A 112,282-nucleotide genomic window follows, 5' to 3' on the forward strand; every position below is an offset into this window, starting at 1 on the left:
GGCGGCGAGGCGTTCGACCTGCGACGCGCTGTTCAGCACCAGGTCCGCGGCCTCCCCTTCGCGCAGCCGCCGCGCGACCACGCCGGCATTGGCGTTCTCGAAGGCGATGGCGCGGCCGGTCCGGGCGGTGAAGGCGGCGGCGAGGTCGCGCGTCGAGGCGGCGACGGCCCCGGTGCCGAGCACGCGCAGCGGCGCGGCCTGGGCCCGCGCGGCGAAGGGCAGGGCGAGCGCCCCCAGAAGCAGGCGTCGATGCATGGCCGGTTCCTCCCGGGCCGATCTTGCCCGCGCGGCCGCCCGGGTGGAACCTGCCGTCACCTGATCGGGAGACCCACCATGGCCCATGCCCTCGGCGCCCCTGGCGCCCCTGCCGTGCTGCGCAACACGGAACTCGACGCGGATGCGGTGCGCCAGGCGCGCATCGACCTCGCCGCCTGCTTCCGCATGGCATCGCGGCTCGGCCTGCATGAAGGCATCTGCAACCACTTCTCCTTCGTGGTGCCGGGGCGCGACGACCTGTTCCTGGTGAACCCCTATGGCTGGGCGTTCAGCGAGATCACCGCCTCCCGCCTGCTGGTCTGCGACTTCAACGGCAATGTGATCGCGGGCGATGGCGTGCCCGAGGCGACCGCCTTCTTCATCCATGCGCGGATGCACAAGAACGTCGCGCGCGCCAAGGCCGCCTTCCACACCCACATGCCGAACGCGACCGCGCTCGCCATGCTGGAAGGCCCGCCGCTCGTCTGGGCGGGGCAGAGCGCGCTGAAGTTCTACGGCCGCACCGTGGTGGACGAGGAATATGGCGGCCTGGCGCTGGACGAGAAGGAAGGCGACCGCATCGCGGCCAGCATCGGCGACGCCGACATCGTCTTCATGAAGAACCACGGCGTGATGGTGGTCGGGCCCTCGATCGCCGAGGCCTGGGACGACCTGTACTACCTGGAACGCGCGGCGGAGGTGCAGCGCATGGCGATGGCGACCGGCCGCGCGCTCAAGCCAGTGCCGGCCGAACTCGCCGCGAAGACCTACGCCCAGATGCGCGAAGGGGACCGCGACAGCGCGCGGCTGCACCTGGAAAGCATCAAGCGCATCCTCGCGCGCGAAGAGCCGGACTTCATGCATTGACCCGACCGGCCCCGCGCGGCGCGGACCCCGCGGGGCTGCTGCTGCTGGTCGTGACGAGCCTCGGCTGGGGGCTCAACTGGCCGGCGATGAAGCTGCTGCTCGAGGAACTCGGCGTGCTGAGCACGCGCTCGGCCGGCGGCATCCTCGGCTGCCTCACGCTGCTGGTGGTCGCGCTCGTGCGGCGGGAGGCGCTGTCGGTCCCGCGCGCGCTGTGGCCGCGGCTCGTGCTCGTCTCGCTGCTGAACGTGACGGCCTGGATGGGGCTCGCCTCCTTCTCGCTGCTCTGGCTCGCGGCGGCGGAGGCGACGATCGTCTGCTACACCATGCCGGTCTGGGCCGCGCTGATGGCCTGGGCGGTGCTGGGCGAAAGGCCGGGCCCCGCGCGCGTCGCGGGGATGGTGCTCGCGCTGGCGGGGCTCGCGCTGCTCGTGCTCGGGCAGGGCGTCTCGGTGGGGATCGAGAAGCTGCCCGGCGTGGCGCTCGGCCTGTCCTCGGCGGTGCTCTTCTCGCTCGGCACGGTGGTGACGAAGCGCTGGCCGCTCGGCCTGCCGCCGACCTCCTCGGCCGTTTGGCAGGTGGGGATCGGCATCGCGCCGCTCACGGCCGCCGCCTTGATGGTCGACCCCTGGGCCTTCGACACGCTCTCGGCGCGCGGCTGGGGGCTGATCGCCTATGGCGGCGTCTTCGCGCTCGGCCTTTGCTACCTGTCGTGGTTCGCGGCGCTGCGGCGGCTGCCGGCCTCGCTCGCCTCGCTCGGCACGCTGATGACGCCTGTGGTGGGCGTCGCGGGCGCCGCGCTGTTCCTGGGCGAACCCTTCGGCTGGCGGGAGGCGACGGCGCTTGCGATGACGCTGACCGGCGTCGCGCTGGCGATGCGCGGCTAGACGGGGATGTTGTCGAGCAGCCGCACCGTGCCGAGCCGCGCGGCGGCGACCAGCCGCATCGGGCCATCCGCGCGCGGCGCATCCAGCGCGCGCAGCGTCTCGGCTTCCACCAGCGCGAGGTAGTCCGGCGCGAAGCCCGCCGCGACCAGCCGCGCGCCGCCCGCGGCCAGCGTGCCCGGCACCGCCGCGCCGCCGGCGATCGCCGCGGCGGCCTCGGTCATCACGCGATGCAGCAGCGGCGCCGTCGCGCGTTCCTCCGGCGTCAGGAAGCGGTTGCGGGAGGACAGGGCGAGGCCGTCGGCCTCCCGCACCGTTGGCACCGGCAGGATGTGGATGGGGATGTCGAGGTCGGCCGCCATGCGCGTCACGACCTGCAATTGCTGCCAGTCCTTCTCGCCGAAGGCCGCGACCTCCGCCCCGGTCTGGAGGAACAGCTTGCAGCAGACGGTCGCGACGCCGCGGAAATGGCCCGGCCGCGCATCGCCTTCCCAGCCGGCGGAAGGGCCGGCCACTTCGATCACCGTCGCGCTGCCCGGCGGGTACATCGCCTCGACCGGCGGCATCCAGACCAGGTCGCAGCCGGCGGCGCGCAGCTTCGCCAGGTCCCCTTCCTCGTCGCGGGGATAGCGGGCGAGGTCGTCGCTCGCGTTGAACTGCAGCGGGTTGACGAAGATCGACGCGGCAACGGCATCGGCTTCCCCCCGCGCGGCATGCACCAGCGCGACATGGCCTTCATGCAGCGCCCCCATGGTGGGCACGAGGGCAAGCCGCCGGCTCGCGGCGCGCAAGGCGGCCGTGGCGGCGCGGAGCGAGGGCAGGTCCCGGCAGATCTGCATGGCCGCACCCTACGCCAAGGGCGTGGACGGGCAAGTCGCGCCCCGGCATGGTCCGCCCCGACATGAACCCATCGCCGGACCGCCCCCTGATCCGCCTTCTCCCTGGCCGCGACAAGCGGGTGAAGGCGGGCCACCCCTGGGCCTTCTCGAACGAGATCGCCATGACCGCGGCGGCCAAGGCCCTGCCGCCCGGCAGCGTCGTGCGGCTGGAAGGCGACGACGGCGTCCGCCACGGCGCCTGGCATTTCAACCCGCATTCGCTGATCGCGGCGCGCAGGCTCGATGCCGACCCGGACGCGTCCTGCGACGCCGGCTGGTTCCGCGCGCGGATCGGCGCGGCGCTGGCGTTGCGCGAAAGGCTGTTCGACGCGCCGCATTACCGCCTGGTGCATGCCGAGGCCGATGGGCTGCCCGGCCTCGTCATCGACCGCTATGGCGACGTGCTGGCGCTGCAGGCGAACACTGCGGGGATGGAGGCGGCGACCCCCGCGATCCTCGAGGCGCTGACGGCGCTGGTCGCCCCGCGCGGTGTCGTCGCGCGCAACGATGCCAACGTGCGGCTGCTGGAAGGGCTGGCGGAGGAGGTGCGCCTTCTCGCCGGCGATGCCGCCGGCGCGACGGTGGAGGAGAACGGGCGTCGCTTCCCGGTCGACCTGCTCGGCGGGCAGAAGACCGGCTGGTTCTTCGACCAGCGGGAACACCGCGCCCGTGTCGCGCGGCTGGCGAAGGGCGCCACCGTGCTGGACGCCTTCTGCCACACCGGCGGCTTCGGCATCGGCTGCGCCGTGGCGGGTGCGACGGCGGTGACGCTGCTCGACCGCAGCGAGCATGCGCTGGCGACGGCGAAGCAGGCGGCCGCGGCGAACGGGGTCGCGGATCGCGTCTCCACGCTGCGCGGCGACGCGATGGAGGTCCTGGAGAAGCTGGGCGCCGAGGGACGCCGCTTCGGCATCGTCGTCTCCGACCCGCCGGCCTTCGCCAAGGCGCGCAAGGACCAGCCGGCGGCGCTGCGCGCCTATGGTAAGCTCGCGCGCATGTCCGCGGCGCTGGTCGCGCCTGGCGGCTTTCTCTTCATCGCCTCCTGCTCCCACCACGTCGCGTCGGGCGAATTCGCCGATGCGGTGATCTGGGGCGTGCAGCGTGCGCGGCGGGAGGCCCGGATCCTGCACATGGGCGGCGCCGGGCCGGACCACCCGCTGCATCCGATGCTGCCGGAAAGCGCGTATCTGAAGGGGATGCTGCTGCACCTGGGATGAGCATGGCGGCCGCACCGATCCGACACGCGCGGCCGCCGGCGCCGCCCCGCGCGCCATGAGGCCGGGTCTCGCCCGCGCCTGGCGCGCGACGCTGTTCGAGGCGGATGGCATCGCCGTGCCCATCGCGCCCGACCCGCGCCTGCCCGCCACCTGGCGCGCGCGCGGCGAGGCGGTCGCGGTCCTGCTCGCGCGGCTCGGCACGCGTGATGCCTGCTTCACCGGCGCCTGGAATCCCTTCTCCCGCCGCCGCCCGCGCGGATGGAACGCGCGGATGCTCGTGCGACTTCGCGGCGCGGCGCGGCGCCATGCGGTGCTCGACGGCATGGGGCGCGCCTGCCGGCCGCGGCCCTGGGGGGAGGAGCACCTGCTCATCGCCGCGTCGCCCGCGCGCTGCGCCACGCTGGCGCGCCGCTTCCGCCAGGATTCGATCGTCGCCCTGTCGCGGCGCGGCCCTGCGCGGCTGGTCGTGCTGCGATGAGCGGCGCGGCCGGCTTCCTCGCCGCCGTCTTCGCCGTGCGGGCGGCGCTCGGCGCCTTCTTCCAGGCGCCCGGCGCGGCGGGGCCGCTGCTGGTCGATCGCTTCGACCTGGACTGGACGCAGTTCGGCACGCTGGTCGGGCTGTTCTGGCTGCCGGGCCTCGTGCTGGCCCTGCCGCTCGGGCTCGCGGCGCGGCGGCTGGGCGACCGCGCCGGCGTTCTGGCGGGCCTCGCGCTGCTGGGCCTGGGCGCGCTGATCGCGACGATGGGCGGCGTGGCGCCGCTGTTCGCGGGGCGGCTGCTGATGGGCGTCGGCACCGTGCTGGTGATCCTGCTGCTGACCAAGATGATGCAGGACCGCTTCCAGGGGCCGGACCTGTTTCCCGCCATGGCGGTCTATGTGCTCGGCTGGCCGATCGGCATCGCGGCGGCGCAGGCGCTGCTGCCGGGGCTCGCGCTGGCGATGGGCTGGCAGGCGCCCTTCCTTGTCGCGGCGGTGGCGGGCGGCGTCGCCTTCGCCGCACTCGCCGCCGCGTCCCGCCCCACGCCGCGCGCGCCGCCGCCCGCGCCCGGCACCGTCCGCCTGACGCGGCGGGAGGTGGCGCTGATGTGCCTGGCCGGCGCCGCCTGGGCCTGCGTGAACGGCACCTACATGGTGCTCGTCACCTTCGCGCCGCTGCTGCTGGTCGAACGCGGGCTCGGCGTGGCGGAGGCCGGCTTCGCGGCGTCGCTGATGTCCTGGGTGAACCTGCTCGCGGTGCCGGCCGGCGCCTTCCTGGCGCGACGCGCGCGGCTCGCCGTGCCGATGACGGTGCTGTGCTGCGTGGCGGCGGCCGCGCTGGCCGCGGCGCTGCCCTTCGCGGGCACGGGGCATGCGGCGGCGATCCTGGCGCTGCACGGGCTGCTCTACGCGCTGCCCATCACGCTGTTCTCGGCGCTGCCGCCGCTCGCCGTGCCGCCGGAACGCCGCGCGCAGGGGCTCGGCATCTACTTCGTGTGGTTCTACGCGGGCTGCACGGGCTTCCCGCCGCTCGCCGGATGGCTTGCGGATTCAACCGCGAGTGCGGCGGCGCCGGTGCTTCTCGCCGCGGGGTTGCTGGTGGCGGCGCTCGGCTTCTTCCTGCTGTTCCGGCGCGTGGTGGCGCGCTGAGTCATTTCGTGGCGCGGCCCCGCGCGCCCTGGCAGCATCCGCGGCGAAGGAGACCGCGCGCATGCCGACCTACACGCTGTACGGGCTGACGAAGGATGCCCGGATGCCGCCCAGCGCCTCGGAATATGTCGGATACGCCTTTCCCACGCAGGTCGAGGTGCCGCGCCAGTTCGGCGGCCCTGCGACGCGCAAGGTCACGACCCTGTTCGAGGAAGCGTTCAGGGAACTTGCCCAATGCGGCCGCAGGCCGGCCTGCGACAGCCATTTCAGCGGGCTCGGCGCCGGGCTCGGGCTGACCGCCCTGCTCCGCGACTGGAAGATGTACTTCTTCTGCTTCGCGCCCCAGGGCGCCAAGAACACCTGGCCGGCGGACGACAAGGACATCACCTACGCGCAGGTCGTCGGCACCTACAAGGCGACGAGCCTGGTCGAGATCGGCATCCATCTCTGCGCGCTGCGCAGCGCGGAATTCCTCGCCGCGACGATCCTGCACGAACTCGCCCATGTCGCCGGCGCGCCGGGCGCTTCCGCCGACGACCTCTCGCGCCATGCGCGGGGACAACTCACCGCCGAGGAAATTCGGCGGCTGCACAAGGCCGAGCGCGCCGTCTACGCCTGCGGCTACCGCGCCCCGCTGTACAAGCAGAACGTCATCGGCGCGCTCGACACCATCATCGGCCGCCCGCGCCGCATCACCTGACGCGGGCCAGCAGGAACAGCCGCCGGAACGGCAGCAGCACCGCACCGTCCGCCCGCGGCGGGTAGGCCGCGCGCATCGCCGCGCGATAGGCGTCGAGGAAGCCTTCGCGCAGCGACCCGTCCAGCGCGTCGAGGAAGGGCCGCAGGCTGGTGCCCATCGCCCATTGCACGACCGGATCCGCCCCGCGCAGCACGTGCACGTATTCGGTGACCCAGATGTCGAGCGCGGCGACGCGCGGGCGCAGCAGGTCGTAGTACTCCCCGGGGGCGAGGATCGGCGGCGCGCTGCCAATGCGGGAAAGCCGTTCCGCCCAGGGCCCGTCGCGCGCGATGCGGTCCTGCTCCGCGCGCAGCGGGGCGGCGTGCATCGACGGCATCTGCACGGCGAGCACCCCGCCCGGCGTCAGGTGCGACAGCAGGCGGGGGAACAGCGCCTCATGCCCGCCGAGCCATTGCAGCGCCGCGTTGCTGAACAGCACGTCCACCGGCGCGGCGGGCGCCCAGGCGGCGATGTCCGCCTGGTCCGTCGCGAAGCCGGTCGCGGCCGCCTTGGCGAGCATGGCAGCGCTGCCGTCGACGCCCGTCACGACGGCGCCGGGGAAGCGCGCCGCGAGGGGGGCGAGCGCATTGCCCGCCCCGCAGCCGAGATCGACCACGCGCGCCGGCCCCGGATGCGGGATGCGCGCCATGAGGTCGAGCGCCGGGCGCAGCCTTTCATCCTCGAAGCGCAGATACTGCGTGGCGTCCCAGCTGATGTCGTTCATCGGTGCCTCAATCAGGGAAGCGGATCGAGGCGGGGCCTCGATCCGGGAGCGCAAGGCGCGACCGCGCCCAGCCCATCAGCCGCCGCCCACGCGCCAGTGCACGGCGCGCAAGCCAGGCACGCGGAGGCGTGCGCCGGCGATCGAGGTCAAAGGAATCTCGCCCGGATATCCACGCTGCTCTCCCGCCCCAGCTTGTCGAAATGCTGGTCGAGCCAGGATTCCGCCGCCTCCCGCCCGTATTGGCGCAGCGTGCACAGGAAATCCCATTCGCCGTTGAACTTCGTGCTCAGCTTGAAGCCGCGCATCCGCTCCTCATCCTCGATCAGGTGGATGAACAGGCGGCGGTAGCGCGGCTGCTCCAGCCGCCCGGTGTCGAGCAGCCGCTGCACGAAGTCGATGGCGCGCATCTCGGCCATCAGGGATCCGTTGAAGGTGATCTCGTTCAGCCGGTTGACGATGTCCGACGCGCTGGTCGGCGTCTCCTCGCGCACCTGCGGGTTCAGCTGCACCAGCACCAGGTCCGGCGGCCCGCCCTGGTCGTACAGCGGCCAGAGCGCGGGATTGCCGAGATAGCCGCCATCCCAGTACGGCTCCCCATCCACCTCCACCGCCTTGAACACCTGCGGCAGGCAGGCGGAGGCCAGCAGCGCGTCCACCGTCAGCTCCCGCCGCGTGAAGACGCGCGGCTTGCCGGTGCGCACGCTGGTCGCCGAGACGAAGAGCCGCGGCGCCTTCGCCTCCATCCGCAGCCGCTCGAAGTCGATGCTTTCCGCCAGCGCGTCGCGCAGCGGGTTGTAGTTCACCGGGAAGGGGTTGAGCTGGTAGGGCGACAGCACGCGCGACAGCGTGTCGAACGTCCGGTAGGCGAGCGACCAGGTCAGGTCGTGCCCCCAGACCAGCTTCTCCCACGGCGTGGCGCGGATCGGGCTGATCGCGAGCTTGCCGGCGATGGCGCGCCAGAAGCGGTCGAGTGCCGAGATCGCCGCCCCCGGCCCGCCTTCCAGCAGGCCTTCGACCAGCATCACCGCGTTGATCGCGCCGGCCGAGGTGCCCGACAGCCCGTCGATCTCCAGCCGCTCATCCTCGAGCAGCCGTTCCAGCACGCCCCAGGTGAAGGCCCCGTGCGTGCCGCCGCCCTGGAGCGCGAGGGAGATGCGCCGCTTCGGCGCGGGCTTGGCGACCGCCGGGGCGGGCAGGGTGGCGCCTTCGCTCACGCCGCGGACCAGCCGCCGTCGATGGACAGTGCGGCGCCGTTCACGCCGCCCGAACCCGGGCCGCAGAGCCACAGCGCCATGCGCGCCACCTCCTCCACCTCCACCCAGCGCTTGGACGGCTGCTTGGCGAGCAGGTGGTCGCGCAGCGCGGCCTCCTCGCTCACGCCATGCTTGGCGGCGAGCGGGCCGACCTGCGCCTCGGCCAGCGGGGTGCGGACGAAGCCGGGGCAGATCGCGTTGCAGGTGATCTGCGTCTCGGCCACTTCCAGCGCGACGCTCTTCGTCAGGCCGACCACGCCGTGCTTGGCCGCGACATAGGCCGCCTTGAAGGGGCTCGCGACCAGCCCGTGGGCGGACGCGACGTTGATGATCCGCCCCCAGCCGTGCCGGCGCATGCCCGGCAGGGCCGCGCGGATGGCGTGGAAGTTGGAGGACAGGTTGATCGCGATGATCGCGTCCCACTTCTCCTCGGGGAAGTCCTCGACCGGGCTGACGAACTGGATGCCGGCATTGTCCACCAGGATGTCGCAGGCGCCGAGCGTGGCCTCGCAGGACGCGACCATGGCGCGGATCTCGGCCGGCTTGGCCATGTCGGCGGGGGAATAGGGGGCGTCGCCCCCGCCCATCAGCCGGCCGACCTCGGCGCGGGCGGCGGCGATCTCCTCCGGCTTGCCGAAGCCGTTGAGCATCACCTTCGCGCCGGCTTCGGCCAGCAGGCGGGCGATGCCGAGGCCGATGCCCGAGGTCGAGCCGGTGATCAGGGCCGTGCGGCCTTCGAGGGTGCGTTCCATGGCGGGTGTCCGTCTGTCCTGGGCGGCGCGGAGGGAGGCGGAATGTGGACCGGGCCGGCCGGGCGGGGAAGTCCCGGCCCCGGGGGGTGGCCGACGACAAAAGGAGACATTGGTCGACGCATCGGCAACGAACTGGAAAGGCAACGATCTTATGACGAGACCGTTGAATGCGAAGGCATCTGCGAACCAACCGGGACGACCGTCAAATGCTGAAATCACTCTCGCTCGCCAACAAGCTCCGGGCCGGAATCGGCCTGCTCCTCGTCCTTCTCGTGATGCTGGGCGGCGTCGCCGCCTTGGTCATCCGGAACATGGATGCCCGGTCTGACGAGATCCGGGAGGCATGGCTGCCCACCATCGCGCGCATCGGCGAGATGAACGACGCGCTGCTCGGCGTCCGCCGGCATGAACTCCGCGTCCCGATGTTCCGGGAAGGCGAGATGCGCCGGCAGTCGGACGAGGCCTTCGCCGGGGCGGAACGCCGCCTGACCGCGGCGCTGGAGGCGCTGCGCCCCGAACTGACCGATCCCGAGGAACGGCGCCTGCTCGCGCGCCTGGAGCCGGCGCTGCGGGACTACATGCGTGCGCTGCGCCAGACCATCGAGGCGAGCGCCGCCAACAACCAGGAGGGCATGCGCAGCGCGCTCGCCGCCGGCTTCGAGCCCTTCGGCGTCGCGGCGCGCACGCTCGACGAACTGGCCGCCTTCGCGACGCGCGCGAGCGACCGGGCCGCCGCCGATGCCAACGAGGCCGCGGATTTCGGCCTGATCCTCATGCTCGGCCTGGCGCTGGCCGCGCTGATGGCCGGCATCGTGGTGGCGGTCCTGCTTGGCCGCAGCATCTCCGGCCGGATCACGGAACTGAACGGCGCGCTCGAGCGCCTGGCGAAGCGCGACTACGGCTTCGAGCTGAAGGCCATCGCCGACAAGGACGAGATCGGCGCCATGGCGCGCGCGATCGACACCTGCCGCGACGGGCTGAAGGAAGCGGACCGGCTGGCCGCCGCGCAGGTGGAGGAAGCCCGGACGCAGGCCGAGCGCGCGACCCGCGTCGATGCCCTGGTGAAGGATTTCGAGGCCGAGGCGGCCGGCGTGCTGCGCGCCGTCTCCGCCGCCGCGACAGAACTGTCCGCCACCGCCGCCACCATGACCGAGACGGCGGAGGACGGCACCCGGCAGGCCGCCGCGGTCGCCGCGGCCTCGGAACAGGCGAGCAGCAACGTGCAGACCGTCGCGGCCTCGGCCGAGGAACTCGCCACCTCCATCGCCGAGGTCGCCCGCCAGGTGCGGGAGACGGCGGCGATCACGGAACGCGCCGCCGATGCGGCGCAGTCCACCGACGGCACGGTGCGCAGCCTGGCCGAGGCCGCGACCAAGATCGGCGACGTGGTCCGCCTGATCAGCGACATCGCGGGCCAGACCAACCTTCTCGCGCTCAATGCCACGATCGAGGCGGCGCGCGCGGGCGAGGCCGGCAAGGGCTTCGCCGTGGTGGCGAGCGAGGTGAAGAACCTCGCGAGCCAGACGGCCCGCGCGACGGAGGAGATCGGCCAGCAGATCGCCGCCATGCAGGCCGAGACGACGCGCACGGTGGACGCCATCGGCGCGATCGCGCGGACGATCGAGGAACTGAACGCGACGACGGCGCAGGTGGCCGCGGCGTCGGAACAGCAGGCCGCGGCGACGCAGGAGATCGGGCGCGCCGTGGCGGAAGCCGCGCAGGGCACACAGGAAGCCTCCCGCAGCGCGGTCTCGGTCAAGCAGGGGGCCGAGCGCACCGGCGGCGCGGCGCAGGACCTCAAGGGCGCGTCGGGCGAACTCGCGCAGCAGTCGGAACGGTTGCGCGGGCAGGTCGATACCTTCCTGGCGAACATCCGCGCGGCCTGACCGCGCGGGACATCACGGCATGCGGGGGCCGCCCGGGTGGAGACACCCGGGCGGTTTCGCGTTCATGGCAGGGCGTGCATGGCCCCCGGCGGCGTCAAGCATTCGGAAAGCCCGATGGTGCTGGAATGGAGTTGCCGGGTCGGCGCGGACATCGCCGCGCGATGCATCTAGGGAAGACTGACCACCATGCTCTCCAGCCTCTCGCTGTCGAACAAGCTGCGGGCCGGCGTCGGCGTTCTGCTGCTGCTGTTTGCCGTGCTGGGCGGCGCCGCCGCCCTCGTCATTCGCGACATGGACCATCGGGCCGACCTGATCGGCGACCGCTGGCTGCCCTCCCTGGCGCGGGTGTCCGACCTCAACGACGCGGTGCTCGGGCTGCGGCGGAACGAACTCGGCCTCGCGGCCTTCCCCGCGGGGGAGGCCCGCCAGCGGGCCGAGGCCGCGATCACCGAGGCGGCCGCGCGCGTGCCGCGGGCGCTGGCCGCCTATCGCGAGGTCGTCGCCCATCCCGAAACGCTCCGCCGCCTCGCCACCCTGGAACCCGCGCTGCAGGACTACCTGCGGCGCCACGCGGAGATCATGCGGATCCACGCGACCGGCGACCGCGACCGGTTGAGCGCGGCCCTGTCCGACGGCCGCAGCGTGATGGACGTGATCCTGCGGACGCTCGACGAACTCCTGGAGATCAACACGCGCGAAGGCCGCGCCGCAGCGGTCGCGGCCAATGACGCGGCCGATGCCGGCCTGCTGGTGATGGCCTCGGTCGCGCTCGTCTCGCTCCTCGCCGGCATCGCCATCGCCGCGCTGCTTGGCCGCAGCATCACCGGCCGCGTGGGCAACCTCTCCTCCGCGCTCGGACGCCTCGCGCAGCGCGACTACGGGTTCGAGCTGAAGGAAGTGGCCGACAAGGACGAGCTCGGCGCCATGGCGCGCGCGCTGGACACCTGCCGCGACGGGCTGAAGGACGCGGACCGGCTGGCCGCCGCGCAGATCGAGGAAGCGAAGAAGCAGGCGGACCGCGCCACGCGGATCGATTCGCTCGTGAAGGGCTTCGAGTCCGAGGCGCTGGGCGTGCTGCGCGCCGTCTCCGCCGCCGCGACGGAACTTTCCGCCACCGCCGCGACCATGACCGAGACGGCCGAGGACGGCACGCGCCAGGCGACCGTCGTCGCGACCGCCGCGGAGCAGGCGAGCGCCAACGTCCAGACCGTCGCCGCATCGACCGAGGAACTCGCCGCGTCGATCGCCGAGGTCGCGCGGCAGGTGCGCGACACGGCGTCCATCACGAACCGCGCGGCGGATGCGGCGCGCGAGACGGACGGCACGGTGCGCAGCCTGGCGGACGCCGCGAACAAGATCGGCGACGTGGTGCGCCTGATCAGCGACATCGCCGGGCAGACCAACCTGCTGGCGCTGAACGCGACGATCGAGGCGGCGCGTGCGGGGGAGGCCGGCAAGGGCTTCGCGGTCGTGGCGAGCGAGGTGAAGAGCCTGGCGAGCCAGACCGCCCGCGCGACCGAGGAGATCGGCCAGCAGATCGCCGCCATGCAGATGGAAACGACGCGGACGGTGGACGCGATCGCGGGCATCGGCCGAACGATCGAGGAACTGAACACGACGACGGCGCAGGTGGCCGCGGCGTCCGAACAGCAGGCCGCGGCGACGCAGGAAATCGGGCGCGCCGTGGCGGAAGCCGCGCAGGGCACGCAGGAGGCCTCCCGCAGCGCGGTCGGCGTGCAGCAGGGCGCCGAGCGCACCGGCGGCGCGGCGCAGGACCTGAAGGGCGCGTCCTCCGAACTCGCGCAGCAATCCGAACGGCTGCGCGGCCAGGTCGATACCTTCCTGGCGCATATCCGCGCGGCCTGACCGGGCCGTGCCGCGCGCCGCCCGGGTGGCGACACCCGGGCGGTTCCGCCTTCAGGGCAGGTGCTTGAGCAGCCCGACCGCCCGCTTCACCGGCGCCGAGAGCAGCCTCGGCGCGTAGAAGTCGCCGGCGGCGCGCTTGCCGGCCTCCTGCGCCGTCGGATAGGGCAGCACCGCGCCGGCGAGCGCCGACAGCTTCATCCGCTGCCCGATCATCAGCGCGAACATGCCCGCCATGTTGCCCACGCCAGGGCCGGCCAGCGAGGCGCCGAGCAGGCGCCCCTTGCCGTCCGCCACCAGCTTCACGAGCCCTTCCGCCCGCCCTTCGGCGACCAGCCGGTCGTTTTCCGACAGCGGCCAGCGCGTGATCGCGAGGTCGACCCGCCCCGTGGCGCGGAGTTCCGCCTCGGTCGGGCCGATCTGCGCGATCTCCGGGTCGGTGTAGGTCACGCGCGGCAGCGCGTCGTAGGACAGCTTCGCCGGCAGGCGGAACAGCATGGCGCGGGCGATGATGCCGGCATGCTGGGAACAGACATGGGTGAAGGCGCGCGGGCCGAGCCCCGCCGGGTCGGCGATGTCCCCCGCCGCCCAGACGCGGCGGTTGGAGACCGAGCGCAGCGCGAGGTCGGTCGCGATGCCGCGCGGCGAATGCGCGATGTCGGCGGCTTCCAGCCCAAGGCCCGCGACGCGCGCGGCGCGGCCGACCGCGACCAGCAGATGCGTCCCCGCGATGCGCGCGCCATCGGCCAGCAGCAGCGCGATGCCGTCACCTTCGCGCTCGACCGCCGCGACCTTCGCCCCTTCGCGCAGCGTGACGCCGTCTGCTTCCAGTGCGGCGCGCAGCGGGGCGACGCATTCGGGGTCTTCCCGCCCGGCGATCGCGGCCCCTTCCACCACCGTCACCCGGCAGCCCAGCCGGGCATGGGCCTGCGCCATCTCGAGCCCGATGGGCCCGCCGCCCAGGACCAGCAGGTGGCCGGGCTTCTCCGGCAGGGCGAACAGCGTCTCGTTCGTCAGGAAGGGCACGTCGGACAGGCCCGGGATGGGCGGGACGATGGCGGCCGAGCCTGCGGCGATCACGGCGCGGCGGAAGGTGAAGCGCCGGCCCGCGGCTTCCAGCGCGTCCCGCGCCGTGAAGCGGGCCATGGCCTGCACCACGGTCACGCCCATGCCGGTGAAGCGTTCCACCGAATCGTTCGGCGCGATGGCGGCGATCGCGCCGGCGACATGGGCGCGCACGCCGGCCCAGTCGATCTGGGGCGGCGGCAGCTTCACGCCGAAGCGCGCGGCGCGGCGCGCCTCGGCCGCGGCATGGGCGGCGGCGAGCAGCGCCTTGGACGGCACGCAGCCGAAGTTCAGGCAGTCGCCGCCCATCTCCCCGCGCTCGAACAGCGCGACCTTGAGCCCGAGCCCGGCCGAGATGGCCGCGACCGAGAGCCCCGCCGCGCCGGCGCCGATGATCGCCACGTCGAAGTCAGGCATCGCGCGTCCTATTCCGCCACCAGGCGCCGAGGAGGGAAAGCCCCGCCAGCCCGAGCAGGGGCAGCAGGATGGAAGGTGAGAGGATCACGCCGAGGTCCGGCCGGCCGCCGCTGGCGAACACCTCCCCCAGCCCCGCCCCGATGCCCGCGAAGACCACCGTGCCGGGGATGATGCCGATGGCCGTCGCCGCGGCATAGGCGCCGAAGGGCATGCCGACCAGCGCGGGGGCGAGGTTGGCGAGCCAGAAGGGCACCACCGGGATCAGCCGCAGCGTCAGCAGGTAGAAGAAGCCGTCGCGCTCGAGCCCCGGCCGCACCCTGTCGAGCAGCCCCGCGGCCCGCCCCGCGACCAGCGGCGCGAGCGCCGAGCGCGCCGCGAGGAACAGCAGGCAGGCCCCCACCGTCGCCCCCGCCACCGTCAGCGCCGCGCCGACCCACGGCCCGAACAGCAGCCCGCCGGCCAGCGTCATCACCGCGCCCCCGGGCAGGGAGAGCGCGACGACGACGACATAGGCCCCGACATAGGCGGCCGCGGCGGCGACCGGCCGGGCCGCGACCCAGGCGGCCAGCGCCGCGCGATGCTCGGCCAGCGCCTCGAAGGACAGCAGGCGCGTCGCGCCGCTGGCCCAGGCCAGCAGGATCAGCGCCGCGATCAGCAGCAGCGGCCAGGCACGGCGGAGGGTGACGCGAAGGGGCATGCTGCCTGCGGTTTCGTGGCGAAGGGGCCGGGAGTTACACGGAAAAGCGGCCCGGCGCGGTTGACGCCCGGCGATCCCGCTCCCTATACCTCCGCGCCTCGCCGGGGCGCCGCCAATTTGGGGGTGCCGCCGGCCCGTTCTGCTGGCGGCAGGGCCCGTCCGCCAGCCACGAGTTCAGGAGACGTATCGTGAAGCGTACCTACCAGCCCTCGAAGCTCGTCCGGAAGCGCCGGCACGGTTTCCGGACCCGCACCGCGACGGTGGGCGGCCGCAAGGTGCTCGCCAACCGCCGGTCCAAGGGCCGCAAGCGCCTCTCGGCCTGACCGGCCGCGCCGGGGCGGAGCGCCGCATGTCTGGCAGCGCCGGTCCGGCCGCGTCCCCCGTCGAGCCGACCCGGATCCGCAAGCGCAGGGATTTCCTGCGCGCGGCCTCGCGCGGCAAGCGCGCGGCGCGGCCCGGGCTCGTGCTGCAGGCGGTGCCCGGCGACCCGGCGCAGCTGCGCCTGGGCTTCACCGTGACGAAGAAGGTCGGCAACGCCGTGGTGCGCAACCGCGCGCGCCGGCGGCTGAAGGAAGCCGCGCGGCTGGCGCTGCGCGAAGCCGCCCCGCCGGGCTGGGACCTGGTGCTGATCGGCCGCGATGCGACGCCCAAGCGCCCCTTCGCCCTGCTGGTCGATGACCTGCGCGGCGCGCTGCGCCAGGCGGGCGTATTGCGATGAGCGCCGCCGCCACCGCCCTGAAGGGCTGCGTGCACGCCTACCGCTACACGCTGCGCGGCGTGATCGGCGCCAATTGCCGCTTCTACCCGACCTGCAGCGACTACGCGCTGGAAGCGCTGAGCTGCCACGGCGCGGCGCGCGGCAGCCTGATGGCCGCGCGACGCATCCTGCGCTGCAACCCCTGGCATCCGGGCGGCTACGACCCGGTGCCCGCACCCCATCCGCCGAAAGGCTGAGACTTCCCCGATGGACCAGAAGCGCCTGTTCGCGGCAATCGCGCTCTCGATCGGCATCCTGCTGATCTTCGACGCATGGAACCGCGCCAACACGCCCACGCCGCCCCCGCAGACGGCCCCGGCCGCATCGGCGCCCGCGGTCCCCGTGCCCGCGGCCCCGTCCGCCGTGGTGCCGGCCGCGCCGGGTGCCACCGCCGCCACCGCGACGGATGCCGGCCGCCCGCCCGCCGCGCGCGTGCCGGTCGAAACCCCCCGCCTGGCGGGCAGCATCAACCTGCGCGGCGCGCGCATCGACGACCTGGTGCTGACGACCTACACCGAACGCCTCGCTTCCCGCACCGAGCCGAACCCGCCGCAGGTCCGCCTGTTCGGCCAGCGCGACAGCGACCATCCCTATTTCGCGCAATGGGGCTGGACCTCGGCCGATGGCCGCGCGCGCGTGCCCGATGGCGACACCGACTGGACCGCGACGGGCGGGCCGCTCGCCCCCGGCCGGCCGGTGACGCTCTCCTGGGACAACGGCCAGGGCCTGCTGTTCGAGATCGCGCTGACGATCGACGAGCAATACATGGTCAGCGCCGAGCAGCGCGTGCGCAACACGGGCGCCGAGGCGGCCTCGGTGCTGCCCTGGGTGCGCATCCGGCGCGAGCGCACGCCGCAGATCGCCGGCTTCTTCATCCTGCATGAGGGCTTCACCGGCGTGCTCAACGGCCGCCTGCGCGAGGTCACCTACAGCGACGCCAAGTCCGAGGGCGAGCGCCGCCGCGGCGTGGCGATGGAGGAGGAGACGACCGGCGGCTGGGCCGGCATCACCGACAAGTACTGGCTCGCCGCGATCATGCCGGGCGGCCCCGACCAGTCGCTGCGTGCCGCGTATCGCCATGTGAACGAGGGCGGCGGCGCGGCGGGCGACCGCTGGCAGGTCGACATGGCGGCGACCGCGCCGCTCGCAGTCGCGCCGGGTGCGACCGCGACGCTGGCCACGCGCCTGTTCGCCGGCGCGAAGGAGGTCCACCTCCTCGACGGCTACATGGACCGGCTGCGCATCACCGACTTCGACAAGGCGATCGACTTCGGCTCGTTCTACTTCCTGGTGAAGCCGTTCTTCCTCGCGCTCGACTGGCTGTTCCGCATGACGGGGAACTTCGGCGTCGCGATCCTGATCTTCACGGTGCTGATCAAGGCGGCCTTCTTCCCGCTGGCCAACAAGGCCTACCACTCGATGGCGCGGATGAAGGTGCTCGCGCCGAAAATGACGGAGATCCGGGACCGCTACAAGGACGACCCGCAGAAGGCGCAGCAGGAGATGATGGCGCTGTACCGGTCGGAGAAGGTGAACCCCGCCTCCGGCTGCCTGCCCATCCTCATCCAGATCCCGGTCTTCTTCGCGCTCTACAAGGCGCTGTTCGTCACCATCGAGATGCGCCACCAGCCCTTCTTCGGCTGGATCCAGGACCTGTCCGCACCCGATCCGACGAACCTGTTCAACCTGTTCGGGCTGCTGCCCTTCGACCCGGCGCAGTGGAGCAGCTTCCTGCACATGCCGGCCTGGGCGCTCATCATGGGCGTCACGATGTGGGTGCAGCAGAAGCTGAACCCGCAGCCGCCGGACCCGATCCAGGCCAAGATCTTCGCCTGGATGCCGGTCATCTTCACCTTCATGCTGGCATCCTTCCCGGCCGGGCTGATCATCTACTGGGCCTGGAACAACACCCTGTCGGTCGCGCAGCAATACTACATCATGCGGCACGACCGGGCGGCGGCTAAGGCGGCCAAGTCCAAGTAGAAGGCCGGGGGAGGGAACTCCCCCGGACCCCCTCCTTCTTCTGGCTGTCACCAAGGCGCGCCGGCGGGCCAGGCTGAAACCATCCAGCGAAGGGCGCATCCATGACCGGACTTGCCGAGGCCAAGGACGACGCCGAGCGCGCGGCGCTGATCGAAGCGGGGCGGCTGCTTTTCGCGCGGCCCTGCACCTTCTTCTACGCGGCGCAGAAATCGGACCAGCTGCCGCCGCCGGGGCTGCCCGAGGTCGCCTTCTGCGGGCGGTCCAACGTGGGCAAGTCCTCGCTGCTGAACGCGCTGACCGGGCAGAAGGCGCTCGCCCGCGTGTCCCAGACGCCGGGGCGGACGCGGCAGCTCAACTTCTTCAACCTGGCAGAACGGCTCGTGCTCGTGGACCTGCCGGGCTACGGCTACGCCAAGGCGTCGAAGGACATGCAGCGCGACTGGCAGGGCGTGATGTTCGACTACCTGCGCGGCCGGCCGAACCTGATGCGCGTGATGCTGCTGCTCGATGCCCGCATCGAGACGAAGTCCGCCGACCGCGCGGCGATGGACCTGCTCAACACCGCCGCGGTCGCCTTCCAGATCGTGCTGACCAAGGCCGACGACGTGGGGCCGGTGAAGCTCGCCGCGCGGATCGAGGAAGCGAAGGACCTCGCCCGCCGCAACACCGCCGCCCATCCGCTGGTGCTGGTCACCAGCAGCGAGTCGGGGCAGGGCATCGACGAGCTGCGCGCGGAGATCGCCTCGCTGGCCGTCGCGGCCTGACGCGGCGCGTCAGGGTCGCGCCAGGTTCTCCCGCAGCGTCGCCCCCGCGTATTCCGTGCGGAACAGCCCGCGCCGCTGCAGTTCCGGCACCACCAGCCGGCAGAATTCCTCGAACATCCGCGGATGCACCGTCGGCGTGATGATGAAGCCGTCGCAGGCGCCGGAGGTGAAGTAGTCCTCCAGCGTGTCCGCGATGGTCTGCGCCGTGCCGACCAGCAGCGCCCGCGGCTTGGCCACCGCCTCGCTGAAGGCGATCTTCTCCTGCCGCATCATCTGCAGCACGCGGTCCTGGGACCCCACGATGCCCTGGTTGCCCTGCGCGGCGCGCATCTCCTCGGGCGAGGCGACCTTCGACAGGTCCACCCCCATCAGCGCGGAATTAAGCATCCGCTGCGCCTCGGGGTCGATCAGCGACTGCAGGTGCTCGAACTTCTCCTGCGCGATGCTCTCCGTCTCCCCGATCACGGTCATGAAGGATGGCAGGACGCGGCAGTCCTCCGGCGCGCGGCCGAACTTCGCCATGCGGGCCTTCACGTCGGTGGTGAAGGCGAGGGCGTCCGCCTTGCTGTGCGGCGTGCAGAAGATGATCTCCGCCCAGCGCGCGGCGAAGTCGCGCCCGCGATCCGACGACCCCGCCTGCATCAGCACCGGGCGGACCTGCGGCGTGCGCGGGATGGACAGCGGGCCGCGCGTCCGCACCCAGCGCCCCTCGAAGTTCGTGTAGCGGACCTTGGACGGGTCGATGAAGACGCCGCCCTCCCGGTCCGCGACCAGCGCGCCCTCCTGCCAGGACTCCCACAGCGCGCAGCAGGCTTCCACCACCTCCTCGGCGCGGTCGTAGCGTTCCTCCTTGCCCGGGATGCCTTCCATCCCGAAGTTCCGCGCCTCGAGATCGGTGGCGGAGGTGACGACGTTCCACGCCATCCGCCCGGCGCTGAGCATGTCGAGCGAGGCGAGCGTCCGCGCTATCCAGTAGGGATGCAGCAGCGTGGTGGACAGCGTCGCACCCAGGCCGAGATGCTGCGTCACGCGCGCCATGATGGGCAGCACCACCAGCGGATCGAGGTAGGAGATCTGCCCGCCCATCCGCAGATAGGCGTCGAAACTCCCGCCATGGATGTCCGGCAGGCCGAAGGTGTCGGCGTAGAAGCAGGCGTCGAAGCGTGCGGCTTCCAGCAGGCGGGCGATGTGCTCGTAGCGGGCGGGGTCGAAGATGTCGTCGAGCGCGGCTTCGGGGTGGCGCCAGGCGCCGGGATGGTTCGCCGTCGGACCGGTCTTGAGGTAGGCGACCAAGTGCATCCGCCGGCGGGTCACGGCGCGATGCTCCAGGTGGCGGCGGGACAGGCCATGGGACCTCCGGGTCGGTGTCGGCCGTGCGATCCTGATGGCGCTTGGCCTGACTATGCGAGAGCCCCGGCCGGGCGGCAAGGCGCGGCACCCTGTCACGGCGCGGCGATTTCCAGCCGGGCCGATCTGCTCTAAGGGGATCGCCCCAATGGCCGAACCGGCCCCGCCAGACGCAACGAGCCCGCCGCATGACCGAGACCGTCGACACGCCCGAAGCCATGCAGATCCTGGCCGGCGCGCTGCCCTTCCTGAAGCGCTACGACGACGCGACCGTGGTCGTAAAGTATGGCGGCCACGCGATGGGGGAGGAGGACACGGCGCTGCGCTTCGGCCGCGACATCGCGCTGCTGGAGCAGGTGGGCGTGAACCCCGTGGTCGTCCATGGCGGCGGGCCGCAGATCAACGCCATGCTCAAGCGGCTGAACGTCAAGTCCACCTTCATCCAGGGCCTGCGCGTGACGGATGAGGAGATGCTCGACGTGGTCGAGATGGTCCTCGCCGGCCCGGTCAACAAGCAGGTGGCGGAAGCCATCACGCGGGCCGGCGTCATGGCGGTCGGCATCTCGGGCAAGGATGGCGGGCTGATCCGCGCGCGCAAGCTGCAGCGCACCTACCGCGACCCCGACAGCAACATCGAGAAGGTGCTCGACCTCGGCTTCGTCGGCGAACCCGCCAGCGTCGACCCCAAGGTGCTGCGCCTGCTGATCGGCGCCGACATCGTCCCCGTCGTCGCCCCCGTGGGCGTGGGGGAGGACGGGCAGACCTACAACATCAACGCCGACACCGCCGCGGGTGCCATCGCCGGCGCGCTCTCGGCCGAGCGGCTGCTGATGCTCACCGACGTGCCGGGCGTGCTCGATACCGAGAAGCGCCTGATCCCGGAGATGAGCGTCGCCGAGGTCAAGGCCGGCATCGAGGCCGGCTGGATCTCCGGCGGCATGATCCCGAAGGTCGAGACCTGCATCTACGCGATCGAGCGCGGGGTGAAGGGTGCGGTCATCCTCGACGGGCGCGTCCCGCACGCGATCCTGGCCGAGCTGTTCACCGATGCCGGGCCGGGCACGCTGATCCGGCCCTGACGGGCGCGCTCAGCGCCCCGCGGCGCGCGCCAGCGCGTCGATCCGCCAGCGCAGTTCGCCGTCGCCCACCAGCGACGGCGCGACGGAGGCCGAGGCCGTGGGCGCCGGCGGGGCGAGCAGCATCGCCACCGCCTCGGCCGTCGCTTCGCTGAGGCTGGCGCGCCGGCACAGGCCGGCGATCGACTTGTTGCAGCGCGTGACGACGACGTGCTCGACCTCGGACAGCGGCACGCCCGCCAGCGCGGCGAGCGCCGACTTCACGAAATCGGCCTCCGCCGCGCGTGCGGCGCGCAGCATCGCGGCATCGTCCAGCGCGCCGGCGCGCAGCAGGATCAGCGCCCGTTCCCCGGCATCGGACGCGCTTTCCCCCGGCCGCGCGCGGCCGGCGAGGCGCACCGCGACGGCGCGACGGATGGTGGCGCTCGCCTCGGCCGGCAGGTCGGTCCGGGCGGCGAGCGGCGCGAGCAGTTCCTCGGCCACGAAGCGGGACAGCGCGACGGCGGCGCGCGGCGGCAGCGCCGGGCGCTTGACCAGCGGCGCCTGCCAATGGGTGCGCTCGGCCGCCTGCACGACCAGGGCGTCGAGCGTGGATTCCCGGATCGCCGCGCTGTCATTCAGCAGCAGGGCGGTGATCGCGGTGTCGTCGCCGCTGTCCACCAGCGCGTCCGCGACGCGTTCGCTGATCGTGGGGCGGCGCGCGACCGCGGTCAGCGTCTCGGCCACCGGTGGCGCGGCGACGAGGGAGAGCAGGTCCTCCTCCGTCAGCATCGGCGAGAGGCGGATCACCGGTTCCGCGACGCGCATCGCGCGGTCCTGCGCCAAGGCGAGGACGGTCGCGCGCGGCGCGTCGGGCAGGGTGCTCACGGCCTCGGCGATGATGATCCGGATGTCCTCGGCGGTGTCCTCGGCCAGGCGGGCGAGCGCCCCCCAGGCCGCGTCCGCGAGCCGGTCCCGCTGCGGTTCGCCCAGGCCCGGCGCCAGCTGGGCGAGCCGTGCCGCCAGCGCGCCGCGCACGCCGTCATCCGGGTCGGCGGCGAGGGTGCCGAAGGTCTGGAAGGGGGAGGAGGGGTTGCGCGCCACCGCGCCGCGCACCGAGGCGACGCGGTCGGACATCAGGAAGTAGAGCGCTTCGGGCGGCGCGGCGGGGTCGGCGGCCAGCGCTTCCCGGCCGGTCACGTCCCCTTCCTCGAGGATGCGGGCGGCCCGCGTCAGGTCGGTCATGGCGCGGGCTCCGCCATGCGCCACCCGCCGCGGCCGGCGCGCTTGGCGTCATAGAGCGCCGTGTCGGCGCGGGCGACGAGCCCCGCCGCGTGCTCGGCGCTGCCGGGACGACGCCAGGCGATGCCGATGCTGAAATGCGGGGACTTGCCGTCCAGCGGCAGGTCGGCCGCGGCGCGCAGGAGATTCTCGGCCGTGGCGATGGCCGCCGGCACGTCGGCGCCCGGCAGCCAGAGCACGAACTCGTCCCCGCCGAAGCGCGCGGCCAGCCCGTCCGGTCCGGCCGCGGCGTGCAGCAGGTCCGCCGTGGTGCGCAGCGCGGCGTCGCCGGCGTCGTGCCCGTAGCGGTCGTTGAGCGGCTTGAGGTTGTCGAGGTCCACGAACAGCAGCGCGCCGCCCTGCGACGGCGCGGCGACGTCGAGCGCCCCTGCCAGCGCGGCGAGGAAGGCGCGGCGGTTGGCGAGGCCTGTCAGCGCGTCGGTCGTCGCCTGGCGTTCCAACTCCTCCTGGATGCGGCCGAAGCCGAGCACGGCGCCGAGCATCGCCGCCATGGAGCGCAGGACGGCGAGGTCCTCCGCATCCCAGTCGCGCGCGCCGCGATCCCGCCAGGCGACGAGCACCGAGGTGGCGAGCGGGCGCCCGTGGTGGTGCAGCAGCGCCGCCGGCCCGCCGCCCTCGAGCGTGCCGGTCCAGTCCGTGCCGGCGACGAGCCCCGCGGCCACCGCGGCGACGAGCGCGACGGGCACCTCGGCGGTCGCGGCGACGGTCGAGGGCGCCTCCTGGCCCGGGACGATCATGGCGGTGCCGGCGCAGCCCAGCGCATCGCGCAGCCCGGCTAGCCCCTGGGCGAGGCTGTCGCGCGCGGTCGCCGCGAGCCGGACCTTGTCGGCCAGCGCGTCGAGCAGCGCGGCGCGGCGCAGGCCGGCCGCGGCCGCCGTCGCCGCATGTTCCTGTTCCGTTACGTCATGCGCGGTGCCGCGCAGGCCGGTGATGTTGCCCCGCGCATCGGCCAGCGGCACGAGCGACAGCAGCACGCAGCGCGGTTCCCCGCCCGCCCCGGCCATCCAGTAGCGCTGCCGGCGGACGGCCTGGCGCAGTTCGAAGGGGTCCGGCCCGGTGCCCAGCAGCAGCGACGCGGCCCGGCGGCCGAGCAGCCGGGTCGCGGAATGGCCGAGGATCTGGTCGGGCCAGAGGAAGGTGAAGCGCCCCGCGCCATCCGCCTCGAAGACGAAGTCGGCGGCGAGGCCCGCGAGATCCTGCCAGCGCTGCCGCGATTCCAGCAGGGCGCCATGCAGCGCGCCGGCCGCCGCCGCCGAGGGGGGAAGCGTCGCCGACCTGTCCTCGGGGCGAAGGGCTGCGTTCATCCCCTCAAGGAAAGCGCGAACCCGGTGAACGACGGGTTAGCGGCGACCGCGTTGACAGGCAGCCGGCGCGGGGCCAAGGAACGCGCCCGCCCGAAAGACCGCAGCCGGAGCCCACCCCGCCATGGACAGCACCGCCCTTCAGGCCCGCATCGAGGCCCTGTGGCAGTCCCGCGACCGCATCAACTCCGCGACCGGCGGCGGCGACCGCGCGGCGGTGGAGGAAGCGCTGGACGCGCTCGATTCCGGCCGTGCCCGGGTCGCCGAGCCCGACGGCAACGGCGGCTGGCGGGTGAACCAGTGGCTGAAGCAGGCCGTGCTGCTGTCCTTCCGCCTGGTCGATTCGGCGCCCATGGACACCGCAGCCGGCGCCTTCGACAAGGTGCCGCTGAAGTTCCAGGGCTGGGGGGAGAACCGCTTCAAGGAAGCGGGCTTCCGCGCCGTGCCCGGCGCCGTGGTGCGCCGGTCCGCCTATATCGCCAAGAACGTCGTGCTGATGCCCTCCTTCGTGAATGTCGGCGCCTATGTCGGCGAGGGCACGATGGTGGACACCTGGGCGACCGTGGGGTCCTGCGCGCAGATCGGCAGGAACGTGCACCTGTCCGGCGGCGTTGGCATCGGCGGCGTGCTGGAGCCGTTGCAGGCCAACCCCGTGGTGATCGAGGACGATTGCTTCGTCGGCGCCCGGTCCGAGGTGGCCGAGGGCGTGATCGTCGAGCGCGGCGCCGTCCTGTCCATGGGCGTCTTCATCGGCGCCTCCACCAAGGTGATCGACCGCGCGACGGGCGAGATCTTCATGGGCCGCGTGCCGGCCTATTCCGTCGTGGTGCCGGGCAGCCTGCCGGGCAAGCCGCTGCCGGACGGCTCGCCGGGCCCGTCGCTGTATTGCGCCGTGATCGTGAAGCGCGTGGACGCGCAGACCCGCGCCAAGACGGCGATCAACGAATTGCTGCGCGATTGACGCCCGCAGCGCGCGGGCGCCGGAGGCGCGACGGAGCGTGATGGCGACCGACCCGATCCCGCTGGCCCAGGCGCTGATCCGCTGCCGCTCCGTCACCCCCGCGGATGACGGCGCGCTCGACGTCGTGCAGCGTGCGCTTGAGCCGCTCGGCTTCGCCTGCACGCGGCTGGTGTTCGGGCCGGCGGACTACCGCGTCGACAACCTGTTCGCTCGGCGCGGCACCGGCGGGCCGCATTTCTGCTACGCCGGGCACACCGATGTGGTGCCGCCTGGCGACCTCGGCGCCTGGACGGATGACCCCTTCAGCGGCGCGCTGCGCGACGGGCTGCTGTTCGGCCGCGGCGCCTGCGACATGAAGGGCGGCATCGCCGCCTTCGTCGCCGGCCTGACGGACTACCTCGCGGCGAATCCGAACCATCCCGGCTCCATCTCCCTCCTCATCACGGGGGATGAGGAAGCGCGCTCCGTCGACGGCACCGCGAAGGTGCTGGAATGGATGCAGGCGAACGGCCAGGTGCCGGACATGGCGCTGGTGGGGGAACCGACGAGCCGCCGCGCGCTGGGCGACACCATCAAGATCGGCCGGCGCGGCAGCCTGACCGCGCGCATCGCGGTGCGCGGCAAGCAGGGGCACAGCGCCTATCCCGCGCTCGCCGACAACCCGATCCACCGGCTTGTCGCGGCACTCGGCCCGCTGCTCGCGGCACCGCTCGACAACGGGTCCGAATTCTTCCCGCCGACCACGCTCCAGGTGACCGGATTCGATGTCGGCAACACCGCGTCGAACGTCATCCCGGCCGTCGCGCGGGCGATGCTGAACATCCGCTTCAACGACCTTCACACCAGCGCGGCGCTGGTCGAGAGGCTGCACGCCGCGCTGCGCGCCGCGGGCTGCGCCTATGAGATGGACGCGGAATGCTCCGGCGAGAGCTTCCTCACCCGCCCCGGGCCCTTCGTCGATGCGCTCTCGCGCGCCGTCGCGCGCAGCACGGGGGTCACGCCCGCGCTCGACACGGGCGGCGGCACCTCGGATGCCCGCTTCATTGCGCGCTACTGCCCCGTCGCCGAGTTCGGCGCCGTCGGCGCGACGCTGCACCAGGTGAACGAGCACGCGCCGGTGGAGGAGCTGCGCCGCCTCGCCGGCACCTATCGCGCGGTGATCGAGGACATCCTCGGCTGAGCGGGTCCGTGCCCCCGCCGGGCTCGGTCGCGCGCGGCATCGCCGCGTCGCTCATGCTCGCGCGCGGGCGGGCGGTGGGCGTGCAGGCCTTCGTGCCGTCGATGGACGAGGCCCGCGCATCCTTCCGCGCCGCCGCGATCTGCCTGCCGCTGTTCCTGCTGCTGCGCGCCTTCGGGCCAGGCGCCGCGGCGGCTGTCGATCCCGCGCGGGCGCTCTTCGCCGACATCCTCGCCTATGTCTGCTCCTGGGCGGGCTTCGCCGTGGCCTCCCTGCCGATGGCCGAGGCGATGGGCCGCCGCGCGCTGTGGCCGCGCTTCATTGCCGCCTGGAACTGGTCGAACCTGGTCCAGTACATCGTCCTCGCGGTGCTGACCTTGCCGGCGATGCTGGGCCTCGGCGGCATCGTGGCGGACCTGCTCGGCCTCGTCGGGCTTGCCTACGCGCTCTGGCTGCAATGGTTCGTCGCGCGCGCGGCGCTGATGGTCTCGGGCCTGCGCGCCATCGCCTTCGTGCTGCTGGATTTCGGCATCGCCGTCTTCCTGTCCGGCCTCGTCATCCGGATGGCGGCGCTGGGCTGATCAGCCCCAGTCGAGCGGCTCCGCGTAGCGCACGCCGGTCAGCACGAGGCCTTCCGGCGGCGCGGTCTGCCCGGCGCGCGCCCGGTCCCGCCCATCGAGCACGCTGCGCGGCCAGGACGCCGGGCGTCGGCCCCAGCCGACCTCCACCAGCGTGCCCACCAGGTTGCGCACCTGGTGATGGAGGAAGGACCGCGCCGCGGCGGTGACCACCACCTCGTCGCCCAGCCGCGCCACGTCCAGCCGGTCGAGCGTGCGCAGCGCGCTCTTGGCCTGGCAGGCGGCGGCGCGGAAGGCGCTGAAGTCATGCTGGCCGAGCAGCATCTGCGCGGCCTCGTGCATCGCCGCGGCATCCAGCCGCCGCTGCACGTGCCAGACCCGGCCGAGGTCCAGCGCCGGCCGCGCCCGGCGGTTCAGGATGCGGTAGCGATAGGCCCGCCCGGTGGCGGAGAAGCGCGCCGACCAGCCTTCCGGCGCCGGCGCGGCGGCCAGCACCGAAACCGGATGCGGGCGGCTGTGGAAGTTCAGCGCTTCCCGCACCCTTTCGGGCGGCAGGTCGGCCGTGATCTCGAGCTGCGCCACCTGGCCCTCGGCATGCACGCCGGCATCGGTGCGCCCGGCGGCGATCATCGTCGGCGCCACGCCGGCGTTCAGATGCGCCGCCGCTTCCTCCAGCACCTGCTGCACCGACAGGCCCTGCCCCTGGCGCTGCCAACCGACGAAGGGTCCGCCGTCGTATTCGATTAGGAGCGCGTAGCCGGCCATCAGCCCAGCACGGCGCCGCGCGGCAGGGCGAAGCCGCGCAGGAATTCCGTGGCGTCGAGCGCGGCGCGCCCGGGCCGCTGCAGGCGCAGCAGCCGCAGCGCGCCCGCCCCGCAGGCGACCAGCGCGGCATCGTCGAGCAAGGTGCCCGGCGCGCCCGTGCCGGCCTCGACCCGCGCGGCCAGCACGCGCACCTGTTCCCCGCCATGCTCGAAGAAGGTGCCGGGCCAGGGGTTGAGCGCCCGCACGCGCCGTTCCAGCGCGGCCGCCGCCTGCGCCCAGTCGAGCCGGCCATCCTGCTTGGTCAGCTTCGGGGCGTAGGTCGCGCCGTCCTCCGGCTGCGGGATGGCGGGCGGGTCCTCCTCCAGCGCGCGGAGGATGAGCCGCGCGCCCATCGCCGCCAGCGCGTCGTGCAGCGCCTGCACGGTCGCGTCGGGGCCGATCGGGATAGCTTGCTCGAGCAGCATCGGGCCGGTGTCGAGGCCTTCCTCCATCCGCATGATGGTGATGCCGGTCTGCGCGTCGCCCGCCAGGATCGCGGCGTGGATCGGCGCGGCACCGCGCCAGCGCGGCAGCAGGGAGGCATGGATGTTGAGGCAGCCGCGCCGCGGCGCGTCCAGCATCGCGCGCGGCAGGATCAGGCCATAGGCCGCCACCACCGCGGCATCGAGATTCAGCGCGGCGAAGGACTCGTGCTCCGCCGCGTCGCGCTTCAGCCGGGCGGGCGTGCGCACGGGCAGGCCGAGTTCGAGTGCCGCGCGGTGGACGGGGCAGGGGGTTTCGCGCTGGCCGCGGCCGGCGGGGCGGGGCGGCTGGCAATAGACGGCGGCGATCTCATGCCCCGCCTCGTGCAGCGCGCGCAGCGCGGGCACGGCGAAGTCGGGGCTGCCCATGAAGGCGAGGCGCATGTCAGGGCGTCCCGGAGCGGGGCGTCGCCCCTCTCCGGACCTCTCCCCGCCAAAGGCCGAAAGGCCTTTGGGAACCATCGCCTGGGCCGCGCCTCATCACCACGCTCGTTCCCGGAAAAATGGTTTGCACAGGTCTTTCGGCCTTTGGCGGGCGGCGCCCTCTTTTCCGAACAGAGGCATACACGCCAATCACTCCGCACATACCGGGTGTCAACGGCCCAACGCGCGCTGATCGTATGCCTACACCCACATATCCAGAAAATGACGAGCCGCTCTAGTTCCGCCTTCGGAGCTTAATGCTCTTGTCCTTCGGCGACAAAGAACTGGGCAAGAAGGCCTCTTGTTGCTTATGCGCCGTTGCGTGTTCCGGAGCATCTGCTGGGATGACCCCTCCATGCATACGAGCGACTCGCCAATCGAATGCGAGGCGAAGAAAACGCTCATGAACGACTGAGCGCCACGCGCGAGCCGTCCACAGTAGCGGGGGACCTCGAACTTCATGATCACGCTGCGCCACGCAAGGCGCCAGTCATATTGATTCGTCCCTCGCCCGACAGACGCGTTGCCGTTGAGGTCAGCGCCGCGCGGCGGTTCGTGTCGCCAGGCCCCATGACGTGAAGCAAATGTAACGGCACGGCGATGGTCTGGGCGATGCAATCGATCACAAAGCCTGTGCAGCCCACGCCTCGACCGTGACCTGACCCCCGAAGACGGTCCGTCGGCGACGTGGTGCCGCACATGTTTCGGGGCCTGTTCACCGGTTGCGCTCGGACAGGCGCGATCGCCAGCATGCATGGACTTGCCAATGATGCGTTTTCGCCGCCAGGCCGAGTGCGGTCACGCCGCCACCGCGTTGCCGGGCGTGGACCGGCCCGCAGTGCTGCGGCCGGGTCACGGCATGGTCTGGCGGGCCGTGGCGCTGGCGCCCTGCCTGTTCTTCCTCGTGACGATACTGCTGCCGCCGATCAACCACGACGTGGCCGCGGTGCTCGACTTCGCGCGCCGCTGGCTCGCCGGGGAACGACTCTATGTCGACCTGGTCGACGTGAACCCGCCGCTGATCTTCGTGCTGAACCTGTTGCCGGCCGCACTCGCCCGCTACACGCCGCTGGCGCAGGCTCAGGCGGTGATGCTCTGCCTGCTCGGCCTCGCGGCACTGCTGTGGCGCATGGCGGAGACGCTGCGCCGGGGGCGTGCGGAAGGGCCCGTCGAATCCGCGGTGCTCACCGCGACCGTGCCGCTGCTCCTGGTCATGGCCGGTTCGGATTTCGGTCAGCGCGAGGTGCTGATGGCGATGGTCGCCATCCCCTATTGCCTGCTGGCGGCGCGACGCGTCGACGGGCCCGCCCCGCCGCCGCGGCTGGCTACCGGCGTGGCGCTGGTGGCAGCGCTCGGCTTCGCGCTGAAGCCGCATTTCCTGCTGATCCCTTTGCTCATCGAGGCGCTGGCGCTTCTGCGGCGCGGTGCGGCAGCCCAGCGCCGCGACCCGGTGCCCTGGACCATGGCGGCAGTCTGGGCGGGCTACCTCGCATCCGTGCCGGTCTTCTTCCCCGCCTACCTCGCGCACGTCGTGCCGATGGCCTGGGGCTTCTACGGCGAGATCCACGGCGCGGGTCGCTGGCGCGTGCTGGTGGCGGACGTCATGGGCTCGGCGGAAGCGCTGCTGCTGCTGGCGCTACCCATCGCGCTGAGGCCCGGTGCGGGGACGCTGGCGCAGACGCTTGGCCTTGCGACGGTCGGCGCCTTCGCATCGGCCTGGCTCCAGCACAAGGGGTGGACCTACCATGTGCTGCCCATCACGATCTTGGGCTGCGCGGCGCTGCTCGCGGCGGGAGCGCATTGGGCGGATCGCGCCCTGCCTGGTGCGCGCGCCTCGAGCGCCGCACCCGCGCTCGCGGCCATCGCGGCCCTTGGCGTGCTGGTGTACGTGGTGCGCGGGGGAGAGACACCGTGGCGGCAACTCGCCTTCCATGGCGAAGCGCCGGGCCAACTCGCGGAATGGCTCGGCGAGCATGCGCGCGGCCAGCCGGTCCTGGTGCTCAGCCCTGATGTCTTCCCCATCTATCCCGCGCTGACATATGCCGATGCGCACCAGATCCTGCCGGTGATGAGCATCTGGCCGCTGCAGGGTTTCTATCGACTCTGCCCCAGCGGCCCGGTGCCTTATCGCGAGGCGCACGAGATGGGTGCGGTTGAGTTCGACCTGTTCCAACGCGTCGCGGAGGCTTTCGCCGCTGCTCCGCCCCCGGTCCTGGTGGCGGCGCGCCATGCCAACATCCCCGCCTGCGGCGGCCGTTTCGACGTTCTCGCCTATTTCGCCCGTCACCCGCTCTTCGCCGAGGCGCTCGAAGGGTACCGGCTGGCCGGCGAGATCGAGGGGCATCGCCTGTTCCGGCGGCAGGACTGATGCCGAGGCACCTGCGCGCCCACCACCGCGCGCAGCGCGCGCGGCTGTTCACGCGCTGCCGACGGCCCCGACAATGACCGGGCGCGCGGCGAGGCATGAGCGGAGCCTCGCTGCCTCGCGAAGGCGACGGATGATGGCCTTCAGGCGCTCTGCGCCTCGCGCGAGGCACGGCGGCGATAGGTCTCGTGGCTTGCTGCCTGGGGCCACCGCGCAGGTGGAACGACCGCGGGAAGGTCGCGGAGCATCGCCACGAGGTCCGCATCGGGACGCCCGACGAGATCGCTGCGCGCGAGTATTTCGGCCATCCCCCATTCCCAGGCAAAGCGCAGCGCGTCCTCGGCGGCGGCATGAGAGTGCGGCGGCAGCCACGGCGCCAGGGCCGGCCGGACGACACGCGGATCGAGCCCGAGCGCACGAAACTGCCGCGCAACCACGCCGCCCGATTGCTTCTCGGCCAAGTCCCAGTTGCGCCCGGCGCGACCTGCTTCTTCGTAAAGCGTCAGGAGCCAGTCGTCGTCCCAGCCGCCCATGCCCGTGTCGCTCGCGACCTCTGCGCCATCGAAGGTCCGATCGAGCATCTCGCAGACATCGCTCAGCGGGCGCCCGTCTCGCAGCAGGATCTCCCGCGACAACCCATGGACCGGTTCCGCGGATGAGTCCCATCGAGCAGGGTCCGCCAGCCAGTTGTCGGACGGCCGAACCAGCACGCTCCGCACGTCGAGTTCCACCCGGCCGTCCAGCATGATCACGGGCCGCGCCCAACCGATTTCGATCGGGAAGGATCCTCGTGCGATGCCGGAGGACTCGATGTCGATGAAGATCGGCGGGGCGTTCGGTGCCGACATGGCTGTGGCTCTCACTTGCGTCGGCGCATGGTAGTGAAATTCGCGGCGCGAACGCAGTGAATGCCTTCATGCCGTCCTTCACCGTGACGCCGCCATTGGCCGTCGCCCCTGTTCGGCGTCCTGATGCGCCACGAGGTCATCGCGTCTGCCGCTCATGGCTGCCCAGGTCCCGGTCGTGGCTGCATGAGTCGCGCCGACCGTCGAGCCTCCGGTCCCGCGGGAGGTTCGTCGCCGGTGATGGCGTCATGCCGGGCCGGCGCGGGTGGCGCGACGCTTCAGCGCTTCCGCCGCCGCCAGGTAGCCGACGACCAGCACGCCGATGGCCGCCAGTAGCGCACCCGGCAGCGGCGCAAAGCCCAGCACCGGCGCCAGCGGGCCGAGCGCCAGGGCGCAGGCCACCGCCAGCGCCGACAGTGACGTCGCGATCAACGCCGGATGAGGCGCCGCCGCCCTCCAGGCCCGACCATGGGTGCGGATCAGGAAGATCACCAGCACCTGCGTCGCCATGCTCTCGATGAACCAGGCGGTGCGGAATTCCTCCGGCGTCGCGCCGACGCCCCAGAACAGGATACCGAAGGTCGCGAGGTCGAAGACGGAGGAGAGAGGCCCCATGACCAATGTGAAGCGCAGCACCGCCCCCATGTCCCACAGATGCGGCTTCTTCACGTCCTCGGCGTCCACGGCATCGAAGGGGATGCCCATCTCCGACAGGTCATAGAGCAGGTTGTTGAGCAGGATCTGGGCCGGCAGCAGCGGCAGGAACGGGATCAGCAGCGAGGCCGCCGCCATCGAGAACATGTTGCCGAAGTTCGAGGACGTGCCCATCCGCACGTACTTCATGATGTTGGCGTAGGTCCGCCGCCCCTCCACCACGCCCTCCGCCAGCACGCCGAGATCGGGCGCGAGCAGGATCAGGTCGGCCGCCGCCCGTGCGACTTCGGTCGCTCCCTCCACGGACAGCCCGGCATCGGCGGCGTGGATGGCGGGCGCGTCGTTGATGCCATCGCCGATGAAGCCCACCGCATGACCATGCGCCTTGAGCGCGAGGATGACGCGCCGCTTCTGGTCCGGCGAGACGCGCGCGTAGAGGTCCACCTCCTGCACGCGCGCGACCAGTCCGGGATGGTCCAGCGCCTCGATCTCCTCCCCTGTCAGAACGCCCTTGCAGGGCAGGCCGAGCGTCCGCACCAGGTGCAGCAGGACGGGCGCGGCATCGCCCGAGACGATCTTCACCCGCACGCCCAGCGCGCCCAGCCGTGCGACGGCATCGGCCGCCGAGGCTTTCGGCGGGTCGAGGAAGGCGCAAAAGCCGGCGAAGACGAGATCGGCCTCGGTGTGCGGGCCTTCGATGGTCTCGTCCTCCCCCATGGACCGCCACGCGATGCCGAGCAGGCGCAGGCCCTCGCTGCCCCGGGCATTCGCGCGGGCCAGCAGTTCGGCTCTCACGGCGTCGGTCATCGGCTGCCGCGCGCCATCCGCGCCTTCCGCGGCGGTGCACACGGCTAGCACCGCCTCGGGCGCGCCCTTCACCACCAGCAGGCGCTGGCCCTCCCCTTCGCACAGCACGGCGGAGCGCCGCCGCTCGAACTCGAAGGGCGCCTCGGCCAGGGCGCGCCAACCCGGCGCGGGCGGGCTGGCCTGCAGGATGGCGGCGTCCAGCGCGCTCGGCGCGCCGCTCGCGAGCCCGGCATTCAGCGCTGCAAGGCCGAGCACGCGCGACGACGGCGCGCCATCCGTCCCGGTCGCATCGGCCAGCGCGATCCTGGCCTCGGTCAGCGTGCCGGTCTTGTCGGTGCAGAGCACGTCCATCGCGCCGAGGTCATGGATGGCCGCCAGGCGCTTCACCACCACGCGCTTGCGCGCCATCCGCATCGCCCCGCGCGAGAGCGTGACCGTGGTCAACATGGGCAGGAGCTCGGGCGTGAGGCCGACGGCGAGCGCGATGGCGAAGAGGAAGCTCTCGAGCGGCGGCCGCTGGAAGGCGAGATGCGCGAGCAGGACGAACAGCACCAGGAAGGCCGTCAGACGCAGGATCAGCAGGCCGAGCCCGTGCAGCCCCTTCTCGAAGGCGGTGGGCGGCCGCCTTGCGGCCAGCGACGCCGCGACGCCGCCGAGCCGCGTCGCGCGCCCCGTGGCGACGACGAGCATGGTCGCGGCGCCGGCGACGAGCGCGGTGCCGGCGAAGACCGCGTTGAAGGCGTCCGCCGGGCTGCCGGCCTCGCTCGGTCCGACGCGCTTGCCGACAGGGTAGGGCTCGCCGGTCAGCAGCGCCTCATTGGCCTGGGCACCGCGGCTTTCCAGCAGGATGCCATCGGCCGGCACCAGGCCGCCGGCGGTGAGTTCGACGACATCGCCGGGGACGATTCTCTCCACCGGCAGGGACACCACCTGCCCGTCGCGCCGCACCGCGGCCTTGACGGCGACGCTGTCGCGCAGGCGCGTGGCTGCCAGTTCCGCCCTGTGTTCCTGCACGACATCGAGGCCGACCGACACGCCGACGATGCAGGCGATGATCCCGAAGCCGGCCCAGTCCCCCGTCAGGCCGGAGACGAGTGCGGCGACCAGCAGGATGGCGACCAGCGGCTCGACCAGACGCCGGCCGATCTTCGCGGCGATCTCGAGGCGGGGGCTGTCCGCGACGGTGTTGGGACCGGTCTCGGCGAGGCGCCGGTCCGCTTCCGCGGCCGCGAGCCCCATGGGACCGCTGCCGAGGCGCTCGGCCACGGCGTCCTGATGGACCGCCCAGAACCGTTCGGCAGCCAGTGCCTTCTCGGTCATGGCGGCAGCATAGCGGATCAGGGAGATCGGAGCGGACTGAATTCGCGGGATCGGCCCGAAGCGACCGACAGCGCCAAAGGTTCGAACCGCGTCCCCGGACGCAGGCGGAGCGTCAGCCGTCGCGGATCAAGGCAGGTCGAACCGCACCGCAATCGCCGCGGACGCGATCACGGCGAGGTCGTGGCTGTCCTCCGGCGGCACATCCAGGCCTCCCTTGACGGCCCTGGCGGTGACGACGCCGTAAGGCAGGGATCTGCGGACCGCCTCGATATCCACCCTGTCGGGTTGCTGCACGCCGATGGTGACCTCCACCTGCATGGTCTTGATGTCGAGGCCGAGTGTCCGGATGAACGCGAGCGAGGAATGGTGTAGGGCATCCTGCACCGCGCGCAGCGCCGCCTTGGTGTAGTCGCCGCCATGCAGGTCGTTGCCGGTGCCCATTTCGAGAATGATGCGCTTCAAGGCCATGATCCGGGGCGTCCTAGATGTCGAGCCGCACGATGGCGCAGCAATTGGCGATGACAGTCACGCCGGAGCCCTCGTCGTTGGGAATTTCGAGCCCCCCTTCCACGACGGTCACGAAGCCCGTGCCGTGGGGCAGGATGTCGAGCAACTGAGCCTTGTCGACCTCGTCGGGCCTTGGAACCCCGATGAGGACTTCGACCTGCATCGCGTCGACGGGCTGGTTCGCGACCGCGCCGATCGAGAGGGAATTGTGCCACAGGGCGTCGCGCAGCGCGCGGACCGCCGCCTTGGTGTAGTCCGCGCCACGAATATCGGTGCCCATCCCGATTTCGAGCACCATGCGCTTCAGCGCCATCACCCGATGTCCCCAAGGCCAGCGGACCCGCCCGATGCGGGTGGCTTGCCGCAGAGTCTAGCGGATGCAGATCAATGCCACCACGCATGCCGGACGCCGCATCGCGACGGCCGCCGCGGCTTCCGTGCGCTCAACAGGATGATCGCGGCCGCCGCCCGGCTTTGTTGCGCGATGGCGCGAGAGAAGGGTGGCGCAAGGATCTCATCAGGCGCGCGCGCCACCTTCGCCCCATCCCCGTTCCGCCTCCATTGCTGCCGGACTGCTCGCCAGGCTCGGCAGCGCCCTGTCGCGGGTTCAAGCCGAGGACGCGCAAGCGTTGTGATTTGCTGCTGACCGGTTAGGGACAGTCGCTTTGCGACAGGACCGGGCGGAGAGCGGACCATGACCTGCCCGACTCTCCCAACCTAACCCTAGGCAGCGTATTGCATCTCGGGGCAATGCAGGAATATGGGCATGATTCCCCGGCTGCGGCGCCTTTGGCCCGGCGCCGGCGTCGTCGCGGCAATGTCCCGAGTGTCTATCCATCCGAGGCTGTAGAGCACTGGATGCGTGATCAGCGGTCGCCACAGTGCCATGGCCTTCGTGGCAGCTTAGGAGACTATGGCGATGGTGTTCCCCGGACCGAGCGCAATTGCGCCTCGACCAACTGCCGGAAGGCAGCGGCGCGTCCCGCCCGTCATGAGCGCGACAGGCCGAGCCCCTGCGGATTCTCGCGTCGCGCCGAACCGCGGTCGAGTTCGTCGAGCGCGGATCCCTCGATCGCCGAACCGATATGGGCCAGGTAGCGCCGCACGGGCCCGGCGCGCTCGTCCTCATCGAGCAACTCCTCGAGCCCGATCAGCGCGGCGCGCAACCGCCGCAGCACCTGGATCGAGGTGATCCCGAACATCCGGCCAGCGCCATCATGCCGGACGCGATCGCCGGTAGCGCCGCGAGCGCCGAGGCGGCCGATATGCCAGGTTCGACATGGGGCAGCAGCGCATGCTCGAGCCTCGGCAGCGTCGCGGCCCGGAGGATGCTCGCCAGCATGTAGGCGATCGGGATCATCCAGACCGGCATGGCGTCGGACCTGCGGTGGCACCTCGCGCGAAGATCCGCGCGGCGACGAAGGCGCAGACCAGCTGCACCGGCAGGGCGAGCACGACCGCGACCACCGTCCGCTCGTCCGGCGCCTCCATCGCGAGCAGCGGCGCCAGCGCCGCGCCGAGATTGCGCGTGCACATGCCAAGCGCGAGCACGCTCCGTTCGTCCTGCGCGAGACCTCCGCCCGACCGGAAGGCCAGAAGGGTGAGCAGGCCCAGGAACAGAACTTCCGCTACGACGACCCGGTCGCCGAACGTCGCCGCCATGCTCCGGCCGTACACGACACCGCAGAGCAGCAGCAGCGCGAGGGCCCCGATCCCGCCCACGCCCTTGGCCCAGGGATGCAGGGTCGCGGCGATCGGCGGCGCCACCGCGAACATCGCCATGCCCGCGAGGAGGGGAAACAGCACCAGCATCAGGATCGGCTTCGCGACCGTCCAGGCATCCACCGTCAGGCCTGCGGCGACCAGCGGTGCCGCCACCGGCAGCAGGGCCACCGTGCCGAGCGCGGCCAGCAGCATCGTGGCTGCAGCGTAGCGCATGTCACCCCGCGCGCGCCGGACCAACATGGGCAGAAAGGGCGCACAGGGCGTCAGCGCGATGAGCATGAGCCCGGTCGTGTAGGACGGATCGAGAAGCAGGAGCTGGCCGATCATCCAGGCGAGCAAAGGCCCCGCTACGAAGCCGAAGGCCAGCACGCGCAGCAGAAAGGCGCCGTTGCCCATGCAGGCCAGCGCATCCCGCAGACGAAGCTCAAGCCCCATGTCGAGCAGCGAGCCCACCATGAAGGCGATGAGCGATATCCTCACCGCCAGCGCGAGAGCTGCGTCCAGGTCCTGCATCGCGACCCGCGGATCCCCTCAGCTGGCGTTCGGCGGCGTGCCCACGGTGTCCGGGATCACCTTCCAGGGATAGTCAGGCTCGACATAGTCGCCACGCTTCTGGCGCTTGGGCAGTTCCACCTTCTCGCGCTTCGGCGCCTCGTAGGGAATGTGGTGCAGCAGGTGACGGATGACATTCAGCCGCGCGCGCTTCTTGTCGTCGGAATGCACCACGTACCAGGGCGCCCAGGAGGAGTCGGTCGCCTTGAACATCGCGTCGCGGGCGCGGGAATAGTCATACCAGCGGCTGTAGGATTTGAGATCCATGGGCGACAGCTTCCACAGCTTGCGTCCGTCGTCGATCCGCGCCGCGAGCCGGCGGGTCTGCTCCTCCATGCCCACCTCGAGCCAGTACTTGAGCAGGATGATGCCGGAGTCGACCATGGCCTTTTCGACGCCCGGCGCCATGTCGAGGAAGTAGCGCACATGCTCGTCGTCGACGAAGCCCATCACCCGTTCGACGCCGGCGCGGTTGTACCAGGACCGGTCGAAGATCACGATCTCTCCCGCCGCCGGGAAGTGCCGGATGTAGCGCTGAATGTACATTTGCGATTTCTCGCGCTCCGTCGGCGCCGGAAGCGCGATCGTGCGGAAGACGCGGGGGCTGACGCGTTCGGTGATCGCCTTGATCGTGCCGCCCTTGCCTGCACCGTCGCGGCCTTCGAACACGATGCAGACGCGTGCGCCGGTCTTCTGCGTCCACATCTGCAGCTTCACCAACTCCACATGCAGGTCGTGAAGCGCCTTTTCGTAGGCCTTGCGGGTCAGCTTGCCGTCCGGCTTGAAGATCGACCGCTCCTTGCCGGCCGCTGCCCCGCCCGGCGCGCTCTCCTGTCTGGGTCGTACCTTCTTCCCGTCCTGCTTCTGCTTCTTCGACATCGTGGCTTCCACTTGGTCCGAGGGCAGGGGCGGAAGGCGATCAGCCTTCCTCGGGATGCTTCCAGCTCAGAAACCAGCCGCAATCTCCCGGCATGCCGCCAGGCCAGTCGACGATCTCGACCTGGAGTTGGAAGCCTCGCGGCTGCAGTTCCTTCACGTAGAATTCGAAGGCCCGCTTCGGGAATCCTTCGAGCCGCGCATACCAATTCGGGTCATGGGTGGTGATACCGCGCCCGGAATCGGGCAGCCATTCGGACGGGAACTGCAACACCTGCACGCGCTTCTCGCCGTTCTCGACGGCGCGGCGCACCACCGCCGCGATGCGCTCGAGCGCCTCGGGCTGCACCTCGCGCTCGTTGAAGGCTTCGCGCAACGCAGCGCGTTCGTCCTTCGCGGCCGCTTCCGCGGCGCGACGTTCGTCCTCCGCACGCTTCCGCTTCTGCGCGATCGTGTCCCAGATGGCCTGGACACTGAGGTTGGATGCATCGAGAGCCATGTCACCTCCGCCTTGCCTGTCGCCGAGCCGGCCACTGCCGACTGCTTGAGGCCTACGCTTCCCGAAGGAGCATAGCGGTGCGCACGGCGCGTGGCTGGAATATCCCTCCGCGCCGGGCGTACGTTACCGTGACGTGCGCCGCACCAGGTCAGCTCGCGCAAGTCATTGCAGGCGGGGCGCTCGCGCCCGCAGCCTTCGCGAGCCCGGCCGTCACCAGTTCCACAAGTCGCGGATGAAGGTTCCTTTGGGTGAGATCCGCCTTGGCGTGGAGGAGATAGTCCGGACGGATTGCGCGCAACGCCCTGACTGCCGTGGCGGCATCATGCCAAAGCCCCAGTTCCGCGGCCGCGACGGCCTCCGCCGCATACCCGTAGACCACGCCCGGCGCATCCACCTTGCGCGCCTCGCTCAGCGCTGCCTCGAAGCGGCCGTGCCAAAGATGCCAGAGCGCGAGGCCGATGCGGTAGGTGGAAGGCTGTGCCGGATTGCGCATGTAGGAGCCTTCGAGCAGCGGCACGGCCCTTTCCCAGTTCGCGAGGTTCGCGTACCGCACGCCGAGTTCCGCCATGATGTCCGTGTCGTTCGGATTGAGATGGAGGCCGGTCTCAAGTGCCGCGACGGCGCTGGGCACATCGCCTCCGAACCAGTAGGCCATGCCCAGTGCATGGTGGCTGTGGCTCGACAGCGGGGCGAGGTCGACCGCGCGCCGGCCGAGCGTCAGGGCCCGTGCGAGACACCCCGCCCTCTCGTCTCCGGCGACATAGCCGTATCGGTATCCGTCCGCGAGCAGGAGCGAGAGGCAGGCATACGCATCCGCGAAGCACGGTTCGCGGCGGATCGCGTCCTCGAGATCCTCGCGCAGCATGGCGAACATGCGGCGGTCGAAGGTGCGCCAGTACTGGTAGAAGCGGATGACGCAGTCATAGGCTGTCAGGCTTCTGACCGGCTTCCCTTCCACCTCCGGAGCCTTGTGGGCGTACAGCGCCCCGTAGGGCTGGGCGAGGCTGCGCACGACGGCGGAGGCGACTTCGTCGCGAGCCGTCGCGATCGCCGCGGGATCGAGGTCGTGCGTGAACAACCCGCCCCAGACGCAGCGACCCGTCCTCGCGTCGGTCAGCAGCACATCCGCGGTGAAGCGGTCCCCGGACACGCAGGTACCTCCGGTGACCACGTAGTCCGGATCGAGCGATCCTCCGTGCGGCTCCGGAGACATCGCCGTCTCCGCGCCGAACACGAGGAGCTGCGTGTACCGCGTGAGACCCACGATGACCTGCCGCGTGAAGCCCCGCGTGAAGCTTGGGTAGGCGGAGTGGTCTCCCTCCTCGTCGAACGGGCGAACGAGGATTGCGGGTCCGCTTCTGCCGGCAACCGGTACGTCGGTGCGTGACGGCGCCTCTCTGCCGACCTCGAAGGACGGCACATAGGAGCCGCGGGGAATGGAGATCCGGACCATCTCTCCGGACCCGGCCATCAGGTAGAAGCGCTCGAGCGCGCGCCGCAGCCGGCCGGCTTCGATCCGGACAATCGAGTCCACCTGAGGGTCGAAATCGGCCTGGCGACCGAAGACCAAGGTCGCGATCGCGTAGGCCTTGATGCGGTCGGCGCGGCCGGCCAGCGTCTCCTCGACGATGTAGCTGAGAAAATGTCGATTGCGCGACGAGGCGTCGAACGCCCGGGAGTCGAGGATCCTCGCCAGTTCCCGGCGAATGGCAGCTTCATCCAAGCCGCTCATCTTATCTCTCCCCAGACCGCCGGGCACATGGAACCAGGCTACGCCACCGAAAGTATTGTCGATCATCAATGAGGCCGTCGACTGCGGAATTCGTCGCATCCCGAGAATGAAACGCGTGCATCACGGTGCGGACGCTTGCGGAAGCTGCGTCGGGCGATCGCGATGTTACCGTGACGTACTCCCGGCAACATCGGTGCACGGCCCCCAATGTGTCCGTGCCATGGAACTCCGCCCACGCTCAACGCGCCGGCTCGTTGCCCTGGACAGGCGAGCGCAAGCGGCGCTCCCGGGGCGGGCGCTTGCGATGCGCCGGGGCGTGCGCGCGGGGTTGGGGCACGGAGCTCGCCGCGGGGATGATCGAATGACGAAGCACATTTGCTTCGCCGGGAACGAGGCTTGAACGCATGCAGCAGCGCAGGCGTGCCGGACTGTTTCTCGCAACCGGGGCTGGCATCGCCGCTCTCTCGGGGGCTTCGCCGGCCCTCGCGCAGACCACGGAAGATCTCCTGCGCCGCATCGACGCCCTGCAAAGACGGGTTGAGGAACTCGAGAGCGCGCGGCGCACCGAGCCGCGCACAGCGCGCACGACGGCGCCTCCGGCGGTCGCGCCCGCCTCACGCGCGTCTCGCCCCGCCGCGCCGGCTGCCGCGCCGGTCGTGGCCGCCGCGGCCCCTCCGCCGCAGACGCCGCGCGTCACGCGGGAGGAAGTCGACGAGGCCCTGCGCGGAAGCCTGCCCGGTTCCTGGCGGGTACCGGGCACCGACACTTCCGTGCGGCTCTATGGCTTCGGCAAGGCCAGCATGTGGAGCGGCGTGAACGTCCGCGATCGCGGCGATGCGCCCGCGGTGCAGGGCATACCGCTTGCCGGCAGCGCCGCCGACCAGCAGGGCGGGGACCTCAACTTCACGGCCCGGCGCTCACGCATCGGGTTCGAGACGCACACGCCCTCCGAGTGGGGGCCGATCCTGACGCGCGTCGAACTCGACTTCGCCGGCGACCTGCCGAGCGCCTCGGGCGCCGCAACCTCCTCGGGCTACATGCCGAGGCTGCGCCATGCGTTCGTGGAAGTGGGAGGGGACGTCTTCCGCGTGCTCGTCGGCCAGTCGAACAGCCTGTGGAACGAGGGCCTGATCGAAACCTTGAGCGACGCGACCTTCCTGAACGCCTCGGCCGTGCGCCAGGCGCAGATACGCCTGACCGGCCGGCTCGCGGACGGCCTGACGGGACAGGTCTCCATCGAGGCACCCTATACGGACTACACGAGCACCGCCGGGACCTTCTATCCGGACTCGACCTTCGACGGCGGCGCCAGCCCAGCCTTCAACCAGGTGCCCGACCTTCTCGGCCGCCTGACCTATCGCGGGGATTTCGGCGAGGCGTCGCTGCGCGGCGTCGTGCGGCAGCTCAAGGTGGAGACGGACGGGACAGCGGCCGCAGGGGCGGGTTCGCAGAGCACGATCGGCTGGGGTTTCGCCCTGAACACGAACCTCGCGCTGCGAAATCTATGGCAGGGCTTCGGCCACGACCAGCTGATCGGCATGGCCTATTACGGCGAGGGGATCGGCCGCTACTTCGACTCCGCCTATGCCGGCCAGGGCGCGTACACGAACCTCGGGCTTCCGGGCGCGACCACAAGCTTCAGCCTCGATGCCACGCCGGTCTGGGGCTTCCTTGTCGGTTACCGGCTCGCTTGGCTGACGCAACTGCGCAGCACCTTCGCCTACGCCTACGCGCGGCAGGAAAATCCCACCTACGTCTCGGCCTTCGCACAGGGATCCGCGGCGGCGCTCGCCGCAAACCGCGAGATGCAGATGGCGGTCGCCAACCTGATCTGGAGCCCCTTCGCGCGGGAGACGGGCGGGCGGCTGTCCAACGGCTGGCTCGATGTCGGCGTGGAATACATCTTCTTTCGTCGTGACATCGAAGGCGGCGCCGCCGCCGCAGGCGGGGCTCTGTCCGGCCACGGCATCGAGCACCGGGTACAGACCAGCCTGATCGCGCGCTTCTAGCGGAGCGCGGTCGCGTGCGAATTCCATACGGCGCGGCTGTTTCGGACAGGCGACGCGCCGCGCTTGGGACCATGTCGAGGAACGCTCCGCGATGGCGCATGGCGGCCATCGACGGCCACGGGTGAGACCGCATCGATCCACGTGGATGCCGGCGGGCGACGCTTGAAGTCACCGTGACGTACTTACCCTCACCTGGTCACCACGGCGCAAATGAGGGTGGTCCGAAGAGCAACGACGATGCCATCCGCGCCTTCACACAGCCCCGAACTCGCGATCGTCCTCGACGTCTTTCCCGATGAGGCGCCGCTGGTGAGGCGACTCTTCCTGGCGGACCCGGCCTTCCGCAGCGCCTGCGAGGACTACCGCCTCGCGCGGGACGGCCTCGAGTCCTTTGAACGCCTTCGGCGCGAAGGCCCGCGCCCTGAAGTCGAGGACTACCAACGCGTCGTACGCGAACTGGAGAGCGAGATGCGTGGAATGATCCGATCGGCACGGGGTCGAACGTGACCGGCTTCGACGCAGCGCGTTCTTCCGAGCGCGGTCCGGCGACGGTTACTTCCGCCAGCAACGGCGTGATCCGGCACGGGCCTTCGCTGCGTCATCGATTGCTGACGATCGCCGTATGCACTGCCCTCGGGGCCGCGACGGCGTTGGGGCAGGTGCTTGCGCCGATCGCGCTCCATCCCGACCAGCTGCTGACGCAGATGCCGACGGCGGCGAGCTACCCGCTCGAGATCGTGCAGGCGAAGCGCTGGCGTGATCGCGATGCAAGCCTCTCGGACGAGGCCCCGAGCCCCCTCGTCCCCATCGTCGCCGCCGCCCGGCAGGAACGCGCGGCATGACCGAGGGTGTGGTCGTCGTCCTGAATGCCGGTTCCTCCTCGCTCAAGTTCTCGTTGTACGAGGGTGATGCCGTCCTGCTATCGGGGCAGGTGGACGGCATCGGCCTGCGGCCGCGCGTCATGGCGCGCGACGGCGCGGGAACGAAGCTTGCGGTGCCCGACCTCGCCACCGACCCGCCCGGCACGCCCGCCGAGGCGCTGCTCGCCCTGCTGCCGTGGCTGCGCGAGCACCTGGGCGGCCGGCCGCTCCTTGCGCTCGGCCATCGCGTCGTGCATGGCGGGCAGCATCACGACCGCCCGCGGCGCGTGACACCGGCGCTGATCGAGGAGCTCGCGGCGCTATCGCCACTCGCGCCGCTGCACCAGCCGCACAATCTCTCGCCCATTCGCGCGGCGCAGGACCGCGTGCCGGACGTGCCGCAGGTGGCGTGCTTCGACACCGCCTTCCACCGCACCATCCCCGAGATCGCGCAGGTCTTCGCCCTGCCGTTCGAGATGGCCGCGCGCGGCATTCGTCGCTACGGATTCCACGGGCTGTCCTACGAATACATCGCCTCGGTGCTGCCCGAGGTGGCGCCCGACCTTGCGACGGGGCGGGTGGTCGTGGCGCATCTCGGCAACGGTGCCTCGCTCTGCGCGTTGCAAGGCGGGCGGAGCGTGGCGACGACGATGGGGTTCTCGGCACTCGACGGGCTGCCCATGGGCACGCGCTGCGGCGAGATCGACCCGGCCGTCGTGCTGCATCTGATGCGCGAGGATGGGCTCGACATCGCGGGCGTCGAGGCGTTGCTCTACCGGCGCTCGGGCCTGCTCGGCCTGTCCGGGCTGTCGTCGGATTTCCGCGACCTGCTGGCCAGCGATGATCCGCGCGCGCGCTTCGCGATCGACGTCTTCGTCTATCGCGTGGCGCGCGGCATCGGCTCGCTCGCCGCCGCGCTGGGCGGGTTGGACGCGCTCGTGTTCACCGCCGGGGTAGGGGAGAACGCGGCACCGATCCGCGCGGCCGTATGCGACGCGTGTCGCTGGCTCGGCATCGAGATCAATGAAACGGCGAACGCGATGAAGGCGCCGGTCATCACGCGCGCCGGCAGCCGCGTCGCGGCATATGTCATCCCGACCGACGAGAACCTGATGATCGCGCGCCACACGCGCGCGCTGCTGGCAGGTTCAAGCGAATGACGCACGGCGCGGCCTCACCGGGTACCGGACGAGACCGCGCAGAAGATCTGGCAAGGGAGAAACGCTCATGGAAGGCGTGAACATCGACATCGCCGCCCTGAAGGAGGCGCGCTGCTGGCGTGGCTTCGAACAGGGCCGCTGGACGAATGTGATCGACGTTCGGGACTTCATCGTCCGCAACATGGCGCCCTATACGGGCGACGAAGGTTTCCTCGCCGGCCCCTCGGAGCGCACCAAGGCGGTCTGGGCGGCACTGCAGCCGCTCTTCGCTGCCGAACGCACGAAGGGCGTGCTGGACGTCGATGCCACGACGCCGTCCCACGTGCTGGCGCACGCCCCCGGCTACATCGACCAGGCCAATGAGGTCATCGTCGGCCTGCAGACAGACAAGCCCTTCAAGCGCGCGATCTTTCCCGCCGGCGGGCTGCGCATGGTCGAAGCCGGCCTCAAGGCCGCTGGCTTCCCGGCCGACCCCGCGGTGCACGAGGCCTTCACGAAGTACCGCAAGACTCACAATGACGGCGTCTTCGACGCCTACACGCCCGAGATCATGCGTTGCCGGAAATCAGGCATCATCACCGGCCTGCCCGATGCCTATGGCCGCGGGCGCATCATCGGTGACTACCGGCGCGTCGCGCTCTACGGCATCGACCGCCTGCTCGCCGCCAAGCAGGAGGAGCGCGCCCAGGTCGACGAGATGTGGCCGAACGACGAGGTGATCCGCACGCGGGAGGAACTCGCCGAGCAGATGCGCGCGCTGGCCGATCTCGCGGAGATGGGCCGGCGCTACGGCTGCGACATCTCGCGCCCGGCCGAGACGGCGCGCGAGGCGGTGCAGTGGACCTACCTCGCCTATCTCGGCGCCATCAAGGAAGCGAACGGCGCGGCCATGTCGATCGGCCGCATCTCGACCTTCCTCGACATCTACATCGAGCGCGACCTGAAGGAAGGGACGCTGGACGAGGCGGGCGCGCAGGAGCTGATGGATCAGCTCGTGCAGAAGCTGCGCATCGTCCGCTTCCTGCGCACGCCGGACTATGATGCGCTGTTCAGCGGCGACCCCTACTGGGCCACCGAATGCGTCGGCGGCATGGACATGGACGGGCGGACGCTGGTGACGCGCAGCAGCTACCGGATCCTGCACACGCTGACCAACCTTGGCCCGGCGCCCGAGCCCAACATCACGGTGCTCTGGTCGAAGAACCTGCCCACGGCGTTCAAGCGATACTGCATCAGGATCAGCCGCGACACCTCGTCGCTGCAGTACGAGAACGACGACCTGATGCGGCCCTACTGGGGCGACGACTACGGCATCGCCTGCTGCGTCTCGGCCATGCGCCTCGGCAAGCAGATGCAGTTCTTCGGTGCGCGGGTGAATCTCGCCAAGTGCATGCTCTACGCCATCAATGGCGGGCGGGACGAAGTCAGCGGCGATCAGATCGCTCCGGCCTCGGCGCCGATCACCGCTGACGTGCTCGATTACGCGGAGGTCGATGCGAAGTTCGACGCCACCATGGAGTGGCTGGCGCGCACCTACGTGCATGCCATGAACTGCATCCACTACATGCATGACAAGTACTTCTACGAACGGCTCGAGATGGCGCTGCATGACCGCGACATCCTGCGCACAATGGCCTTCGGCATCGCCGGGCTGTCGGTGGTGGCGGACAGCCTTTCGGCCATCAAGCATGCCAAGGTGCATGTGATCCGCGACGACAGGGGCCTCGCGGTGGACTACCGGATCGAGGGCGACTTCCCGAAATTCGGCAATGCCGACAGCCGGGTGGACGACCTCGCGGTGGACATCGTCTCCCGTTTCATGGCGAAGATCCGCAAGCACCCGACCTACCGCAACGCGGTGCACACCCAGTCGGTGCTGACCATCACGTCGAACGTCGTCTACGGCAAGGCGACCGGCAACACGCCGGACGGTCGCCGCAAGGGCGAACCCTTCGCGCCGGGTGCGAACCCGATGCATGGGCGGGACGACCATGGCTGGCTCGCCTCCTGCATCTCGGTCGCGCGGCTGCCCTATGCCGATGCGCAGGACGGCATCAGCTACACTGTCTCGGTTGCGCCGACCCTGGCACGGCGGGACCAGGAAGCCACCATCGACAACGCCGTGCGCGCCTTCGACATGTATTTCGGCCAGGGCGGCTTCCACATGAACCTCAACGTCCTGTCGAAGGAGACGCTGGAGGACGCGATGGAGCATCCGGACAAATACCCGCAGCTGACCATCCGGGTCTCCGGCTACGCGGTGAACTTCGTTCGGCTGACGCGAGAGCAGCAGCTCGACGTCATCCGCCGCACCTTCCACGCCTCCTACTGAGGAGAGAGCCATGCGCGAAGTCGAAGGCGACGGCATGGTGAAGGTCGGCAGCCGCTTCGACCTTCGCACCAACCAGGCCCCCGATGCCCCGGAGACCGAGGGGTTCGAAGGCCCGAAGGAAACTCATGGCTGGGTGCATTCCTACGAGACGGGATCGACCGTCGATGGCCCCGGCGTGCGCGTCATGCTGTTCATGTCGGGCTGCTTCCTGCGCTGCCAGTACTGCCACAACCCGGACACCTGGCACCTGAAGGACGGCACCGTCATCGAGCTGTCCCACGCCATCAAGCGGCTGCGCGATTTCGCGCCTGCGCTGCGCGCGATGGGCGGTGGGCTCACAATCTCGGGTGGGGAGCCGCTGGTGCAGATCGGCTTCACTCGCGGCCTCTTTGCCGCGGCGAAGTCGATGGGGCTGCACACGGCACTGGACACTTCGGGCTTCCTTGGCCACCGCGCCGACGATGACTACATGAAGAACGTCGACCTCGTACTGCTCGACATCAAGAGCGGCGACCCCGACACCTACCGGCGCGTGACAGGCGCGGAACTGGCCCCCACGCTGCGTTTCGCGGAACGGCTGAATGCGATGGGCAAGGCGGTCTGGGTGCGGTTCGTCCTGGTCCCCGGCCTGACCGACGCGCCGGACAACATCCGCAAGGTGGCGGATTTCGTGGCGCCGATGAAGAACGTGGAGTGGGTGGAGGTCCTGCCCTTCCACCAGATGGGCGCCTTCAAGTGGAAGTCGCTTGGCCTGGACTACAAGCTCGCCGATACGCCGACACCGACGCAGGACCAGGTGCAGGCGGCGCTGGAGATCTTCCGCGCCGCTGGGTGCCGGGCGCGGTGAGGGGATCGGGCACATGATGGCCTTCGTCAGCGACCTGCTCGGCAGCCAGCCGATCCTCTCCCTGTTCCTCGCGATCGGCCTCGGCTACGCGGTCGGGCAGATCAGCATCCTCGGCTTCTCGCTCGGCATCGGGGCGGTGCTCTTCGTCGGGCTGTTCATCGGCGCCATCGCACCGAAGGCGAGTATCGCCGGGCCGATCGGGCTGATCGGCCTGATCATGTTCCTCTACGGCATCGGCATACTCTACGGCCGGCAGTTCTTCGAAGGGCTGCGCGGCGCGGGGCGCGTCTACAATCTGCTCGCCCTGGTCGCGGTCGTGGCAGGGCTGGTGGTGGCGCTGTTCTTCGGCTGGATCTTCGGCGTGCGGCTCGGCCATACGCTCGGCATCTTCGCCGGCTCGATGACCAGCACGGCGACGCTGCAGGCCGCGCTCGATGTCATGAAGAACAACGAGCCCTCGATCGGCTACTCCGTCGCCTACCCCTTCGGCGTGATCGGGCCGATCCTCTGCTTCTATTTCCTCACGCGGAATGTGAAGCCGACCTTCCCGCCCAAGCCAGCCCGTTTCCACATGGGCGAGGTCACCATCGAGCGCCTGCCCGCGGCCGGCAGCACGCTTGGCAAGGTGATGGCGCTGCTGCCGGAGGGTGTGCAGGTCGCGACGGTCAGGCAGGATCACCGCAACCGCCTGCCGGATGCGGACCTCGAACTGCATGTCGGCGATGCGCTCATGATCGCGGCGGACCGTGCCGAGGCCATAGAGGAAACCGCGGCGCTGCTCGGTCGCCTCGATCCCGGCCGGATCGCCAAGGATCGCGCCGACCTCTCCTACCAGCGCTACTTCGTCTCCAAGGCATCGCTCACGGGCCGGAAGCTCGACGAGATCCCGATGCCGGAGGGGACCGAGATCCGCATCCTGCATGTCCGGCGCTACGACGTGGACCTGGTGCCTTCCCCGGACCTGATGCTCGAGATCGGCGATCGCGTCGGCGTGCTGGTGCCGGCGGACCAGGTCGCCAAGGCCCGCGCGCATTTCGGCGATACCGTGAAGTCGGCCGCCGAGTTCTCCTATGTCTCGGTCGGCTTCGGCATGGTGCTCGGCGTGCTGCTCGGGCTGGTGCCGATCCCGATCCCGGGAGTCGGCACGGTCACGCTTGGCATCGGCGGCGGACCGCTGATCGTGGCGCTGATCCTGGGGCGGCTGCGGCGCACGGGGCCGATATCCTGGGTGATGCCGCTGCCGGCGAACATCGTGCTGCGCAATTTCGGACTCACGCTGTTCCTTGCGAGCGTCGGGATCAACTCGGGCCAGTCCTTCGTCACCACCGTGGCGTCGCAGGGGCCGCTGCTGCTGATCATCGGCGCGCTGGTGCTGTTGACCACCGTCGGGATCGTGCTGGGTGTGGGCTACTACCTGCTGAAGCTGCCCTATGACGACCTGCTCGGCGTTGCCTCAGGCGCCACGGGCAACCCGGCCATCCTGGTCTATGCCACGCGCATGGCGCCGACCGAACGGCCCGACATCGGCTACGCGATGATCTTTCCCTCGGCGACGATCGTGAAGGTGATCGCCGTGCAGATCATCGGCCTGATCGCGTTGGGGGGCTGAGTGCCGGATACGCGCACCGGCGCCCTGGCGGGGATCGAGGGGCGCCTGCCGCCGGAGATCGCGGCCAAAGCGGAAGCCGACGGCGTCGCCAAGGCGGGGCAGGACAGCATCACGCTGCTGACGCTGGGCCTGCTGGGCGGCGCCTTCATCTCCTTCGGGGCGATCTTCTCCAACATCGCCCTCACTGGCGCGGAAGGCGCGCTGCCCTTCGGTCTGGCGCGTGTCGTGGCGGGCCTTGTCTTTGCGCTGGGCCTCGCACTGGTGCTGCTGGGCGGCGCCCAGATATTCACTGGCGACGTGCTGATGGTCATGGCCTGGGCGAGCGGGCGACTAGGCCTCATGCGCGTCGTGCGCGCCTGGGGGTTGGTGTGGCTTGGCAACCTGGCCGGCGCGGTCGGCACGGCGGTACTGGTATTCCTTGCGCAGCATCACCTCTTTGGCAGCGGGCAGGTAGGCGTAACGGCGTTGCGCACGGCGCAGGCCAAGGCAGCGCTGCCCGTCGGCCAGGCCTTCCTGCTGGGAGTGCTGTGCAACGCGCTGGTCTGCATGGCCGTGTGGCTTTCGCTGTCATCCCGCCTGCCGGCGCATCGCATGATTCTCGTGATTCTGCCGATCGCCGCCTTCGTCGCCGCCGGCTTCGAGCACGCCGTGGCGAACATGTACTTCATTCCATTCGGACTGCTGATCAGGTCGTTCGCCGCGGAGGCGTACTGGCAGGCCGTTGGCCTCGATCCGGCAGCCTTCGACGCTCTCCGCATCGGGTTGGTGATTCGCAATCTGGCGGCCGTCACCTTCGGCAATATCGTGGGCGGCGCGGTGCTCGTGGCAGGCGTCTATTGGCTGCTATACCGGCGCGGGCGGGCCGCCGGCGCGGCATGAGGGGGGAGGCGCTGCCTGTATCGCGCCGCGCCGTTCGGGGGAGAACCGACCATGACATTTCCACGCACGAGACGCGCGTTCATCCGCGGCGCGATGCTGTCGCTGTCCGCGCCCGTTGTCGTGGCCTGCGTCGCGCCGCCGGACCCGACGCCGCAAGCCGAACCGCCGCCTCCTCCGCCGTTGCTCGGCAGCATCGCCGCGCATGGCATGGTCGAGGATGCGTCCGTGGAGACGCGCCAAGTGGTCATCCGGACCGCAGGGGGCGCTTTGGTGGACGTCTCGCTGGGGCGGGACTTCAGAGGCATGGAACGCCTCCGCCCAGGCCAGCGCGTGGTTGTCGAGTACGATGCGCGCGGGGCCGTGCGGCTCGGGCTTTCAAGGCCAGCCGCCGGCTTCGAGGCGGGGCGCATCCAGGGCACGATCGAGGAGGTTCTGCCCGGCGGGCGCGTGGTCGCGATCTCGGACCGGCAAGGCATCGTGGTGACCTTCGAGGTTCCGGATCGTTCGATGATGGCCTTCGTGGCACGCCTGCGGCGCGGCGACGATGTCGCGGTGACAGTACTGGAGCGGCGGTAGTTCGCGACTGGTCCTGAACCCGGAAACTGGTCCGTCGGGAGAACAACTTTTTCGGGCACTCTGACGGATTGGACAAAGTGCCATGAAGAGGAAGCGGTCAACGGAGGAACAGATTGCCTTCCCGCTGCGACAGGCGGGGAGGGGGACGGCAGTGGAGGAAAACTGCCGCAAGCTCGGGGGGCAGACCCGACATTCTACCGATGGAAGAATCGGTTCGCTGGAATGGGCGTTGCAGAGTTCCGGCGGCGACAAGCAGGTCGAGGATGAGAACGCCAAGCCGAAGCGGCTGGTCGCGGATCTGACGCTCGCCAAGACCATGCGGCAGGACATGCTGCGCCGTCAGTGGTGATCGGCGCCTACCCAGCCCAGGCTCGGCGTATCGAGCATCTGCGAACGCTCACATTCTCGGCAAAAGGGGGGCGGGGCAGGCGGAGCCCTCCCCGCCATCCTACGCCCGTTCCTTGGCCTTGAGGTCCTTGGCGAGCCGGCGCAGCAGCATGTTGCGCTTCAGCGCGCTCAGGTAGTCCACGAACAGCACGCCATCGAGATGATCGACCTCGTGCTGCAGGCAGGCGGAGAGCAGGCCGTCGCCCTCAACCTCCCGCCGCGCACCTTCCAGGTCGAGGTAGCGCACCTTCACCGAGGCCGGCCGGGTCACGTCGGCGTATTGGCCGGGCAGGGACAGGCAGCCTTCCTCCCGCGTCGCGACCTCCCGGCTGGCGGCCACGATCTCCGGGTTCACCAGCACCATGGGCTGGCGCTGCTCGTCCTTCTGGAGGTCGATGACGACGAGCCGCAGCATCTCCCCCACCTGCGGCGCGGCCAGGCCGATCCCGGGCGCGGCGTACATGGTCGCGAGCATCCGGTCGGCGAGGTCCCGTACCCGGCCGGGGTCCGTCGCGGCCACGGGCTTCGCCTTCGCCCGCAGGCGCGGGTCGGGGACGAACAGGATGGGCAGCGTGGGGGTGTCGGTCATGGCGGCAGGCCGGGCATCTAGACCCCGCGGAGGCCCCTTGCAACGGGGCCCGCGCCGGCCAAGATTTCCTGGGTCGGCGGGGTGCTTCGGGTCCCGCCTTCCGCTTCGCTCTCGGATGAGGAGGCCTTCGTGTCGCGCCCTTCGCTCTTCGGCTCGCCCCTGTTCCTCGGCTTCGACCACCTCGAGCAGATGCTCGACCGGGTCGGCAAGAACGCCGATGGCTACCCGCCCTACAACATCGAGCAGACCGGCGATAACCGGCTGCGCATCACGCTCGCCGTCGCCGGCTTCTCGATGGACGACCTGCAGATCACGCAGGAGGACAACCAGCTCGTCATCCGCGGCCGGCAGAAGGACGAATCGGAAGGCCGGATCTTCCTCCATCGCGGCATCGCCGCCCGCCAGTTCCAGCGCGCCTTCGTGCTCGCGGAAGGGATGGAGGTGGAAGGCGCCTGGCTCGACAACGGGCTGCTGCACCTCGACCTCAAGCGCCCGCAGCCGGAAAGCCGCGTGAAGACCATCCGCATCGGCGCCCGCGGCAACGGCGCCGCGCCGGGCGTGCTGGAAGGCCGGCCGGAGAACGGCTGACCCTTCCCCCCAACCGGGCCCTTCCGGGCCGGACAGCGCCGCGCGGGCCCCTTCGGGACGACGCGGCAGGAGAGACCGAGATGACCGACCATGAATTCGACGACCGCGACGAGGACGCCCTGCAGCCCGAGATGCTGCGCGCGCTCTCCCCGCTCGACTGGGCGCGCTATGGCGCGGCGAGCATCGCCTACGCCCGGCCCGTGCTGGTGAACGGCCAGCGCGCGGTGGCGATCCACGCGGCGGACGGCACCCAGATCGGCGCCGCGCCGACCCTGGCGCTGGCCACCGCCGCGATCCTGCAGCACGGCCTGGGGCCGGCGCTGGTGCATTGAGCGCGGGGAGGGCGTCGCCGCCCTCCCCTTCGCCGGTCACGCCCCTTCGGGATCGATCCAGCCGACGTTGCCGTCCTGGCGGCGATAGACGACGTTGAGCGCGCGCGTCGCCTTGTTGCGGAACATCAGGACGGGCACATGCGCGAGGTCCATGCGCATCACCGCCTCGCCGACCGTGAGAAGGGCTATCTCGGCCGGATGCTCGGCGACGATCGCGCCGTGGTCGGCGCCGTTCGGGGTGGGGGCCTCGGCCTCCTCCTCCGCCTCGGCGCGGATGACGGTCTCGCGCCCGGCGGGCGCGGTGTCGCGGTCGGGCGCGGCGGAGCGCGCATGCTCGTTCACGCGTCGTCGGTAGCGGCGCAGGCGCTTGGCGAGGTGCTCGGCCGCTTCCTCGAAGGCGCGGTGCGCGTCGGGCCCTTCGCCCTCGCCGCGCATCATCAGCCCGCGCCCGGCCTTGAGGTTGATGTCGCAGGAGAATTGGGAGCGGTTGCGGTGGAAGGTGACGTTCGCTTCCAGCGCATGGTCGAAATACTTGCGCGTGATGGCCTCGAGGCCATCACGCACATGGACCTTCAGTGCTTCGCCTGTTTCGACCTGCTTGCCTGCGACCGTGACGTGCATGGGGCTGAGCCCTCCTTCTTCATGGAAGGGGAGGGGCCGCCCCGATGGCGACCTGGCACCGGTCCGCATCCTCCGCGCGGGCCGCTCAGGCTTGGTCGGATCAGGCCGGGACGGCCTTCTCCCTTTTGCGCTGCACCGATGATGGGATGCGCAGCGCGTCGCGGTATTTGGCCACGGTTCGCCGGGCGATGTCCACGCCTTCCGCGCGCAGCCGCTCCACGATGGCGTCATCGGACAGGATGTCGTCCGCGGTCTCCGCGTCCACCATCGCCTTGATCCGGTGGCGCACGGCCTCGGCGCTGACGGAATCGCCCCCGGCCGTGCCCGCGATCGCGGTGGTGAAGAAGTACTTCAGCTCGAAGGTGCCGCGCGGCGTCGCGATCGCCTTGTTGGAGGTGACGCGGGAGACGGTGCTCTCGTGCATCCCCACCTCCTCGGCCACGTCGCGCAGGATCAGCGGGCGCAGATGCGCGATGCCGTGGCGGAAGAACCCGTCCTGCCGACGCACGATCTCGGAGGCCACCTTCAGGATCGTCGTCGCCCGCTGCTCGAGCGACTTCACGAGCCACGACGCGGTCTGGAAGCGTTCTGCGAGCCAGGCCTTCTCGTCGCGGGACTTCACGCCGACCACGGCGCGGGCATGGAAGCCACGGTTGACCAGCACGCGCGGCAGCGTCTCCGGGTTCAGCTCGACGATCCAGCCATCGCCCGGGCCGCGGCGCATCAGCACGTCGGGCACCAGCGTCGGCGCCGGCGGAGCGTCGAAGGAAGCACCCGGCTTGGGGTCGAGCCGGCGGAGCTCGGCGACCATCTCCGCCATGTCCTCGGCATCCACCCCGCAGGCGCGCTGCAGGCCCTTGAGGTCGCGGCGCGCGAGCATCTCGAGGTTGTCGAGCAGCGCGGCCATCGCCGGGTCGTAGCGGTTGCGCTCCTCAAGCTGCACCATCAGGCATTCGCGCAGGTCGCGGCAGAACATCCCCACCGGGTCGAAGCGCTGCATGCGCCGGCGCACGGCCTCGACCACCGCCTCCTCGCAGCCGAGCGCCGCGGCGACCGTCGCGCTGTCCACCGGCAGGCGGCCCGCCGCATCGACCAGAGCGAGGAAATTCGCCGCGATGACGCGGTCGCGCGCGTCGGAGAAGGTCAGGCGCAGCTGCTCGGCCAGGTGCTCGCGCAGGTTCTTCTCCGGCGCGGCCATCGCCTCGATGCCGGAGAGGTCGTCCTCGAAATCCGCGCGCCCGCCACTGCCCATGGGCGGCGTGCCGGCGTCGTAGACATTGTCCCATTCGGTATCGAGCGGGCCGGCGTTCTCCGCCGGCAGCACGTCGGACCGCGCGGCCTCGGCGGCATCCGGCGCCTCGACGGCGGCGGGCAGGGGGTCGGTGGTGCGGCCGGCATCGGGGCCCGGCGGCTCGCGCTCGTCGCGCTCGAGCAGCGGGTTGCGCTCCAGCTCCTCCTCGACGAAGGCCGCGACCTCGATGTTGGAGGATTGCAGCAGCTTGATCGCCTGGCGCAGCTGCGGCGTCATCACCAGCTGCTGCGAATGGCGAAGGTCGAGGCGCGGCGCCAGCGACATCAGGCGCCCCCGCGTTCCGCTGCGCTCGACCGCGTCATGGCGTGCGTGTCAGAGGCTGAAGCGTTCGCCGAGATAGACGCGGCGCACGCCCTCATGCGCGACGATGTCGCGCGGGGAGCCTTCCATCAGCACCTGGCCGTCGTGCAGGATGTAGGCGCGGTCGATGATCTCGAGCGTCTCGCGCACATTGTGGTCGGTGATCAGCACGCCGATGCCGCGGTCCTTCAGGTGCTTGACCAGGTCGCGGATCTCGCCGACCGCGATCGGGTCGATGCCGGCCAGCGGCTCGTCCAGCAGGATATAGGCGGGGTGCGTCGCCAGCGCGCGGGCGATCTCGCAGCGCCGCCGCTCCCCGCCCGAAAGCGCGAGCGCCGGCGCGCGGCGCAGGTGGGAAATGCCGAATTCCGCCAGCAGCGCGTCCAGCATCTGCTCCCGCCGGTCGCGCACGGGCTCGACCACCTCGAGAGCGGCGCGGATGTTGTCCTCGACGTTCAGGCCCCGGAAGATCGAGGCTTCCTGCGGCAGGTAGCCGATGCCCAGCCGCGCGCGCCGGTACATCGGCAGCGTCGTCACGTCGTGGCCGTCCATCAGCACCTGGCCTTCGTCCGGCTGGACGAGGCCCGTGATCATGTAGAAGGTCGTGGTCTTGCCCGCGCCGTTCGGGCCGAGCAGCCCGACCGCCTCGCCGCGCTTGACCGAGATCGACACGCCGCGCACGACCGGCCGCTTCTTGTACCGCTTGCCCAGGCCCTTCGCGACGAGGCCGCTCGACGCCGCCCCTTCGACCACGCGCAGCCCGTCGGTCACCGCGGCGTCTCCTGCTGCCCCGGCTGCCCCGGCTGCGGTTGACCCTGCTGGGGCACGACCAGCCCCTGCACGCGGGCGCCGGGGGCGGAGACGAGCCGCGCGACGCCGGTCTGCATGTTCACGATGGCCTCCTGGCCGGTCAGGGTGTTGTCGCCGCGGGTGATGCGAACGGTGCCGAGCAGCCGCGCGAGCCCGGTGGCCGGGCTGTAGACGCCGCGATCTCCGCGCACCACCTCCTCGGCCGTGCGGATCTCGACATTGCCGTAGGCCTCGACGCGCTCGATCGAATTGGTCCGCTGTTCCGCCCCACCTTGCGCGGCGGCCGGCTGCGGCCGCGGCGGGGGCTGCGCCCCGGGCGCGGCGCTTTCCGCGAAATAGGCGACGAGCGTGTCGGCGCGCACGCGGCGCCCGTCATTCGTCACCACCACGGCGTTGCCGCGCGCCACCGCCATGCGGCGGGCGGACCAGTATTCCACGCTGTCGCGCGCCGTCATGGTGTTGTCGGGCGTGACGAGCCGCAGCGCCTGGCCGGTCATGACCATGACCGCCTGGTCGATGTCGTAGACGGCGCGATCGCCTTCCGCGCGGTCGGTCGCGCTGGTGACGGTGACGTTGCCCTCGGCTTCCAGGCGCCAGATCTCGCCGCCGCCGCCGGGGCTCTCGGCGGGTGCGCGCTGCGCGGCTTCGGTCGCGCCGCCGCGCGGGCGGTAGCGGGCGAGCAGCCGGTCGGCGTCCACCGTCACGCCGCCGCGCACCGCGCGGGCCGCGCCGCGCGCGATCACCACCTGCTCCGCCTGGCGCCATTCGATGCCGTCGGTCGCGGTGACCTCGATCGGGCCGCCCTGGCTGAGGTCGATGCCCTGGCCCAGGGCGGGCGTGGCGGCCAGCAGCGCCGCCGCGAACAGCGCGCGCCTCATCGCCCGCCCTCCAGGATCGCCCGCGCGCGGCCGGTGAAGACCACCACCTGCCCGCGCTCGGTCAGGCGGAAGCCCTCGCTCACCAGCGTGCCGAAGGGGCCTTGCGCGGCGACCGGCCGGTCGCCGGAGGCCGAGCCTTCCTTCAGGTCGATCTCCGCCGCCTCGGTCACCAGCATGTTCCCGCCATCCTGCCAGAGCGTGACCTCGCCCGAGAGGTCGAGCCGGTTGGCCCCCTTGTCGAAGCGCCCGTCGCGGCTTTCGAGCAGCACCCAGGACCCGTCCGTCAGCAGGATGTCGGCGCGCGGGCGCTCCAGGTCGACGATGTCGGCCTGGTCCGTCTGCGCGGCGACATTCGCCGTGACGGTGAAGGGCCGGTTCTGCTCGTCCAGGCCCTGGTAGCGGGGCTCGACCATCCGCACCGCGTCCGGCTGGGCCTGGAGCACCCGGCGGAAGGACACGCGGGCGCGGTCCTCCATCCGGTCCAGTTCCGGCCAGACGGCGATGCCCAGCAGCAGCCCGGCGCCGGCCAGCGGCAGCAGCCATTTCGCGAGCCGCACCGCGAGGCGGCGCCGCGCGATCTGCGCCGCGGAGGGCGCCCAGCGCTCGCGCGACGGCGAGAGCATCCGCCGCGGCGGCTGCGCGGGGCCGCTCGCGCGCAGCGGCGGCGGGCCGGGGCGGGGTTCCGTCATGCCACGCCCGCCCGCAGCAGGTCGTGGATGTGCAGGATGCCGACCGGCCGCCCATCGGCATCCACGACGAAGACGGCCGTGATCGACCGCGCGTTCATCAGGTGCAGCGCCTCGGCCGCCAGGGTCTCGGGCTGCACGGTGCGCGGGGCGCGCGTCATGACCTGTTCCGCGGTGCGGCCGAGCAGGGCGGCGCCGCCCCCGGCCTCCAGCGCGCGGCGCAGGTCGCCATCGGTGATGATGCCGAGCAGCCGCCCATCCGCCCCCAGCACGCCGAGGCAGCCGAAGCGCTTGGCCGTCATGGCGACGATCGCGGCGTCCATCGCCGTGCCGGGCGGGGCAAGCGGCAGTTCCGCCGGCCCGTGCATCAGGTCCCGCACGCGCGACAGCCGCGCGCCGAGCTTGCCGCCCGGGTGGAACACCCGGAAATCCGCCGCGGTGAAGCCGCGCCGGGTCAGCAGCGCGACCGCGATGGCATCGCCCAGCGCCAGCTGCATGGTGGTGGAGGTGGTGGGCGCGAGGCCCATCGGGCAGGCTTCCGGCGCCTCGGGCAGCACCAGGGCGACATCCGCCGCGCGCGCCAGCGTGCTGTCCGCCCGGCCGGTGATGCCCACCAGCGGCAGGCCGAAGCGCTTGGCGTGGCCGACCAGGTCGGCGAGTTCCGGCGTCTCCCCCGAATTGGACAGGGCGAGGACCGCATCCCCGGCCACGATCATGCCGAGGTCGCCATGCGAGGCTTCGGCCGGATGGACGAAGAGCGCCGGGGTGCCGGTGGAGGCCAGCGTCGCCGCGATCTTGCGCGCCACATGGCCGGACTTGCCCATGCCGGTGACGACGACGCGGCCGGTCGCGCCGGACAGCAGGGAGACTGCCTGGGCGAAGCGCTCGTCCAGGCTGTCGGAGAGGGAGGCCAGGGCCTCGGCCTCCAGCGCCAGGACGCGGCGCGCGGCCTCGAGGTCGGGGTGCGGGGACGGGGCGTTCACGGCGCCTGTATGGTGCGTGGGCGCCGGAGGGTCAACAAAAGCCACACAAGAATCGTGCCAAAGGCGGGGCGGCGGGGCCGGCGATCCGGCCCCGCGCCGGGGCTCAGGCGGCCTTCGGGATGCGCGTCAGGCCCAGGCTCTCGGCGGCCGCGACCAGGTTGCCCCAGGTGGTGGGATCGACCGGGATGCCGTCCGCCAGCCGCGTCGCCTTGGTCAGGCGTTCCTTCTCCCCGGCGACCAGGACCGGGGCCTCGGGGTCGGCGGGCGGGCTCGCCTTCAGGTCGGCGACGATCCCTTCCACCTCATCCCGGAAGGCGCCGAGGTCGCGGAAGCGCCCGGGGTCCAGCACGATGGCGAGCCAGGCGTTGACGATGCCGCGGTCGGCCGGGTGGCCGTGCCGGGCGGTGTGGCCGCCGAGCAGCGCGCCGGCCAGGATCTCGCACATCATCGCAAGGCCATAGCCCTTGTGCGCCCCGAAGCTCCGCAGCGCGCCGCGGGGTTCGTCGCGGTACAGCACGCCCGGGTCGGTCGTCGGCCGCCCCTTCGCGTCCACCAGCGCGCCCTCGGGCACAGGCAGCCCGGCATTGAAGGCGACCCGGCACTTGCCGAGCGCGATGGCGCTGGTCGCGAAGTCCAACACCAGCGGCGGGGTGCCGGGGATGGCGATGCAGACCGGGTTGGTCGAAAGCCGCCCGTCGCTGCCGCCGAAGGGCGCGACCGCGCCGGGGCCCGAGACGCCGTTGACGAAGTGCAGCGAGATCATCCCCGCCGCGGCCGCCTGTTCGCCATAGGTGCCGATGCGGCCCAGATGGTGCACGTCCTTCAGCCCCATCACGGCCATGCCGTTGTCGCGCGCCGCGCCGATCGCCCAGTCCATGGCGATGCGGCCGACGCGCTGGCCATAGCCCCGCCCGCCGTCGAAGACGGCCAGCGACGCGTCCTGCCGCTCGGCGCGCGGGGCGACGTTCGGGACCAGCTTGCCTTCGCGCACATGCTGCACGTAGCGCGGCAGCAGCATGATGCCGTGGCTGTCATGCCCCTGCAGGTTCGCTTCCAGCAGATGGGCGGCGACCTCCTCGGCCTCCTCCGGCGCGCTGCCGCAGGCGGCGACGACATCGACCAGCAGGGCGCGCAGCGCCCCGGCTTCCACACGCGGCATGGATCAGGATTCCCGCCAGGGGCGGCGTTGCCACAGGCCGCGCAGGTCGCGTTCCAGCGCGACGACGTCGCTGCGGTACTCGTCGCCGATGCGCGGCGCGAGCGGCAGGCCGAGCCGGTCCGCCTCGGCGACGAAGCCGGCATCGGCCATCGCCTCGCGGAAGGCGGCGGTCAGCCGCGCGACGATCTCGGCGGGCATGTTGGGCGGGCCGACCATGCCGCGCGTGGCACCGCTGATCAGGTTCTGCCCCTGCTCGCGGAAGGTCGGCACGTCCGGCGTGCCGGACCAGCGGGTCAGCGACGCCTGGCCGAGCGCGCGGATCCGCCCGTCCCGCAGCAGGGCGAGGCTCTCGCTCATGTTGAACGCGCCGACCTGCAGGTGCCCGCCGATCAGCGCGGTGGACAGCGGCGCCATGCCGTTGAAGGGCACATGCGTCATGGGCGGCATGCCGGCCCGGTCCTCGAGCGCGATGACCAGCAGGTGGTCGTCCGAGCCGATGCCGGTCGAGCCGTAGGAGATCGCGCCCGGCCGCGCCTTGGCCGCGGCCACCAGGTCGGCCAGCGTGCGCAGAGGCGAATTGGCCGCGACGAACAGCCCGCCCGGGTCGTCCACGACATTGGCGATGAAGGTGAAGTCGAGCGGCCGGTACCGGACCTGCCGTTCCATCGGATAGGTCACCAGCGCCGGCACGCTGGTCGCGGCCAGGGTGTAGCCGTCCGGCGCCGCGCCGAAGGCCACTTCCCAGCCCAGCTGCCCGCCGGCGCCGGCGCGGTTGACGACCAGGAAGCGCGACCCCGGCAGCTTCGCCTGTACCGCCGGCAGCACCACCCGCGCCATGGTGTCCACCCCGCCCCCGGGCGGGTAGGGGACGATGACCTCGATCGGCCGGTCGGCGGGCCAGGCGGCGAGGGCATGGCGGGGCGCGGCGAGGCTTCCGGCGGCTGCGAGCAGCCCGAGCGTGGCCCGGCGGGTGGTCATGGCGGTTCCTCCTCTGGTCCTTTGCCCCGAGTGTGGCGACGCGGCGCCCCGGCGGCAAACCCAAGTGGGAATCGGGGGTGAGGTCGTGCGCGAAATCGCCTAAGGAACGGTCTCACGGAGTCGAGACGGAGGATGCGGATGACGGCACGCATGGTGGCCGGCAGGCGCATGGCGCTGAGGCTTGCATCGGTGGGGCTCGCCGCGCCTGCGGTGGGCTGCGCCCTGCCCGAACGCGGCCGGGCCGTGCCGCGGGGGCGCGTGGGGGAGGCGACGGTGCTCGGCATCCCGAACGAGCGCTTCCTGATCCCGCACGACATGCCGAAGCTGATCGCGGAATACGCGTCCGCCTTCCGGCGCCGGCAGCAGCATCTCGGCTTCCGGGACCCGCTGGTGGACGCGCCGCCCTACCGCATGCTCGGCGTCTCCGGCGGGGGGGAGGACGGGGCCTTCGGCGCTGGGCTGCTCTGCGGCTGGTCGGCGCAGGGCACGCGCCCCGGCTTCGACCTCGTCACCGGCGTGTCGACCGGCGCGCTGACCGCGCCCTTCGCCTTCCTCGGGCCGTCCTGGGACGGCGCGCTGCGCAGCGTCTACACCGACATCACGCCGGACGAGGTGCTGCGCCCGCGCGGCATCCTCGCCGGCCTGTTCGACGACGCGCTGGCGGACAACACGCCGCTGTTCCGCACCATCGCGCGGCACCTGGACGAACGCATGCTGCGCGCCCTCGCCCAGGGCTACGCGGAGGGGCGGCTGCTCTTCGTCGGGACGGCGAATCTCGATGCCCAGCTGCCCTGTACCTGGAACATCGGCGCCATCGCGGCGAGCGGGCATCCGGACGCGCTCGCGCTGATCCGCCGCGTGCTGCTCGCCTCCGCGGCCGTGCCCGGCGCCTTCCCGCCGGTGATGATGGATGTGCGCGCGGGTGCCGACACCTTCCACGAGATGCATGTGGACGGCGGCGCCTTCACCCAGGTCTTCCTCTATCCGCGCAGCCTGACGACGGGTCGGCGGGAGAGGCTGCGCCGCGGGGAACGCGTGCCGCGCGCGCAGGCCTGGATCATCCGCAACGGGCGGCTCGACGCGGAATGGGCGGAGGTCGACCGCCGCACGCTGAGCATCGCCGGGCGCGCCATCTCCACCATGATCGCCTCCTCCGGCTACAACGACGTGGTGCGCATCTGGAACACGACGGAGCGCGACGGGGTCGACTTCAACCTCGCCTTCATCGGCCGCGACTTCACGGGCACCTACACCCAGCCCTTCGAGCAGGCCTACATGCGCGCCCTGTTCGAGCACGCCTTCGAGCGGGCGCGCCGCGGCTACCCCTGGGCGAAGCAGCCGCCGGTCTGACGTAACGGCGCTATCGCCCGCGGCGGCGGGCGCGATAGCGTCGCCGTCCATGACCGCCATCCTCCCCGCGCGCCGCGCGCTGCTCGCCGGCGCCCTCGGCGCCTGCGCCATGCCCGAGCGCGGGCCGCCCGTCCCGGCCGACGTGGTGCGCCGCGCCAGCGTGCTCGGCCTGCCGAACGAGCGCTTCTGCGTCACCGACCCGACCGACGTCCCGCGCGTGGCGCAGGAATTCAACCTCGCCGGCCGGCGCCAGCGCATCCGCTTCGGCCTCGGCCCGCGGGACCCGCTGCCGGACGGGCACATCATCGCCTTCTCGGGCGGGGGCGAGAACGGCGCCTTCGGCGCGGGCCTCGCCTGCGGCTGGACGGCGCATGGCACGCGGCCGGACTTCAACCTGGTGACCGGCATCTCGACCGGCGCGCTGACCGCGCCGCTCGTCTTCGCCGGCATCCACCGCGACCCGGACCTGCGTGCCGCCTATACCGACATCACGGCGGCGGACGTGCTGGAACAGCGCGGGCTGCTCGCCGCGCTGCTGGACGACGCGGTGGCTGACAGCGCGCCGCTCGCGCGCACCATCGCGCGCTTCCTGGACGAGACGCTGCTCGCCGAGGTCGCGGCCGCCTATCTCGGCGGGCGGCAATGCATCATCTGCACGACGAACCTCGACGCGCAGCGGCCGATCGGCTGGAACCTCGGCGCCATCGCGGCGAGCGGTCATCCGCGCGCGCTCGACCTCGCGCGGCAGGTGCTGCTCGCCTCCGCCGCCATCCCGGGCATCTTTCCCCCGGTGATGATCGACGTGACGGTGGACGGGCGGCCCTTCCAGGAAATGCACGTGGATGGCGGCACCTACGCGCAGGCCTATCTCTATCCGCCGGGGCTGGCGGCGGACCGGGAGGAACGCGTGCGGCTCGGCCTCTCGCCGCCGCGCGTCACGGCCTATGTGGTGCGCAACGGGCGGCTCGCCCCGCAGGGCGCGCCGGTGCGCAGGCGGGCCTTCTCGATCGCCTCCCAGGCCATCTCGACGCTGATCGGCGCATCGGGCGTCAACGACATCTTCCGCATCCAGGCGGCGGGCGCGACGCGCAACATCGCCTTCCGGCTGGCGCATATCGAGGACGACTTCACGGGGCGGGAAGGCGAGCCCTTCGAGCAGGCCTATCTGCGCACGCTGTTCGACTACGGCTTCGCCAAGGCGCGCAGGGGCTATCCGTGGAAGGACACGCTGCCGGCCTGATCCACCGCGGAATTCTCGCGCCGCAAGCCTTGGTTAACCGCCTTCGCCGCAAGATGAGCGGCATGATCAGGCCAGCCGATCGCTTCGCCGCCTGCGCCGACGCCGTGATGACGGCGCGCGGCGGGTTCACGCCGAACGATCGCCTGCTCGACGGGCCGGCCGCGCATGGCGTCGGGCTCGGCCTGCTGTCGGTCTGGATCGGCGGCCCGGCGGATGTGCCGATGCTGCGGGCGCTGACGACCGACGCCGCGGCGCGCATCCTGCACCGCATGGTCTGGCTGCCCTGCGGCGCACCGCATTTCGCCGAGGGCGTCGACCTCGCCCTGTTCGCCTTCGCGCTCGAAGCGGGGACGCCGCGCGCGCTGGCCGAGCTGCAGGACCATCTCGGCGTGCCCGCCAGCGGCGCGCCGGATGCCGAGACGCTGGTCGCCGCCGCCGCGCAGGATCCCGCGCTGCTGGCGCGCGACGTCGCCGCGCTGCACGAGGCCTGGCGCGCGCTGCGCGGCCTGCCCTCCTGGGCGGTGCCGCATGCCGCCGCCCGGCAGTCCGTGCCCGCCGAAGCCTGAATTGCGCGGCCGCGCGCCGCGCCTTGCATCGTGCGTTCCGCACGCATGCGCGCGGGCAGGTCCGGCGCGCCCCCCTTGGCACATGCCGCCCGCCCGGCTTTGATCGCCCCGAAGCGCCGCCGCTCCGAGCCGCGCCCAGGGGGGAAGGACCAAGCGCATGAAGCTCGACCGCGACTGCCTGCCGGCGGACCTGGCGACCGGCGCCTTCGCCGCGCGCATCATGACCGTCGATGGCCCCGTCGTCGTCGGGCTGCTCGGCGAAGCCGCCTTCGACCTGACGCCCGCCTTCGGCACCGTCTCCCGCTGGATGGAGGAGGAGGATCCGGTCGGCGCCATCCGCAAGCGGGGCGCGCCGATGGCCCTCGACCTCGACGCGCTGCTGGCCAATTCCGCGCATGACGCGCGCGACCCGGCGAAGCCCTGGCTGCTCGCCCCGGTCGACCTGCAGGCGGTGAAGGCCGCGGGCGTGACCTATGTGCGGTCCATGCTGGAACGCGTGATCGAGGAACGCTGCCGCGGCGATGCCTCGCTCGCCGCCGCGGTGCGCATCGAGGTGCGGGAGATCATCGGCGACGACCTCGCCAACCTCGTCCCCGGCAGCGCCGAGGCGATGCGCGTGAAGGAGGCGCTGGTCGCCAAGGGCTGGTGGAGCCAGTACCTCGAGGTCGGCATCGGCGCCGATGCCGAGATCTTCTCCAAATGCCCGCCCATGGCGGCCGTTGGCCTGGGTGCGAAGATCGGCGTGCATCCGAATTCCGCCTGGTCGAACCCGGAGCCCGAGGCGGTGATGGTCGTCTCCAGCCGCGGGCGCATCGTGGGGGCCACGCTCGGCAACGACGTGAACCTGCGCGACGTGGAAGGCCGCTCCGCGCTGCTGCTCGGCCGCGCCAAGGACAACAACGCCTCTGCCGCGCTCGGCCCGGTGATCCGGCTGTTCGACGACGGCTTCTCGCTCGAGGATGTGCGCCGCGCCGAGATCGCGCTGGCGATCGCCGGCCGCGACGGCTTCGCGCTCGATGAACGCGGCGCGGTGGGGTCGATCAGTCGCGACCCGACCGACCTCGTCGCGCAGATGATCGGCGCGCACCACCAGTACCCGGACGGCGCGGTGCTGTATCTCGGCACGCCCTTCTCGCCGGTCAAGGATCGCGGTGCGCCGGGGATGGGCTTCACGCATCGCGAGGGCGACGTGGTGCGCATCGCCTCCGCGCGCCTGGGCGCGCTGGTGAACGAGGTGGACCGCACCGACGAATGCCCGCCCTGGTCCTTCGGTGCGGGGGCGCTGATGGCCTCGCTGATGCGCCGCGGGCTGCCGCGGCCGTGAAGGAGGAGGCGGGGCGGCTCGACCGCGGCGACGGCGTCGAGCTCGCCTGGCGGCACATCGACGGGCGCGGGCCGGGCGTGGTGTTTCTCGGCGGCTTCAATTCCGACATGACGGGCAGCAAGGCGGAATTCCTCGCCGGCTGGTGCGAGGCGCGAGGCACGCCCTTCCTGCGCTTCGACTATTCGGGCCACGGCGCCTCCGGCGGGCGGTTCGAGGACGGCACCATCGGCCGCTGGGCGGCGGATGCGGCCGCGGTGATCGGCGCGCTCGCGCCGGGGCCGCGCGTGCTGGTCGGCTCCTCCATGGGCGGCTGGATCGCGCTGCTGCTCGCGGCGCGGCGGCGGCTGCCGGTCCGTGCGCTGGTCGGCATCGCCCCCGCGCCGGACTTCACCGAGGACCTGATGTGGGCGGAGTTCTCGCCGGCCGAACGGGAGGCGATCCTGCGCGACGGCGTCTGGATGCGACCCAGCGAGTACGGCGCGCCCTATCCCATCACCCGCGCGCTGATCGAGGACGGGCGCGACCACCTGCTGCTGCGCGGGCCGATCCAGGTCGACGCGCCGCTGCGCATTCTGCAGGGGCAGGCCGACCCCGACGTGCCCTGGCGCCACGCGCTGCGCATCGCGGAGGCCGCGACCGGCGGCGACGTGCGCGTGCATCTGGTCAAGGACGGCGACCACCGGCTCTCGCGGCCGCAGGACCTCGCGCTACTGGGCGAGACCCTCGCGCCGCTCCTCCGCGAGGATGGCCTCTAGCCCTTCCCGATAGGTCGGGTAGCGCCAGGCGATGCCGAGCGCGGCCTTGGTCGCGGCATTCGCGACGCGCCGGTTCTCCGACCAGAAGGACAGCGCCATGGGCGACATGGCCGCGCGCGCCTGCTCGAAGGGGATGGCGGGCGGCGGCGGCAGGCCGAGCAGGCGCGCGGCATGCGCCGTCACCACGGCGCTTTCCACCGCCTCGTCGTCCACCAGGTGCAGCACGCGCACCGCCGGCGGCAGGTCCTGCCCGATCGCCGCGAGCACGGCATGGGCGATGTCGTCGCGATGGATGCGGGAGAAGGCGTGGCCCGGCTTGACCACGCAGCGCGCGGTGCCGGCGCGCAGGTCGTCGAAGGTGGAACGCCCGGGGCCGTAGATGCCGCCGGCGCGGAAGATGTCGAGCGCGGCGCGCCCGGCGGCGATCGCGCGCCAGGACTCCTCGGCGGCGAGTCGCCGGATGCTGCGCGGCTGGCCGGGCGCGGGCGGCGTCGATTCCTCCACCAGCCCGCCGCCGCGGTCGCCATAGACTCCCGTGGTTGAGATATAGCCGATCCACCGCAACCTTCGCGCGATCAGCGCCGCCTCGATCGCCGCATGGTGGCGGACCAGCAGCGGATCGCCGGCGTCGCCCGGCGGTGCCGTGACCAGGAGATGCGTCGCCTCGTCCAGCGCCGCGCCGGCGAAATCGAAGGAAATAAGGGCGATTCCCGGCAGCGCTCCGAGCCGCGACGGGTCGCGCGCCGTCCCCGTCACGCGCCAGCCGGCCACAACCGCTGCGTGTGCCGCGGCGACCCCCGAATAGCCAAGTCCCGCAACCAGAAGCATGTCTCGTCCCCGTGAGTTCGTCTGGCACGCGTGCGCGCGCGACATTAGATTGGCGCCATGCCGAATGCCCGCCTCCTGATCGCCGGTGCCGCGATGCTGCTGCTGCTTGGCGGCGGCGGTGGCGCCTGGTGGTTCCTGTCCGGCGGGACGGATCTGCCGCTGCCGACGCCGCCCGAGCCGCCGCGCCTGGTCGACGCGCCGGAATTCGACCAATGCGTGCGGATGCTGGACGAGGACCCGGAGGGGGCGCGCAGCCTCGCCGACAGCTGGGCGATGCGGGGCGGCGGGGAGGGGGCCGCGCATTGCGCGGCGCTGGCGATGCTCTCGCTGGGCGAAGCGGAACGCGCGGCGGAGGCGCTGGAACGGATCGCGACGCGCAGCGAGGCCGGCATCGCCGCCCGCGCCGCGGTGTTCGGCCAGGCGGGGGAGGCCTGGAGCGCGGCCGGCCGGCCGCAGCGCGCCCATGCCGCGCTGACGCTCGCGCTGGCGCTGACGCCCGCCGATCCCGGCCTGCTGACGACACGCGCGATGGCGGCGCTGGCGCTCGACCGCCCGGCGGAGGCGCTGGCGGACCTGGAGCGCGCGGTCGCGACCGACGGGTCGATCGCCGAGGCCTGGGTGCTGAAGGCGTCCGCCCTGCGGCGGCTGGACCGGATCGTGCCGGCGGCCGAGAGCGTGGCCGAGGCGCTGCGGCTCGACCCTGACAATGTCGAGGCGCTGCTCGAACGCGGCATCATCCGCCAGATCCAGGGCCAGGCGGCGGCGGCGCGCGCCGATTGGGAACGCGTCATCGAACTGGCGCCGGATGGCGCCGCGGCGGATCTCGCGGCGCAGAACATGGCGTTGATCGAGGCCGGGCCGGCAAGCCGGTAGCGCAGATCAGAAGTCCAGGTCGGCGTAGTGCGCCGGCGGCGTGACGCCGGAGACGCGGTCGGCGAGCAGCGGGCGGAAGGAGGGTCGCGACTTCATCCGCGCATACCAGTCCTTCGCCGCCTCGTTCAGCGACCAGTCGACGTCGCCGATGAAGTCGAGCGCGGAGAGATGCGCGGCGGCCGAGATGTCGGCCAGCGTCAGCGAGGTGCCGGCGAGCCAGGGCCGGGTTTCCGCCAGCCAGCCGATGTATTCGAGATGCGGGCGGAGATTCGCGTAGCCGGCGCGGATCGCCGTCGCGTCCGGGTTGCCGCGGCCCATCAGCCGCTTCATCTGCTTCTCGTACAGCAGGTTCATGCCGACCTCGGCGTGGAACTTGCCGTCGAACCAGGCGACCAGGCGGCGGACTTCCACGCGTTCGGCCAGCGTGCGGCCGAGCAGCGGCATGTCGGGATAGGCTTCGTCGAGGTATTCGCAGATCGCGGTCGAATCGGCGATCGTCAGGCCATTGTCCTCGACCAGCACCGGGACGGTGCAGGCGGGGTTCATCGCCAGGAAATCCTCCCGCCTTTCCCACACGCGCTCGATGCGCGTGTCGAAGGGGATGCGCTTCTCGGCCAGGGCGAGGCGCACCTTGCGGGAGAAGGGCGAGAGGGGGAGGTGGAACAGGAGCCGCACGATGCGGCGCTTATGCCACCCGCCCCCGCGTCGCGCAAAGTCGGGTCAATTCGGCCGCGAGAGCCTTCGACGCGTGCCCAGGCCGCGAATGCCGCCCGCCGGACGTCCGGCGAGCCAAGGAAGCCGGCGGTCGAAGCATCCGGCCGCCGGTGTCAGATGCGCCGGGCGCAGGCCAGGAAGGCTTCCGTCACCGCGCGGGTGCCGCGCAGGTCGGCGATCCAGGGGTCCACCGTCTCCCCCGGGAAGGTGACCTGCATCCGCAGGCCGAGGGCGAAGGCCTCGACGAAGCGGACGAAGTTGTTGAAGGCGCCCTGGTAGGACGCCTCGATCATGTCGGGCTGGGAGGTGCCGGTGTAGTTGAGGTCGGCCGTCTGCCGGTCGATCGCGACCACGACGCGCCCGCGGGCTTCGCGCCGGACGTTCCAGCTGCGGTCGCCGAGCTGGATGAAGCCGTGCAGGCCGCCCTGCAGCCGTTCCACCTTGATCCAAAAGAAGCGGCCCTGGTTGTTGGCCTGCGTGCCCATGCCGCACAATTGCTGGCCGTTCGTCTCCGCGATGTAGGCCGTCCAGCCATTGATCGCGGCGAGGTTGCGCACGTTCTGCGCCGAGGCCGGGGCGGCCAGCGCGAGAAGGGCGGCAAGGGCGAGGGGCACCAGGCGCATGATGCCGGTCCTTTCGTCATCGGCGGCGGGTCGTTCCGCCCGCTATCGGCGCGCAGATTACCCTGGCGTCACGCCCGGGGAAGGGGGCGGCGCGGCGCCGGGTGAAGCGCTTCACCCGGCGCCGGCGATCACTCCGCCGCGACCGCCTGTTCCGGCGTGGTCGGCACCGGCAGGTACTTCGCGTATTCCTTCGGCACCACCTGCCAGAAGCGGTGCCGCTCGGCGGCCCATTCGTTCAGCAGGCGGGCGGCGAAGCGGCTGCCCGTCTCGGCCACGTGGCGCGCGATCAGGTCGCACAGCACCCCTTCCCAATGCGGGTGCTGCACGCGGGACCACAGCAGCGTGTCCGGGTTCACGCGCAGCTCGAAGGTGTCGTCGGCGTCGTAGACGAAGGCCTGGCCGCCGGTGAAGCCGGCGCCGAAATTGTCGCCCACGGCGCCGAGGATCACGACCGTGCCGCCGGTCATGTACTCGCAGCCATTGGCGCCGCAGCCTTCGACCACCGCGGTGGCGCCGGAATTGCGCACCGCGAAGCGCTCGCCGGCCTGGCCGGCGGCGAACAGCTCGCCCGCCGTCGCGCCGTAGAGCACGGTGTTGCCGATGATCGTGTTCTCGTTCCACACCAGAGGGGAGGACGGCGCGGGCCGCACCACGATGCTCGCCCCCGACAGCCCCTTGCCGACATAGTCGTTGGCGTCGCCGAAGACTTCCAGCTTCAGCCCCCGCACGCCGAAGGCGCCGAGCGACTGCCCGGCCGAGCCGCGCAGGCGCACCGTCAGGTGCCCCGGCTGCAGCCCGCTCATGCCGAACTGCCGCGTGATGCGGGAGGAGACCTTGGTGCCGATCGCCCGGTGCGTGTTCCGGATGTTGTACTGGAGCTGCATCTTCTCCCCGTGCCGGAACAGCGCGTCGGCGTCGCGGATCATCTCCGCGTCCAGCGTCTCCGGCACCTCGTTGCGGCCTTCCAGCGTGCAGTAGGACGCATGCGGACCGGCATCGGCCTGCACCAGCAGCGGGTTGAGGTCGAGGTCGTCCAGATCCTCCGACCCGCGGCTGACCTGCTGGAGCAGGTCGGTCCGGCCGATCACGTCCGTCAGCTTGCGGAAGCCGAGGGAGGCGAGGATCTCGCGCACTTCCTCCGCCACGAAGGAGAAGAGGTTGATGACCTTCTCCGGCGTGCCGGTGAACTTGGCGCGCAGCGCCTCGTCCTGCACGCAGACGCCGACCGGGCAGGTGTTGGAATGGCACTGGCGGACCATGATGCAGCCCATGGCCACGAGCGAGGCCGTGCCGATGCCGAATTCCTCCGCACCCAGCATCGCCGCGATCACCACGTCGCGCCCTGTCTTGAGCCCGCCATCGGTGCGCAGCTTCACCCGGTGGCGCAGCCGGTTCAGCAGCAGCACCTGGTGGGTCTCCGAGAGCCCCATCTCCCACGGCAGGCCGGCATACTTGATGCTGGACTGCGGCGATGCGCCGGTGCCGCCCGAATGGCCGGAGACCAGGATCGCATCCGCCTTCGCCTTGGCCACGCCGGCGGCGATGGTGCCGATGCCGGAGCGCGAGACAAGCTTCACGCAGACCGTCGCATCCGGGTTGATCTGCTTGAGGTCGTAGATGAGCTGCGCCAGATCCTCGATCGAGTAGATGTCGTGGTGCGGCGGGGGCGAGATGAGCGTCACGCCCGGCGTCGAATGCCGCAGCTTCGCGATGAGCCCCGTCACCTTGAAGCCGGGCAGCTGCCCGCCCTCGCCGGGCTTGGCACCCTGGGCGACCTTGATCTCGATCTCGCGGCAGTTGTTGAGGTATTCCGCCGTCACGCCGAATCGGCCCGAGGCGATCTGCTTGATCGCGCTGTTGGCGTTGTCGCCGTTCGGGCGCGGCTTGGCGCGCGCGGGGTCCTCGCCGCCCTCGCCGGAATCCGACCGGGCGCCGATGCGGTTCATGGCGATGGACAGGGTCTCATGCGCCTCGGGGCTGAGGGCGCCGAGGGAGATGCCGGGGGCGACGAGCCGCTTGCGGATCTCCGTGATGCTCTCGACTTCCTCGAGCGCGACGGCCGCGCGGCCTTCCATGCGGAAGTCGAGCAGGTCGCGAAGCGCCACCGGCGGCAGCTTGCGCACGGCGTCCGAATAGCGGCGGTAGGTCTGGTAGCTGTCGGTCTCCACCGCCTTCTGCAGCGTGTGGATCAGGTTGCCGTCGAAGGCGTGCACCTCGCCGCGCCGGCGCAGCTTGTACAGCCCGCCCACGGGCAGCGCGACCGCGCCCTGCTGCCAGGCCTTCTCATGCAGCGCGAGCACGCGCCGCGCGATGCCCGAAAGCCCGATGCCGGAGATGCGCGAGGGCGTACCGGGGAAGAACTCGCCCACCAGCGCGCGGGAAAGCCCGATCGCCTCGAAGTTCATCCCCCCGCGATAGGAGGAGAGGACGCCGATGCCCATCTTGGACATGACCTTGAGCAGGCCCTTGTCCACCGCCTTCTTGTAGCGGCCCACCGCCTCGCCCAGGCCGATATTGCCGAACAGGCCGCGGCGATGGCGGTCGGCGATGCTCTCCTGCGCGAGATAGGCGTTCACCGTCGTCGCACCCGCGCCGATCAGCACGGCGAAGTAGTGCACGTCCATGCATTCCGCCGCGCGGACATTGAGCGAGGTGAAGGTGCGCAGCCCGTGCTTGACCAGGTGCGTCTGCACCGCGCCGACGGCGAGGATCATCGGGATCGCGGCGCGGTCCTCGGCCTGGCCCTCATCGGTCAGGATCACATGGGCGCAGCCGGAGCGCACGCCTTCCTCCGCCTCGCGGCGGATGCGCTCGATCGCGCGGCGCAGCCCGGCCTCGCCGTCGGCGACCGGCCAGGTGCAGTCCACCGTCGCGACGGTCGCACCCATGTAGCCGCGCATCGCCTCGAACTGCGCGTTCGACAGCACGGGGCTCTCCAGCATGAGCATGTCGCACTGGGTCGGGTCCTCGTCGAGGATGTTCCCGAGGTTGCCCAGCCGCGTGCGCAGCGTCATCACCCGCGTCTCGCGCAGGGAATCGATCGGCGGGTTGGTGACCTGGCTGAAGGTCTGGCGGAAATAGTGGTGCAGGCCGCGATACTGGCTCGACAGCACGGCGATGGGCGTGTCGTCGCCCATCGAGCCGACGGCCTCGTTCGCGTCCTCCACCATCGGGTGGAGGATCCCTTCCAGCTCCTCGAGCGTGTAGCCCATCGCCAGCTGGCGCCGGCGCAGCTCCTCGGCCTGGAAGTTCGCGCGCTCGTCGCGCTCGGCCTTGACGATCTCGTCGATGCGCGTGGTACGCGACGTCCACTGGCCGAAGGGCTTGCGGGCGGCGAGCGTGTCCTTCAGCGCGGCGTCCTCGTAGAAGCGCGCCTCATCGAGGTCGACGCCGATGCATTGTCCCGGCCCGAGGCGCCCCTTCTGCACGATGCGGTCCTCGGGCAGCTTCACCATGCCGGTCTCGGAGCCGACGATCAGCAGCCCGTCCACCGTGCGCGTGAAGCGCATCGGCCGCAGCCCGTTGCGGTCGAGGCCCGCGATCACCCAGCGCCCGTCGGTCGCGGCGATCGCCGCCGGCCCGTCCCAGGGTTCCATCACCGCGTTGCAGTACATGAACAGCTCGCGATGCGCGGCCGACATGGTGGCGTTGTTGCTGACGCTTTCGGGGATCAGCAGCGCCTTGGCCATGGGCGCGTCGCGCCCGCCGCGGACCAGCAGCTCGAACACGTTGTCGAGCGTCGCGGTGTCCGACCCGCCCGCCTGTACGATCGGCTTCAGGTCCTCCATGAAGGCATCGAGCAGCGGATGGGCAAGCCGCGTCTCGTGGCTCTTCATCCAGTTGGCGTTGCCGTGCAGCGTGTTGATCTCGCCGTTATGGGCGAGCATGCGGAAGGGCTGCGCCAGCCGCCAGGTCGGGAAGGTGTTGGTCGAGTAGCGCTGGTGGTAGATGGCGAAGCGGCTGACGAAGCGCGCATCCAGCAGGTCGGGATAGAATTCCGTCAGGCTCTCGGCCAGGAACATGCCCTTGTAGATGATCGAGCGGGCGGAGAGCGAGCACAGGTACAGCTCGGGGATCTGCGCCGCGATCGCCTGCTTCTCGATCCGCCGGCGGATGACGAACATGTCGCGCTCGGCGGTCTCGACGTCGCGCTGCTCGGGGTCCCAGATCAGGATCTGCTCGATCTCGGGGCGCGTGGCGTTCGCCTTCTCCCCGATGCAGCCGACGCTGATCGGCACCTGGCGCCAGGAATAGATGGCGTAGCCGGCGTTGAGGATCTCGCTCTCGATGATCTGGCGGCAGCGTTCCTGCGCGCCCAGGTCGGTCTTGGGCAGGAAGACCATGCCCACGGCGATGCGCCCCGGGCGCACGCGGTCGCCGCCGCGCTGGACGACTTCGGCGAAGAAATCCTGCGGGATCTCGATATGGATGCCCGCGCCGTCGCCGGTCTTGCCGTCGGCGTCCACGGCGCCGCGATGCCAGACGGCCTTCAGCGCGTCGATGCCCGCCTGCACCACTTCGCGCCGCGGCTTGCCGTCGAGGGCGGCGACCAGGCCGACGCCGCAGGCATCGTGCTCGGTCATGTCGATGTGGGCGGCGGAGGAGAGCAGGTCGCGGCCCTTGGCGTGGGCGGCGACGAAGGCGGAACCGGATTCGTGCTGCGTCATGATCGTCACTCCGCGGCGATGGCCGGGGCTTCGGCCCGGGCCTGGATGAAGGCGTGGATCTGCTCTGCGACGTCGCGCCCGTCGCGGATGCCCCAGACGACGAGGGAGGCGCCGCGCACGATGTCGCCGGCGGCGAAGACGCCGGGGACGGCCGTCATCATCGTGCGGAAGTCGACCTTCAGCGTGCCCCAGCGCGTCACGCCGAGCGCGGGCTCGTTGAAGGCGGCGGGCAGGTCCTCGGGGTCGAAGCCGAGCGCCTTGATGACCAGGTCGGCCTTCACCTCGAACTCCGCGCCGGCGATCGGTTCCACCTGCTGGCGCCCGGTGGCGTCGGGCAGGCCGAGATGCATGCGCTGCGCGCGCACCGCAGCAACCTTGTCGGTGCCGAGGAAGGATTCCGGCGCGGCGAGCCATTCGAAGCGCACGCCTTCCTCCTCGGCGTTCTTCACCTCCCGCATCGAGCCGGGCATGTTCGCCTTGTCGCGGCGATAGAGGCAGGTGACGGAGGCCGCGCCCTGGCGCACCGCGGTGCGCACGCAGTCCATCGCGGTGTCGCCGCCGCCGACCACGACCACGTGCCGCCCCTCGGCGTTCAGCGCGCCGCTCTCGAACTCCGGCACCTCGTCGCCGAGGCCCTTGCGGTTGGACGCGATCAGGTAGTCGAGCGCCGCGACCACGCCGGGCAGCGCCGCGCCCGCGCAGTCTATGTCGCGCGCCTTGTAGACGCCGGTCGCGACCAGGATCGCGTCATGCCGCTGGCGCAGTTCGCCCAGCGTGACGTCGCGGCCGACGGCGGTGTTCAGGCGGAACTGGATGCCGCCCATGACGTATTGCTGCCAGCGGCGGACGACGACTTCCTTCTCCAGCTTGAAGTTGGGGATGCCGTAGATCATCAGCCCGCCGGCGCGGTCGTGCCGGTCGTAGATCGTCACCTGGTAGCCCATCGTGCGCAGGCGTTCCGCGGCGGCCATGCCGGCCGGGCCGGCGCCGATGATGCCGACGGTCTGCGGGCGTTCCCGCACCGGCATGGGCGGCTTGACCCAGCCTTTCTCCCAGGCGGTGTCGGTGATGTACTTTTCCACCGCGCCGATCGTGACGGACTCGAAGCCCTTCTCGATGACGCAATTGCCTTCGCAGAGCCGGTCCTGTGGGCAGACGCGGCCGCAGATCTCGGGGAAGGTGTTGGTCGCGGCGGCGACCTCGTAGGCTTCCTCGAGCCGCCCTTCGGCGGTCAGCTTCAGCCAGTCCGGGATGTTGTTGTTGAGCGGGCAATGCACCTGGCAGAAGGGCACGCCGCACTGCGAACAGCGCGACGCCTGCTGGCCGGCGGCCTCGGCGGCGAAATTCTCATAGACCTCGCCCCAATCGGCGCGGCGGGCCGAGGCGTCGCGCTTGTCCGGCTGCCGCTGCTGGAGGCGGACGAACTGGAGCATCTTCTCGGCCATGCGGACCCCCGGTGACGGCGTGTTCCTGCCGGGGTGGGGGCGCGCAGGATCGGTCGCCGGCCCCCCGGCGCGGGGTCACTTACGGCATGTATCCGGGGCGCGCGAGTCCTTTCTGCGCCAATAGGACAGTTTTTTTGTCCTATCTTCGCGGCGGGGCCGACCCCCGGTAACCCTGCATACACCGTTCCGGACACAATTGGTCCGAATCGGACATGTCAGGCGGCGGCCCGCCGCCCGCCGCCCCGCCGGAACCGCGCCAGATAGGCCGGCACGATCGCCTCCACCGCCTTGGGCGCGATGCCGAGATCGGCCAGCGTCAGCGCCCCTTCCGCCACCAGGTTGTCGCGGCGCAGCAGGATCAGCTGGTCGCGCGTCAGCGGCGGGGTGGGCAGCTTCTCGCCCATCCGCGCCTGGAACTCGACCAGCCGGTCGGGCAGGTCGACCATCATCCGCCGCCGCCCGGTCGCCTCCAGCACGAAGGCCAGCACCTCGCGCATGCTCATCGCGCGCGGGCCGCCGAGCTCGTAGGTCTTGCCGGCGGCATCCTCGCGCGCGATCGCGGCCATCGCGGCATCCGCCACGTCGCCGACATAGACCGGCTGGAAGCGCGTCCCACCCGAGACCACCGGCATGACGGGCAGCACCGCGGCAAGCCCGGCGAAGCGGTTGAAGAACTGGTCCTCCGGCCCGAAGACGACGGAGGGGCGGAGGATGGTCGCGGCGGGGAAGGCCGCGCGCACCGCTTCCTCCCCTTCCGCCTTGCTGCGGGCATAGAGGCTCTCGCTGGCCGCATCGGCGCCGATCGCCGACAGGTGCACGAGCTTGCGCGCGCCCGCGGCCGCGGCCAGCCGCGCGACGCGGCCCGCGCCCTCGGCCTGGATGCGGGCGAAGTCGCCCTCCTTCCGCTCGAACAGGATGCCGACCAGGTTGATCACCACCTCGGCCCCCGCGACGGCGCGGGCGACGGAGGCCTCGTCCGTCACGCTCGCCGCGACGGGGACGATCTGCGCGACGGCGCCGAGCGTCCGCAGCTTGCCGGCCTTCTCCGTGTCCCGCCCGGCGATGCGGACGATGAAGCCCTGCTTCGCGAGACGCTGGACGATGTGGCGGCCGATGAATCCCGCGCCCCCGAACACCGTCGCCACCCGGCGATTGTCCATGCCTCGCTTACCCCGCTCAGGAATTGATCGCTGGGGACCATATGGGGCGCTTCGCGTCGCCTCAAGGCGCCCGCTTGACGGGCTCCGCGGCTGCGCGTAAACGCCCGGCCTCGCCGCAAGGCGCCGACCTCCTGCCCAGGTGGCGGAATTGGTAGACGCGCAGGTTTCAGGTACCTGTGGCCGCAAGGCTGTGAAGGTTCGAGTCCTTTCCTGGGCACCACTCTTTCTCCCAAGGCGCGGATAATTTGGGCACCACCCTGTTCACGCATGGCGGCGTGACCATCCGCCTGCATCGCAACGACCTGCCGGACGGACTCGACCTCGGCCGCGTCGTCGCGATCGACACGGAGACGATGGGGCTCAATCCGCACCGGGACCGGCTCTGCCTCGTGCAGCTTTCCTCCGGCGACGGCTCCGCGCATCTCGTACAGTTGGTCCCCGCGAGCCTCGGCGGGCAGGGCTATGCCGCGCCGAACCTGCGCCGGCTGCTGGCCGACCCTGCCGTGACCAAGCTGTTCCACTTCGCCCGCTTCGATGTCGCGGTGCTGTTCCACTACCTCGGCGTCACGACGGCGCCGGTCGTCTGCACCAAGGTCGCGGCGAAGCTCGTGCGCACCTTCACCGACCGGCACGGGCTCAAGGACCTGTGCAAGGAACTGCTCGGCGTCGAGATCTCGAAGCAGCAGCAGACTTCCGACTGGGGGGCGCCGGACCTCACGCCTGATCAGCTCGCCTACGCGGCCTCGGACGTGCTGCACCTGCACGCGCTGTGGGCGAAGCTCGAGGGCCTGCTGCGGCGCGAAGGCAGGCTCGACATCGCCGAGGCCTGCTTCCGCTTCCTGCCCACGCGCGGGAAGCTCGACCTGCTGGGCTACGAGGACCCCGACATCCTCTCCCACTGACCGCCGCGGCGCGCGTCAGTCCACCCGCGCGCCGGAGGCCCGGATGATCGGCGCCAGCGCCGCCTCATTGGCCGCGCGATAGGTCGCGAACTCCTCCGGCGTCGTGTACCAGGGCGTGGCGCCGTTCTCGAGGAAGCGCCGCTTCAGGTCGTCGGTCTCGAGCGACTGGCGCGTCAGCGCGTTCAGCCGGCTGACGATGGCCGGCGGCATCCCGGCCGGGCCCATCACGCCGCCCCAGGAGTTGATCTCGAAGCCCGGCAGGAATTCCGCCATGGTCGGGATCTCGGGCGCGGCCGGGCTGCGCTGCGCGCCGGTGACGGCCAGCGCGCGTACCTTGCCTTCGCGATGCAGCGCGAGCCCCTGTGGGATGTTGTCGAAGATCATGTGCACCCGGCCGCCCTGGATATCGACATGCGCGGGTGCGGCGCCGCGATAGGGCACGTGCAGCATGTCGACGCCGGCCATGGTCTTGAACATCTCGCCCGAGATGTGGACCGTGGTGCCGGACCCGGAGGAGGCATAGGCGTATCGGCCGGGGTTCGCGCGCAGCAGCGCGATCAGTTCCGGCACGCTGCGCGCCGGCACGTCGTTGTTCACGACGAGGAGGTTGGGCAGCTGCCATAGCCCCGAGACGTAGGAGAAGTCCCGCGCCGGATTGAAGGGCAGGCGGGCATAGAGCGTGGGCCCGATCGACAGCGGCGCGACCGAGGCGAGCCCGATCGTGTTGCCGTCCGGCGCGGCGCGGGCGATCGCCTCGGTGCCGATGTTGCCGGCCGAACCCGCGCGGTTCTCGACCACGAATTGCTGGCCGGTGATCTCGCTCATCTTGATGCACCACAGGCGCGACAGGATGTCGGTGCCGCCGCCGGGCGGGAACAGGCCGATGAAGCGGATGGCGCCGGTCGGCCAGGCGGGTTGCGCGATGGCGGGTGCCGCGAGCGGCGCGGCGGCGAGCGCGAGCGCCGCCCGCCGGGTGACGTTGTGCATGGTGGTTCCTCCCTGGATTGTCGTTGGGAGGATGGCAGTCCGGAATGGCCGGACGCGTCAAGCGATCCTTGCCGCGGCGTTCAGAACTGCACCCCGGTGCTGAGCCAGAAGCCCCGCACGCCGCGGTCCCCGGTCAGGAAGGTGAAGCCGAGCCTGGCCGGGCTGTCGCGGCCGAGCTGCGCGAAGGCGCCGAATTCCTGGTAGTTGCGGATGTAGACGTCGTCGCCGGTGAAGCGCGTGTCGACCGCGAAGATCGATCCCACCAGCGGCCGCCCGGCCAGCTCCACGCCCAGGTCGCGGGAGAGCACGACGCCGTTGCGGTAGACGATGTTCTTCAGGTCGTAGTCGACCGAATAGGACCCGATCGAGACCGGGAAGGTCGAGACATAGGTGATGCCGTTGGCCAGCACGAAGCGGAAATCCGCCGGCAGCTCGAAGCGCATGGTGGAGTTGAGCGCCGCCGAATAGACGCCCGACCCGCCGCCGAGGTCGATCGAGCCGACGCCGCCGACGCGGAAGGAAGGCTGCAGCGTCCACCAGTCGAAGACGCGCCGGCGATACAGGATGCCGAGATTGCCCGCGTAGGACCGCGCGCCTTCCGTGTCCGTCCAGGTCAGCGGGACGTCGAGCTCGATGGTGTCGTTGGGCGACAGGGTGAAGGTCTGGTTGATCGGCAGGGAGACCGAGCGCGTGTTGTAGCCGGCCGCGCTGAACGACCCGAAGCGCACGCCGAGCCCGAAGCCCGAGCCCCCGCCCACCGCCGTTTCCACCGCGCGCCCGAAATCGGCGGCGACGAACTGGTTCATCGCCGCGTTCGGGTTGCCCGCGACCGGGTCGATCGAGGTGGTGGCCGCGGCGAGCCGCAGCACGCGGTTCACCTCCGAGGATCCCTGGCCGCGCAGCCAGTCCTCGAACAACTGCCGGCTCTCGTCGCGCGTCGCGCCATTGAAGGTGATGTCGATGCCCGCGCCGGGGATGACGATGCGCAGCGCCGGCGAGTTCAGCGTGAAGACGCCCTGGGCGGGGACGCCGCGCAGGTTGATGTCGGCGGTCGCGGCCGAGGTCTCGGTATAGCCGGCCACGATCGACTGCAGCCCGGCGGTGTCGAGGGCGCGGTAGGCGTCCTCGATCCGCGTGAAGCCGGCGCTGCCGGTCTGGCCATCGACGTTGAGCACGATGCCGAAGGGGTCGCGCGCCTGCGCGGCGGTGGCGAGCAGGAGTGCGGCCCCGGCCGCGAGCAGCTGGCGAAGACGCATGGCGATGATCCCCCGGCGGATGGGCGCGCCCCCCCGGCGCGGCCGATCTGCGTGCGGACGGTAACGGGCCGCGGAATCGCCGCGCAACATCGCCGTGGTCACGCTTCCGGGCGCGCGCATCCTGGCCGCCGGGCGTGGCGCGGGAACCACAGCGGCGCCCTACCCCGGAAAAAGAAAGGCCCGGCTGCCACGAGGGCGCCGGGCCTAAGTCAACAGGGAGGCTTCACGTCTGGGAGACGAGGGATCCGAAGGACCCCTTCCGACCTAGTCGCCGGATGACCAAAATGTAGGACCGCAACCCACGCGCGTGATTCCCGATCTCAACCACCCCGCCATGCGCGGCGTGCATGACCTTTCGGAAACCCCGTGTGATTTGCGTGACAGACCCTCTCAGGCCCCCGTGCCGACCAGTTCCGCCATCAGGAAGTCCCGGAACACCGCCACCCGCTTCGAATGGCGCATTTCCTCGGGGTAGACGAAGAAGGCCTCGATCCGCGGCGCCTTCACCCCCGGCAGCACCTGCACCAGGTCGCCGATGTCGCTGCTGATGTAGTCCGGCAGGGCGGCCAGCCCGAGGCCGCTGCGCACCGCCTCCAGCATGCCGGGCAGGGAGTTGATCTCGATCGCCGCGCGCCGCGGCGTGCCCGGCCGGCGCCCGGCCTCGGCCAGCCAGTTGATGTTGTCGATCGGCGGGCGGTAGTCGCCGTAGACGATCAGGCGGTGGGCATCGAGGTCCTCGACCCGCTGCGGGATGCCCGTGCCCTTCAGGTAGCTGGCCGATCCGCAGACCTTCCAGCCGAAGGTCGCGATGTGCCGCTGGATCAGGTCCGGCTGCTTGGGCGGGTGCATGCGGATCGCGACATCCGCCTCCCGCATCGCGAGGTCGAGGTCCGAATCGTCCAGCAGCAGCGTCACGCTGATCTCGGGATGCAGGTCGAGCAGCCGGCGCAGGCGCGGCGCCAGCCAGGCGCTGCCGAAGCCGGTGGTGGTCGTCACCTTGAGCCGCCCGGCCGGCCTCTCCCGGCTTTCGGTCAGCATCGCCTCGGTCATGGCGAGCTTGGCGAACACCTCCCGCACCGTGCGGTTCAGCGTCTCCCCCTGCTCGGTCAGGATCAGCCCCCGCGCGTGGCGGTGGAACAGCGGGACCGTCAGCGCTTCCTCGAGCGCCTGGATCTGGCGGGAGACGGCGGACTGGCTGAGGTTCAGCGTCTCCCCCGCATGGGTGAAGGACCCCGCCTCGGCGACCGCGTGGAAGACGCGCAGCTTGTCCCAGTCGATCGGCATCAGGCGGCGACTTGTTCTGTCTCGGCATCCGCCGCGGCGAGGAACTTCTCCGCCTCCAGCGCCGCCATGCAGCCCGTGCCGGCGGCGGTGACCGCCTGGCGGTAGATCCTGTCCTGCACGTCGCCGGCGGCGAAGACGCCGGGGACGGAGGTGCGCGTGCTTCCCGGCACGGTCACGATGTAGCCCTCTGCATCCATGCCGACCTGACCCTGGAACAGGGCCGTGGCCGGCGCATGGCCGATGGCGACGAAGACGCCGTCCACCTTGAGTTCGCTCCGCTCGCTGGTCCGGGCATGGCGCAGCGCGAGCCCGCGCGCCACAGGCACGCGGCCGGACGCGTCGGCCAGCACTTCCTCCGTGATCGTGTCCCACAGCACGGTCACGTTCGGCTTCGCGAACAGCCGCTGCTGGAGGATCTTCTCGCTGCGCAGGCTGTCGCGGCGATGGACCAGCGTGACGTGGCGGGCGAGGTTGGACAGGTACAGCGCCTCCTCCGTCGCGGAATTGCCGCCGCCGATCACGGCGACGTCCTTGCCGCGGTAGAAGAAGCCGTCGCACGTCGCGCAGGCGGAAACGCCGAAGCCGCCCAGTTCCTTCTCCCCCGGGATGCCGAGCCACTTCGCCTGCGCGCCGGTGGCGATCACCACCGCCTCGGCTTCGAAGACGTCGCCCGAATCGCAGGTGGCGCGGAACGGCCGGCGGGACAGGTCGATGGCGGTGACCAGGTCGAACATCACCTTGGCGCCGACATGCTCGGCCTGCTTCTGCATCTGGTCCATCAGCCAGGGGCCCTGGATGGCCTCGGCGAAGCCCGGATAGTTCTCGACATCCGTGGTGATGGTCAGCTGCCCGCCGGGCTGCATGCCGGCCACGACCATCGGCGCCAGCCCAGCCCGCGCGGCATAGATCGCGGCGGTATAGCCCGCCGGTCCGGCGCCGATGATGAGGAGGCGGGTGCGATGCGTCTCGGCCACGATCGGAGGTCCATGTCCTGTTGGGGCATGCCGATATCGGCCAGCCCTGGCGCCGCCACAACCCGAAGCCTTGAAGCAGCGGCCGGCTGCAAGGATATTGCGCCACTGAAGGCAGCCGAGCAACGAAGCATCCGATTCGACAGATGACCGACGCACATGAACCGTGAACAGGATCCCGGCCTCGATTCCGTCGACCGGCACATCCTCGCCGAGCTCCAGGCCGATGGCCGGATGACGAATGTCGAGCTGGCCCGGCGGGTGAACCTCTCGGCGCCGCCCTGCCTGCGGCGCGTCCGCCGGCTGGAGGAAGCGGGGATCATCCGCGGCTACCATGCCGACATCGATCCGGTCTCGCTGGGGTGGGAGGTGACCTTCTTCGCCCTGGTCGGCCTCGAATCGCAGAAGCAGGCGGTGCTCGACGCCTTCGAGGCGCTCGCCTCCTCCTGGCCCGAGGTGCGGGAATGCCACATGATCCGCGGCGGCGGCGACTTCCTGCTGCGCCTGGTGGCGCGCGACACGGCGCATGAGAACGAGCTGACGGCGCGGCTGACCAACGCGCCCGCCGTGCTGCGCGTGCAGACGCTGCAGACGATCCGGACGGCGAAGGACGAGGCCGGGGTGCCGGTCGCCTAGCGCGATATCCGATCGGCCGGGCGCGGCCGACCGGACAGTTATGGAGGCTGTCAGCCCCGCCGCACGACGTAGTCCCTGGCTTCCAGTGCCGCGATCACGGCATCGCCCTGGGCGGCGTCGCGCACCTCCACCATCAGGTGCAGCTCGGTGCTCTGGACCGTCGGCGCGCCGAACAATTGCTGGTGCTTCACCTCGATCACGTTGCCGCCGACGTCCGAGATGCGCTTGGCGATGTCCGCCAGCACGCCCGGGCGGTCCGGGATGTCGAAATGCAGGCGCAGGATGCGCCCGTCCCGCAGCAATTGCCGCAGCAGCACGTTGGACAGGGCGCGCGCGTCGATGTTGCCGCCGCAGACCGTGGTGCCCGCGACCTTGCCGCGGAAGCGCTCGGGGTAGGTGAGGATGGCGGCGAGCCCGGCAGCCCCCGCGCCTTCCGCGACCACCTTGGCCCCCTCGGCGAGCAGGGCCACGGCCTGCTCCACCGCGCGCTCGGGCACCAGCAGCACCTCGACGCCGAGCCGGCGGAGGATGGCCAGCGGGCATTCGCCCACGTCGCGCACGGCGATGCCCTCGGCGATGGTCGGCCCACCGACGCTGACCGGCTGGCCGGCCAGGCGCTGCGCCATGGCGGGGTAGCCTTCGACTTCGACGCCGAACACCTGCATGCCCGGGCGCAGTTCCGCCACCGCGCTGGCGATGCCGGCGCACAGGCCGCCGCCGCCGACGGGAATGGCGAGCACCTCGATCGCCGGCGCGTCCTCCAGCATCTCGAGCACCATGGTGCCCTGGCCGGCGATGACGGCGGGATCGTCATAGGGGTGGATGAAGACCAGGCCCTCGCGCAGCGCGAGGTCATGCGCATGGGCCGCGGCCTCGGCCAGCGTGTCCCCGTGCAGCACCACGCGCGCGCCCCAGAATTCCGTGCGCACCACCTTCGTCGCGGGGGTGAAGCGGGGCATGACGATGGTCGCTGCGACGCCGGCCAGCTGGGCGTGGCGGGCGACCGCCTGGGCGTGGTTGCCGGCGGACATGGCGATGACGCCCGCCGCCTTTTCCCGCGGCGTCAGCAGCGCGAGGCGATTGGCCGCGCCGCGTTCCTTGAAGGCGCCGGTCGCCTGCAGGTTGTCGAGCTTGAGGAAGACGCGCGTGCCCGCCGCCCGGCTGACCGCCGGGTTCTCGATGGTGGGCGTGCGCAGCACGGCGCCGCGGATGCGTTCGGCGGCGGCGCGGATATCGGCCAGGGTGACCGAGGTCGCCGCGTCGAGGACAGGTTTCGTCACGGAAGACGTCATGGCGGCGTCCCGGGGAAAAGGGTGGCGCTGGCGGCGGGCCGGCCGAACGGCGCCGGGCGGCCCGATGGCCGCCGCCCGGCGCCCGGGGGCGGGGTCAGGCGAAGCGGACGGCGGTGATCTCGACCGAACGGGCGCCGCCGGGGGCCGGAACCTCGACCGAATCGCCCACCTTCTTGCCCATCAGCGCCTTGGCGAGGGGGGAGGTGATGGAGATCGACCCGTTCTTCATGTCGGCCTCGTACTGGCCGACGATGCGGTAGGTCTTCTCGTCCTCGCTTTCCTCGTCGACGATCGTGACCTTGGCGCCGAACTTCACCTGGTCGCCGGACATGCGGCCGATGTCGATCACCTCGACCGAGGGAATGATCGATTCGAGCTCGCCGATCCGGCCTTCGATGAAGGATTGCCGTTCGCGCGCGGCGTGGTACTCGGCGTTCTCGGACAGGTCCCCATGCGCGCGCGCCTCGGCGATCGCCCGGATGATGGCCGGTCGCTCCTCGCCTTTCAGGACCTTCAGTTCCTCCTCGAGACGCGCGAGGCCTTCGGCGGTCATCGGGAACTTCTGCACGGCGAAACCTTCCCAAACGAATGCGGCCCCACCGGCCCGCGGTCCGGTTCAGCCAGGGCCTGGCGGTCGGTGGGGGGAAGACGGCGCGGGGGCCCCGGAAGGCCCCCTTGCGGTCAGAACGGCGTAGCAAAATACGCTTGCAGGGGCGCCACATCAAGGGTTCCGGCCTTCAGGGCCGCAATCGCGTGGACCGCCGCCCTCGCGCCCGCCGCCGTCGTGTAGTGCGGAATCCCGTGAGTGAGGGCGCTGCGGCGGATGTCGAAGCTGTCCGCCACCGACTGCCCGCCCCCCGTGGTGTTGATCACGAGCTGGATGTCGCCCGACTTGATCGCGTCCACGCAATGCGGCCGGCCTTCCAGCACCTTGTTGATCACCGCGACCTCCAGCCCCGCCTCCCGGATGCGGGCCGCGGTGCCGCGGGTCGCCACGATCCGGAAGCCCATCTCGGCCAGCCGGCGCGCCATGGTCACCGCCGCCGCCTTGTCGCTTTCCTTGACCGAGATGAAGGCGGTCCCGGCTTCCGGCAGCTTCACCCCCGCGCCGAGCTGGGACTTGAGGAAGGCCCGCTCGAAGGACAGGTCGAGGCCCATCACCTCCCCCGTCGACTTCATCTCCGGCCCTAGGATCACATCCACGTTGGGGAAGCGGTTGAAGGGGAAGACCGCCTCCTTCACCGCGACGTGGCGGGAGACGGCGTCGTCATCGAGGTTGAACTCCGCGAGCCGGGTGCCGGCCATGACGCGGGCGCCGATCTTGGCCACCGGCACGCCCGTCGCCTTCGCCACGAAGGGCACGGTGCGGGAGGCGCGCGGGTTCACCTCGAGGACGAAGATCTCCCCGTCCTTGACCGCGTACTGCACGTTCATCAGCCCCTGGACCTTGAGCGCGCGGGCCATCGCCTCCGTCTCGGCCTTCAGCTCGGTCACGATCGCCGGCGGCAGGGAATAGGGCGGCAGGGAGCAGGCGGAATCGCCGGAATGGATGCCGGCCTCCTCGATGTGCTCCATCACGCCGGCGACGTAGACCTTCCCGTCGGCGTCGCAGATGCAGTCGACATCGACCTCGATCGCGTCCTGCAGGTACTGGTCGATCAGGATCGGGTTCTCGCCCGAGACCTTCACCGCCTCCGCCCCGAAGCGGCGCAGCTGCTCGTCGTTGTAGGCGATCTCCATCGCGCGGCCGCCGAGCACGTAGGAGGGGCGGACGACGACCGGGTAGCCGATGCGGTTCGCCTCGCTCACCGCTTCGTCCAGCGTGCGCGCCGTGCCGTTCTGCGGCTGGCGCAGGCCGAGCCCGCGCAGCAGCAGCTGGAAGCGCTCGCGGTCCTCGGCGATGTCGATCGCCTCGGCGCTGGTGCCCAGGATCGGGATGCCGGCCTTGTGCAGCGCCTGGCTGAGCTTGAGCGGCGTCTGCCCGCCATACTGCACGATGCAGCCCAGCACCTCCCCGCTCTCCTGCTCCTTGCGGATCAGGGCGATCACGTCCTCGGCCGTCAGCGGCTCGAAGTACAGGCGGTCGGAGGTGTCGTAGTCGGTGCTGACGGTCTCCGGGTTGCAGTTGACCATGATGGTCTCGAACCCGGCCTCCTTCAGCGCATAGGCGGCGTGGACGCAGCAATAGTCGAACTCGATGCCCTGGCCGATGCGGTTCGGCCCGCCGCCGAGGATGATGATCTTCTGCCGCGCCGTGGGGCGGGATTCGCAGGCCGGGACGCCGATGCCGCCCTCGTAGGTCGAGTACATGTAGGGCGTCTCGGAGGCGAATTCCGCCGCGCAGGTGTCGATGCGCTTGTAGACCGGCTGCACGCCGAGCCGGCCGCGCAGCGCGGCGACATCCGCGTCCTTCACCCCGGCGAGCTTCGCCAGCCGCGCATCCGAGAAGCCGAGCGCCTTGAGCCGCCGCAGCGCGGTGGCGTTCTGCGGCAGGCCGCCCGACAGCACCTCGCGCTCGGCGGCGACGACCTTCTCGACCTCGCGCAGGAACCAGGGGTCGAACTTCGAAGCCTCGTGGATCTCCTCGAGCGACACGCCCGCGCGCATCGCCTGCGCGGCCATCAGCACGCGGTCGGGCCGCGGGGTGGCGAGCGCGGCGTGGAAGGCCTGCGCGGAACCGTCGCCCGGCACCGGCACGTCATCCAGGCCCGACAGCCCCGTCTCCAGCCCGCGCAGCCCTTTCTGCAGGGCTTCGGCGAAGGACCGGCCGATCGCCATGGTCTCGCCCACCGACTTCATCGAGGTGGTCAGCGTCGCCGGCGTGCCGGGGAACTTCTCGAAGGTGAAGCGCGGGATCTTCACGACGACGTAGTCGATCGTCGGCTCGAAGGAGGCCGGCGTGACCTTCGTGATGTCGTTCTGCAGCTCGTCCAGCGTGTAGCCGACGGCGAGCTTCGCCGCGACCTTGGCGATGGGGAAGCCCGTGGCCTTCGACGCCAGCGCCGAACTGCGCGACACGCGCGGGTTCATCTCGATGATGACCATGCGGCCATCGGCGGGGTTGATGCCGAACTGCACGTTCGACCCGCCGGTGTCGACGCCGATCTCGCGCAGGCACGCGATCGAGGCGTCGCGCATCCGCTGGTATTCCTTGTCGGTCAGCGTCAGCGCGGGCGCGATGGTCACGCTGTCGCCGGTGTGCACGCCCATCGCGTCCAGGTTCTCGATGGAGCAGATGATGATGCAGTTGTCCGCGCGGTCGCGGACCACCTCCATCTCGAACTCCTTCCAGCCCAGCACGCTCTCCTCGATCAGCACCTCGGTGGTCATGGAGGCGGCGAGGCCGGCGGAGACGATCTGCTCGAACTCCTCCCGGTTGTAGGCGATGCCGCCGCCGGTGCCGCCCAGGGTGAAGGATGGGCGGATGACGCAGGGCAGGCCGACCTTCTTCAGGGCGTCCGCGGCCTCGGCCATGGTGTGGGCGATCTCGCTGCGCGGGCTCTCGATGCCGATCTTGGCCATGGCGTCGCGGAACTTCTGGCGGTCCTCGGCCTTGTCGATGACCTCGGCCTTGGCGCCGATCAGCTCGCAGCCATACTTCGCGAGGATGCCGGCCTCGGCGAGCTTGAGCGAGGTGTTGAGCGCGGTCTGCCCGCCCATGGTCGGCAGCAGCGCGTCCGGGCGCTCCTTGGCGATGATCTTCTCGACGATCTCGACCGTGATGGGCTCGATGTAGGTCGCGTCCGCCAGCCCCGGATCGGTCATGATCGTGGCCGGGTTCGAGTTCACCAGGATGACGCGGTAGCCCTCCGCGCGCAGCGCCTTGCAGGCCTGGGCGCCGGAATAGTCGAACTCGCAGGCCTGGCCGATGACGATCGGGCCGGCGCCGATGATGAGGATGGACTTGATGTCGGTGCGCTTCGGCATGGGGTCAGGCTTTCCGCGGCAGGAGTAGGAGGATGAGGAAGGCGACGAGGATCGCGGCGCCGCCGGCGATGAGCGCGCCGCCCATCGCCTCGTCGGCGAAGCCGCTGCGCTCGAAGCCCAGCGCGTAGGTGCCCGCGACCGCCATCACGACGCCGAAGGCGGCGCAGCCGGTGACGAAGGGGCGCAGCGCGCGCGGCCCGGCGGCGAGCGGCGCGGTGATGCGCCAGAACAGCAGGAGGGCCGGAAGCAGCGCGACCAGCGCGGCGACGGCGCCATGCGCCAGGGCGTCGAGGCCGTAGTACATCAGCGGCCATCCGCGGCGCGCGCCGCCTGGCGCCGCGCGCTCAGCAGCAACAGCGGCAGGACCAGCAGATGCGGCACCGCCCAGAAGGCCAGGGCCATGCCGCCCTCGTCCCCGGCGAACAGCGTCGTCGCGCCATGCACGGTCGCGGAGAGCGCGAAGGCGGTCAGCGCGGCGCGCATCGGCGGGAAGATCTTGCGCAGGCTGTGCGCCAGCGCGAAGAGCACGAGGCCCGAATAGGCGAGCGCGAAGAGGCCGGCGACGCCGAGATTCATGCCCGGCTCTCCGTCGCGAGCTTCACCGCGATCAGCGCCAGCGCGCCGCCGAGGATCCAGCGCTGCGCCGCCATCCAGCCCGGCCGCGTGCCGAGGAAGCGCGCCACACCCGCCGCGCCGTACACCAGCAGCCCGTCGAAGACGATCGCGACGCCGATCTGCACCGCGCCCAGGATCGCGCCCTGCACGAAGACGCTGCCAAGCGCGGGGTCGATGAAGGGCGGCAGCACCGCCACGTAGAAGATCGCGACCTTGGGGTTCAGCGCCGCGGTGGCGAAGCCCACCGAGAACAGGCGCGCGGCCGGTTCCTGCGGCATGGCGCGCGGCGCGAAGATCGGCTGCCCGCCCGGGCGCACGCATTGCCAGGCGAGGAACATCAGATACGCCGCCCCGCCGATCCGCAGCACGTCCCAGGCATAGGGCACGGCGAACAGCGCGGCCGTCAGCCCCGCCGCAGCGCACAGCATGATGACGAGCGACCCGCACTGGCAGCCCACGAGCGAGATCATGCCCGCCCCCGTCCCCTGCGCGAGCGCGCGGGAGACGAGGTAGAGCATGTTCGGCCCGGGCGTCGCCGCGAGCCCGAAGGACAGCGCGGCGAAGACCAGCAGGGTCTCGATCGGGGGCATCAGCCGTGGACCGAGAACCCGCCATCCACCGGGATCGCCACGCCCGTGATGAAGGCCGCCGCGTCGGAAGCGAGGAAGGCCGCGACCCCCTCGAAATCCCCCGGCGTGCCCCAGCGCTTGACGGGGGACCGCCGCAGCACGTCGTCGTGCAGCGTCGCCATGTCCTGGCGTGCCTTCCTCGTCAGGTCGGTGTCGATCCAGCCGGGCAGGATCACGTTCACCGTGATGCCGTCCTGCGCCCAGGCCACCGCCATGCTCTTGGTCATCTGCACCACGCCGCCCTTCGATGCGCCATAGGCGGCATGGAAGGGCAGGCCGAAGATCGACAGCATTGAGCCGTTGTTGATCACGCGCCCGACGCCGCCCTTCTTCAGCCAGGGATGCGCCGCCTGCGCCGCGATCATCCCCGACGTCAGGTTGGTGGACAGCACCGTGTGCCAATCCTCCATCCGGTAGACCTCGGGCCGGTTGCGGATGTTGGTGCCGGCGTTGTTGACCAGGATGTCGAGCCGCCCGAGGCGTTCGGCCGTCGTCGCGACCATCGCGCGGATGGACGCCTCGTCCGTCACGTCCACCGTCACGCTGTCGGCCTTCGCCCCCAGCGCCTTCAGCTCGGCGACGGCCGCCGCGTTCTTCTCGGCGTTGCGCCCGGCGACCATCACGGCCGCGCCCGCGCGGGCCAGGCCGCGCGCGAAGCCGAGCCCGATGCCGCCATTGCCGCCGGTGACGAGGGCGGCGCGCCCGGACAGGTCGAACATCACGCGCGGTTCCTTTCGATCATCTCGACGAAGCGGTGGAACAGGTAGTGGCTGTCGGACGGGCCAGGGCTCGCCTCCGGGTGGTACTGCACGGAGAAGGCCGGCCGGTCGGTCGCGGCGATGCCTTCGTTCGTGCCGTCGAACAGCGAGACATGCGTGACCTTCGCATTCGCCGGCAGCGTCTTCGGATCGACCGCGAAGCCGTGGTTCTGGGAGGTGATCTCGACTTTGCCGGTCTCGAGGTCCTTCACCGGCTGGTTCGCGCCGCGATGCCCGCGCGCGAGCTTGTAGGTCTTGGCCCCCAGCGCGAGGGCCAGCAGCTGGTGCCCCAGGCAGATCCCGAACACCGGCACGCGCTTGTCGAGCACGCCGCGGATCGCGGGGATGGCGTAGGCGCCGGTCGCCGCCGGGTCGCCCGGGCCGTTCGAGAGGAACACGCCGTCCGGCTTGTGGGCGAGGATCTCATCGGCCGTCGTCGTCGCCGGCACCACCACCACCTCGCAGCCCGCCGAGGCGAGGCAGCGCAGGATGTTGCGCTTCGCGCCGTAATCCACGGCGACGACCTTGAAGCGCGGCGCGGACTGCCGGCCGAAGCCTGCCGGCCAGGCCCATTCCGTCTCGTCCCAGCCGAAGGACTGGCGGCAGGTGACCTCCTTCGCCAGGTCCATCCCTTCGAGCCCCGGCCAGCCGGCGGCCTGGGCCTTGAGCGCCGCGATGTCGAAGCGGCCATCCGCGCTGTGGCAGACGACACCGTTCGGCGCGCCGCCGTCGCGGATGCGCGCGGTCAGCGCCCGCGTGTCGATGCCCGCCAGGCCCGGGATGCCGTGCGACTTCAGCCAGGCGTCGAGATGCTTCGTGGACCGCCAATTGGCGGGCTCGGTCACGTCCTGCTTGACGATCAGGCCGCGCGCGGCGGGCGTGATGCTCTCCAGGTCCTCGGCATTGGTGCCGACATTGCCGATATGGGGGAAGGTGAAGGTGATGACCTGCCCGGCATAGGACGGGTCGGTCAGCGTCTCCTGGTACCCGGTCATGCCGGTGTTGAAGCAGATCTCGCCGACCATGGCGGCCTCGGCGCCGAAGCCGCGGCCCCAGAAGATGGTCCCGTCGGCGAGGACGAGGCAGCCCGTCGCCCCTTCGGGCGGGGTCTCGGCGGTGGCGGCCATGGGGGGCTCCGTTCGGGTCGTGTCGGCGGGGGCGCCGGGAAGGTCGGACAGCGGCAGGCCGGTCGCGGCGAGGACGGCGGGCCAGTGCTTCGCCGGGATGGCGCGCGCCTGGCGCCATTTCCGGATCGCCTCGGTGCCGACGCCGCAACGGGTCGCCGCCGCCTCGGGTCCGCCGAGCAGGCTGATGATCTCTTCCACGGTGCGCATGGGCGCCCTGATACCGGGAAGGGAATTCCCAGGGCAAGGCGAATCAGCGCGATGGGAAATTTCCTCCCAGGTCCGGGGCGCGCTATATCGCGCCACGTAGATCAGGAGGCCGCCATGTCGCTCCGCGACCGTTTCATGGAAGAACTCAAGGCCGCGATGCGCGCCGGGGAAGCCGCGCGCGTGTCCACGCTGCGCATGATCCAGGCGAAGCTGAAGGACACCGACATCGCCGCCCGCCCGGGCCCGCCGGTGGACGATGCCGGCATCGTCGCCATGCTGCGCGGCATGGCGAAGTCCCGCGCCGAATCCGTGGGCATGTACCGCCAGGGCGGGCGGGAGGAGCTGGCCGCGAAGGAGGAAGCCGAGATCGCGGTGATCGAATCCTTCCTCCCCCAGCAGATGGACGAGGCCGCCATGGCCGCCGCGATCGACGCCGCGATCGCCGAGACCGGCGCGGCGAGCATCAAGGAGATGGGCAAGGTGATGGCGGCACTCCGCGCCCAGCACGCCGCGACGCTCGACATGGCCAAGGCCGGGCCGATGGTGAAGGCGCGCCTGGGCGGCTGAAGCATCGATGGGGCGCAGCCGCCGGCCGCACCGACCGCCCAGGCCGCGCCGGCGCCGGGAGGCCCCGCCCCTGCCGTCGCCCCGGCCGCGCTGGGGCATGGCGGCCTTGGGGCTGCTCGTCGCGTGCATGGTCGCCGGGATGCTCTACACCCAGGCGCGCGACCGGCATGCCCTGGAGACCCGCGGCGTTCGGACCGAAGCGGAGGTGGTGCGGGTCGAACATGAAGACCGCAACGCCCGCCACCTCTGGCTCGAGCCACGCATCGCCTCCTATCCGGTGTTCCGGTTCACGACCGCCGATGGAAGCGCCGTCGAGTTTCGCAGCATCGACATGGTCGATGCCACGCGCGTGGTGCCGGGCCAGCGGATGCCCGTCGTCTATGACCCGCTGGACCCGCGCCTGGCGCGGGATGCTGCGAGCTTCGATGGCCATCGGGCGTGGCCGGACCTGCTCTGGCCGATCCCCTTCCTGCTGATGGGGATCGCGCTCGTCGTCATTGCCCTGCTGCGGCCCGGGCGGATGCGGCCCCCTTGAACCGCCCCCGCCCGGCCCCGCGCCGGCCTTTCAGAAGATTGTCCCGGTCAGGTCCGCCCCCGTCAGGTCGGCACCGATCAGCGTCGCGCCGGTGAAGTCGGCCTTGGTCAGCACCGCGTCCTTGAAGATCGACCGGTCGGCCGCGGTACCGGTCAGCCCGGCATCGATGAAGATGCCGCTCGTGAAGTCGGCCGCGGTCAGGTCCGCCCCCGTGAAGTCGGTCTTGCTGAGGTCGGCGCTGACCAGGCGCGCGGACCGGAAGTCCCCGCCGACCAGCAGCGAGTCGATGAAGGAGGCGCTGGTGAAGTCCGTCCCCACGGCCGAGACGCCGGTCAGGTCCGCCTTGGACAGGATGGCGTCGAACACCAGCGCCGCGTCGAGGTTCGCGCCGATCAGGTCCGCGTCGATGAAGCTGGCGCTGACCAGCCGCGCCCCGTCGCTGTCCGCGTCCGCGCCATCCCCAAACAGCGCGCCGGAGACATTGGCGAAGATGAAGGTCGCGCTGGTCAGGTCGGCATCCCGGAAATCCGTGCCGAGGAAGGAGGAGACATCGAGCCGCGCGTCGCTGAGGTCGGCACCGGTGAAGATCGTCGTCGCGTCGCCGGAAGCGAGGCCGAGATCGGCCTTCTCCATCCTGGCGCCGGCGAAGATCGCGCCGGTCAGGATCGCCTCGGTCAGGATCGCCCCGGTCAGGTCCGCGCCCGTGAAGTCCGCCCCGGTCAGGTCGGCGCCGTTGAAGTTCGCGCCGGCCAGCCTGGCGCCGCGGAAATCAGCGCCCGTCAGGTCCGCATCCTCGAAGAAGGAGCCGACCGCCTCGACATTCGTGAACAGCGCGCCGGCAAGGTTGCTGTCGGCGAAGTTCACGCCGTTCGCCTTGGTCTGGTGGTTCGCGTCATAGGCGCGGAAATCGGCGCCGGCGAAGTTGCTGTCCTCGGCCGAGAAGCCGGTCAGGTCGGCGCCACGGAAGCTGAGATTCGTCGTCGTCGCCCCGTTCGCCGGGGCGGTGTCGGTCCAGGACATGTCGACCATGATCGCGAGGTCGAAGATGGCGCCGTAGATGTCGGCATCGGTCCAGCCGACATTCGTCAGGTCCGCGCCGGTGAAGTCGGTGCCGACAACCAGCACGCCCTCGAGGTTCGTGTCGATCATCTTGGCGCCGCGGAAGCTCGCCCCGGTCAGGTCGGCATCGGCCAGGCTCGCCATGGTCAGGTCCGCGCCGTCGAAGCGCGCATGGGCGAGCTTCGCCCCGGTCACGCCGTCCCCGCTCAGGGTCGCCATGACCAGGACGGCGTCGGTCAGGTTCGCCCCGGTCAGGTCGATGGCGAAGGTGCTGAGTTCCGTCAGGTCGGCGCCCGTCAGGTTGGCGCCGGCGAGCGTCACATTCTGCAGCGACGCGCCCTTGAAGACGGCGAGCGAGAAGGCCCCGCCGCCATCGGAGAAATCGGCCCCCGCGGCATTGACGTTGATCCAGACCGAATTCTCGAAATTGCCGCCCTGGATGTCCGCGTTGGTGAAGCGGATATCGGTCAGGACGCTGTCCTTGAAGGTGGAACCGTTCAGGTCGCGGTTGGTGAAGTTGCGTCCTGTCAGGACGCGGGCGTCGAAATTGAACGTGGCCATGATGTTCTCCGGGGGGGCGGGCGGAGAACGCGGGTCCGGGATCGCTTCATCCATAGACGGGGCGTGCGAAATTTCGGACGGCGCATTCCGTCATCGACGCGTGACAGCCGATGAGAAATCTCAACAATATCAATGTGCCGATGGTGAAGTCGGTTAGCGCCTCGTTCATTCTTGCGGCGCATCCTCCCCATCGTGCTCGCGGCCGACGGGCCCGACGATCGATCGCCGGGCCAGCGCCGGGCCGAACCGCGTCGAGAGAGGACGTCGTCCCTTGGACATCCACCAATCCGCATCGCCCGCCGCCGTCGACCGAGGCGGGCGCCGCGGTCCCTACCGGACCGCCATCGACCGGTCCCAGGCGGTCGCCGAGTTCGACCTGGACGGCAACCTCGTCGACGCCAACGAGAATTTCCTCCGCGCCATGGGCTATGCGTGGGAGGAAGTGGTCGGCCGCCACCACGGCGTCTTCTGCGACGACGCCTTCGTCGCCTCCGCCGACTACCGCGACTTCTGGCGCCGCCTCCGCGCCGGGGAATTCGTCGCCGGGGAATTCCGTCGCAAGGGCAAGGGCGGGCGGAAGGTCTGGATCCAGGCGACCTACAACCCGCTGCTCGACGCCGAGGGCCGCCCCTTCCGCATCGTCAAGTTCGCCGCCGACGTCACCGCGGCCAGGCTCCGCCGCGTGGACGACGCCGGCAAGCTCGCCGCCATCGAGCGCTCCCAGGCGGTCATCGAGTTCGACCTCCAGGGGCGCGTGCTGCACGCGAACGAGAATTTCCTCGCCGTCATGGGCTACACGGCCGAGGAGGTGGTCGGCCAGCACCACAACCTGTTCTGCCCGCCGGATCTTGTCGGCACAACCGCCTACCGGGATTTCTGGGTCAAGCTCGGCCGCGGGGAATTCCACAGCGGCCGCTACCTCCGCCTGGGCAAGCACGGGCTGCGCGTCTGGATCCAGGCGACCTACAACCCCGTGCTCGACGATGACGGCCGGCCGGCGAAGGTGGTGAAGTTCGCCACCGACATCAGCGACCAGGTCGCGCTCGAGGACCGCATCCGCGACCGCACCGCCGAGATCGGCGGCGCCATCCTGTCCCTGACCGGCGCCATCGACGCCATCGCCGCCAATGCGCGGGAGGCGAACGGCCTCGCCCAGGCGACGCAGGAGGAGGCGAATGCCGGCGTCGCCGCCCTGTCCCGCTCGATCGAGGCGATCGGCATGATCGAGCAATCCTCCGCAGACATCTCCGACATCGTCGCGGTGATCGAGGAGATCGCCTCCCAGACCAACCTGCTCGCCTTCAACGCCGCGATCGAGGCCGCGCGCGCCGGCGAACAGGGGCTCGGCTTCTCCGTCGTCGCCGACGAGGTGCGCCGCCTGGCCGAGAAATCCGCCGACGCGACGCGCCAGATCCAGCGCCTGATCGAACAGGCGGCGCGCCGCGTGCAGAGCGGCAAGGACGTCACGCAGCGCGCGGCGGAAGCCTTCGAGGCCATCGTCGCCGGCGTCGGCCGCACCACCGGCGCGATCGGCGGCATCGACGGCGCCGCCGGCGAGCAGCTGCGCGCGGCGCGGGAGGTCGAGACCTCGGTGCGCGACCTCGCGCTTGCCGCCCGCGCCACGGACAGCGCCGCGGCGTGAGCGCCACCCACGCCGTGGTCGGCCTGGCCGGCCACGACCTGGCCATCCCGCTCGCCGCCATCGCCGAGGTGCTGGCCTGGCCGTCCGGCTTCAGCGCGGCGCCGGACCCGGTGGCGGCCTCGCTCGGATTGATGGATCTGCGCGGCGAGGCGCTGGAGGTGCTGGAGCCGCGGCGCCTGCTTGGCCTCGAGGGCGCGCCGCCGCCCGCGGCGGGCCGCCGCGTCGCGGTGTTGCGCGGCAGGGCCGGGCGGCTCGGCATCGCGGTCGACGCGCTGCGCGGGACGCGCCGGCTCGACCCGGCGCGGCTGCAGGCGCGCCGCGCCGGGCCGGGCGCGCCCCCGCCGCGCGTCGTCGGCCTGCTGCGCGACGGGGATCGCCTGACGCATCTGCTCGATGTCGAGGCGCTGCTCGACCTTCCCGGCGTCGCGGCGATCGCCGAGGCGCGGCGCGAGGCGGGCGCCGCGCGCGTCGCCGACCGGCGCTTCGTGCTGCTGCGTGCCGGCGGCTTCCGCTTCGCGCTCGACGCCGCGGCGGCGCTGCGCCACGAACCCGCCCCGGCGCTGCGCCCGACGGGCTTCCGCAGCGAGGTCTATATCGGTGCGGTCGACCACCGCGGCGGGGCGGCGCCGGTCGTCGACCTCGCCCGCCTGCTCGACCTGCCGCCGCACATCCACGCGCCGGAGCGGCTGCTGCTCGTGCGGCTCGGCGGCGCGACGGTCGGGCTGATGGTGCATGAGGTGCTCGGCCTGCGCGCCGTCCCCGCCGACCGGATCGCGCCCTTCCCGGGCCACGCGGTCAGCCCGACCGGGGTCGCCGACGCCATCCTCCGCCTGCCGGGGGACGGGGAGCAGGACGCGCCGCTGCTGCTCGACGCCGGGCGGCTCGCGGCGCTGCCGCTGCTGCGCTCCCTCGCGCGGCTGCATGACGGGCTCGCGCTCGACGCGGGCGCGGCGAACGACAGGGCGGGCGGCGGCCGCGCGAGCTTCCTCGCGGTCGAGGCCGGCGGCGCGCTGCATGTCCCGCTGCTCGCCCTCAGCCAGGTGCTGCCGGCGGACACGCCCTTCGCCGGCACCGCGCTGCCGCGCACGGGCATGCTCGGCCAGGTGGCGCTGCGCGAGGCGTGGCTGCCGCTCTATGACCTGACCTGGCTGCTCACCGGCCGGCTGGGGGAAGCAGGCCCCGATCAGCGCCTGCTGGTGGCCGACCTGCCGGGCGGGCGCGTCGCGCTGCGGGTGGAACGTCTGACGGGCATCGAGCATCTCGCGCCCGATGGGCCGCCGCGCCCGGCGGCGGGGTCGCTGCTCGCGGGGCAGCCGGTGCGCCGGGGCGGCACGTCCGCGATGCTCGACCTGCTGGACCTGCCGGCGCTTGCCGGGCGGCTCGCGGCCTGACCGGCCGCGCGCCGCGCCGGCGTCAGTTCGGCATCTCGAGGTCTTCGGACAGCACCACGATCTGCACGGCGTAGGACACCTCGCCATCCTCCGCGTCGCGGTGGATGGTGCCGATGAACTCGTCGCCCACCTTCAGCTCGGTGGAGCCGCCCTTGCGCTCCGGCGCCGTCACGGCGATCCGGTTGTTGCCGAAAAGGCGACGGAGATGCGCCTGCACGGCGGCGCGTTCGGCCGGGGTCATGTCTGTCGGTCGTCCCTGTCAGGAAAGGGGCGCTGGATAGACCTCGCGCGGCGGGGGTGCAAATCGGGGGCGGCGGGGGCAATCTCTGTCGCCCGCCCATGGCCCTTCCCCCCGCCTTCCTCGACGAGCTCCGCGCCCGCACGCCGCTGCCCTCGCTGATCGGGCGGAAGACGCGGCTCGCCAAGTCGGGGCGCAACTGGAAGGGCTGCTGTCCCTTCCATGGGGAAAAGACCCCCTCCTTCTACGTGTACGACGACCATTTCCACTGCTTCGGCTGCGGCGCGCATGGCGATGCCATCAGCTTCGTCATGCGCAGCGAGGGCGCGGCCTTCCCCGAGGCGGTGGAGCGCCTCGCCGCCGAGGCGGGGCTGGAGGTGCCCAGGCCCTCGCCGCAGGAGGCGGCGCGCGACCGCCGCGCACGCGACCTGCACGGCGTCATGGCCGCGGCGGCCGAGGCCTATCACCGCCGGCTGTTCCTGCCCGAGGGGCGCCAGGCGCTCGACTACCTGCTTCGGCGGGGCCTGCGGGAGGAGACGATCCGCGCCTTCATGCTGGGCTGGGCGCCGGCCGGGCGCGGCGCGCTGATGGCCGACCTGCGGCCCGAGGGCGTGACCGAGGAGCAGGCGATCGAGGCCGGGCTGCTGCGGGAAGGGGAGGCCGGCGACCCGCCGCGGGACTTCTTCTTCGCCCGCGTGATGTTCCCCATCCGCGACCGGCGCGGCCGGGTCATCGCCTTCGGCGGGCGCATCCTGGGCGACGGCCAGCCGAAATACGTGAACAGCCCGGAGACGCCGCTGTTCCGCAAGCGGATGGGCCTCTATGCCCTGGACCTGGCGCGGGAAGGGGCCTTCCGCGGCGCGACGGTGGTCGCGGTCGAGGGCTACATGGACGTGATCGCCCTGCACCAGGCGGGCTTCACCGGCGCGGTCGCCCCACTCGGCACCGCGCTGACGGCCGAGCAGCTGGAGGAGTTGTGGCGGCTCTCGCCCGAACCCGTGCTGTGCTTCGACGGCGACGCGGCCGGGGCGCGCGCCGCGGCCCGGGCGGCGGAAGCCGCGCTGCCGCTGGTGTCGACCGAGCGGACGCTGCGCCTGGCCACCCTGCCGGCGGGGGAGGACCCGGACACGCTGACCGCGCGCGGGGGGGCTGCCGCCTTCCAGGCCGTGCTGGACGCGGCGCGGCCCTTGTCGGAGTCGCTGTTCGGCCTGATCGCCGAGGGCCGCCCGGCGGCCACGCCCGAACAGCGCGCGGCGCTGCGCAACCGGCTGACCGGCGCGGCGGGGGCCATCGCCGACAAGGCGCTGTCTGCGGAATACCGGCGCATCCTGCTCGACCGCTTCTTCGCCGCCACCAGGCAGGGGCAGGGCGGGCGGCCGCTGCCCGCCCGCCGGCCGCCCCGCCCGGCCATCCTGCCCGCCCCGATCCGGGCCGAGCGCGCGCGGATGCTGCTGGCCGTCATCCTCCGCCATCCCTGGCTGCTGACGCAGGTGGAGGAGGCGCTCGGGCTGCTCGACCTGCCCGATGGCCCCCCCGCGCAGCTTCGGGCCGCGATTCTCGCATGGCATCCCGCGGCCGAACGGGTTGACTCCGAGGACCTGATCGCCCACCTGAAACAACGCGGATGGGAAGATGCCGTGGCCTGGGCTTTGTCGCCGGCCGGCCTGCCCCTCGCGGCGCGGGCCGAGGCCCTGCCCGGGGAGGTCGAGGAAGGCTTCTGGCATTTCTTCCTCCGCCTGCGCGGCGAGGCGGAATTGATCGAGGACCAGCAGGAAGCACAGCGGATGCTGGCGGAGACGAACGATCCCGCCGCGCAACGCCGGCTCATCCTGTTGTCGGAGGCGCTCGACGCCGTCCGGCGCGGGGAAGCGGCCGCGGGTGCGTCCGGCGACGCCGCATAGGGTAGAGGCACTTTTTCTCGGGCATCCGGCACCCCCGGATGCCCGAAACCGTTGGACGGAGCGGATACGGCATGGCGAGCAAGTCGGCGGCAGGGGCTGAGACGGTCGAGACGCGGGACGAGCAGGTCGAGGGCCTGCTGCTCGACACCCAGTCCGCCGCCGTCAAGAAGCTGATCGCCCGCGGCAAGGAGCGCGGCTACGTCACCGTCGACGAGCTGAACGCGGTGCTGCCCTCGGAACAGGTCTCCTCGGAAATGATCGAGGACACCATGGCGATGCTGAGCGAGGCCGGCATCAACGTGGTCGAGGCCGAGGAGACCGAGGACGGCGAGGCCGTGGCCAAGCCCGCCGCCAAGGCCGAGGACGGGGAGGAGGAGGAATCCGGCGGCAACGTCGACGAGGAATCCCTCGGCCGCACCGACGACCCGGTCCGGATGTACCTGCGCGAGATGGGCAGCGTCGAGCTGCTCTCCCGCGAGGGCGAGATCGCCATCGCCAAGCGCATCGAGGCCGGGCGCGACATGATGATCGGCGGGCTCTGCGAGAGCCCGCTGACCTTCCAGGCCATCCTGCGCTGGCATGAGGCGGTGAAGGCGACCCCGCCGCGCATGCTGCTGCGCGACGTGATCGACCTCGAGGCCACCCAGACCGCCGGCAACCCCGACGGCGCGCCGGCCGCCGAGGCGGCCGAGGAGGAGTTCGAGGAAGGCGAGGAAGGGGAGGGCATGGGCCTCTCGCTCTCCGCGCTCGAGGAGAAGCTGAAGCCCGAGGTGCTCGCGACCTTCGAGCAGATCGAGGGCCTCTACGGCAAGCTGGCGAAGCTCTCGAACAAGCGCATGGAGGCCTATACCTCCGGCGAGGAACTCGTCGGTCGCGGCGAGAAGAACTACGAGAAGCAGCGCCGCGAGCTGATCTCGCTCGTCGAGAAGGTGCACCTCCACAACAACCGCATCGAGGAGCTGGTCGACCAGCTCAAGGGCCTCAACCGCAAGCTGACGGTGCTCGAGGGCCAGGTGCTGCGGCTGGCCGAAAGCCAGAAGGTCAAGCGCGAGGACTTCCTCACGCATTGGCGCGGCGCGGAGCTCGACCCGGCCTGGATCGAGCGCGTCGGCGCCCTGCCGGCCAAGGGCTGGAAGGCCTTCGTGCAGAAGCACGCCGATGAGGTCGAGCAGATCCGTTCCCGCATCGCGGAAGTCGCGAACACGACGGGCATGCCGATCGCCGAGTTCAAGCGCGTCTACGCCACGGTCAGCCGCGGCGAGCGCGACATGACCCAGGCGAAGAAGGAGATGATCGAGGCCAACCTCCGCCTCGTGATCTCCATCGCCAAGAAGTACACGAACCGCGGCCTGCAGTTCCTGGACCTGATCCAGGAGGGCAACATCGGCCTGATGAAGGCGGTGGACAAGTTCGAGTACCGCCGCGGCTACAAGTTCAGCACCTACGCGACCTGGTGGATCCGCCAGGCCATAACGCGGTCCATCGCCGACCAGGCACGCACTATCCGCATCCCCGTGCACATGATCGAGACGATCAACAAGCTGGTGCGCACCAGCCGCCAGATGTTGCACGAGATCGGCCGGGAGCCTCAGCCCGAGGAACTGGCCGAGAAGCTCGGCATGCCGCTCGAGAAGGTGCGCAAGGTGCTGAAGATCGCCAAGGAGCCGATCAGCCTCGAGACGCCGATCGGCGACGAGGAGGACAGCCACCTGGGCGACTTCATCGAGGACAAGAACGCGGTCATCCCGCTGGATGCCGCGATCCAGTCCAATTTGCGCGAGGCGACGACGCGCGTGCTGGCCAGCCTGACGCCGCGCGAGGAGCGCGTGCTGCGCATGCGCTTCGGCATCGGCATGAACACCGACCACACGCTCGAGGAAGTGGGCCAGCAGTTCAACGTGACGCGCGAGCGCATCCGCCAGATCGAGGCCAAGGCGCTGCGCAAGCTGAAGCATCCGTCCCGGTCGCGGAAGCTGCGCTCCTTCCTCGACAACTGAGTCCCTTGGCAAAAGGCCTTCGGCCTTATGCCAAGGGCACCGCGCGCGGGGCTGGCGGGGCGGCCGCGCGCCAGACAAGCCACCGAATGCAGGGCGCACGAAGGGCGTTCCTTCGTGCGCCCTGCATGAAGGTTGACCGGCGGCCCGCCGCGCCGCGAGACTCGCGCGGCGGCAGGAGGGGGCAGGCATGGCGACCACGATCGCTGATCAGGTGCAGGAGGTGGCGGTGGACGTCACCTTCCTCCGCATGGAGGCGCCGCCCGCCGACCCGCCGCGCCCCCTGCCGCCCGGGCTGCGCATCGAACAGGCGCTGCGCTGTTCCGTCCCCTTCTACCGCTACCTGTACGACACGGTCGGCGAGCCCTGGCTGTGGTGGATGCGGCGCACCGCGAGCGACGCGGAACTCGCGGCACTGCTCGCCCTGCCGGCCATCTCGATCCATGTGCTGGTGAAGGATGGCGAGCCGGCGGGGTTCTACGAGCTCGACCGGCGGCACCCGCAGGCGGTGAACCTCGCCTATTTCGGCCTGATGCCCTGGGCGATCGGCACCGGCATCGGCCATGCCTTCCTCCGCCACGCGGTCGACGCGGCCTGGGCGGCCGGGCGGGGGGCGGTCACGGTCAACACCTGCACCGCCGACCATCCGCGCGCGCTGCCGGCCTATGTCGCAGCCGGCTTCCAGCGGCTGCGCACGGTGCGGGAGGTCTGGCCGGTGCCGCTTCGGCTGGGGCTGCGCGTGCCGCCGCATCTCGCGCGGTGACCCGTTTCATAGGGGGATCGATGCCGGCCTGACATGCTCCTCCCAGAGGCCGGGGTGCTGGTCGCCGCGATGTCGCGGCACCGCCCCCGCCCGGCGAGGAGGACAGCATGTCCGGCACAGACACGACGCGCCCGGCCGGGATCGGCGGCATCGATCTCTCGGCCATCGACCTGGAATGGGCCATCTTCGAAGCGACCGGCGGCGGCTACGGCACCCCCCGCGAAGGGACGGCGACCGAGCACCTGGCCGGCCCGACCAAGACCGGCGACTGGGTGACGAATGACGGCCGCGCCCCCGGCGTGACGAACCCGACGGACGGCGCCGATCCTGGCACGCTGGTCGATCCGAACCGGGACATCGCGCTGACCGAGGACGTTCCGCCGCCCGACAATTCCCTGCTCGAGCTGACGAAGGAGGAGCCGGCGCCGCACTTCGCCAATGGCGGGCCGGAAGGGCAGCAGAACGGCATCATCATCTTTCTCGTCGCCGTCGCCATCGTCTACGCCGTCTACAAGGCGGCGGAGCATCTCGGCGGCCTCGACACCGCCGGCGACAAGGGCGCGGCGCCCGCGGAGCCGAAGAAGGGCCTCACGAAGTGGGAGGACACGCACAATCCGGACGGGTCGCCCAAGGAATTCTCCGACCCGGACGCGTCGTCCGGCGATCCGATCGACGACGGCGCGCTGCTGAAGTCGATCCTGGCCGACCTGCTCGGCACCACCGATGTCGGCGCCATCGCGCTGGACCCGGCCAATTTCGGCAAGGCCGTGGGCGCGGTGATCGAAGGCATGATGAACGGCAAGGTCGCCGAGCTGGGCAAGCTCCTCGACCGGCTCGACGGCGTCGAGGGCGATGGCGCGGGCATGCTGCTGGGTGAAGGCGGCGCTCTGCTGTTCGAGGCCTTCGGCCTGCCCAAGGATCTCGCGACGCCATTCTTCAGCCTCGCGATGGATGATCCGGCCGCGCTGGCGAGGTCGGATGCGATCTACGAACTCACCATCGACGACGGGCAGCAGCAGGAGCTGGTGGTCGCCATCCACGACATCTGGTGGTAACGGCGGGGTGGTCGCCATCCCCGCCCCGGCCGTCACGGGCGATGCGGCGACCGCCGGTCCTGGCGGACAGCGCCCGATCCAGCGAGGCGAACGGCAAGGCGCCGGCGCCCCTGGCGCGGCGGGTGATCGTCGGGCTGCTCAGGTCGCCTCGCGGCCGGCCGCGATCGCCTGCAGCACGATCCCCTCGGTCAGGATCTGCGGCAGCACGGCCGGCGCGCCGCCGCCCGCGGGGTAGAACAGGTACAGCGGCACGCCGTCCCGCTGATGCGCGCGCAGCAGGGCGCTGATCGCCGGGTCGCCGCGCGTCCAGTCGCCCACCAGGTAGGCGATGTTGCGGTCGGCGAAGGCGCGCTGCACGCCATCCGTCGCCAGCGCCATGCGCTCGTTCACCTTGCAGGTGATGCACCAGGCGGCGGTCAGGTTGACGAAGACCGGGCGCCCTTCGGCGCGCAGCGCGGCGACGCGGCCTTCCGACCATGGTTCATGGCCCGCTTCCGCACCGCGCGCGACGGCCGGCGTCGCGCCCTGGACCAGCGGCAGCAGGGCGAGGGCCGCGACCAGCGCCGCGGCGCCGGCCAGCCGGCCGAGCCGCCCGCCCGAGCCCTGCGCGATCCCCCAGGCCCAGGCGCCGAAGCCGATCAGCACGCCGCCCACCAGCACCATCAGCACCGCCGAGGGCCCGGCCTGTTCCGCCAGCACCCACACGAGCCAGGCGGCCGCGCCATACATCGGGAAGGCGAGGCCCTGCTTCAGCCGGTCCATCCAGGCGCCCGGCCGCGGCAGCAGCCGCGCCAGCCCGGGTGCCACGCCGAGCAGCGCGTAGGGCAGCGCCATTCCCAGGCCGAGCGCGGCGAAGACCGCAAGCGCCTCGATCGTTCCCATCGCCAGCGCGGCGCCGATCGCCGCGGCCATGAAGGGCGCGGTGCAGGGGGTGGCCACCAGCACGGCCAGCGCGCCGGTGAAGAAGGATCCCGCATGGCCCCCCTTCGCCGCGAGCGACCCGCCCGCCGAGACCGGCCCGCCCATGGCGAAGACGCCCGACAGGTTCAGCCCGACGGCGAGCATCAGCCAGGCCATGCCGGCGACGAAGGCCGGGGAGGTGAACTGGAAGCCCCAGCCCGCGATCCCGCCCGCCGCCCGCAGCCCGACCAGCAGCCCGCCGAGCGCGAGGAAGGAGAGCACGACCCCCGCCGTGTAGGACGCCGCATGCGCCCGCACGGCCCCCTGCGCCGCGCCGGACAGCCGCGCGAGCGAGACCGCCTTCATGGCGAGGATGGGGAAGACGCAGGGCATCAGGTTGAGGATCAGCCCGCCGAGCAGCGCGAAGACCGCAGCCTGCCACAGCGGCAGCCCGCCCCCCGTGGCCGGCGCCGGGCCGGGTTCGGCCGAGACGAGGTAGGCCCCGCGCAGCCCCGCGGCGTCGGTGATGGCGAGCACGCCCTCCACCCGCGCCGGCAGCGCCGGCGCCGGGCCGCGGGCAAGCGTCAGCGTCAGCGCCCCGTCGCGCAGCCGGAGCACCTGCGGCGCGGCGTTCTCGACCACGCCCTGCTCGACCGGGAAGAAGAAGGCGTCCCGCACCGCGCCGGGGGCGATGCCGGGGCCCGAGACCTCGATCGCCCCGCGCGGCCCGTCGAAGCCCAGGCGCACGGCGAAGGGCCCCGGGCGCGCCTCGGCCGCCTCGGCCGCGGCGAACAGCATGGTGTTGGCCGGCCGCGCCGTCGCCTCGACCGGGATGTCGAGGCGGAAGGACCCTTCCTCCGGAATGCAGACGCTTTCGCAGACGAGCCAGGTGGCGTCCGCCGTGACGGTGAAGGTCTCGCCCGGGCGCAGGCTGGCCGGGGGCGTGACGGGGATGATGAAGACGGGCTCGCCCTCATAGCCGAAATTCACCAGCGGGCCGAAGGGGATGCGCTGCGGCGCGGGGAAGCGCATGGGCGCGGCGGCGGCACCTTCCGGCAGGGCGAGGGTCACCTCCGGCGCCTGGCCGGCATCGCCGGGATTGATCCAGTAGGTGTGCCAGCCGGGGGCGAGGCGTTGGCGTAGTGCCAAGCGGAAGGGCTCGCCCGGGGTGATGGCCCCCCGGTCGGCGACGATGGTGACGGTCGCGCGGGGCGAAGTGACGGGCGCGGATTCGAGCGCCCGCGCCGGAGGGGCGGCGGTGGCGAGCGCGAGGATCAGGGCGAGCAGCCGCAGCATGGGTCCAATCAAGGCCCGCGGCGGCCGCGGTGCAACCCCGAAGACGCGAAAAGGGCCGGCGGATCGCTCCACCGGCCCCATTCATTCGTCGACCGCCTCCCGCACGGGCGGCCCGAGGCTCTGCCTCGGGCCGGGAGCGCAAGGGACGACCGCGCCCAACCTGACCCCGGTCGCCGGCGCACCAGTGCACGGCGCGAAAGCCAAGCCCGCGGATGCGGGCGCCGGCGCCTGAGGCAGGCTACGAGTGCGCCAGCATCGCGAGCAGCAGCAGCGCCACGATGTTGGTGATCTTGATCATCGGGTTCACGGCCGGGCCGGCCGTGTCCTTGTACGGGTCGCCGACGGTGTCACCGGTCACCGCCGCCTTGTGCGCGTCGGAGCCCTTGCCGCCATGGTGGCCGTCCTCGATGTACTTCTTGGCGTTGTCCCAGGCGCCACCACCGGTGGTCATGGAGACCGCGACGAAGAAGCCCGTGACGATCACGCCCAGCAGCATCGCGCCCAGCGCCTCGAAGGCCGCGGCCTTCCCGCCGATCGCGAGGATGCCGAAATAGACCACCAGCGGCGAAAGCACCGGCAGCAGCGAGGGGATGATCATCTCCTTGATCGCCGCCTTGGTCAGCATGTCCACCGCGCGGCCGTAATCCGGCTTCTCGGTGCCCTGCATGATGCCCGGCTTTTCCTTGAACTGGCGCCGGACCTCCTCGACCACGCTCATCGCCGCGCGGCCGACCGCCGTCATCGCCATGCCGCCGAACAGGTAGGGCAGCATGCCGCCGAACAGCAGGCCGACGACGACATAGGGGTTGGACAGGGAGAAGGTCAGCGCGCCCATGCCCTGGAAGTAGGGGTACTGCGTCGCGTTCGCCGCGAAATACGCCAGGTCCTGCGTATAGGCGGCGAACAGCACAACGGCACCCAGGGCCGCCGAGCCGATCGCGTAGCCCTTCGTCACCGCCTTGGTGGTGTTGCCCACGGCATCCAGTGCATCGGTCGTCTGCCGGATCTCCTTGGGTAGGCCGGCCATCTCGGCGATGCCGCCGGCATTGTCCGTGACCGGGCCGAAGGCATCGAGCGCGACCACCATGCCGGCCAGCGCCAGCATCGTCGTCACCGCGATGGCGATGCCGTACAGCCCCGCGAGGCCATAGGCGATCAGCACGCCGAAGATGATCACCAGCGCGGGCAGCGCCGTCGATTCCATCGACACGGCCAGGCCGCGGATCACGTTCGTGCCGTGGCCCGTCACCGAGGATTCCGCGATCGCCTTCACGGGGCGGAAGTTCGTGCCCGTGTAGTACTCGGTGATCCAGATGATCAGCCCGGTGACCGCGAGGCCCACCACGCCGCACAGGAACAGCGAGAAGGCGCCGAAGGACGCGCCGGCCGCCGTCGCCGTGCCGAAGCCGAAGATGATGTAGGACAGCGGCAGCAGCGCGATCAGAGACAGCACGCCCGTGACCGCGAAGCCGCGGTACATCGCCCCCATGATGTTGTTGTTCGCCGGCAGCTTCACGAAATAGGTGCCCGCGATGGACGTCACGACGCAGACCGCGCCGATCGCCAGCGGGAAGATCATCCCCGCCTTGAGGTAGTCCGTCCCGGCAAACGCGATCGCGGCGAGCACCATGGTCGCGACCATGGTCACGGCATAGGTCTCGAACAGGTCGGCCGCCATGCCGGCGCAGTCGCCGACATTGTCGCCCACGTTGTCGGCGATGGTGGCGGGGTTGCGTGGGTCGTCCTCGGGGATGCCGGCTTCCACCTTGCCGACCATGTCGCCGCCCACATCCGCACCCTTGGTGAAGATGCCGCCGCCGAGACGGGCGAAGATCGAGATCAGCGAGGCGCCGAAGCCCAGCGCCACCAGCGCGTCGATCACCGTGCGGGCATTGGGATCGAGCCCGCCGATCACGACCAGCAGGAAGAAGTAGACCGCGACGCCGAGCAGCGCGCCGCCGGCGACCAGCATGCCCGTGATCGCGCCGGACTTGAACGCGACGTCGAGCCCGCCCGCGAGCGAGCCGATCGCCGCCTGCGCCGTGCGCAGGTTGGCGCGGACCGATACGTTCATGCCGATGAAGCCCGCCGCGCCCGACAGCACCGCGCCGAGCAGGAAGCCGATCGCGACCGCGAGGCCGAGCCGCCAGGCCACCAGCACGAACAGCACCGCGCCGACGATGGCGATGGTGGTGTACTGGCGCTTGAGGTAGGCGTTGGCACCTTCCTGGATCGCCTTGGCGATCTCCTGCATGCGCTCATTGCCAGGATCGCGCGACAGCACGTCCTTCGCGGTGATGACGCCGTAGGCGATGGACAACGCCCCGAGCGCGATCACGATGATCAACCAGACGGTCAGCAACTTACGGACTCCCCCAAAATGACGCGGTCTCCTGGCCGCATGACGCCCGCCTTGGGGCGGGCGGCGCATAGTGGCGGGGGAATGGCGGGGGGCGCAACGGGGCGCCCGCGGCAGGGCAGGGCGCGGGGGGGCGGGCGGCGCCCCCCGCGCCAGACGTCAGGCGGCCTTGGCTCGCTCGATCGCCTCGGTGATGAGCCGGCGCGCTTCCTCCGCGCTGCCCCAGCCGATGAACTTCACCCACTTGCCGGGTTCGAGGTCCTTGTAGTGCTCGAAGAAGTGCTGGATCTGCTCGATCGTGATCCTGGGCAGGTCCGTGTATTCATGGACGTGCTGGTAGCGCAGGGTCAGTTTCGGCACCGGGACGGCGATGATCTTCTCATCCCCGCCGCCGTCGTCTTCCATTTTCATCACGCCGACCGGGCGGACGCGAATGACGGCGCCCGGCACGATGGGGCGGGTATTGGCCACCAGCACGTCGATCGGGTCGCCATCTTCGGACAGCGTGTGCGGCACGAAGCCGTAATTGCCCGGATAGCGCATCGGCGTGTGCAGGAAGCGGTCCACGAAGAGCGTGCCGGCCGCCTTGTCCATCTCGTACTTGATGGGCTCGCCGCCGATCGGGACCTCGATGATGACGTTGACGTCGTTCGGCGGGTCCTTGCCGATCGGGATGGCGTCGATACGCATGGGGTCTCGCTCCGGCTGCAGGAAGGCGCGCGCCTGTAGCAGAGCGCCCGGACGGGCGGAAGGCATGGGCTTGCGCGCCGTGCCGCCCGCGCACAGGTTCCCCCCATGGATCCCGCCCGCATCACCTTCGCCGCCGCCGCCCATGCCCGCGCGGCCGAGACCGTCGCCCTGACCCGCCGGCTGATGGCCGTGCCATCCCCCAACCCGCCGGGCGATGTGCGCGCAGCGGCCGAGGAAGCGGCCGTCATCCTCCGCACCCTCGCGCCCGACGCGGAGGTCAGCCTGCACGCGACCTCCCCCGAGGTGACCAATGTCGTCGCCCGGATCGCCGGCGCCGGGCCGGGGCGGATCCTCGCCTTCAACGGCCATCTGGACACCTATCCGGTGAACGAGGCGCTGCCCTGGACCGTCGATCCGCTGCGGGGGGAGGTCCGGGACGGGCGCCTGTACGGCCGCGGCGCGGCCGACATGAAGGGGGGCATCGCCGCCTCCATCCTCGCCTTCGCCCTGCTCGCCGAGCACCGCGCCGCCTGGCGGGGGGAGGCGATCCTGACGCTGGCCGGGGACGAGGAAAGCATGGGCCCGCTCGGCACCAAGTGGCTGCTCGACCATGTCCCGGGGCTGCCGCAGGCGGGCGCGGTCATCATCGGCGACGCCGGCAGCCCGCGCGTGCTGCGCTTCGGGGAGAAGGGCTTCCTCTGGATCGAGGTCGAGGCCGCCGGCCGCGCCGCCCATGGCGCGCATGTGCATCTGGGGGAGAACGCGATCGACCGGCTGCGCGCGGCCCTCGACGCCGTCTCCCGCCTGGTGGACCTGCCGGTCGCCGCCCCGCCGGCCGTGATCGCCGCCATCGCCGACGCCAAGCCGATCAGCGAGCCGCTCGCCGGCGCGGGGGAGGCGGAGGTGCTCGGCCGCGTCACCGTCAACATCGGCCGGGTCGAGGGCGGCACCGCGCCCAACCTGGTGCCCGCGACCGCGCGCGCCGCCTGCGACATCCGCCTGCCCGTGGGCGTGACCTGCGAGGCGGCGGAAGCGGCGCTGCATGCCGGGCTGGACTGGCTGCCGGGCATCTCCTGGCGCGTGCTGCGCCGCTTCGCGCCGAACCACACCGACCCCGACGCGCCCATCGTGCGCCTGGCGCACCGCGCGGCGGAGGAGGTGCTGGGCGGGACCGTCGCGGTGAACATGCGCGTCGGCGGCTCCGACGCCCGCTGGTTCCGCATGGCCGGCCTGCCGACCGTCGTCTATGGCCCGACGCCCCACAACATGGGCGGCGCCGACGAATGGGCGGAGATCGCGGAACTCGAGGCCGTGATGCGCGTCCATGCGCTGGCGGCGTTTGATTTCCTGCGCGGCTGAAGGCAATCAGGGGCCCATCATGGGCCTGTAGCTCAATGGTCAGAGCGGACCGCTCATAACGGTTTGGTTGCAGGTTCGAGTCCTGCCGGGCCCATCTTCGCCGCCGCGCCTTGGCGCCGCCCGGCCCGGCCTGTAGAACCGCGCCAACCCTCAGAAACCGCAGGTTGACCGCGCCATGGCCGCCTACCAGTACGTCTATGTGATGAAGGATCTCACCAAGGCCTATCCAGGCGGGCGAGAGGTCTTCAAGGGCATCACCCTGTCCTTCCTGCCCGGGGTGAAGATCGGCGTGCTCGGCCCGAACGGCGCCGGCAAGTCCACGCTGATGCGCATCATGGCTGGCCAGGACAAGGAATTCGGCGGCGAGGCCTGGGCCGCCGAGGGCGTGCGCGTGGGCTACCTGTCGCAGGAGCCGCACCTCGATCCCGACCTGACGGTCGGCGAGAATGTCCGCCTCGCCTTCGCCGAGCTGAACGCGCAGATGGCGCGCTTCAACGAGATCTCCGAGAAGTTCGCCGAGGAGATGTCGGAAGACGAGATGAACACGCTGCTCGCCGAGCAGGCCGAGCTGCAGGAGAAGATCGACGCCGCCAATGGCTGGGAGATCGACCGCCAGGTCGAGATCGCGCTGGACGCGCTGCGCTGCCCGCCGCCGGATGCCGCGGTGACCAGCCTGTCGGGCGGCGAGCGCCGGCGCGTCGCACTTTGCCGGCTGCTGCTGGAAAAGCCGGACATGCTGCTGCTCGACGAACCGACCAACCACCTCGACGCGGAATCCGTCTCGTGGCTGGAGCAGACGCTGAAGGCCTATACGGGCACGGTGCTGATCGTCACCCACGACCGCTACTTCCTCGACAACGTCACCTCCTGGATCCTCGAGGTCGATCGCGGCCGGGGCATCCCGTACGAGGGCAACTACTCCACCTACCTCGAGCAGAAGCGCAAGCGCATGGCGCAGGAGGAGCGGGAGGAGAGCGCGCGGCAGCGGCAGCTGGCCGAGGAGCGGGACTGGATCGGGCGCAGCCCTTCGGCCCGCCAGGCCAAGTCCAAGGCGCGCATCGCGGCCTATGAGGACCTGCTGCGCAAGTCGCAGGACAAGGCGCCGGATCCGACCGAGATCGCCATCCCGCCGGCCCCGCGCCTGGGTAACACCGTCATCGTGGCCGAGAACCTGTCCAAGGGCTTCGGCGACCGGCTGCTGATCGACAACCTGTCCTTCAAGCTGCCGCCGGGCGGCATCGTCGGCGTGATCGGGCCGAACGGCGCGGGCAAGACGACGCTGTTCAAGATGATCATGGGCCGGGAGACGCCCGACGCCGGCACGCTGGTGGTGGGCGAGAGCGTGCAGCTCGGCTACGTGGACCAGAGCCGCGACAGCCTGGATGACAACAAGTCCGTCTGGCAGGAGATCTCCGGCGGCGACGACATCATCACCATCGGCAAGCGCAGCGTCGCCTCCCGCGCCTATTGCGCTGCCTTCAACTTTCGCGGCGGGGACCAGCAGAAGCGCGTGGGCTCGCTCTCGGGCGGCGAGCGCAACCGCGTCCACCTCGCGAAGATGCTGAAGAAGGAGCACAACGTGCTCCTGCTCGACGAACCGACCAACGACCTCGACGTGGAAACCCTGCGCGCGCTGGAAAACGCGCTCATGGAATTCGCCGGCTGCGCGGTCATCATCTCGCACGACCGCTTCTTCCTCGACCGCCTCGCCACCCACATCCTCGCCTTCGAGGGCGACAGCCACGTCGAGTGGTTCGAGGGGAACTTCGAGGCCTACGAAGAGGACAAGCGACGTCGACTCGGGGAGCACGCGACCGACCCGCACCGCATCAAGTACAAGCCGCTGGCGCGGTGAGGGCGCGCGGAAAGGAACCGGGGGAGGTAACTCCCCCGGACCCCCTCCTTTCTTTGCCCGTCACCAAGACAGTCCGGGCGCGACTGCCGCGACCCATGCCCAAAGACAGAAAAGGGAGGGGGTTCGGGGGAGGTTCCCCTCCCCTGACCTTCCCTCACGCGCCATGACGCTGGCCGCCCTGCGCTCACCGCGCCTGCTGACGACCGAGCGGCTGATGCTCATCCCCCCGGGGCGCGAGAACCTCGCGGACCTCATCCGGCTGAAGGGTGACGAGCGCGTCTTCGGCTGGATGCTGCACGGCGTGCGCAGCGCCGAGCGCGCGCGGGAGGAGCTGGAGGACGACATCGACTTCTGGGAGGTGCGCGGCTACGGCACCTGGTGCGTGTTCGAGCGCGCGAGCGGCGACTTCCTCGGCATCTGCGGCTTCATGGAACGGCCGGACGGGCGCGGCGTCGCGCTGCGCTACGCGTTGTGGCCCGAATGCCGCGGCAAGGGATATGCGCGGGAGGCGGCGCGCGCCGCGCTCGGCTTCGGCCACCGCGCCGGGCTTGCCCGCATCATCGCCGTGGCGCGGGAGGAGAACGAGGCGTCCCGCGCCGTGCTGACCGACATCGGCATGGCCCCGGCCGGCGAGTTCCGCCACCAGGGCCACCGGATGCTGATGTTCGAGAGCCGCGGCTGAGCCCGGCGCCGGGGCTCAGTCCAGCGTCTGCGGCCAGCCGATGAAGATGCCGACATCGCCCGGCATCCCGCCGGGGAAGTCGATCACGCGGGCGGAGAAGGTGAAGCCGCCCGGGGCGAGTTCGCGTTCCCACCACTCGTAGATCTTGTGCATCACGCCCGGCAGCGTGTCCTGCCATCCATCGAGGTGGTTGTTGATGCGCCGCCCGCCATCCTCGCAGAGCACGGAGGGGAACTTCACCAGCATCAGTTCCCGCTCGCCGGCCTCGAAGGCGCGGCGGATGCGGTTCAGCGCCCGTTCCCGGTCCTCGTCGGTGATCTGGTAGGTCTGCACGCGCTCGGAGAAGGCGGAGAGCTCGGCCTTCTTCTGCGCCTCGACTTCCTCGGCCTCGGCCCGGCGGCGCGCGACGGCCGCGGCCTTCGCCGCGAACAGGTCCTTGAGGCTGAGGCTGGGAGTCTGGTCGGCCATGGGCGGAACCCTTTCACGGATCTTCGGCCAGCTTACGCGCGAAAGCGCGAGCCGCCTTGATTCTCGTCAAGACTCCGCGTCAGCCGCGCCCTTCCCGCGCCGCGAGCTGCGCGATCTGGTTGCGCATCGCCTCCAGCAGCGAGGCCACGCGCCCGCCATTGCGCTGGATCACCGCCGAATACTCGCTGCGCGTCGTCAGCCGCAGCGACGTGCCCTCGGCGATCACGTCCACCACCTTGGGCTGGCCGCCGACCTCGCTCACCCGCCAGTCGAGCGAGAAGGCCGGCGTGTTCGGCCGCTCGATGATGGTGTTCACCAGCGCGTCCTCCTCCGTCCGCTGCTGGCTGCGGCCGAGCGAGAACTTCACCCCCCGGTATTCCCCGAAGCGGGCGGAGAGGTTGCGCACGATGATGTCGTCGAACAGCCGATTGTACTCGGCCAGCTCGGCCGGGTTCGCCTGGCGCACATAGCGGCCGAGGATGAAGCGGCCGGTGCCCTCGATGTCGATCGTCCGGCGCAGGATCACGCCGACCCGGTCGCGCCGCGCGGTCAGGTCGAGCCGCGGGTCGTTGATCGCGGCGACCAGCTCGTTGCCCGCCTGCTGGATGAAGGCGGTCGCGCGGTTGAGGTCGACCTCGGCCCGCGCGCCGCGTGGCAGGGCCGCCAGCCCGGCGGCGAGGAAGGGGAGGGGGAGGAAGGTCCTGCGGTCCATGCCGCGAATATGGGGCCGAGTTGGGCGATTCGAAGTCATGGGCGCGTCTCCGGCGGGGCGGGCTGGGTGACGCCCTGGCCGAAGCCGGTCACGCCGGCGGGCGCGACGGCGCGTCCCTGGTCCTCGCGGTTCTGGATCTCGAAGGCCCGGCGCTGGCGATAGGCCGAGCGGAGGGTGGAATAGGGGTCGAGCGAACTCGCCCGCAGCTGGTCGATCGGCTCGAGCAGCGCCTCGCGCGTGTCGACCACGGTCAGGCCCAGCCGGGTCCAGCCGGCGGCATCGACCGCC

General features: G+C 71.3%; 103 protein-coding genes, 2 tRNA genes and 2 pseudogenes (2 of these 107 running past the window's edge). 51 read left to right on the plus strand and 56 right to left on the minus strand.

The genetic code is table 11. The annotated features are described in order from the left end of the window. On the minus strand, positions 1–255 hold the beginning of the coding sequence (locus J5Y09_RS07060) for a molybdate ABC transporter substrate-binding protein (RefSeq protein ID WP_209351050.1). It extends 501 nt beyond the left edge of the window; 255 of the gene's 756 nt are visible here — the first part of the coding sequence; it begins with the start codon at positions 253–255; its stop codon lies off the left edge, out of view. A gap of 78 nt (positions 256–333) precedes the next feature. On the opposite strand from J5Y09_RS07060, the gene J5Y09_RS07065 reads away from it, so the two are divergent. Next, positions 334–1,122, plus strand: coding sequence for an aldolase (locus J5Y09_RS07065; protein WP_209351051.1), 789 nt, complete (start codon positions 334–336; stop codon positions 1,120–1,122). Then, positions 1,119–2,006, plus strand: coding sequence for a DMT family transporter (locus tag J5Y09_RS07070; RefSeq protein WP_209351052.1), 888 nt, complete (start codon positions 1,119–1,121; stop codon positions 2,004–2,006). The genes J5Y09_RS07065 and J5Y09_RS07070 overlap by 4 nt, the downstream gene beginning before the upstream one ends. Here J5Y09_RS07070 and panC read toward each other — a convergent pair. After that, positions 2,003–2,842: a pantoate--beta-alanine ligase gene (panC, locus tag J5Y09_RS07075; protein WP_209351053.1), complete on the minus strand. Its 840-nt coding sequence runs from the start codon at positions 2,840–2,842 to the stop codon at positions 2,003–2,005. The two genes, J5Y09_RS07070 and panC, sit on opposite strands and share 4 nt — an antisense overlap. 62 nt (positions 2,843–2,904) lie before the next feature. Here panC and J5Y09_RS07080 point away from each other — a divergent pair, with 62 nt between their 5' ends. The 4 genes from J5Y09_RS07080 (at position 2,905) to J5Y09_RS07095 (ending at position 6,424) form a co-directional block, all read left to right on the plus strand. Next, complete coding sequence (locus J5Y09_RS07080; protein WP_245216902.1) at positions 2,905–4,098, plus strand: class I SAM-dependent rRNA methyltransferase; 1,194 nt, start codon at positions 2,905–2,907, stop codon at positions 4,096–4,098. 55 nt (positions 4,099–4,153) lie between these two features. After that, complete coding sequence (locus tag J5Y09_RS07085; RefSeq protein ID WP_209351055.1) at positions 4,154–4,576, plus strand: DUF3293 domain-containing protein; 423 nt, start codon at positions 4,154–4,156, stop codon at positions 4,574–4,576. Continuing rightward, a complete protein-coding gene (locus J5Y09_RS07090) occupies positions 4,573–5,724 on the plus strand; it encodes an MFS transporter (RefSeq protein ID WP_209351056.1) in 1,152 nt (383 codons plus the stop codon). Before J5Y09_RS07085 ends, J5Y09_RS07090 begins: the two co-directional genes overlap by 4 nt. 61 nt (positions 5,725–5,785) lie before the next feature. Beyond that, positions 5,786–6,424: a hypothetical protein gene (locus J5Y09_RS07095; protein ID WP_209351057.1), complete on the plus strand. Its 639-nt coding sequence runs from the start codon at positions 5,786–5,788 to the stop codon at positions 6,422–6,424. Here the strand turns inward: J5Y09_RS07095 and J5Y09_RS07100 are convergent. The 3 genes from J5Y09_RS07100 to J5Y09_RS07110 form a co-directional block, all read right to left on the minus strand. Beyond that, positions 6,417–7,187: a methyltransferase domain-containing protein gene (locus tag J5Y09_RS07100; protein ID WP_209351058.1), complete on the minus strand. Its 771-nt coding sequence runs from the start codon at positions 7,185–7,187 to the stop codon at positions 6,417–6,419. The genes J5Y09_RS07095 and J5Y09_RS07100 overlap by 8 nt on opposite strands. A gap of 146 nt (positions 7,188–7,333) precedes the next feature. Continuing rightward, complete coding sequence (locus J5Y09_RS07105) at positions 7,334–8,401, minus strand: patatin-like phospholipase family protein (RefSeq protein ID WP_342451427.1); 1,068 nt, start codon at positions 8,399–8,401, stop codon at positions 7,334–7,336. Then, entirely contained in the window at positions 8,398–9,192 is a 795-nt protein-coding gene (locus tag J5Y09_RS07110) for a 3-hydroxybutyrate dehydrogenase (protein WP_209351059.1), read from the minus strand. Before J5Y09_RS07110 ends, J5Y09_RS07105 begins: the two co-directional genes overlap by 4 nt. 206 nt (positions 9,193–9,398) lie before the next feature. Between J5Y09_RS07110 and J5Y09_RS07115 the strand changes: the two genes are divergently transcribed. Together J5Y09_RS07115 and J5Y09_RS07120 are read left to right on the plus strand one after the other, a co-directional pair. Beyond that, on the plus strand, positions 9,399–11,078 hold the full coding sequence (locus J5Y09_RS07115; RefSeq protein WP_209351060.1) for a methyl-accepting chemotaxis protein: 1,680 nt from the start codon (positions 9,399–9,401) through the stop codon (positions 11,076–11,078). 186 nt (positions 11,079–11,264) lie between these two features. Further along, positions 11,265–12,944 (plus strand): methyl-accepting chemotaxis protein, encoded by a 1,680-nt coding sequence (locus J5Y09_RS07120; RefSeq protein ID WP_209351061.1) that lies wholly within the window; start codon positions 11,265–11,267, stop codon positions 12,942–12,944. A gap of 51 nt (positions 12,945–12,995) precedes the next feature. Here J5Y09_RS07120 and J5Y09_RS07125 read toward each other — a convergent pair whose 3' ends face one another. Both J5Y09_RS07125 and J5Y09_RS07130 read right to left on the minus strand, forming a co-directional pair. Beyond that, the gene (locus J5Y09_RS07125; RefSeq protein WP_209351062.1) at positions 12,996–14,423 is read right to left on the minus strand and encodes a dihydrolipoyl dehydrogenase family protein; all 1,428 of its coding nucleotides are present in this window, start codon (positions 14,421–14,423) and stop codon (positions 12,996–12,998) included. Then, entirely contained in the window at positions 14,416–15,120 is a 705-nt protein-coding gene (locus tag J5Y09_RS07130; protein WP_209351063.1) for a TVP38/TMEM64 family protein, read from the minus strand. The genes J5Y09_RS07125 and J5Y09_RS07130 overlap by 8 nt, the downstream gene beginning before the upstream one ends. Positions 15,121–15,308: 188 nt before the next feature. On the opposite strand from J5Y09_RS07130, the gene rpmH reads away from it, so the two are divergent. The 5 genes from rpmH to yihA all read left to right on the plus strand — a co-directional run bounded on the left by rpmH (position 15,309) and on the right by yihA (position 18,624). Beyond that, entirely contained in the window at positions 15,309–15,443 is a 135-nt protein-coding gene (gene rpmH / locus J5Y09_RS07135) for a 50S ribosomal protein L34 (RefSeq protein ID WP_198376537.1), read from the plus strand. Positions 15,444–15,469: 26 nt separating this feature from the next. After that, positions 15,470–15,838 carry a ribonuclease P protein component gene (rnpA, locus tag J5Y09_RS07140; protein ID WP_209351064.1) on the plus strand — a complete coding sequence of 123 codons (369 nt, stop codon included), beginning with the start codon at positions 15,470–15,472 and terminating at the stop codon, positions 15,836–15,838. Beyond that, positions 15,835–16,074 carry a membrane protein insertion efficiency factor YidD gene (yidD, locus tag J5Y09_RS07145; protein WP_209351065.1) on the plus strand — a complete coding sequence of 80 codons (240 nt, stop codon included), beginning with the start codon at positions 15,835–15,837 and terminating at the stop codon, positions 16,072–16,074. Before rnpA ends, yidD begins: the two co-directional genes overlap by 4 nt. A 10-nt stretch (positions 16,075–16,084) precedes the next feature. Then, the gene (yidC, locus tag J5Y09_RS07150; RefSeq protein WP_209351066.1) at positions 16,085–17,860 is read left to right on the plus strand and encodes a membrane protein insertase YidC; all 1,776 of its coding nucleotides are present in this window, start codon (positions 16,085–16,087) and stop codon (positions 17,858–17,860) included. Positions 17,861–17,961: 101 nt separating this feature from the next. Further along, entirely contained in the window at positions 17,962–18,624 is a 663-nt protein-coding gene (gene yihA, locus J5Y09_RS07155) for a ribosome biogenesis GTP-binding protein YihA/YsxC (RefSeq protein ID WP_209351067.1), read from the plus strand. 9 nt (positions 18,625–18,633) lie between these two features. On the opposite strand, the gene J5Y09_RS07160 is transcribed toward yihA, so the two are convergent. Further along, positions 18,634–19,938 (minus strand): LLM class flavin-dependent oxidoreductase, encoded by a 1,305-nt coding sequence (locus J5Y09_RS07160; protein WP_209351068.1) that lies wholly within the window; start codon positions 19,936–19,938, stop codon positions 18,634–18,636. A 221-nt stretch (positions 19,939–20,159) separates the two neighbouring features. Here J5Y09_RS07160 and argB point away from each other — a divergent pair, with 221 nt between their 5' ends. Next, positions 20,160–21,050, plus strand: coding sequence for an acetylglutamate kinase (gene argB / locus J5Y09_RS07165; protein ID WP_209351069.1), 891 nt, complete (start codon positions 20,160–20,162; stop codon positions 21,048–21,050). A gap of 9 nt (positions 21,051–21,059) precedes the next feature. Here argB and J5Y09_RS07170 read toward each other — a convergent pair whose 3' ends face one another. Next, positions 21,060–22,271, minus strand: a complete 1,212-nt coding sequence (locus J5Y09_RS07170; RefSeq protein WP_209351070.1) for a DUF2336 domain-containing protein — start codon at positions 22,269–22,271, stop codon at positions 21,060–21,062. Further along, entirely contained in the window at positions 22,268–23,632 is a 1,365-nt protein-coding gene (locus J5Y09_RS07175) for a sensor domain-containing diguanylate cyclase (RefSeq protein WP_209351071.1), read from the minus strand. The genes J5Y09_RS07170 and J5Y09_RS07175 overlap by 4 nt, the downstream gene beginning before the upstream one ends. A 121-nt stretch (positions 23,633–23,753) precedes the next feature. Here J5Y09_RS07175 and dapD point away from each other — a divergent pair, with 121 nt between their 5' ends. The 3 genes from dapD to J5Y09_RS07190 are packed head-to-tail and all read left to right on the plus strand — an operon-like array spanning position 23,754 to position 26,348. Next, entirely contained in the window at positions 23,754–24,590 is an 837-nt protein-coding gene (dapD, locus tag J5Y09_RS07180; protein WP_209351072.1) for a 2,3,4,5-tetrahydropyridine-2,6-dicarboxylate N-succinyltransferase, read from the plus strand. A 40-nt stretch (positions 24,591–24,630) separates the two neighbouring features. Next, positions 24,631–25,770 (plus strand): succinyl-diaminopimelate desuccinylase, encoded by a 1,140-nt coding sequence (gene dapE / locus J5Y09_RS07185; RefSeq protein ID WP_209351073.1) that lies wholly within the window; start codon positions 24,631–24,633, stop codon positions 25,768–25,770. A gap of 8 nt (positions 25,771–25,778) precedes the next feature. Next, positions 25,779–26,348, plus strand: a complete 570-nt coding sequence (locus tag J5Y09_RS07190; RefSeq protein ID WP_209351074.1) for a hypothetical protein — start codon at positions 25,779–25,781, stop codon at positions 26,346–26,348. On the opposite strand, the gene truA is transcribed toward J5Y09_RS07190, so the two are convergent. Beyond that, positions 26,349–27,110, minus strand: a complete 762-nt coding sequence (gene truA, locus J5Y09_RS07195) for a tRNA pseudouridine(38-40) synthase TruA (RefSeq protein ID WP_209351075.1) — start codon at positions 27,108–27,110, stop codon at positions 26,349–26,351. Beyond that, positions 27,110–28,015: a methionyl-tRNA formyltransferase gene (gene fmt, locus J5Y09_RS07200; RefSeq protein ID WP_209351076.1), complete on the minus strand. Its 906-nt coding sequence runs from the start codon at positions 28,013–28,015 to the stop codon at positions 27,110–27,112. Before fmt ends, truA begins: the two co-directional genes overlap by 1 nt. 862 nt (positions 28,016–28,877) lie before the next feature. Here fmt and J5Y09_RS07205 point away from each other — a divergent pair. Next, complete coding sequence (locus J5Y09_RS07205) at positions 28,878–30,422, plus strand: hypothetical protein (protein ID WP_209351077.1); 1,545 nt, start codon at positions 28,878–28,880, stop codon at positions 30,420–30,422. A gap of 140 nt (positions 30,423–30,562) precedes the next feature. Here J5Y09_RS07205 and J5Y09_RS07210 read toward each other — a convergent pair whose 3' ends face one another. The 9 genes from J5Y09_RS07210 to J5Y09_RS07250 form a co-directional block, all read right to left on the minus strand. Beyond that, positions 30,563–31,267, minus strand: coding sequence for a hypothetical protein (locus tag J5Y09_RS07210; RefSeq protein WP_209351078.1), 705 nt, complete (start codon positions 31,265–31,267; stop codon positions 30,563–30,565). A 243-nt stretch (positions 31,268–31,510) separates the two neighbouring features. Further along, positions 31,511–34,045, minus strand: coding sequence for a magnesium-translocating P-type ATPase (mgtA, locus tag J5Y09_RS07215; RefSeq protein ID WP_209351079.1), 2,535 nt, complete (start codon positions 34,043–34,045; stop codon positions 31,511–31,513). Between the two features lie 126 nt (positions 34,046–34,171). After that, positions 34,172–34,513 carry a Lin0512 family protein gene (locus tag J5Y09_RS07220; RefSeq protein WP_209351080.1) on the minus strand — a complete coding sequence of 114 codons (342 nt, stop codon included), beginning with the start codon at positions 34,511–34,513 and terminating at the stop codon, positions 34,172–34,174. 13 nt (positions 34,514–34,526) lie between these two features. Further along, the gene (locus J5Y09_RS07225; RefSeq protein WP_209351081.1) at positions 34,527–34,865 is read right to left on the minus strand and encodes a Lin0512 family protein; all 339 of its coding nucleotides are present in this window, start codon (positions 34,863–34,865) and stop codon (positions 34,527–34,529) included. A 676-nt stretch (positions 34,866–35,541) separates the two neighbouring features. After that, complete coding sequence (locus tag J5Y09_RS07230) at positions 35,542–35,754, minus strand: hypothetical protein (RefSeq protein WP_209351082.1); 213 nt, start codon at positions 35,752–35,754, stop codon at positions 35,542–35,544. Between the two features lie 154 nt (positions 35,755–35,908). Further along, positions 35,909–36,790, minus strand: coding sequence for a hypothetical protein (locus J5Y09_RS07235; RefSeq protein ID WP_209351083.1), 882 nt, complete (start codon positions 36,788–36,790; stop codon positions 35,909–35,911). An 18-nt stretch (positions 36,791–36,808) separates the two neighbouring features. After that, positions 36,809–37,708, minus strand: a complete 900-nt coding sequence (ppk2, locus tag J5Y09_RS07240; protein ID WP_209351084.1) for a polyphosphate kinase 2 — start codon at positions 37,706–37,708, stop codon at positions 36,809–36,811. Positions 37,709–37,748: 40 nt separating this feature from the next. Continuing rightward, positions 37,749–38,204, minus strand: a complete 456-nt coding sequence (locus tag J5Y09_RS07245; RefSeq protein WP_209351085.1) for a hypothetical protein — start codon at positions 38,202–38,204, stop codon at positions 37,749–37,751. Positions 38,205–38,352: 148 nt separating this feature from the next. Next, positions 38,353–39,936, minus strand: a complete 1,584-nt coding sequence (locus J5Y09_RS07250) for a tetratricopeptide repeat protein (protein WP_209351086.1) — start codon at positions 39,934–39,936, stop codon at positions 38,353–38,355. 404 nt (positions 39,937–40,340) lie between these two features. Between J5Y09_RS07250 and J5Y09_RS07255 the strand changes: the two genes are divergently transcribed. From J5Y09_RS07255 to J5Y09_RS07300, 10 genes and pseudogenes are all read left to right on the plus strand, one after another. Beyond that, positions 40,341–41,945: a porin gene (locus J5Y09_RS07255; protein WP_209351087.1), complete on the plus strand. Its 1,605-nt coding sequence runs from the start codon at positions 40,341–40,343 to the stop codon at positions 41,943–41,945. 237 nt (positions 41,946–42,182) lie between these two features. Continuing rightward, entirely contained in the window at positions 42,183–42,452 is a 270-nt protein-coding gene (locus J5Y09_RS07260; protein WP_209351088.1) for a hypothetical protein, read from the plus strand. Next, on the plus strand, positions 42,449–42,787 hold the full coding sequence (locus J5Y09_RS24735) for a DUF3300 domain-containing protein (protein WP_209351089.1): 339 nt from the start codon (positions 42,449–42,451) through the stop codon (positions 42,785–42,787). Before J5Y09_RS07260 ends, J5Y09_RS24735 begins: the two co-directional genes overlap by 4 nt. Then, a complete protein-coding gene (locus tag J5Y09_RS07270; protein ID WP_209351090.1) occupies positions 42,784–43,965 on the plus strand; it encodes an acetate/propionate family kinase in 1,182 nt (393 codons plus the stop codon). The genes J5Y09_RS24735 and J5Y09_RS07270 overlap by 4 nt, the downstream gene beginning before the upstream one ends. Positions 43,966–44,032: 67 nt before the next feature. Then, the gene (gene pflB, locus J5Y09_RS07275) at positions 44,033–46,297 is read left to right on the plus strand and encodes a formate C-acetyltransferase (RefSeq protein ID WP_209351091.1); all 2,265 of its coding nucleotides are present in this window, start codon (positions 44,033–44,035) and stop codon (positions 46,295–46,297) included. A 10-nt stretch (positions 46,298–46,307) separates the two neighbouring features. Then, the gene (pflA, locus tag J5Y09_RS07280; RefSeq protein ID WP_245216903.1) at positions 46,308–47,144 is read left to right on the plus strand and encodes a pyruvate formate-lyase-activating protein; all 837 of its coding nucleotides are present in this window, start codon (positions 46,308–46,310) and stop codon (positions 47,142–47,144) included. Positions 47,145–47,157: 13 nt separating this feature from the next. Then, on the plus strand, positions 47,158–48,753 hold the full coding sequence (locus J5Y09_RS07285) for an aspartate:alanine exchanger family transporter (RefSeq protein WP_209351092.1): 1,596 nt from the start codon (positions 47,158–47,160) through the stop codon (positions 48,751–48,753). Then, complete coding sequence (locus tag J5Y09_RS07290) at positions 48,754–49,632, plus strand: formate/nitrite transporter family protein (protein WP_209351093.1); 879 nt, start codon at positions 48,754–48,756, stop codon at positions 49,630–49,632. A 51-nt stretch (positions 49,633–49,683) separates the two neighbouring features. After that, positions 49,684–50,208: a hypothetical protein gene (locus tag J5Y09_RS07295; protein WP_209351094.1), complete on the plus strand. Its 525-nt coding sequence runs from the start codon at positions 49,684–49,686 to the stop codon at positions 50,206–50,208. A gap of 82 nt (positions 50,209–50,290) precedes the next feature. After that, positions 50,291–50,551: pseudogene (locus J5Y09_RS07300) on the plus strand (transposase); the annotation flags it as partial. Between the two features lie 105 nt (positions 50,552–50,656). Here the strand turns inward: J5Y09_RS07300 and def are convergent. Then, positions 50,657–51,184 carry a peptide deformylase gene (def, locus tag J5Y09_RS07305; protein WP_209351096.1) on the minus strand — a complete coding sequence of 176 codons (528 nt, stop codon included), beginning with the start codon at positions 51,182–51,184 and terminating at the stop codon, positions 50,657–50,659. A gap of 129 nt (positions 51,185–51,313) precedes the next feature. Between def and J5Y09_RS07310 the strand changes: the two genes are divergently transcribed. Beyond that, positions 51,314–51,772: an Hsp20 family protein gene (locus J5Y09_RS07310; RefSeq protein WP_209351097.1), complete on the plus strand. Its 459-nt coding sequence runs from the start codon at positions 51,314–51,316 to the stop codon at positions 51,770–51,772. A gap of 80 nt (positions 51,773–51,852) precedes the next feature. Then, entirely contained in the window at positions 51,853–52,104 is a 252-nt protein-coding gene (locus J5Y09_RS07315; RefSeq protein ID WP_245216904.1) for a hypothetical protein, read from the plus strand. A gap of 36 nt (positions 52,105–52,140) precedes the next feature. On the opposite strand, the gene hpf is transcribed toward J5Y09_RS07315, so the two are convergent. From hpf to J5Y09_RS07355, 8 genes are all read right to left on the minus strand, one after another. After that, positions 52,141–52,725: a ribosome hibernation-promoting factor, HPF/YfiA family gene (gene hpf / locus J5Y09_RS07320; RefSeq protein ID WP_209351098.1), complete on the minus strand. Its 585-nt coding sequence runs from the start codon at positions 52,723–52,725 to the stop codon at positions 52,141–52,143. 100 nt (positions 52,726–52,825) lie between these two features. After that, a complete protein-coding gene (gene rpoN, locus J5Y09_RS07325) occupies positions 52,826–54,301 on the minus strand; it encodes an RNA polymerase factor sigma-54 (protein ID WP_209351099.1) in 1,476 nt (491 codons plus the stop codon). 48 nt (positions 54,302–54,349) lie between these two features. After that, a complete protein-coding gene (gene lptB, locus J5Y09_RS07330; RefSeq protein WP_209351100.1) occupies positions 54,350–55,108 on the minus strand; it encodes an LPS export ABC transporter ATP-binding protein in 759 nt (252 codons plus the stop codon). Then, entirely contained in the window at positions 55,105–56,025 is a 921-nt protein-coding gene (locus J5Y09_RS07335; protein WP_209351101.1) for an LptA/OstA family protein, read from the minus strand. Before J5Y09_RS07335 ends, lptB begins: the two co-directional genes overlap by 4 nt. Beyond that, positions 56,022–56,714 (minus strand): LPS export ABC transporter periplasmic protein LptC, encoded by a 693-nt coding sequence (gene lptC / locus J5Y09_RS07340; RefSeq protein ID WP_245216906.1) that lies wholly within the window; start codon positions 56,712–56,714, stop codon positions 56,022–56,024. The genes J5Y09_RS07335 and lptC overlap by 4 nt, the downstream gene beginning before the upstream one ends. Then, positions 56,711–57,694: a KpsF/GutQ family sugar-phosphate isomerase gene (locus J5Y09_RS07345; RefSeq protein ID WP_209351102.1), complete on the minus strand. Its 984-nt coding sequence runs from the start codon at positions 57,692–57,694 to the stop codon at positions 56,711–56,713. Before J5Y09_RS07345 ends, lptC begins: the two co-directional genes overlap by 4 nt. Before the next feature lie 103 nt (positions 57,695–57,797). Next, on the minus strand, positions 57,798–58,853 hold the full coding sequence (locus tag J5Y09_RS07350; RefSeq protein WP_209351103.1) for a malate/lactate/ureidoglycolate dehydrogenase: 1,056 nt from the start codon (positions 58,851–58,853) through the stop codon (positions 57,798–57,800). 3 nt (positions 58,854–58,856) lie between these two features. Beyond that, positions 58,857–59,831: a tripartite tricarboxylate transporter substrate binding protein gene (locus J5Y09_RS07355; RefSeq protein WP_209351104.1), complete on the minus strand. Its 975-nt coding sequence runs from the start codon at positions 59,829–59,831 to the stop codon at positions 58,857–58,859. Between the two features lie 138 nt (positions 59,832–59,969). On the opposite strand from J5Y09_RS07355, the gene J5Y09_RS07360 reads away from it, so the two are divergent. The 5 genes from J5Y09_RS07360 (at position 59,970) to J5Y09_RS07380 (ending at position 65,066) form a co-directional block, all read left to right on the plus strand. Then, positions 59,970–61,181: a patatin-like phospholipase family protein gene (locus J5Y09_RS07360; RefSeq protein ID WP_209351105.1), complete on the plus strand. Its 1,212-nt coding sequence runs from the start codon at positions 59,970–59,972 to the stop codon at positions 61,179–61,181. Between the two features lie 49 nt (positions 61,182–61,230). Then, positions 61,231–62,421, plus strand: a complete 1,191-nt coding sequence (locus J5Y09_RS07365; RefSeq protein WP_209351106.1) for a patatin-like phospholipase family protein — start codon at positions 61,231–61,233, stop codon at positions 62,419–62,421. A gap of 62 nt (positions 62,422–62,483) precedes the next feature. After that, positions 62,484–62,987, plus strand: coding sequence for a lysozyme family protein (locus tag J5Y09_RS07370; protein WP_209351107.1), 504 nt, complete (start codon positions 62,484–62,486; stop codon positions 62,985–62,987). Between the two features lie 157 nt (positions 62,988–63,144). Continuing rightward, the gene (locus J5Y09_RS07375) at positions 63,145–64,311 is read left to right on the plus strand and encodes a fumarylacetoacetate hydrolase family protein (RefSeq protein ID WP_209351108.1); all 1,167 of its coding nucleotides are present in this window, start codon (positions 63,145–63,147) and stop codon (positions 64,309–64,311) included. Continuing rightward, complete coding sequence (locus J5Y09_RS07380) at positions 64,308–65,066, plus strand: alpha/beta hydrolase (RefSeq protein ID WP_342451428.1); 759 nt, start codon at positions 64,308–64,310, stop codon at positions 65,064–65,066. The genes J5Y09_RS07375 and J5Y09_RS07380 overlap by 4 nt, the downstream gene beginning before the upstream one ends. On the opposite strand, the gene J5Y09_RS07385 is transcribed toward J5Y09_RS07380, so the two are convergent. Beyond that, entirely contained in the window at positions 65,019–65,894 is an 876-nt protein-coding gene (locus tag J5Y09_RS07385) for a Rossmann-fold NAD(P)-binding domain-containing protein (RefSeq protein ID WP_209351110.1), read from the minus strand. The two genes, J5Y09_RS07380 and J5Y09_RS07385, sit on opposite strands and share 48 nt — an antisense overlap. Positions 65,895–65,951: 57 nt before the next feature. On the opposite strand from J5Y09_RS07385, the gene J5Y09_RS07390 reads away from it, so the two are divergent. Next, positions 65,952–66,767, plus strand: coding sequence for a tetratricopeptide repeat protein (locus J5Y09_RS07390; protein ID WP_209351111.1), 816 nt, complete (start codon positions 65,952–65,954; stop codon positions 66,765–66,767). Between the two features lie 6 nt (positions 66,768–66,773). Here the strand turns inward: J5Y09_RS07390 and fzlA are convergent, their stop codons facing one another. The 5 genes from fzlA to J5Y09_RS07415 all read right to left on the minus strand — a co-directional run bounded on the left by fzlA (position 66,774) and on the right by J5Y09_RS07415 (position 75,376). After that, positions 66,774–67,442, minus strand: coding sequence for an FtsZ-binding protein FzlA (gene fzlA / locus J5Y09_RS07395; protein WP_209351112.1), 669 nt, complete (start codon positions 67,440–67,442; stop codon positions 66,774–66,776). Positions 67,443–67,594: 152 nt separating this feature from the next. Continuing rightward, complete coding sequence (locus tag J5Y09_RS07400; RefSeq protein ID WP_209351113.1) at positions 67,595–68,104, minus strand: hypothetical protein; 510 nt, start codon at positions 68,102–68,104, stop codon at positions 67,595–67,597. A gap of 128 nt (positions 68,105–68,232) precedes the next feature. Continuing rightward, on the minus strand, positions 68,233–72,771 hold the full coding sequence (gltB, locus tag J5Y09_RS07405; RefSeq protein ID WP_209351114.1) for a glutamate synthase large subunit: 4,539 nt from the start codon (positions 72,769–72,771) through the stop codon (positions 68,233–68,235). Positions 72,772–72,776: 5 nt separating this feature from the next. Continuing rightward, positions 72,777–74,216 carry an NAD(P)-dependent oxidoreductase gene (locus J5Y09_RS07410; protein ID WP_209351115.1) on the minus strand — a complete coding sequence of 480 codons (1,440 nt, stop codon included), beginning with the start codon at positions 74,214–74,216 and terminating at the stop codon, positions 72,777–72,779. Between the two features lie 215 nt (positions 74,217–74,431). Next, a complete protein-coding gene (locus J5Y09_RS07415; RefSeq protein WP_209351116.1) occupies positions 74,432–75,376 on the minus strand; it encodes a complex I NDUFA9 subunit family protein in 945 nt (314 codons plus the stop codon). 133 nt (positions 75,377–75,509) lie between these two features. Here J5Y09_RS07415 and J5Y09_RS07420 point away from each other — a divergent pair. Continuing rightward, a tRNA-Leu gene (locus J5Y09_RS07420) sits at positions 75,510–75,596 on the plus strand. Between the two features lie 25 nt (positions 75,597–75,621). Continuing rightward, on the plus strand, positions 75,622–76,278 hold the full coding sequence (locus tag J5Y09_RS07425) for a ribonuclease D (protein ID WP_209351117.1): 657 nt from the start codon (positions 75,622–75,624) through the stop codon (positions 76,276–76,278). A gap of 15 nt (positions 76,279–76,293) precedes the next feature. Here J5Y09_RS07425 and J5Y09_RS07430 read toward each other — a convergent pair whose 3' ends face one another. The 4 genes from J5Y09_RS07430 to trxB all read right to left on the minus strand — a co-directional run bounded on the left by J5Y09_RS07430 (position 76,294) and on the right by trxB (position 80,779). Further along, positions 76,294–77,265: a Bug family tripartite tricarboxylate transporter substrate binding protein gene (locus tag J5Y09_RS07430; RefSeq protein ID WP_209351118.1), complete on the minus strand. Its 972-nt coding sequence runs from the start codon at positions 77,263–77,265 to the stop codon at positions 76,294–76,296. 80 nt (positions 77,266–77,345) lie between these two features. Next, entirely contained in the window at positions 77,346–78,521 is a 1,176-nt protein-coding gene (locus J5Y09_RS07435) for a hypothetical protein (protein WP_209351119.1), read from the minus strand. Positions 78,522–78,911: 390 nt separating this feature from the next. Beyond that, on the minus strand, positions 78,912–79,805 hold the full coding sequence (locus tag J5Y09_RS07440) for a LysR family transcriptional regulator (RefSeq protein WP_209351120.1): 894 nt from the start codon (positions 79,803–79,805) through the stop codon (positions 78,912–78,914). Then, entirely contained in the window at positions 79,805–80,779 is a 975-nt protein-coding gene (gene trxB, locus J5Y09_RS07445) for a thioredoxin-disulfide reductase (RefSeq protein WP_209351121.1), read from the minus strand. The genes J5Y09_RS07440 and trxB overlap by 1 nt, the downstream gene beginning before the upstream one ends. Before the next feature lie 156 nt (positions 80,780–80,935). Between trxB and J5Y09_RS07450 the strand changes: the two genes are divergently transcribed. Continuing rightward, positions 80,936–81,412: an Lrp/AsnC family transcriptional regulator gene (locus J5Y09_RS07450; RefSeq protein WP_209351122.1), complete on the plus strand. Its 477-nt coding sequence runs from the start codon at positions 80,936–80,938 to the stop codon at positions 81,410–81,412. Between the two features lie 50 nt (positions 81,413–81,462). Here J5Y09_RS07450 and J5Y09_RS07455 read toward each other — a convergent pair whose 3' ends face one another. The 8 genes from J5Y09_RS07455 to carA form a co-directional block, all read right to left on the minus strand. Beyond that, positions 81,463–82,692, minus strand: a complete 1,230-nt coding sequence (locus J5Y09_RS07455) for a threonine ammonia-lyase (RefSeq protein WP_342451429.1) — start codon at positions 82,690–82,692, stop codon at positions 81,463–81,465. Positions 82,693–82,798: 106 nt separating this feature from the next. Then, positions 82,799–83,272 carry a transcription elongation factor GreA gene (gene greA / locus J5Y09_RS07460; protein ID WP_209351124.1) on the minus strand — a complete coding sequence of 158 codons (474 nt, stop codon included), beginning with the start codon at positions 83,270–83,272 and terminating at the stop codon, positions 82,799–82,801. A 113-nt stretch (positions 83,273–83,385) separates the two neighbouring features. Further along, complete coding sequence (gene carB, locus J5Y09_RS07465; protein WP_209351125.1) at positions 83,386–86,631, minus strand: carbamoyl-phosphate synthase large subunit; 3,246 nt, start codon at positions 86,629–86,631, stop codon at positions 83,386–83,388. Positions 86,632–86,635: 4 nt separating this feature from the next. Next, positions 86,636–86,935, minus strand: a complete 300-nt coding sequence (locus tag J5Y09_RS07470) for a hypothetical protein (RefSeq protein WP_209351126.1) — start codon at positions 86,933–86,935, stop codon at positions 86,636–86,638. Next, the gene (locus J5Y09_RS07475; protein WP_209351127.1) at positions 86,935–87,207 is read right to left on the minus strand and encodes a hypothetical protein; all 273 of its coding nucleotides are present in this window, start codon (positions 87,205–87,207) and stop codon (positions 86,935–86,937) included. The genes J5Y09_RS07470 and J5Y09_RS07475 overlap by 1 nt, the downstream gene beginning before the upstream one ends. After that, positions 87,204–87,836 (minus strand): LysE family translocator, encoded by a 633-nt coding sequence (locus tag J5Y09_RS07480; protein ID WP_209351128.1) that lies wholly within the window; start codon positions 87,834–87,836, stop codon positions 87,204–87,206. The genes J5Y09_RS07475 and J5Y09_RS07480 overlap by 4 nt, the downstream gene beginning before the upstream one ends. Further along, complete coding sequence (locus tag J5Y09_RS07485; protein ID WP_209351129.1) at positions 87,836–88,594, minus strand: SDR family NAD(P)-dependent oxidoreductase; 759 nt, start codon at positions 88,592–88,594, stop codon at positions 87,836–87,838. The genes J5Y09_RS07480 and J5Y09_RS07485 overlap by 1 nt, the downstream gene beginning before the upstream one ends. Continuing rightward, positions 88,594–89,967, minus strand: coding sequence for a glutamine-hydrolyzing carbamoyl-phosphate synthase small subunit (gene carA, locus J5Y09_RS07490; protein WP_209351130.1), 1,374 nt, complete (start codon positions 89,965–89,967; stop codon positions 88,594–88,596). The genes J5Y09_RS07485 and carA overlap by 1 nt, the downstream gene beginning before the upstream one ends. Before the next feature lie 114 nt (positions 89,968–90,081). On the opposite strand from carA, the gene J5Y09_RS07495 reads away from it, so the two are divergent. Continuing rightward, positions 90,082–90,534 (plus strand): GatB/YqeY domain-containing protein, encoded by a 453-nt coding sequence (locus tag J5Y09_RS07495; protein WP_209351131.1) that lies wholly within the window; start codon positions 90,082–90,084, stop codon positions 90,532–90,534. 106 nt (positions 90,535–90,640) lie between these two features. Continuing rightward, complete coding sequence (locus tag J5Y09_RS07500; protein ID WP_209351132.1) at positions 90,641–91,069, plus strand: DUF3592 domain-containing protein; 429 nt, start codon at positions 90,641–90,643, stop codon at positions 91,067–91,069. Positions 91,070–91,099: 30 nt separating this feature from the next. On the opposite strand, the gene J5Y09_RS07505 is transcribed toward J5Y09_RS07500, so the two are convergent. Beyond that, positions 91,100–92,689: a pentapeptide repeat-containing protein gene (locus tag J5Y09_RS07505; RefSeq protein WP_209351133.1), complete on the minus strand. Its 1,590-nt coding sequence runs from the start codon at positions 92,687–92,689 to the stop codon at positions 91,100–91,102. 343 nt (positions 92,690–93,032) lie between these two features. Here J5Y09_RS07505 and J5Y09_RS24560 point away from each other — a divergent pair. Continuing rightward, positions 93,033–94,229, plus strand: a pseudogene (locus J5Y09_RS24560) (methyl-accepting chemotaxis protein); the annotation flags it as partial. Between the two features lie 98 nt (positions 94,230–94,327). Continuing rightward, positions 94,328–95,722, plus strand: coding sequence for a chemotaxis protein CheW (locus tag J5Y09_RS07515; protein WP_209351135.1), 1,395 nt, complete (start codon positions 94,328–94,330; stop codon positions 95,720–95,722). Between the two features lie 22 nt (positions 95,723–95,744). Here J5Y09_RS07515 and J5Y09_RS07520 read toward each other — a convergent pair whose 3' ends face one another. Then, a complete protein-coding gene (locus tag J5Y09_RS07520; RefSeq protein WP_198371244.1) occupies positions 95,745–95,963 on the minus strand; it encodes a DUF3126 family protein in 219 nt (72 codons plus the stop codon). Positions 95,964–96,061: 98 nt separating this feature from the next. On the opposite strand from J5Y09_RS07520, the gene dnaG reads away from it, so the two are divergent. From dnaG to J5Y09_RS07540, 4 genes are all read left to right on the plus strand, one after another. Further along, entirely contained in the window at positions 96,062–97,861 is a 1,800-nt protein-coding gene (gene dnaG / locus J5Y09_RS07525; protein ID WP_209351136.1) for a DNA primase, read from the plus strand. Positions 97,862–97,932: 71 nt separating this feature from the next. Beyond that, a complete protein-coding gene (gene rpoD, locus J5Y09_RS07530) occupies positions 97,933–99,858 on the plus strand; it encodes an RNA polymerase sigma factor RpoD (protein WP_209351137.1) in 1,926 nt (641 codons plus the stop codon). A 187-nt stretch (positions 99,859–100,045) separates the two neighbouring features. Next, positions 100,046–100,618 (plus strand): GNAT family N-acetyltransferase, encoded by a 573-nt coding sequence (locus J5Y09_RS07535; protein ID WP_209351138.1) that lies wholly within the window; start codon positions 100,046–100,048, stop codon positions 100,616–100,618. Positions 100,619–100,725: 107 nt separating this feature from the next. Beyond that, complete coding sequence (locus tag J5Y09_RS07540) at positions 100,726–101,673, plus strand: hypothetical protein (protein WP_209351139.1); 948 nt, start codon at positions 100,726–100,728, stop codon at positions 101,671–101,673. Positions 101,674–101,811: 138 nt separating this feature from the next. Here J5Y09_RS07540 and J5Y09_RS07545 read toward each other — a convergent pair whose 3' ends face one another. The 3 genes from J5Y09_RS07545 to ppa all read right to left on the minus strand — a co-directional run bounded on the left by J5Y09_RS07545 (position 101,812) and on the right by ppa (position 106,918). Next, positions 101,812–103,869, minus strand: a complete 2,058-nt coding sequence (locus J5Y09_RS07545) for a protein-disulfide reductase DsbD family protein (RefSeq protein ID WP_209351140.1) — start codon at positions 103,867–103,869, stop codon at positions 101,812–101,814. A 238-nt stretch (positions 103,870–104,107) separates the two neighbouring features. Next, a complete protein-coding gene (locus J5Y09_RS07550; RefSeq protein ID WP_245216909.1) occupies positions 104,108–106,231 on the minus strand; it encodes a sodium-translocating pyrophosphatase in 2,124 nt (707 codons plus the stop codon). 156 nt (positions 106,232–106,387) lie between these two features. Beyond that, a complete protein-coding gene (gene ppa, locus J5Y09_RS07555) occupies positions 106,388–106,918 on the minus strand; it encodes an inorganic diphosphatase (protein ID WP_209351142.1) in 531 nt (176 codons plus the stop codon). 105 nt (positions 106,919–107,023) lie between these two features. Here ppa and J5Y09_RS07560 point away from each other — a divergent pair, with 105 nt between their 5' ends. From J5Y09_RS07560 to J5Y09_RS07575, 4 genes are all read left to right on the plus strand, one after another. Further along, complete coding sequence (locus tag J5Y09_RS07560; protein ID WP_209351143.1) at positions 107,024–108,277, plus strand: M20/M25/M40 family metallo-hydrolase; 1,254 nt, start codon at positions 107,024–107,026, stop codon at positions 108,275–108,277. Positions 108,278–108,298: 21 nt separating this feature from the next. Beyond that, a tRNA-Ile gene (locus J5Y09_RS07565) sits at positions 108,299–108,371 on the plus strand. Between the two features lie 81 nt (positions 108,372–108,452). Then, on the plus strand, positions 108,453–110,132 hold the full coding sequence (gene ettA / locus J5Y09_RS07570; protein WP_209351144.1) for an energy-dependent translational throttle protein EttA: 1,680 nt from the start codon (positions 108,453–108,455) through the stop codon (positions 110,130–110,132). A 163-nt stretch (positions 110,133–110,295) separates the two neighbouring features. Continuing rightward, complete coding sequence (locus tag J5Y09_RS07575; protein WP_209351145.1) at positions 110,296–110,814, plus strand: GNAT family N-acetyltransferase; 519 nt, start codon at positions 110,296–110,298, stop codon at positions 110,812–110,814. A gap of 15 nt (positions 110,815–110,829) precedes the next feature. Here J5Y09_RS07575 and J5Y09_RS07580 read toward each other — a convergent pair whose 3' ends face one another. The 3 genes from J5Y09_RS07580 to J5Y09_RS07590 form a co-directional block, all read right to left on the minus strand. Next, entirely contained in the window at positions 110,830–111,282 is a 453-nt protein-coding gene (locus tag J5Y09_RS07580) for a hypothetical protein (RefSeq protein WP_209351146.1), read from the minus strand. A 79-nt stretch (positions 111,283–111,361) separates the two neighbouring features. Then, positions 111,362–111,994, minus strand: coding sequence for an MlaC/ttg2D family ABC transporter substrate-binding protein (locus J5Y09_RS07585; protein WP_245216911.1), 633 nt, complete (start codon positions 111,992–111,994; stop codon positions 111,362–111,364). A gap of 35 nt (positions 111,995–112,029) precedes the next feature. Continuing rightward, positions 112,030–112,282: the 3' end of an MlaA family lipoprotein gene (locus J5Y09_RS07590; RefSeq protein ID WP_209351148.1), read on the minus strand. It continues 566 nt past the right edge of the window; 253 of the gene's 819 nt are visible here — the last part of the coding sequence; its start codon lies beyond the right edge, outside the window; its stop codon occupies positions 112,030–112,032.

It is taken from the genome of Roseomonas nitratireducens (assembly GCF_017813355.1).
Lineage (GTDB): Bacteria > Pseudomonadota > Alphaproteobacteria > Acetobacterales > Acetobacteraceae > Neoroseomonas > Neoroseomonas nitratireducens.

Coding starts and splice junctions, on each gene's coding strand:
- J5Y09_RS07065 (WP_209351051.1), top strand. CDS start 334: ATGGCCCATGCCCTCGGCGCCCCTGGCGCCCCTGCCGTGCTGCGCAAC.
- panC (WP_209351053.1), bottom strand. CDS start 2,842: ATGCAGATCTGCCGGGACCTGCCCTCGCTCCGCGCCGCCACGGCCGCC.
- J5Y09_RS07080 (WP_245216902.1), top strand. CDS start 2,905: ATGAACCCATCGCCGGACCGCCCCCTGATCCGCCTTCTCCCTGGCCGC.
- J5Y09_RS07085 (WP_209351055.1), top strand. CDS start 4,154: ATGAGGCCGGGTCTCGCCCGCGCCTGGCGCGCGACGCTGTTCGAGGCG.
- J5Y09_RS07090 (WP_209351056.1), top strand. CDS start 4,573: ATGAGCGGCGCGGCCGGCTTCCTCGCCGCCGTCTTCGCCGTGCGGGCG.
- J5Y09_RS07095 (WP_209351057.1), top strand. CDS start 5,786: ATGCCGACCTACACGCTGTACGGGCTGACGAAGGATGCCCGGATGCCG.
- J5Y09_RS07100 (WP_209351058.1), bottom strand. CDS start 7,187: ATGAACGACATCAGCTGGGACGCCACGCAGTATCTGCGCTTCGAGGAT.
- J5Y09_RS07110 (WP_209351059.1), bottom strand. CDS start 9,192: ATGGAACGCACCCTCGAAGGCCGCACGGCCCTGATCACCGGCTCGACC.
- J5Y09_RS07115 (WP_209351060.1), top strand. CDS start 9,399: ATGCTGAAATCACTCTCGCTCGCCAACAAGCTCCGGGCCGGAATCGGC.
- J5Y09_RS07120 (WP_209351061.1), top strand. CDS start 11,265: ATGCTCTCCAGCCTCTCGCTGTCGAACAAGCTGCGGGCCGGCGTCGGC.
- J5Y09_RS07125 (WP_209351062.1), bottom strand. CDS start 14,423: ATGCCTGACTTCGACGTGGCGATCATCGGCGCCGGCGCGGCGGGGCTC.
- J5Y09_RS07130 (WP_209351063.1), bottom strand. CDS start 15,120: ATGCCCCTTCGCGTCACCCTCCGCCGTGCCTGGCCGCTGCTGCTGATC.
- rnpA (WP_209351064.1), top strand. CDS start 15,470: ATGTCTGGCAGCGCCGGTCCGGCCGCGTCCCCCGTCGAGCCGACCCGG.
- yidD (WP_209351065.1), top strand. CDS start 15,835: ATGAGCGCCGCCGCCACCGCCCTGAAGGGCTGCGTGCACGCCTACCGC.
- yidC (WP_209351066.1), top strand. CDS start 16,085: ATGGACCAGAAGCGCCTGTTCGCGGCAATCGCGCTCTCGATCGGCATC.
- yihA (WP_209351067.1), top strand. CDS start 17,962: ATGACCGGACTTGCCGAGGCCAAGGACGACGCCGAGCGCGCGGCGCTG.
- argB (WP_209351069.1), top strand. CDS start 20,160: ATGACCGAGACCGTCGACACGCCCGAAGCCATGCAGATCCTGGCCGGC.
- J5Y09_RS07170 (WP_209351070.1), bottom strand. CDS start 22,271: ATGACCGACCTGACGCGGGCCGCCCGCATCCTCGAGGAAGGGGACGTG.
- J5Y09_RS07175 (WP_209351071.1), bottom strand. CDS start 23,632: ATGAACGCAGCCCTTCGCCCCGAGGACAGGTCGGCGACGCTTCCCCCC.
- dapD (WP_209351072.1), top strand. CDS start 23,754: ATGGACAGCACCGCCCTTCAGGCCCGCATCGAGGCCCTGTGGCAGTCC.
- dapE (WP_209351073.1), top strand. CDS start 24,631: ATGGCGACCGACCCGATCCCGCTGGCCCAGGCGCTGATCCGCTGCCGC.
- truA (WP_209351075.1), bottom strand. CDS start 27,110: ATGGCCGGCTACGCGCTCCTAATCGAATACGACGGCGGACCCTTCGTC.
- fmt (WP_209351076.1), bottom strand. CDS start 28,015: ATGCGCCTCGCCTTCATGGGCAGCCCCGACTTCGCCGTGCCCGCGCTG.
- J5Y09_RS07210 (WP_209351078.1), bottom strand. CDS start 31,267: ATGTCGGCACCGAACGCCCCGCCGATCTTCATCGACATCGAGTCCTCC.
- mgtA (WP_209351079.1), bottom strand. CDS start 34,045: ATGACCGAGAAGGCACTGGCTGCCGAACGGTTCTGGGCGGTCCATCAG.
- J5Y09_RS07220 (WP_209351080.1), bottom strand. CDS start 34,513: ATGGCCTTGAAGCGCATCATTCTCGAAATGGGCACCGGCAACGACCTG.
- J5Y09_RS07225 (WP_209351081.1), bottom strand. CDS start 34,865: ATGGCGCTGAAGCGCATGGTGCTCGAAATCGGGATGGGCACCGATATT.
- J5Y09_RS07230 (WP_209351082.1), bottom strand. CDS start 35,754: ATGTTCGGGATCACCTCGATCCAGGTGCTGCGGCGGTTGCGCGCCGCG.
- J5Y09_RS07235 (WP_209351083.1), bottom strand. CDS start 36,790: ATGCAGGACCTGGACGCAGCTCTCGCGCTGGCGGTGAGGATATCGCTC.
- ppk2 (WP_209351084.1), bottom strand. CDS start 37,708: ATGTCGAAGAAGCAGAAGCAGGACGGGAAGAAGGTACGACCCAGACAG.
- J5Y09_RS07245 (WP_209351085.1), bottom strand. CDS start 38,204: ATGGCTCTCGATGCATCCAACCTCAGTGTCCAGGCCATCTGGGACACG.
- J5Y09_RS07250 (WP_209351086.1), bottom strand. CDS start 39,936: ATGAGCGGCTTGGATGAAGCTGCCATTCGCCGGGAACTGGCGAGGATC.
- J5Y09_RS07255 (WP_209351087.1), top strand. CDS start 40,341: ATGCAGCAGCGCAGGCGTGCCGGACTGTTTCTCGCAACCGGGGCTGGC.
- J5Y09_RS07260 (WP_209351088.1), top strand. CDS start 42,183: ATGCCATCCGCGCCTTCACACAGCCCCGAACTCGCGATCGTCCTCGAC.
- J5Y09_RS07270 (WP_209351090.1), top strand. CDS start 42,784: ATGACCGAGGGTGTGGTCGTCGTCCTGAATGCCGGTTCCTCCTCGCTC.
- pflB (WP_209351091.1), top strand. CDS start 44,033: ATGGAAGGCGTGAACATCGACATCGCCGCCCTGAAGGAGGCGCGCTGC.
- pflA (WP_245216903.1), top strand. CDS start 46,308: ATGCGCGAAGTCGAAGGCGACGGCATGGTGAAGGTCGGCAGCCGCTTC.
- J5Y09_RS07285 (WP_209351092.1), top strand. CDS start 47,158: ATGATGGCCTTCGTCAGCGACCTGCTCGGCAGCCAGCCGATCCTCTCC.
- J5Y09_RS07295 (WP_209351094.1), top strand. CDS start 49,684: ATGACATTTCCACGCACGAGACGCGCGTTCATCCGCGGCGCGATGCTG.
- def (WP_209351096.1), bottom strand. CDS start 51,184: ATGACCGACACCCCCACGCTGCCCATCCTGTTCGTCCCCGACCCGCGC.
- J5Y09_RS07315 (WP_245216904.1), top strand. CDS start 51,853: ATGACCGACCATGAATTCGACGACCGCGACGAGGACGCCCTGCAGCCC.
- hpf (WP_209351098.1), bottom strand. CDS start 52,725: ATGCACGTCACGGTCGCAGGCAAGCAGGTCGAAACAGGCGAAGCACTG.
- rpoN (WP_209351099.1), bottom strand. CDS start 54,301: ATGTCGCTGGCGCCGCGCCTCGACCTTCGCCATTCGCAGCAGCTGGTG.
- J5Y09_RS07335 (WP_209351101.1), bottom strand. CDS start 56,025: ATGAGGCGCGCGCTGTTCGCGGCGGCGCTGCTGGCCGCCACGCCCGCC.
- lptC (WP_245216906.1), bottom strand. CDS start 56,714: ATGACGGAACCCCGCCCCGGCCCGCCGCCGCTGCGCGCGAGCGGCCCC.
- J5Y09_RS07350 (WP_209351103.1), bottom strand. CDS start 58,853: ATGCCGCGTGTGGAAGCCGGGGCGCTGCGCGCCCTGCTGGTCGATGTC.
- J5Y09_RS07355 (WP_209351104.1), bottom strand. CDS start 59,831: ATGACCACCCGCCGGGCCACGCTCGGGCTGCTCGCAGCCGCCGGAAGC.
- J5Y09_RS07360 (WP_209351105.1), top strand. CDS start 59,970: ATGACGGCACGCATGGTGGCCGGCAGGCGCATGGCGCTGAGGCTTGCA.
- J5Y09_RS07365 (WP_209351106.1), top strand. CDS start 61,231: ATGACCGCCATCCTCCCCGCGCGCCGCGCGCTGCTCGCCGGCGCCCTC.
- J5Y09_RS07370 (WP_209351107.1), top strand. CDS start 62,484: ATGATCAGGCCAGCCGATCGCTTCGCCGCCTGCGCCGACGCCGTGATG.
- J5Y09_RS07375 (WP_209351108.1), top strand. CDS start 63,145: ATGAAGCTCGACCGCGACTGCCTGCCGGCGGACCTGGCGACCGGCGCC.
- J5Y09_RS07385 (WP_209351110.1), bottom strand. CDS start 65,894: ATGCTTCTGGTTGCGGGACTTGGCTATTCGGGGGTCGCCGCGGCACAC.
- J5Y09_RS07390 (WP_209351111.1), top strand. CDS start 65,952: ATGCCGAATGCCCGCCTCCTGATCGCCGGTGCCGCGATGCTGCTGCTG.
- J5Y09_RS07400 (WP_209351113.1), bottom strand. CDS start 68,104: ATGCGCCTGGTGCCCCTCGCCCTTGCCGCCCTTCTCGCGCTGGCCGCC.
- gltB (WP_209351114.1), bottom strand. CDS start 72,771: ATGACGCAGCACGAATCCGGTTCCGCCTTCGTCGCCGCCCACGCCAAG.
- J5Y09_RS07410 (WP_209351115.1), bottom strand. CDS start 74,216: ATGGCCGAGAAGATGCTCCAGTTCGTCCGCCTCCAGCAGCGGCAGCCG.
- J5Y09_RS07415 (WP_209351116.1), bottom strand. CDS start 75,376: ATGGACAATCGCCGGGTGGCGACGGTGTTCGGGGGCGCGGGATTCATC.
- J5Y09_RS07430 (WP_209351118.1), bottom strand. CDS start 77,265: ATGCACAACGTCACCCGGCGGGCGGCGCTCGCGCTCGCCGCCGCGCCG.
- J5Y09_RS07435 (WP_209351119.1), bottom strand. CDS start 78,521: ATGCGTCTTCGCCAGCTGCTCGCGGCCGGGGCCGCACTCCTGCTCGCC.
- J5Y09_RS07440 (WP_209351120.1), bottom strand. CDS start 79,805: ATGCCGATCGACTGGGACAAGCTGCGCGTCTTCCACGCGGTCGCCGAG.
- J5Y09_RS07450 (WP_209351122.1), top strand. CDS start 80,936: ATGAACCGTGAACAGGATCCCGGCCTCGATTCCGTCGACCGGCACATC.
- carB (WP_209351125.1), bottom strand. CDS start 86,631: ATGCCGAAGCGCACCGACATCAAGTCCATCCTCATCATCGGCGCCGGC.
- J5Y09_RS07470 (WP_209351126.1), bottom strand. CDS start 86,935: ATGTACTACGGCCTCGACGCCCTGGCGCATGGCGCCGTCGCCGCGCTG.
- J5Y09_RS07475 (WP_209351127.1), bottom strand. CDS start 87,207: ATGAATCTCGGCGTCGCCGGCCTCTTCGCGCTCGCCTATTCGGGCCTC.
- J5Y09_RS07480 (WP_209351128.1), bottom strand. CDS start 87,836: ATGCCCCCGATCGAGACCCTGCTGGTCTTCGCCGCGCTGTCCTTCGGG.
- J5Y09_RS07485 (WP_209351129.1), bottom strand. CDS start 88,594: ATGTTCGACCTGTCCGGGCGCGCCGCCCTCGTCACCGGCGGCAATGGC.
- carA (WP_209351130.1), bottom strand. CDS start 89,967: ATGCGCACCGTGGAAGAGATCATCAGCCTGCTCGGCGGACCCGAGGCG.
- J5Y09_RS07495 (WP_209351131.1), top strand. CDS start 90,082: ATGTCGCTCCGCGACCGTTTCATGGAAGAACTCAAGGCCGCGATGCGC.
- J5Y09_RS07505 (WP_209351133.1), bottom strand. CDS start 92,689: ATGGCCACGTTCAATTTCGACGCCCGCGTCCTGACAGGACGCAACTTC.
- J5Y09_RS07520 (WP_198371244.1), bottom strand. CDS start 95,963: ATGACCCCGGCCGAACGCGCCGCCGTGCAGGCGCATCTCCGTCGCCTT.
- dnaG (WP_209351136.1), top strand. CDS start 96,062: ATGGCCCTTCCCCCCGCCTTCCTCGACGAGCTCCGCGCCCGCACGCCG.
- rpoD (WP_209351137.1), top strand. CDS start 97,933: ATGGCGAGCAAGTCGGCGGCAGGGGCTGAGACGGTCGAGACGCGGGAC.
- J5Y09_RS07535 (WP_209351138.1), top strand. CDS start 100,046: ATGGCGACCACGATCGCTGATCAGGTGCAGGAGGTGGCGGTGGACGTC.
- J5Y09_RS07540 (WP_209351139.1), top strand. CDS start 100,726: ATGTCCGGCACAGACACGACGCGCCCGGCCGGGATCGGCGGCATCGAT.
- J5Y09_RS07545 (WP_209351140.1), bottom strand. CDS start 103,869: ATGCTGCGGCTGCTCGCCCTGATCCTCGCGCTCGCCACCGCCGCCCCT.
- ppa (WP_209351142.1), bottom strand. CDS start 106,918: ATGCGTATCGACGCCATCCCGATCGGCAAGGACCCGCCGAACGACGTC.
- J5Y09_RS07560 (WP_209351143.1), top strand. CDS start 107,024: ATGGATCCCGCCCGCATCACCTTCGCCGCCGCCGCCCATGCCCGCGCG.
- ettA (WP_209351144.1), top strand. CDS start 108,453: ATGGCCGCCTACCAGTACGTCTATGTGATGAAGGATCTCACCAAGGCC.
- J5Y09_RS07575 (WP_209351145.1), top strand. CDS start 110,296: ATGACGCTGGCCGCCCTGCGCTCACCGCGCCTGCTGACGACCGAGCGG.
- J5Y09_RS07580 (WP_209351146.1), bottom strand. CDS start 111,282: ATGGCCGACCAGACTCCCAGCCTCAGCCTCAAGGACCTGTTCGCGGCG.
- J5Y09_RS07585 (WP_245216911.1), bottom strand. CDS start 111,994: ATGGACCGCAGGACCTTCCTCCCCCTCCCCTTCCTCGCCGCCGGGCTG.